At 42.1% G+C, this 115,343-nt stretch carries 109 protein-coding genes, 4 tRNA genes and 3 pseudogenes (2 of these 116 cut by a window edge); 54 read left to right on the top strand and 62 right to left on the bottom strand.

All coding sequences use genetic code 11. The features are described 5' to 3' along the window. A protein-coding gene (locus HEQ19_17985; protein ID WYM01097.1) for a transposase crosses the window boundary here: on the bottom strand, nt 1-584 show its 5' portion. It extends 820 nt beyond the left edge of the window; the window shows 584 of its 1,404 coding nt (coding positions 1-584); the start codon lies at nt 582-584; its stop codon lies beyond the left edge, outside the window. A 78-nt stretch (nt 585-662) separates the two neighbouring features. Here HEQ19_17985 and tnpA point away from each other — a divergent pair, with 78 nt between their 5' ends. Further along, a complete protein-coding gene (tnpA, locus tag HEQ19_17980; protein ID WYM01096.1) occupies nt 663-1,088 on the top strand; it encodes an IS200/IS605 family transposase in 426 nt (141 codons plus the stop codon). A gap of 95 nt (nt 1,089-1,183) precedes the next feature. Here tnpA and HEQ19_31160 read toward each other — a convergent pair. The 5 genes and pseudogenes from HEQ19_31160 to HEQ19_17955 form a co-directional block, all read right to left on the bottom strand. Beyond that, a pseudogene (locus tag HEQ19_31160) lies at nt 1,184-1,384 on the bottom strand (MAPEG family protein). A gap of 141 nt (nt 1,385-1,525) precedes the next feature. Then, nucleotides 1,526-2,029, bottom strand: a complete 504-nt coding sequence (locus HEQ19_17970; protein WYM01095.1) for a DNA recombination-mediator protein A — start codon at nt 2,027-2,029, stop codon at nt 1,526-1,528. A 142-nt stretch (nt 2,030-2,171) separates the two neighbouring features. Further along, nucleotides 2,172-3,266, bottom strand: coding sequence for a phosphotransacetylase family protein (locus HEQ19_17965; GenBank protein ID WYM01094.1), 1,095 nt, complete (start codon nt 3,264-3,266; stop codon nt 2,172-2,174). Nucleotides 3,267-3,475: 209 nt separating this feature from the next. Next, nucleotides 3,476-3,850 carry a type IV pilus biogenesis protein EbsA gene (gene ebsA, locus HEQ19_17960; GenBank protein ID WYM01093.1) on the bottom strand — a complete coding sequence of 125 codons (375 nt, stop codon included), beginning with the start codon at nt 3,848-3,850 and terminating at the stop codon, nt 3,476-3,478. Between the two features lie 207 nt (nt 3,851-4,057). Further along, a complete protein-coding gene (locus tag HEQ19_17955) occupies nt 4,058-5,341 on the bottom strand; it encodes a transposase (protein WYM01092.1) in 1,284 nt (427 codons plus the stop codon). Between the two features lie 80 nt (nt 5,342-5,421). On the opposite strand from HEQ19_17955, the gene HEQ19_17950 reads away from it, so the two are divergent. From HEQ19_17950 to HEQ19_17930, 5 genes are all read left to right on the top strand, one after another. Then, complete coding sequence (locus tag HEQ19_17950; protein ID WYM01091.1) at nt 5,422-5,595, top strand: hypothetical protein; 174 nt, start codon at nt 5,422-5,424, stop codon at nt 5,593-5,595. A gap of 72 nt (nt 5,596-5,667) precedes the next feature. Beyond that, nucleotides 5,668-5,952, top strand: a complete 285-nt coding sequence (locus HEQ19_17945) for a DUF433 domain-containing protein (protein WYM03486.2) — start codon at nt 5,668-5,670, stop codon at nt 5,950-5,952. Next, complete coding sequence (locus HEQ19_17940; protein ID WYM01090.1) at nt 5,952-6,308, top strand: DUF5615 family PIN-like protein; 357 nt, start codon at nt 5,952-5,954, stop codon at nt 6,306-6,308. Before HEQ19_17945 ends, HEQ19_17940 begins: the two co-directional genes overlap by 1 nt. A 312-nt stretch (nt 6,309-6,620) precedes the next feature. Beyond that, on the top strand, nt 6,621-7,967 hold the full coding sequence (locus HEQ19_17935; protein ID WYM01089.1) for a glycosyltransferase family 2 protein: 1,347 nt from the start codon (nt 6,621-6,623) through the stop codon (nt 7,965-7,967). Between the two features lie 216 nt (nt 7,968-8,183). After that, nucleotides 8,184-8,441 (top strand): hypothetical protein, encoded by a 258-nt coding sequence (locus HEQ19_17930; GenBank protein WYM01088.1) that lies wholly within the window; start codon nt 8,184-8,186, stop codon nt 8,439-8,441. 67 nt (nt 8,442-8,508) lie between these two features. Here HEQ19_17930 and HEQ19_17925 read toward each other — a convergent pair whose 3' ends face one another. From HEQ19_17925 to HEQ19_17915, 3 genes are all read right to left on the bottom strand, one after another. Then, the gene (locus tag HEQ19_17925) at nt 8,509-9,006 is read right to left on the bottom strand and encodes a hypothetical protein (protein WYM01087.1); all 498 of its coding nucleotides are present in this window, start codon (nt 9,004-9,006) and stop codon (nt 8,509-8,511) included. Nucleotides 9,007-9,310: 304 nt separating this feature from the next. Further along, nucleotides 9,311-11,248, bottom strand: a complete 1,938-nt coding sequence (locus tag HEQ19_17920) for a DNA polymerase III subunit gamma/tau (protein ID WYM01086.1) — start codon at nt 11,246-11,248, stop codon at nt 9,311-9,313. 197 nt (nt 11,249-11,445) lie between these two features. Continuing rightward, entirely contained in the window at nt 11,446-11,703 is a 258-nt protein-coding gene (locus HEQ19_17915) for a hypothetical protein (protein WYM01085.1), read from the bottom strand. 466 nt (nt 11,704-12,169) lie between these two features. Here HEQ19_17915 and HEQ19_17910 point away from each other — a divergent pair, with 466 nt between their 5' ends. Further along, the gene (locus HEQ19_17910; protein ID WYM03485.1) at nt 12,170-12,892 is read left to right on the top strand and encodes a hypothetical protein; all 723 of its coding nucleotides are present in this window, start codon (nt 12,170-12,172) and stop codon (nt 12,890-12,892) included. Here the strand turns inward: HEQ19_17910 and HEQ19_17905 are convergent. Continuing rightward, nucleotides 12,831-13,184, bottom strand: coding sequence for a hypothetical protein (locus tag HEQ19_17905; protein ID WYM01084.1), 354 nt, complete (start codon nt 13,182-13,184; stop codon nt 12,831-12,833). The two genes, HEQ19_17910 and HEQ19_17905, sit on opposite strands and share 62 nt — an antisense overlap. Nucleotides 13,185-13,742: 558 nt before the next feature. Here HEQ19_17905 and HEQ19_17900 point away from each other — a divergent pair. The 5 genes from HEQ19_17900 to HEQ19_17880 all read left to right on the top strand — a co-directional run bounded on the left by HEQ19_17900 (nt 13,743) and on the right by HEQ19_17880 (nt 23,738). Further along, nucleotides 13,743-17,438, top strand: coding sequence for a tetratricopeptide repeat protein (locus HEQ19_17900; GenBank protein WYM01083.1), 3,696 nt, complete (start codon nt 13,743-13,745; stop codon nt 17,436-17,438). Nucleotides 17,439-17,845: 407 nt separating this feature from the next. Next, nucleotides 17,846-19,003, top strand: a complete 1,158-nt coding sequence (locus HEQ19_17895; GenBank protein WYM01082.1) for a fatty acid desaturase — start codon at nt 17,846-17,848, stop codon at nt 19,001-19,003. Between the two features lie 589 nt (nt 19,004-19,592). Beyond that, entirely contained in the window at nt 19,593-20,249 is a 657-nt protein-coding gene (locus HEQ19_17890) for a hypothetical protein (GenBank protein ID WYM01081.1), read from the top strand. A gap of 64 nt (nt 20,250-20,313) precedes the next feature. Next, complete coding sequence (locus HEQ19_17885) at nt 20,314-22,185, top strand: P-loop NTPase fold protein (protein WYM01080.1); 1,872 nt, start codon at nt 20,314-20,316, stop codon at nt 22,183-22,185. A 5-nt stretch (nt 22,186-22,190) separates the two neighbouring features. Then, entirely contained in the window at nt 22,191-23,738 is a 1,548-nt protein-coding gene (locus HEQ19_17880) for a DUF1802 family protein (GenBank protein WYM03484.2), read from the top strand. Between the two features lie 53 nt (nt 23,739-23,791). On the opposite strand, the gene HEQ19_17875 is transcribed toward HEQ19_17880, so the two are convergent. From HEQ19_17875 to HEQ19_17865, 3 genes are all read right to left on the bottom strand, one after another. Next, entirely contained in the window at nt 23,792-24,109 is a 318-nt protein-coding gene (locus HEQ19_17875; protein WYM01079.1) for a hypothetical protein, read from the bottom strand. 227 nt (nt 24,110-24,336) lie between these two features. Beyond that, nucleotides 24,337-24,699, bottom strand: a complete 363-nt coding sequence (locus HEQ19_17870; GenBank protein WYM01078.1) for an aspartyl protease — start codon at nt 24,697-24,699, stop codon at nt 24,337-24,339. Beyond that, nucleotides 24,696-25,013, bottom strand: a complete 318-nt coding sequence (locus tag HEQ19_17865) for a hypothetical protein (protein ID WYM01077.1) — start codon at nt 25,011-25,013, stop codon at nt 24,696-24,698. The genes HEQ19_17870 and HEQ19_17865 overlap by 4 nt, the downstream gene beginning before the upstream one ends. A 212-nt stretch (nt 25,014-25,225) precedes the next feature. Between HEQ19_17865 and HEQ19_17860 the strand changes: the two genes are divergently transcribed. Beyond that, nucleotides 25,226-25,900 (top strand): Nif11-like leader peptide family natural product precursor, encoded by a 675-nt coding sequence (locus HEQ19_17860; GenBank protein WYM01076.1) that lies wholly within the window; start codon nt 25,226-25,228, stop codon nt 25,898-25,900. A 417-nt stretch (nt 25,901-26,317) separates the two neighbouring features. Here HEQ19_17860 and HEQ19_17855 read toward each other — a convergent pair whose 3' ends face one another. From HEQ19_17855 to HEQ19_17840, 4 genes are all read right to left on the bottom strand, one after another. Further along, nucleotides 26,318-27,904, bottom strand: coding sequence for a glucose-6-phosphate isomerase (locus HEQ19_17855; protein ID WYM01075.1), 1,587 nt, complete (start codon nt 27,902-27,904; stop codon nt 26,318-26,320). 147 nt (nt 27,905-28,051) lie between these two features. Then, nucleotides 28,052-28,303, bottom strand: coding sequence for a cytotoxic translational repressor of toxin-antitoxin stability system (locus HEQ19_17850; GenBank protein WYM03483.1), 252 nt, complete (start codon nt 28,301-28,303; stop codon nt 28,052-28,054). Between the two features lie 10 nt (nt 28,304-28,313). Then, on the bottom strand, nt 28,314-28,529 hold the full coding sequence (locus HEQ19_17845) for a hypothetical protein (protein ID WYM01074.1): 216 nt from the start codon (nt 28,527-28,529) through the stop codon (nt 28,314-28,316). A 167-nt stretch (nt 28,530-28,696) separates the two neighbouring features. Continuing rightward, nucleotides 28,697-28,894: a hypothetical protein gene (locus HEQ19_17840; GenBank protein ID WYM01073.1), complete on the bottom strand. Its 198-nt coding sequence runs from the start codon at nt 28,892-28,894 to the stop codon at nt 28,697-28,699. Between the two features lie 135 nt (nt 28,895-29,029). Here HEQ19_17840 and HEQ19_17835 point away from each other — a divergent pair, with 135 nt between their 5' ends. The 5 genes from HEQ19_17835 (at nt 29,030) to HEQ19_17810 (ending at nt 33,076) form a co-directional block, all read left to right on the top strand. After that, nucleotides 29,030-29,479: a hypothetical protein gene (locus HEQ19_17835; protein WYM01072.1), complete on the top strand. Its 450-nt coding sequence runs from the start codon at nt 29,030-29,032 to the stop codon at nt 29,477-29,479. 194 nt (nt 29,480-29,673) lie between these two features. Then, a complete protein-coding gene (locus tag HEQ19_17825) occupies nt 29,674-30,810 on the top strand; it encodes a branched-chain amino acid ABC transporter permease (protein ID WYM01071.1) in 1,137 nt (378 codons plus the stop codon). After that, nucleotides 30,800-31,582, top strand: coding sequence for an ABC transporter ATP-binding protein (locus HEQ19_17820; protein WYM01070.1), 783 nt, complete (start codon nt 30,800-30,802; stop codon nt 31,580-31,582). Before HEQ19_17825 ends, HEQ19_17820 begins: the two co-directional genes overlap by 11 nt. Nucleotides 31,583-31,692: 110 nt before the next feature. Then, nucleotides 31,693-32,370, top strand: coding sequence for a Uma2 family endonuclease (locus HEQ19_17815; protein ID WYM01069.1), 678 nt, complete (start codon nt 31,693-31,695; stop codon nt 32,368-32,370). A 133-nt stretch (nt 32,371-32,503) separates the two neighbouring features. Beyond that, nucleotides 32,504-33,076, top strand: coding sequence for a Uma2 family endonuclease (locus HEQ19_17810; protein WYM01068.1), 573 nt, complete (start codon nt 32,504-32,506; stop codon nt 33,074-33,076). A 439-nt stretch (nt 33,077-33,515) separates the two neighbouring features. On the opposite strand, the gene HEQ19_17805 is transcribed toward HEQ19_17810, so the two are convergent. Then, the gene (locus HEQ19_17805; GenBank protein ID WYM01067.1) at nt 33,516-34,802 is read right to left on the bottom strand and encodes a glutamyl-tRNA reductase; all 1,287 of its coding nucleotides are present in this window, start codon (nt 34,800-34,802) and stop codon (nt 33,516-33,518) included. A gap of 38 nt (nt 34,803-34,840) precedes the next feature. Between HEQ19_17805 and HEQ19_17800 the strand changes: the two genes are divergently transcribed. After that, nucleotides 34,841-35,032: a hypothetical protein gene (locus HEQ19_17800; protein WYM01066.1), complete on the top strand. Its 192-nt coding sequence runs from the start codon at nt 34,841-34,843 to the stop codon at nt 35,030-35,032. 182 nt (nt 35,033-35,214) lie between these two features. On the opposite strand, the gene glpX is transcribed toward HEQ19_17800, so the two are convergent. Both glpX and HEQ19_17790 read right to left on the bottom strand, forming a co-directional pair. Next, nucleotides 35,215-36,252: a class II fructose-bisphosphatase gene (gene glpX / locus HEQ19_17795; GenBank protein WYM01065.1), complete on the bottom strand. Its 1,038-nt coding sequence runs from the start codon at nt 36,250-36,252 to the stop codon at nt 35,215-35,217. Between the two features lie 525 nt (nt 36,253-36,777). Then, nucleotides 36,778-36,942, bottom strand: a complete 165-nt coding sequence (locus HEQ19_17790; protein ID WYM01064.1) for a hypothetical protein — start codon at nt 36,940-36,942, stop codon at nt 36,778-36,780. A gap of 196 nt (nt 36,943-37,138) precedes the next feature. Here HEQ19_17790 and HEQ19_17785 point away from each other — a divergent pair, with 196 nt between their 5' ends. Beyond that, entirely contained in the window at nt 37,139-38,362 is a 1,224-nt protein-coding gene (locus HEQ19_17785) for an AAA family ATPase (protein ID WZI66952.1), read from the top strand. Between the two features lie 80 nt (nt 38,363-38,442). Here the strand turns inward: HEQ19_17785 and moeB are convergent, their stop codons facing one another. The 3 genes from moeB to HEQ19_17770 all read right to left on the bottom strand — a co-directional run bounded on the left by moeB (nt 38,443) and on the right by HEQ19_17770 (nt 41,503). Next, nucleotides 38,443-39,615, bottom strand: coding sequence for a molybdopterin-synthase adenylyltransferase MoeB (moeB, locus tag HEQ19_17780; GenBank protein ID WYM01063.1), 1,173 nt, complete (start codon nt 39,613-39,615; stop codon nt 38,443-38,445). Nucleotides 39,616-39,907: 292 nt separating this feature from the next. Continuing rightward, nucleotides 39,908-40,528: a hypothetical protein gene (locus tag HEQ19_17775; GenBank protein WYM01062.1), complete on the bottom strand. Its 621-nt coding sequence runs from the start codon at nt 40,526-40,528 to the stop codon at nt 39,908-39,910. Nucleotides 40,529-40,777: 249 nt separating this feature from the next. Next, nucleotides 40,778-41,503, bottom strand: coding sequence for a carbonic anhydrase (locus tag HEQ19_17770; GenBank protein WYM01061.1), 726 nt, complete (start codon nt 41,501-41,503; stop codon nt 40,778-40,780). A 54-nt stretch (nt 41,504-41,557) separates the two neighbouring features. On the opposite strand from HEQ19_17770, the gene HEQ19_31155 reads away from it, so the two are divergent. Further along, nucleotides 41,558-41,848: a hypothetical protein gene (locus tag HEQ19_31155; protein WZI66951.1), complete on the top strand. Its 291-nt coding sequence runs from the start codon at nt 41,558-41,560 to the stop codon at nt 41,846-41,848. Nucleotides 41,849-42,059: 211 nt separating this feature from the next. Here HEQ19_31155 and HEQ19_17760 read toward each other — a convergent pair whose 3' ends face one another. Beyond that, nucleotides 42,060-42,788 carry an ABC transporter ATP-binding protein gene (locus tag HEQ19_17760; protein WYM01060.1) on the bottom strand — a complete coding sequence of 243 codons (729 nt, stop codon included), beginning with the start codon at nt 42,786-42,788 and terminating at the stop codon, nt 42,060-42,062. Between the two features lie 937 nt (nt 42,789-43,725). Between HEQ19_17760 and HEQ19_17755 the strand changes: the two genes are divergently transcribed. From HEQ19_17755 to HEQ19_17730, 6 genes are all read left to right on the top strand, one after another. Next, on the top strand, nt 43,726-44,100 hold the full coding sequence (locus HEQ19_17755) for a VOC family protein (protein WYM01059.2): 375 nt from the start codon (nt 43,726-43,728) through the stop codon (nt 44,098-44,100). Between the two features lie 28 nt (nt 44,101-44,128). Beyond that, nucleotides 44,129-45,028 carry a ribosome biogenesis GTPase YlqF gene (ylqF, locus tag HEQ19_17750; protein ID WYM01058.1) on the top strand — a complete coding sequence of 300 codons (900 nt, stop codon included), beginning with the start codon at nt 44,129-44,131 and terminating at the stop codon, nt 45,026-45,028. Between the two features lie 489 nt (nt 45,029-45,517). Continuing rightward, nucleotides 45,518-47,131 carry an adenylate/guanylate cyclase domain-containing protein gene (locus tag HEQ19_17745; protein ID WYM01057.1) on the top strand — a complete coding sequence of 538 codons (1,614 nt, stop codon included), beginning with the start codon at nt 45,518-45,520 and terminating at the stop codon, nt 47,129-47,131. Between the two features lie 3 nt (nt 47,132-47,134). Further along, nucleotides 47,135-47,662, top strand: a complete 528-nt coding sequence (locus HEQ19_17740; GenBank protein ID WYM01056.2) for a hypothetical protein — start codon at nt 47,135-47,137, stop codon at nt 47,660-47,662. 269 nt (nt 47,663-47,931) lie between these two features. Beyond that, a complete protein-coding gene (locus tag HEQ19_17735) occupies nt 47,932-49,299 on the top strand; it encodes an NAD-dependent succinate-semialdehyde dehydrogenase (GenBank protein WYM01055.1) in 1,368 nt (455 codons plus the stop codon). Nucleotides 49,300-49,455: 156 nt separating this feature from the next. Next, nucleotides 49,456-51,099, top strand: coding sequence for an acetolactate synthase large subunit (locus HEQ19_17730; protein ID WYM01054.1), 1,644 nt, complete (start codon nt 49,456-49,458; stop codon nt 51,097-51,099). A gap of 301 nt (nt 51,100-51,400) precedes the next feature. Here HEQ19_17730 and HEQ19_17725 read toward each other — a convergent pair whose 3' ends face one another. After that, nucleotides 51,401-51,877, bottom strand: coding sequence for a hypothetical protein (locus HEQ19_17725; GenBank protein WYM01053.1), 477 nt, complete (start codon nt 51,875-51,877; stop codon nt 51,401-51,403). A 257-nt stretch (nt 51,878-52,134) separates the two neighbouring features. Then, complete coding sequence (locus tag HEQ19_17720; GenBank protein WYM03481.2) at nt 52,135-52,464, bottom strand: hypothetical protein; 330 nt, start codon at nt 52,462-52,464, stop codon at nt 52,135-52,137. A gap of 150 nt (nt 52,465-52,614) precedes the next feature. On the opposite strand from HEQ19_17720, the gene HEQ19_17715 reads away from it, so the two are divergent. Both HEQ19_17715 and HEQ19_17710 read left to right on the top strand, forming a co-directional pair. Then, nucleotides 52,615-52,881, top strand: coding sequence for a hypothetical protein (locus tag HEQ19_17715; GenBank protein WYM01052.1), 267 nt, complete (start codon nt 52,615-52,617; stop codon nt 52,879-52,881). Between the two features lie 183 nt (nt 52,882-53,064). After that, nucleotides 53,065-54,147, top strand: coding sequence for an ATP-binding protein (locus HEQ19_17710; protein ID WYM01051.1), 1,083 nt, complete (start codon nt 53,065-53,067; stop codon nt 54,145-54,147). Between the two features lie 15 nt (nt 54,148-54,162). Here the strand turns inward: HEQ19_17710 and HEQ19_17705 are convergent, their stop codons facing one another. Beyond that, nucleotides 54,163-54,384: a hypothetical protein gene (locus HEQ19_17705; protein WYM01050.1), complete on the bottom strand. Its 222-nt coding sequence runs from the start codon at nt 54,382-54,384 to the stop codon at nt 54,163-54,165. Nucleotides 54,385-54,671: 287 nt separating this feature from the next. Beyond that, complete coding sequence (locus HEQ19_17700; GenBank protein ID WYM01049.1) at nt 54,672-55,463, bottom strand: YdcF family protein; 792 nt, start codon at nt 55,461-55,463, stop codon at nt 54,672-54,674. A 15-nt stretch (nt 55,464-55,478) separates the two neighbouring features. Here HEQ19_17700 and HEQ19_31150 point away from each other — a divergent pair, with 15 nt between their 5' ends. Further along, nucleotides 55,479-55,610, top strand: coding sequence for a hypothetical protein (locus HEQ19_31150; GenBank protein WZI66950.1), 132 nt, complete (start codon nt 55,479-55,481; stop codon nt 55,608-55,610). A 101-nt stretch (nt 55,611-55,711) separates the two neighbouring features. Here the strand turns inward: HEQ19_31150 and HEQ19_17695 are convergent, their stop codons facing one another. The 4 genes from HEQ19_17695 to HEQ19_17680 all read right to left on the bottom strand — a co-directional run bounded on the left by HEQ19_17695 (nt 55,712) and on the right by HEQ19_17680 (nt 59,651). Next, nucleotides 55,712-56,197, bottom strand: a complete 486-nt coding sequence (locus HEQ19_17695; GenBank protein WYM01048.1) for a hypothetical protein — start codon at nt 56,195-56,197, stop codon at nt 55,712-55,714. 9 nt (nt 56,198-56,206) lie between these two features. Next, nucleotides 56,207-57,751, bottom strand: a complete 1,545-nt coding sequence (locus HEQ19_17690; protein ID WYM03480.1) for an AAA family ATPase — start codon at nt 57,749-57,751, stop codon at nt 56,207-56,209. A 183-nt stretch (nt 57,752-57,934) separates the two neighbouring features. Next, on the bottom strand, nt 57,935-58,234 hold the full coding sequence (gene rplY, locus HEQ19_17685; protein ID WYM01047.1) for a 50S ribosomal protein L25: 300 nt from the start codon (nt 58,232-58,234) through the stop codon (nt 57,935-57,937). A 73-nt stretch (nt 58,235-58,307) separates the two neighbouring features. Further along, the gene (locus tag HEQ19_17680; protein ID WYM01046.1) at nt 58,308-59,651 is read right to left on the bottom strand and encodes an adenylosuccinate synthase; all 1,344 of its coding nucleotides are present in this window, start codon (nt 59,649-59,651) and stop codon (nt 58,308-58,310) included. Nucleotides 59,652-60,602: 951 nt separating this feature from the next. Between HEQ19_17680 and HEQ19_17675 the strand changes: the two genes are divergently transcribed. Further along, entirely contained in the window at nt 60,603-63,131 is a 2,529-nt protein-coding gene (locus HEQ19_17675) for a PAS domain S-box protein (protein ID WYM03479.2), read from the top strand. A 144-nt stretch (nt 63,132-63,275) separates the two neighbouring features. Here HEQ19_17675 and HEQ19_17670 read toward each other — a convergent pair whose 3' ends face one another. After that, complete coding sequence (locus HEQ19_17670) at nt 63,276-64,787, bottom strand: NAD(P)-binding domain-containing protein (GenBank protein ID WYM01045.1); 1,512 nt, start codon at nt 64,785-64,787, stop codon at nt 63,276-63,278. Nucleotides 64,788-65,129: 342 nt separating this feature from the next. On the opposite strand from HEQ19_17670, the gene HEQ19_17665 reads away from it, so the two are divergent. Together HEQ19_17665 and HEQ19_17660 are read left to right on the top strand one after the other, a co-directional pair. Further along, entirely contained in the window at nt 65,130-66,179 is a 1,050-nt protein-coding gene (locus HEQ19_17665; protein ID WYM01044.1) for an adenosine deaminase, read from the top strand. Nucleotides 66,180-66,372: 193 nt separating this feature from the next. Beyond that, complete coding sequence (locus HEQ19_17660; protein ID WYM01043.1) at nt 66,373-67,479, top strand: RNA-guided endonuclease TnpB family protein; 1,107 nt, start codon at nt 66,373-66,375, stop codon at nt 67,477-67,479. Between the two features lie 220 nt (nt 67,480-67,699). Here the strand turns inward: HEQ19_17660 and HEQ19_17655 are convergent, their stop codons facing one another. After that, complete coding sequence (locus HEQ19_17655; GenBank protein WYM01042.1) at nt 67,700-68,035, bottom strand: rhodanese-like domain-containing protein; 336 nt, start codon at nt 68,033-68,035, stop codon at nt 67,700-67,702. 333 nt (nt 68,036-68,368) lie between these two features. Between HEQ19_17655 and mutL the strand changes: the two genes are divergently transcribed. After that, complete coding sequence (gene mutL, locus HEQ19_17650; GenBank protein WYM01041.1) at nt 68,369-70,030, top strand: DNA mismatch repair endonuclease MutL; 1,662 nt, start codon at nt 68,369-68,371, stop codon at nt 70,028-70,030. Between the two features lie 77 nt (nt 70,031-70,107). Continuing rightward, a complete protein-coding gene (locus HEQ19_17645; protein WYM01040.1) occupies nt 70,108-70,971 on the top strand; it encodes an RNA-binding domain-containing protein in 864 nt (287 codons plus the stop codon). A gap of 999 nt (nt 70,972-71,970) precedes the next feature. Here HEQ19_17645 and nagZ read toward each other — a convergent pair. After that, the gene (gene nagZ, locus HEQ19_17640) at nt 71,971-73,071 is read right to left on the bottom strand and encodes a beta-N-acetylhexosaminidase (protein WYM01039.1); all 1,101 of its coding nucleotides are present in this window, start codon (nt 73,069-73,071) and stop codon (nt 71,971-71,973) included. A gap of 672 nt (nt 73,072-73,743) precedes the next feature. On the opposite strand from nagZ, the gene HEQ19_17635 reads away from it, so the two are divergent. Beyond that, nucleotides 73,744-74,856, top strand: coding sequence for an LLM class flavin-dependent oxidoreductase (locus HEQ19_17635; GenBank protein ID WYM01038.1), 1,113 nt, complete (start codon nt 73,744-73,746; stop codon nt 74,854-74,856). 349 nt (nt 74,857-75,205) lie between these two features. On the opposite strand, the gene HEQ19_17630 is transcribed toward HEQ19_17635, so the two are convergent. Further along, on the bottom strand, nt 75,206-76,558 hold the full coding sequence (locus tag HEQ19_17630) for an amidase (GenBank protein ID WYM01037.1): 1,353 nt from the start codon (nt 76,556-76,558) through the stop codon (nt 75,206-75,208). A 299-nt stretch (nt 76,559-76,857) separates the two neighbouring features. On the opposite strand from HEQ19_17630, the gene HEQ19_17625 reads away from it, so the two are divergent. Genes HEQ19_17625 through HEQ19_17615 form a run of 3 tightly spaced genes read left to right on the top strand, consistent with a single transcriptional unit; the run spans nt 76,858 to nt 79,370 of the window. Beyond that, nucleotides 76,858-78,606 carry an asparagine synthase-related protein gene (locus HEQ19_17625; GenBank protein WYM01036.1) on the top strand — a complete coding sequence of 583 codons (1,749 nt, stop codon included), beginning with the start codon at nt 76,858-76,860 and terminating at the stop codon, nt 78,604-78,606. Nucleotides 78,607-78,633: 27 nt separating this feature from the next. Further along, nucleotides 78,634-78,789, top strand: a complete 156-nt coding sequence (locus HEQ19_17620; GenBank protein ID WYM01035.1) for a hypothetical protein — start codon at nt 78,634-78,636, stop codon at nt 78,787-78,789. A 2-nt stretch (nt 78,790-78,791) separates the two neighbouring features. Further along, the gene (locus HEQ19_17615; protein ID WYM01034.1) at nt 78,792-79,370 is read left to right on the top strand and encodes a Uma2 family endonuclease; all 579 of its coding nucleotides are present in this window, start codon (nt 78,792-78,794) and stop codon (nt 79,368-79,370) included. A 271-nt stretch (nt 79,371-79,641) separates the two neighbouring features. Here HEQ19_17615 and HEQ19_17610 read toward each other — a convergent pair whose 3' ends face one another. The 6 genes from HEQ19_17610 to HEQ19_17585 all read right to left on the bottom strand — a co-directional run bounded on the left by HEQ19_17610 (nt 79,642) and on the right by HEQ19_17585 (nt 88,264). After that, nucleotides 79,642-80,910 (bottom strand): hypothetical protein, encoded by a 1,269-nt coding sequence (locus HEQ19_17610; protein WYM01033.1) that lies wholly within the window; start codon nt 80,908-80,910, stop codon nt 79,642-79,644. Nucleotides 80,911-81,203: 293 nt separating this feature from the next. Further along, nucleotides 81,204-82,424, bottom strand: a complete 1,221-nt coding sequence (locus HEQ19_17605) for a decarboxylase (GenBank protein ID WYM01032.1) — start codon at nt 82,422-82,424, stop codon at nt 81,204-81,206. Nucleotides 82,425-82,937: 513 nt separating this feature from the next. Then, nucleotides 82,938-84,692, bottom strand: coding sequence for an asparagine synthetase B family protein (locus HEQ19_17600; protein WYM01031.1), 1,755 nt, complete (start codon nt 84,690-84,692; stop codon nt 82,938-82,940). A 1-nt stretch (nt 84,693) separates the two neighbouring features. Then, nucleotides 84,694-85,317, bottom strand: coding sequence for a DUF3859 domain-containing protein (locus tag HEQ19_17595; protein ID WYM01030.1), 624 nt, complete (start codon nt 85,315-85,317; stop codon nt 84,694-84,696). Nucleotides 85,318-85,955: 638 nt separating this feature from the next. Next, nucleotides 85,956-87,191, bottom strand: a complete 1,236-nt coding sequence (locus HEQ19_17590; protein WYM01029.1) for a septal ring lytic transglycosylase RlpA family protein — start codon at nt 87,189-87,191, stop codon at nt 85,956-85,958. A gap of 839 nt (nt 87,192-88,030) precedes the next feature. Beyond that, nucleotides 88,031-88,264, bottom strand: coding sequence for a hypothetical protein (locus HEQ19_17585; protein ID WYM01028.1), 234 nt, complete (start codon nt 88,262-88,264; stop codon nt 88,031-88,033). Between the two features lie 54 nt (nt 88,265-88,318). On the opposite strand from HEQ19_17585, the gene pds reads away from it, so the two are divergent. The 4 genes from pds to HEQ19_17565 all read left to right on the top strand — a co-directional run bounded on the left by pds (nt 88,319) and on the right by HEQ19_17565 (nt 92,511). Continuing rightward, nucleotides 88,319-89,758, top strand: coding sequence for a 15-cis-phytoene desaturase (gene pds, locus HEQ19_17580; protein ID WYM01027.1), 1,440 nt, complete (start codon nt 88,319-88,321; stop codon nt 89,756-89,758). After that, nucleotides 89,742-90,674 (top strand): 15-cis-phytoene synthase CrtB, encoded by a 933-nt coding sequence (gene crtB / locus HEQ19_17575; GenBank protein WYM01026.1) that lies wholly within the window; start codon nt 89,742-89,744, stop codon nt 90,672-90,674. The genes pds and crtB overlap by 17 nt, the downstream gene beginning before the upstream one ends. Before the next feature lie 219 nt (nt 90,675-90,893). Further along, nucleotides 90,894-90,985: transfer RNA gene (locus tag HEQ19_17570), tRNA-Ser, on the top strand. A 191-nt stretch (nt 90,986-91,176) separates the two neighbouring features. Continuing rightward, entirely contained in the window at nt 91,177-92,511 is a 1,335-nt protein-coding gene (locus tag HEQ19_17565) for an ABC transporter substrate-binding protein (GenBank protein ID WYM01025.1), read from the top strand. A 169-nt stretch (nt 92,512-92,680) separates the two neighbouring features. Here HEQ19_17565 and HEQ19_17560 read toward each other — a convergent pair whose 3' ends face one another. The 3 genes from HEQ19_17560 to HEQ19_17550 form a co-directional block, all read right to left on the bottom strand. Then, the gene (locus tag HEQ19_17560) at nt 92,681-93,511 is read right to left on the bottom strand and encodes a hypothetical protein (protein ID WYM03478.2); all 831 of its coding nucleotides are present in this window, start codon (nt 93,509-93,511) and stop codon (nt 92,681-92,683) included. A 217-nt stretch (nt 93,512-93,728) separates the two neighbouring features. Further along, on the bottom strand, nt 93,729-94,568 hold the full coding sequence (locus HEQ19_17555; GenBank protein WYM01024.1) for a hypothetical protein: 840 nt from the start codon (nt 94,566-94,568) through the stop codon (nt 93,729-93,731). A gap of 90 nt (nt 94,569-94,658) precedes the next feature. Continuing rightward, nucleotides 94,659-95,735 (bottom strand): RNA-guided endonuclease TnpB family protein, encoded by a 1,077-nt coding sequence (locus tag HEQ19_17550; protein ID WYM01023.1) that lies wholly within the window; start codon nt 95,733-95,735, stop codon nt 94,659-94,661. A gap of 498 nt (nt 95,736-96,233) precedes the next feature. On the opposite strand from HEQ19_17550, the gene HEQ19_17545 reads away from it, so the two are divergent. Beyond that, entirely contained in the window at nt 96,234-96,449 is a 216-nt protein-coding gene (locus tag HEQ19_17545) for a hypothetical protein (protein WYM01022.1), read from the top strand. 231 nt (nt 96,450-96,680) lie between these two features. Here the strand turns inward: HEQ19_17545 and HEQ19_17540 are convergent, their stop codons facing one another. Then, nucleotides 96,681-97,619, bottom strand: a complete 939-nt coding sequence (locus HEQ19_17540; GenBank protein ID WYM01021.1) for a serine hydrolase — start codon at nt 97,617-97,619, stop codon at nt 96,681-96,683. Between the two features lie 22 nt (nt 97,620-97,641). On the opposite strand from HEQ19_17540, the gene HEQ19_17535 reads away from it, so the two are divergent. The 3 genes from HEQ19_17535 to HEQ19_17525 are packed head-to-tail and all read left to right on the top strand — an operon-like array spanning nt 97,642 to nt 100,655. Further along, nucleotides 97,642-98,346: a C40 family peptidase gene (locus HEQ19_17535; protein WYM01020.1), complete on the top strand. Its 705-nt coding sequence runs from the start codon at nt 97,642-97,644 to the stop codon at nt 98,344-98,346. A gap of 14 nt (nt 98,347-98,360) precedes the next feature. Continuing rightward, the gene (locus HEQ19_17530) at nt 98,361-99,371 is read left to right on the top strand and encodes a glycosyltransferase family 2 protein (GenBank protein WYM01019.1); all 1,011 of its coding nucleotides are present in this window, start codon (nt 98,361-98,363) and stop codon (nt 99,369-99,371) included. 45 nt (nt 99,372-99,416) lie between these two features. Beyond that, nucleotides 99,417-100,655, top strand: a complete 1,239-nt coding sequence (locus tag HEQ19_17525; GenBank protein WYM03477.1) for an MFS transporter — start codon at nt 99,417-99,419, stop codon at nt 100,653-100,655. Here the strand turns inward: HEQ19_17525 and HEQ19_17520 are convergent. Continuing rightward, a pseudogene (locus tag HEQ19_17520) lies at nt 100,652-100,804 on the bottom strand (RNA-guided endonuclease TnpB family protein). The gene HEQ19_17525 and the pseudogene HEQ19_17520 sit on opposite strands and share 4 nt — an antisense overlap. A gap of 93 nt (nt 100,805-100,897) precedes the next feature. Then, nucleotides 100,898-100,971, bottom strand: a tRNA-Arg gene (locus tag HEQ19_17515). Between the two features lie 34 nt (nt 100,972-101,005). Between HEQ19_17515 and moaC the strand changes: the two genes are divergently transcribed. Then, nucleotides 101,006-101,515 (top strand): cyclic pyranopterin monophosphate synthase MoaC, encoded by a 510-nt coding sequence (gene moaC / locus HEQ19_17510; GenBank protein WYM01018.1) that lies wholly within the window; start codon nt 101,006-101,008, stop codon nt 101,513-101,515. A 1-nt stretch (nt 101,516) separates the two neighbouring features. Here the strand turns inward: moaC and HEQ19_17505 are convergent, their stop codons facing one another. Further along, nucleotides 101,517-101,717 carry a DUF2795 domain-containing protein gene (locus tag HEQ19_17505; protein ID WYM01017.1) on the bottom strand — a complete coding sequence of 67 codons (201 nt, stop codon included), beginning with the start codon at nt 101,715-101,717 and terminating at the stop codon, nt 101,517-101,519. A gap of 170 nt (nt 101,718-101,887) precedes the next feature. Here HEQ19_17505 and HEQ19_17500 point away from each other — a divergent pair, with 170 nt between their 5' ends. The 3 genes and pseudogenes from HEQ19_17500 (at nt 101,888) to HEQ19_17490 (ending at nt 103,241) form a co-directional block, all read left to right on the top strand. After that, entirely contained in the window at nt 101,888-102,145 is a 258-nt protein-coding gene (locus tag HEQ19_17500; protein WYM01016.1) for a hypothetical protein, read from the top strand. 242 nt (nt 102,146-102,387) lie between these two features. Next, nucleotides 102,388-102,696: a DUF3181 family protein gene (locus tag HEQ19_17495; protein ID WYM01015.1), complete on the top strand. Its 309-nt coding sequence runs from the start codon at nt 102,388-102,390 to the stop codon at nt 102,694-102,696. A 419-nt stretch (nt 102,697-103,115) separates the two neighbouring features. After that, nucleotides 103,116-103,241, top strand: a pseudogene (locus HEQ19_17490) (transposase). Between the two features lie 689 nt (nt 103,242-103,930). Here HEQ19_17490 and HEQ19_17485 read toward each other — a convergent pair. Beyond that, nucleotides 103,931-104,003: transfer RNA gene (locus HEQ19_17485), tRNA-Arg, on the bottom strand. Between the two features lie 363 nt (nt 104,004-104,366). Here HEQ19_17485 and HEQ19_17480 point away from each other — a divergent pair. Both HEQ19_17480 and iscB read left to right on the top strand, forming a co-directional pair. After that, entirely contained in the window at nt 104,367-104,702 is a 336-nt protein-coding gene (locus tag HEQ19_17480; protein WYM01014.1) for a hypothetical protein, read from the top strand. Nucleotides 104,703-104,869: 167 nt separating this feature from the next. Continuing rightward, a complete protein-coding gene (iscB, locus tag HEQ19_17475; GenBank protein WYM01013.1) occupies nt 104,870-106,174 on the top strand; it encodes an RNA-guided endonuclease IscB in 1,305 nt (434 codons plus the stop codon). A 160-nt stretch (nt 106,175-106,334) separates the two neighbouring features. Here the strand turns inward: iscB and trmFO are convergent, their stop codons facing one another. From trmFO to HEQ19_17415, 12 genes are all read right to left on the bottom strand, one after another. After that, nucleotides 106,335-107,648 carry an FADH(2)-oxidizing methylenetetrahydrofolate--tRNA-(uracil(54)-C(5))-methyltransferase TrmFO gene (trmFO, locus tag HEQ19_17470; protein WYM01012.1) on the bottom strand — a complete coding sequence of 438 codons (1,314 nt, stop codon included), beginning with the start codon at nt 107,646-107,648 and terminating at the stop codon, nt 106,335-106,337. A gap of 251 nt (nt 107,649-107,899) precedes the next feature. After that, nucleotides 107,900-108,781 (bottom strand): hypothetical protein, encoded by an 882-nt coding sequence (locus tag HEQ19_17465; GenBank protein ID WYM01011.1) that lies wholly within the window; start codon nt 108,779-108,781, stop codon nt 107,900-107,902. After that, nucleotides 108,771-109,451 (bottom strand): glutathione S-transferase family protein, encoded by a 681-nt coding sequence (locus HEQ19_17460; protein ID WYM01010.1) that lies wholly within the window; start codon nt 109,449-109,451, stop codon nt 108,771-108,773. The genes HEQ19_17465 and HEQ19_17460 overlap by 11 nt, the downstream gene beginning before the upstream one ends. Nucleotides 109,452-109,517: 66 nt before the next feature. Next, nucleotides 109,518-109,985 carry a thioesterase family protein gene (locus HEQ19_17455; protein WYM03476.1) on the bottom strand — a complete coding sequence of 156 codons (468 nt, stop codon included), beginning with the start codon at nt 109,983-109,985 and terminating at the stop codon, nt 109,518-109,520. A gap of 145 nt (nt 109,986-110,130) precedes the next feature. After that, a complete protein-coding gene (locus HEQ19_17450) occupies nt 110,131-110,514 on the bottom strand; it encodes a tautomerase family protein (GenBank protein ID WYM01009.1) in 384 nt (127 codons plus the stop codon). 4 nt (nt 110,515-110,518) lie between these two features. After that, nucleotides 110,519-111,106 (bottom strand): TetR/AcrR family transcriptional regulator, encoded by a 588-nt coding sequence (locus tag HEQ19_17445; protein ID WYM03475.1) that lies wholly within the window; start codon nt 111,104-111,106, stop codon nt 110,519-110,521. A gap of 151 nt (nt 111,107-111,257) precedes the next feature. Continuing rightward, nucleotides 111,258-111,331 (bottom strand) — tRNA-Pro (locus HEQ19_17440). A 110-nt stretch (nt 111,332-111,441) separates the two neighbouring features. After that, the gene (locus tag HEQ19_17435; protein WYM01008.1) at nt 111,442-111,813 is read right to left on the bottom strand and encodes a DUF1818 family protein; all 372 of its coding nucleotides are present in this window, start codon (nt 111,811-111,813) and stop codon (nt 111,442-111,444) included. A gap of 65 nt (nt 111,814-111,878) precedes the next feature. After that, a complete protein-coding gene (locus HEQ19_17430; GenBank protein WYM01007.2) occupies nt 111,879-112,424 on the bottom strand; it encodes a hypothetical protein in 546 nt (181 codons plus the stop codon). A 59-nt stretch (nt 112,425-112,483) separates the two neighbouring features. Next, complete coding sequence (locus HEQ19_17425) at nt 112,484-112,765, bottom strand: hypothetical protein (GenBank protein ID WZI66949.1); 282 nt, start codon at nt 112,763-112,765, stop codon at nt 112,484-112,486. 61 nt (nt 112,766-112,826) lie between these two features. Then, nucleotides 112,827-113,063, bottom strand: a complete 237-nt coding sequence (locus HEQ19_17420) for a DNA-directed RNA polymerase subunit omega (GenBank protein WYM01006.1) — start codon at nt 113,061-113,063, stop codon at nt 112,827-112,829. 312 nt (nt 113,064-113,375) lie between these two features. Further along, nucleotides 113,376-114,836, bottom strand: coding sequence for a glycoside hydrolase family 13 protein (locus HEQ19_17415; protein ID WYM03474.1), 1,461 nt, complete (start codon nt 114,834-114,836; stop codon nt 113,376-113,378). Here HEQ19_17415 and HEQ19_17410 point away from each other — a divergent pair. Beyond that, a protein-coding gene (locus tag HEQ19_17410; protein WYM01005.1) for a hypothetical protein crosses the window boundary here: on the top strand, nt 114,804-115,343 show its 5' portion. It continues 192 nt past the right edge of the window; 540 of the gene's 732 nt are visible here — the first part of the coding sequence; it begins with the start codon at nt 114,804-114,806; its stop codon lies beyond the right edge, outside the window. The genes HEQ19_17415 and HEQ19_17410 overlap by 33 nt on opposite strands.

Below are 115,343 nucleotides of genomic sequence, written 5' to 3'. Positions count from 1 at the left end.
TGCCGATTAAGTCCATGACGTTTTACTTTAATTCCACTAAGCCATACCCAATCAGTTCCGCTCCAAACTTTAATATCAACTGTTTGATAATTTAAGTTGTAGCGAATCTGCTGACTTTTGTACAATACAGGGTAGGTATTACACATTGCAGTCAGACGCGGTGGTTTTGCATCCCTTCTAGCTCTAATCCCACTCTGCCACTCTCTATAACGAGTTTGAAAACTTGAGACAATTCCAATAGCATCTGCAATTGCAGCACGTCTTAAATAGCTGGGAAACTTTCGATGTGATGGATGACTTTTAATAATTGATTGAAAATATTTATGCTTCGGGTTGGGGTTATCTGCTGTTTTGTGAATCATTTTTTCAACAGCATTTACCTTTTCGGAGGCAGTTAGATCGGACAGGTTAATCCATTGAGAATTTACTATTATTACCAATGGTAAAAGGTATTTACGATACTCCTCAATTGTTAAAAGCATTTGCTCTTTTTCCGACTTCAGAGTTACTAAATTCCAGACATCAGTCCTAATTAGTTCTAATTTCTTTTTTGACTTATGCCGCTTAGTTCTTTTCTTGCTCATGACCTTAGTCTCGACCTTGACTCAGATTATAATATCAGATACTATTTATAGTTGTCAACTTAGTTATCGACTTAGTTAATGGAAAAGGAACAAGCACTAAAAACCCGCAGTAACAGTGCATTCAGACTTATTTACCACTTGGTTCTAGTAACTAAATTTCGGAGAAAGTCTCTAAATGCTGAAATGCTGGATAGGATAAATATCATTATCAAAGAGCTTTTAATCAAGTGGGAGTGTGAGTTAATTGAATTTGGTGGAGAGGCTGATCATGTCCACACACTGCTGGAAACCCACCCATCTGTTGACCTATCAAAATTAGTGAATAATATTAAAACAGTCACATCGCGTCGATTGCGTTCTGAGTATAGTGAGCATTTATCTAAGTTTTACTGGGGAACTAAACCACAGTTTTGGTCTAGCTCTTATGCAATTATTAGTGTTGGCGCACAAGCACCTCTGTCACGGCTAATCGAGTATGTGCAGAATCAAGAAAAACCGGAATAGTTGTTGCTGCGCGTTTTATACATGTTTCGCTTACCCCACCTAAAATGTAGATATTTTATAGTATTTTTAGGTGGGGACTGCGCGAAACATTTTTGTTCAAAGGAATTCTGGTGTGCCCAGGTAGCACGTTGGGCGTAGGTTGGTAATTTATCAAATACGGTGCGAGGATTAGATAGCGCCTCATACCCAAGACTTGCACGGGCATAAGCTACCAGCACAAACGGTAGATAAATTAGCATTGCAGCTGCCGCAATAGAATATAAAAGCACAGCAGAAACTTGGGGTTGTAATAGCATCATCAACCTCATTAATTTAGTGGGACTGGTTTTTATTTAGTCATTAGTCATTTATGAGCTCCCAGGGGACGCCAACTAAAACCGCTATGGTTTAGTTGGTGAGAAATGGGAGAAACGTACTTACTAATACTAAGTCTCACTTTAGTCAAAGTAGAAAAGCGTCACCACTTTTCTTTGTTCTTCTGCATCTGTGCAAGTTTGCAGCAGGGTAAGACTGTCGTGGAAGGCAAAGCAAATCAGTTGCTGGCACCGGGAAACAATCTCCTTGTTGCAAATGTAACTCGCCTCAGCCAGGGACAGATTATCATTACTGGCATTTTCTACCAGATGCATTACCTGTTCTAGTTGCTGGCGTGATTCATAGGGTTGGCGTTCCAAGCTTTGGGGTAGAATCACCGTTAACAAATTTGGGTCGGCCCGCATTGCTCCCTTAATGGCGGCGGAATTGGTACCTATAGCACCAGAAGTGATGATCCGATTGCCTGATAACACCAGGGCATAGGTCATCATTTCAATCAGATTCTGATGAGTAATTGGAACGTGACGGGAACCCAGCAAGGCGATTCGTTTAGAACCTGTTTGCTGGATTGTCGCCAGTTCTTGCGCTAATGTGTCGAGGTTGATGAGGTCTGTTGACTGGCTCAAAGATGGACTTAATCAGTTGAGACGACCAAGATATTTTACCAAACAGAGTGCAGATGCGAAGCCTACTTGAGTTAGATATTGCTACAATTTGTCGATTCTGTGGTTTAGTTGCTTGATGGTTTGCTCAATTCACTCAATCAATCTAAGACAATGCTGCTGCTGGACTTAAACCTAATTTGGACAATAAGCGGTTTAAGTCAAAATGCTCACTCATCAATTGCCGAATGCATTCCACTTTAATCGGTTCGTGGACACGCACTTGACCAAAAGTACGGTCAACAATTTCTACGGTAGTTAAGGTATCCAAATCTACCGACAGAATGGGTATTTCTAATTCTTCAGCACGACTGAGAATAAACGGAGGCGGTGGGAGTTGTCCAGTTAGGATGAGACATTGGGTAGAAGTTTCCAAAGCCGCTTGCTGAATTTCCACGCGATCGCCCCCTGTTACCACGGCCATATTCCGGCGTTTGCGGAAATATTTGACAGCAGCATTGACATTCATTGCCCCAATTGCTAGGCTTTCGACCATCAAATCTAGGCGATCGCTGCGGCAAAGAATATCGGCTTTTAACTGTTTTACCAGTTCGCCAACGCTGACGCTGCGGAGCAAATCGCTTTTTGGTAGCATTGCTAGCACGGGAATGCCCTGGTTTTCTAAATACGGACGCCAGAGAGTTGCTACAGGTTCTAATTGTTCAGTCGGGATCTCATTGAGGACGACACCAATTAGGCGATCGCCCAGACGCTGTTTAGCAGATAATAGCGCTTCGACAGATAACAGAGATTTGTAACGCGCTACCAATAAAACAGCCGCGTCTAACACATCAGCGACTTGCGGTAAAGACAAGTCAAACAACTTACCTTCTTCTAAATTACCTGCCCCCTCTAGCAATACCAAATCTCCTCGGGACATTTGCAAATATTGCTGTACTAAGGACTGCTGATAATCGGTTTGATCTGCGCCGCGTAAGCGTTTTTGCACAGTTACTTCATCCAAAGTCAGTATTGTCCCAGCAATGCGGTTTGAGGGTAGATTCAGACTTTGAGTAATGAACTGGACATCTTCCTCGACAACGGTGCCACCAAATGTACTGAAACTCGTACCTAGGGGTTTGCCGTAGGTAATATCTAGTCCAATTTGCTGTAGCTGATGAGACAAACCCAGCACTGTAGCAGATTTACCACTGTAGGTCTCGGTTGAGCCAATTAGCACATATTTTACGGATGTCGGCACACATGCACTCCTAATTTGCAAAAGAATTTGAACCCAGGTTGCTGTTTCCTAATTTTAGGTCGAACAAGCGCGATCGCTGTTGTCAAAAACCTCAGCTACAGGAGTTATTGCCCAACTCGTAAGGGGTATGTATAGCTGAAAACAGCGCCTTTTTCTGGCTGTTGGACTACACAATACCCATAATTGTTGAATTTTAGTCCGGGTGAGATTTATTCATCTATTCGCAGCAGTTTGCGATAAAATGCTTGAGAAAAATCTGTCAGGCGATAGCGCTTATAATTGTCCATCAGTTCAATTAAAAAACTAATAAACTCGAAACTTGCCATCATCAATTCATAACTGAGTTCAGCATTGCCATCAAACTGGATTCGGCAACGGGTTAAGTCTGAAGGTAAGGTGGCAACATTCCAGCTAGCGACAAAGGGAATATTCTCACCGGCTTCGATTTTCCGCTGTCCCTCCAAGACGCCTTTTTGATAGAGACTGATGGCATAGGGCAAAAAATTACGCCTGTTGCCCTGAATGTAGGGTAAGTAAACATTGGCTTGTTGTGGGGTGACAGGCTGGAGTTGCTCAAGAGACATCGTTAAATATTCCTTAAGATTAGATGATCAATGGGGATATTAGTGGTTTTCCATAGTCAGTATTCCCAAAAATCTCTGCAGGCTCACATGGGGCGGAAATGGTGCCACAAATCAAGTAGGGTGGTAGCAAAGGCTAAACTGATAAAAAATAGTAATCATAGTTCCAAATCACATAGTCAAACATAGTCAGACTTATGCAATTTAGCTTTAAGCGACTCTACTTTCAGCATGGACACGCTTAAATAGTGGAGTTATCCGCCTTGGATGTACTACCTGACACCCCCTATCGCTTAGAATAGACTGGAGACAGTCAAATCCTTCAGGATTACTTTTTCTGCCGATGTTGTACCCTGCGTTCACGTCAGCATGAATCTTCAAACCATTTTTACTGATATACCACGCACGTTTGACACGTTTTCCTGAGAATACATGCTTAATCTTGTTGTTAGGTTGATAAGTTGGGATGATGTCCCAATCAATCGCCGAAGCCTTACTTGTGTAAGATTCTTCTGCTACCTTAACGGTAATACCGACTCGCTCCAATTTGTAAGTCAGTATCTCGATAAATTTAGCATGTGGTATTTGAGTAAAGCTTTGGTTTGTACGTTTACCTAAATTAAGACGTGTTTTCCATTGTTCGTTTTTCCCGATTGAGACGTGAGTTACACCAAGAGATAAAAGTTCATCCACAATCATTTTTGTGGATTGATGTAAATATGAATCTATAAATTGATTACGGTTGCGGACGATGTTTGCGATTCGCCTTGATTTACCTTTACCATGAGGCAGAAAACCTCGAAACTTGGCAATCTGCTTGTTATAAAATTGGTTGGCTGATTTTAATGGTTTCCCGTTTACGATAATTGGCTGTTCGCTCAAGTCGTTGAAAACAATCGTCGCTAGATTGTCTAAGCCTATGTCTATCGCCACATTAAGTTCAGGATTCAAACTACAGAAGAACTCATTTTTTTGCAGAATTTCATAGACTACCTCGATCACAAAACATCCCGTTTTTGGGACAATTCGCACTTCGCACAAGTCGTCAAATCTTAGTCCAGGCTTTACCGGGATTCTGATTGGCGACATTGACGGGACAACCGAACCTTTACTAAATTCTTTTTTGCCAATGGCTTGATTGTTAAACTTAATCAGGTTCTTATCATCAACATAATTAGGTGGTTTTGGTCTACCAGTGAACTTAGTTGGTTCAAGTTTGTAAGCCACTAATGCTTTGTAGTAAGCAATCCACGCATCTGCATTCTGTTTTAATACGAGTTGCGCTACTTTTGCTGGTAAGGCTTTGTAGTTCTCGTTTTGTTTGAATAAACTATCTAAGCTAGCTTGTGATTGAGTTCCCCATCCGTAAAAAAAACCTTGGCGTTGAGTGAATTGAGCAGTGTTATAAAGCTGTCGAGAAATAGTGGTAATGTCACTACAATAATCAAACCAGTCATGTCCTTCTTTGATTATGTGCTTTTCTACTTGACGCATATTTATACTGAGCGTAGTCAAAGTATTGATCAACTTTGGCAATGAAATTAGTATATCATTCAAGATACAGTAAGATATGCTTGACTAGAAAACTTAATCAATCTGTTGGAGAATTTAAGGCTTCTACAATTTTTTCGGTTTTGCGCTTTGCCCTGATATCTTTTTCGGGTCGTAATCAACAATTACCGTACCCGTGGGAAGTTGCTCTGTTGGATATGGTATTTTACCTGCTTTGTAATGTCACCAAGCGGTAAGGTAGGAAATCCCCAAGGTTTTAGCATAATCAGATAATTTCATTAGGACTGTCTTTTAGACTATATCTGACTATGCTAGACTATATTTTGTTTAAAGTTTTATCATACATTATGGACTGGCGAAAGTACATTCATTCCGACCCAAAAATACTATTAGGTAAACCAACGATAATAGGAACTAGATTATCAGTCGAGTTTTTACTAGGCTTGTTTGCTACAGGTTGGACGGTACAACAAGTATTAGAAAATTATCCTAATTTAACTCCCGAAGCACTGCGGGCGGTATTTGCTTTTACTGCGGAGTCTTTGCGAGAAGAATCTTTTTATACATTGCAGTTTTTATCTGAGTCGGCGTAATGCGGTTTTTAGCAAATGAAAATTTCCCTGTCAGGAGTGTAATTCGGCTGCGCGATGCTGGATATGATGTGGCTTATGGCAGCGAAGATGCGCCAGGTGCAGAGGATTCTCTAGTTTTGGAACGAGCTGTTATTGAGGACAGGATTATACTGACTTTTGACAGGGATTATGGGGAGTTAATTTACCGAAGGCGAATGGCAGTACCAATTGGTGTGGTTTATTTTCGCTATTTTCCTACGACACCAGAAGAACCAGCAGATGTTTTACTACGTTTGTTGAGCGTTGAAAGATTATCTTTAGAAAGATATTTTACAGTTTTAGAGCCTACACAGTTGCGCCAACGTCCATTACCATAAAGCCGACTTACAAGTATTAGAGCAGAAAGCCTAGGGCGTTTTTTCAAAGTCTTATACAATACCACCAAAACGCTGATACATGTAGGAGCGAGTGGGGGCACGGCATTGCCGTGCCCCTACGGATGGTGGACTATTAGGTATAATGTGGCTGATGGTAGTGAAGATGCGCTAGGTGCAGAAGATTCTCTAGTTTGGGAATGCGACTGCGAAGAAATATGAGAATGTCAGGTACAATAGGGCTGCATTGGCTTTTCTTGAGAAAGCTGTCGGAAAACCCTGTTTTGACCCAACAACGATTTTTGCAACAAACTTATGTCTGACCTCTCAGCAACCGAGGAGTCAGTGGTAGAGACTGAATCAGTGTTTTTACCATCCCGATTTCAAGGACGCAGACGCAAAGCCGCTATAGTCTTAACTATCGTCTGGACTGGTACGATCGCCCTGCATTTAGTTTCCTGGGGTTCTATATTCGTTCTCGGTCTCACCGCCATTTTAGGCATTCACGCCTGTAAGGTAGTGTTTGTCAAGCCGCGCCGTCATCCAAAACAAATACAAGGTGATTTACCGTTTGTATCTATTTTAGTGGCAGCAAAAAATGAAGAAGCAGTAATTGGCAGATTAGTCAATAATCTTTGCCGTCTGGAATATCCAGATGAGCAGTATGAAGTCTGGATAATTGACGATAATAGTAGCGATCGCACACCGCAATTATTAGCAGAACTGGCGCAACAATACCAAAACCTCAAGGTACTAAGCCGTTCAGCACAAGCAACTGGCGGTAAATCGGGGGCATTAAATCAGGTACTACCCATGACCAAAGGCGAAATTATCGCCGTATTTGATGCTGATGCCCAGGTGACAGCAGACTTTTTGCAACAGGTAATACCGTTGTTTGAAAAAGAACAACTAGGGGCATTACAAATGCGAAAAGCGATCGCCAACGCCAAAGAAAATTTTTGGACTCAGGGTCAAACAGCAGAAATGGCCCTTGATACCTATTTACAGCAACAGCGGATTGCCATTGGTGGTATTGGCGAACTGCGGGGTAACGGTCAATTGGTCAGACGTACAGCCTTAGAACGCTGTGGTGGATGGAATGAAGAAACCATCACCGATGACTTAGATTTGACAATCCGTTTACATCTTGACAAATGGGATATTGAATGCGTATTTTACCCAGCAGTGCAAGAAGAAGGCGTCACGAAAGCGATCGCCCTTTGGCATCAGCGCAACCGTTGGGCAGAAGGCGGTTATCAGCGGTATTTAGATTACTGGGATTTGATTCTCAAAAACCGGATGGGAATCACAAAAAGCTGGGATTTGCTCATATTTATGCTGATTATGTATATTTTACCGACAGCAGCAATCCCAGATTTGTTAGTGGCGATCGCCTGGCAACGTCCACCAATATTAAGTCCGATCACAAGCTTATCAATTACTATTTCAATATTGGGAATGTTTGCAGGTTTAAAGCAAATAAATCAACACCAGGAATTTCAACTTTCTACATATTTGCTGTGGTTGCTTCAGACCCTGCGTGGCACTTTATATATGTCCCACTGGTTTGTGGTCATGAGCTTTACCACCGCCCGCATGGCGATCCAACCCAAGCGCCTGAAATGGGTCAAAACCGTGCATACAGGCAGTGGAGACCATTAATGAACAAATCAACCTTATCCGATTAAACCCAAAAAGCCAATCGTGCTGCACTTACAGGTGGCACGGTCATAGGCTAAATTTCTGGTTCTTGCGTACTTAGCGTGCTGAATTTGTTAAAAAATAAGTTTGAAACCCTTGCCTGGCTCCGATAAAAGCCATTATTTTTTGTATTTGAGCTACTGTTACTAAAAATCAAATTATAAACGCCTATAAGCCTTGTTATTAAAGCAATTTAATCGACTTTCATTAATAATTAAGCACGCTATACACGCAAGAGCCAATCATATCAAACAACAAGGGACTAATCTAGGGTGTGCAATGGCGCTAAAATTTGGTTGGTGGGTACCATTTACAAACCCAATTCCTCGTTTTAGATTTAGCAAATTTGGTATTAATTATGTCCCTCAACATATGCAAAGTATTAGCTATCAGCAATATGAAGATATTGTTAAAGAAGGAGGGATAGAATGGTAAATGATTATGTCACTTTAGTAAAAATAAAAATTTGTCCATACCGCAAATTACAAAATTTGAAAAATCGCTAATAGGCGAATAGATTTAATTGTTTACTGAGCCGTCCTTTGAGAATCAATTCATTTCTGCAATCTTCTAGTACATTAATCCACTCACAATGAATATACCAATTCTCACGCCAATTGATTGTAGCTTGTGGAGGTGTAAAACCAGAACAGAGCTTATATATTTCCTTCAGAGGCAAGTCAGAAAAGCTAAAATTACGATAGATTAAAGTACCATATGCAAATTCACAGTTATCAAAATATCTGTCATAAAACTCTTTTTCTACCCCCATCACAGAATGATACTGTTCCCACATTTTGGAAACAGGTAAAGATATAGTTTTATCTGCTATGAATCCTCCTCTTATAACAGCATCAGGAGCAGTTTCATATAAAAGAATAAGATCACCCAATTCCATACCAATTGGACGTTTTCGCAATTCAATAGTTTTTATACCAGAAATAATGCGTTCAGCATATATTCGCTTGATACTTAAAGCTTTTATATATTTAGCTTGCATAAAGACCTCCAAAATTAATCGCTTTCGTGTAATCATCCACAGTAAATACTATACATTGTCTATGTGATATTGGGGTGAAATAAGAATGATTCGGAGAGTTATATTAAAGATTTGATGACCTGCTTTAAACATCCTGGTCAACAAAGAGAAAACTTTATTACTTCGCACATGATGTGTGGGATGCTTCCCAATACGGTTCAGTTAGAGCCAAAAACATTAACCTGCGTAGGTTGGGTTGAGGATCGAAACCCAACCTACATAAATATTCAGTTTTAGGCTTAACTGAACCGTATTGGAATATGGGTTATTCATCATCGAATTCTGAGTCGTCTAGTACCTCAAATGTATTCACAGACTCGGAAAAATCACCAACATCATCTGTCCCCCGAATGATTTGTCCGTCGAAAAATTTTGCTAAACGTTGAGCGGCGATCGCTACTTCGTCGGTTTCCCAATCAGATGGGGGTGTTTTGGCTGGCGGAGGAGGTGAAGTTTGCACTCCACCAGAATTAGACTTTGCTGACTCGGTTTTTTTTGCTGCTGGTGTGGCTGGCGCTGGTGCTGGCGCTGGTGCTGGCGCTGGTGCTGGCGCTGGTGGCTGGGTCTGGTAACTGGGCGGTGGTGATTGCTGAACCGTCGGTGAGCCGTTAACCGGAGGGTTTTTTTTGGCTGAAGTGGAAATTGAGGAATTTCCTATTTCTAAACTTACTTTAATTTCACGCTGAAAAGTTTGCTGGAAAGCTGCCGTAATCATCGGCAGATCAGATATAAGTTTTTTATACCAAGGTTCAGATTTGACACTCATACGAGCAAAAGCACCGTCAAATTCAATGAGATGGCACATTTGTCGTAGCAACTCTCGCTTTGAGGTCTGCTGAATATTGCCTAGTACTTGCTGCCAAATTTGACTGAAGTCTGTTAGTGTTGCTCCGTCAACTTCCTGTGGGGGTGATTCTAGGGTTTCTGGTTGTACAGGCGGATTTAATGGCGTCTGTTGGGGGGGTGGCTGAGAAATAGACGGCGTTACTGGAGGTGGTGAGGGAGATGGGCTAGATGAGGGATTGGGGTAATAGTTTGGTGTTGGGGGATGGCTGGGTGATACTATTGGTGTGGTAACTCTGGGTGAGACGGTGGTAATTTGTGGGACAAAAGTTGCACTCGGTAACAATCCTAATAATGTCACCTCCAACCACAAACGCGGCTGGGTGGTATTTTTAATTTGTACTTCCGCTGTGCGTAGGTGTTGCTGTCCTGCCAAAATATTACTTATATCTAACTTTTGGGCAAATTCTTGCAGTCCTTTCCAGGTTTGCTGAGTACAAGCCACCAAATCTTGACGATTAGGTGCTGTTTTGGCTATGAGTAAATCGCGGTAGAAACCGGCGAGGTTTTGCACAATTGTTAGGGGTTCGCGACCACGATCAAGGATTTTTCGGGTACAGTCGAGAACTGCTTCAGCTTGATTTTGGGCGATCGCACCTAAAAGCGCCAGTAAGTCTTGTTCACTCACCACGCCAACTAAATCCCAAACTCGCTCTGGTGTGACTTCACCCGATAATAATGCTAATTGGTCAAGGAGACTTTCGGCATCTCGTAATCCCCCCTGAGCAATTTGAGCAATCAACGTTACCGCTTCTGGGGAAATATTAATCTTTTCTATGCTGGCGATCGCACTTAAATGCTTGACCATCGCCTCTAAATTAATACGTCTAAAATCAAACCGCTGACAACGGGAAATAATTGTGGGTAATACTCGCTGTGGGTCTGTTGTCGCTAATACAAAGACCACGTGTTTCGGTGGTTCTTCTAATGTCTTCAGTAGCGCATTGAATGCCTGGGTACTAAGCATATGACATTCATCAATGACATATACCTTGTAGCGACATTGTACAGGGGCAAACTGCGCCTTTTCAATAATTTCGCGGATATTATCGACACCAGTGTTGCTGGCGGCATCAATTTCAATTACGTCTAAAGTGTAGCCCTTGGTGATTCCCTGACAAACATCACATACACCGCAGGGTTGGGCTGTAGGCAAATTATTTTGCAGACAATTGAGCGATTTGGCGAGAATCCGGGCGCTAGAAGTTTTCCCCGTACCTCTAGGCCCAGTAAACAAATAAGCAGGCGCGATTTTTGATGAGCGAATCGCGTTGATCAGAGTAGTAGCGATCGCCTCTTGTCCTACCAGTTCAGCAAAACTCTTTGGGCGATACTTGTGGTGCAGGGGTTCGTAAGACATGAATTGCAGCGCCCAGTCAGTCAAGTTCGGGACTAAACTATTATCGCGTGTTGATGAACGCCAGACCAGAAATTTCGCTTTGATACATTTCCCAGACTTACGAAAAATCAAGGGTTTGAGTTGGGCATGGGGCATGGGGCAAAAAAATTAACCAATCCCCAATAGTAATGAGTAATGAGTAATGAGTAATGAGTAAATTAATCCAATCCCCAATCCCTGGTAACAGAGCGGAGCCGTTCGCGTAGCGTCTCGCAGAGAAGTGCAATCCCCAATCCCCAATCCCTGGTAACAGAGCGGAGCCGTTCGCGTAGCGTCTCGCAGAGAAGTGCAATCCCCAATCCCCAATCCCTGGTAACAGAGCGGAGCCGTTCGCGTAGCGTCTCGCAGAGAAGTGCAATCCCCAATCCCCAATGCCCAATATCCAATGCCCCAATTTCTGTATTTTTTGGTATCATATTTATGGTTTGCTTCACCCCCGTTGGTGTCTGATAAGCCTCTGTCCAGTAGCATCGCGATTATTGGCAAGGGACTCCGTTGCACAGCGTGAAAGTAAGTAGGCAATTTGAGTCAAGCTGTCAGTTAGACAGTTTTAGCCTGTGGACTGGTTAACGCCGACGTTGCCAGAATGTTCGCTCTTAGCGTTCCCGGAGGGTAGCAAGAAGTAAGCATCAAACTACATAACATGAGTAGATTTGTCTATTTGTGAGTAGTTATGAATAGGTCTTATGTAACGGTACAAGGTTTACACCGAGCGAAGCCGAGGTGTAAAGAAATTGCATAGTCGGCGGCAGGGCATTCCGTGGACTTAAAACAAAGCTCAACGCCTCCTAAGCAATAGCTGGATTGGTTGAGAAGCCTACACTGTATGCTTGCATTAGTGTAGTAGTATGTCACGGGAACCAATATTCAATGGTGCTGCAAATGCTCAGGCGGCTAGTTCAGTGGATAAAAAAGCTGTTTCAAAGTTTGTTTGGGGGGAAACAGACTCCCTTAAATGTTAGGGTGGATGTTCAAAAAGCACCACCGCCACCCCTAGCCGATACGGATTTGGAATTTCTCTTCACCGAACTTTTGGCTGGAGTGCATCAGGCACGAGGTCAAGCCTGGGTGGTAAAGTGGCTACATAATATTGAACATCGCGTCCCAACTGATCGCTGGGTGGAGTGGTTACGGCGCTTCGGTGAAAAATTGCTAGCATCAGCTACACCCAATAATGAATTAGCAGCGCGGTTGGTGCAACTGGGTGAATTGGAGATCGGCGAGATTGGAGACCTTGCCTATAATATTGGGATGCAATTGTTGACGCGCAATCAACGGGAACCAATCTGGGAATATGAAGGGCCTGATGCTGTCAACGAGAATTTTCCACTCCCAGAGAACTATCTAACACAAGATGAAGCAGACTCTGTTGAAAATATCCCCGAGTCAGGCGAGGGAGAATACCAAACCCTCTCCTTAGAAGAGTTATTTGTGATGTTGCAACAGGATGAAAACCTGCGTGAGCAGATAGTCCAACAAATGGGAATTGAAACAGACGATCCACAAGTTATTATCCAGGCATTGATTAATCAATTCTATGCTGCTAATCAATCGAGTACTGATGAAACAGATTCAGCAGGGGACGGGAACAGTGTGAAGTTTTGAGTTCGGAAGCTGAAGTTTTGAGTTCGGAAGCTGAAGTTTTGAGTTCGGAAGTCGAAGTTCCAAGTTCACAAGTCGAAGTTCCAAGTTCGCAAGTCGAAGTTCCAAGTTCGCAAGTCGAAGTTCCAAGTTCACAAGTCGAAGTTCCAAGTTCGGAAGCTGAAGTTCCAAGTTCGCAAGTTAAAACTTCTCCCCCAATCCCCAATCCCCAATCCCCAGCGATGCACTGAGCTTGTCGAAGTGTCCCCAATCCCCAATCCCCAGCGATGCACTGAGCTTGTCGAAGTGTCCCCAATCCCCAGTCCCTGAAAAAATCAATTTAGCAAATCATCAGAAAAATGGGTATGAAACCCCGTCCTTCTAGGACGGCTTTACATGGTATAATCAGCACAGCAACTAGGACCTTAATTGGTGGGTGAAACTCCCAGTGGCGGGACGTTCTGGTTAAAAGGCTGTTACTCTACATGGGTAATTCGGTACTCTGTACTCCAGTCCCAGCCCCCACAAACAAGGACAATTAAGTGAGTGAGTAACAAGCATACGATAAGTAGACCCAATGGGCAGTTTACGCACTGCTTGGAGGGAGTAGGCGCAATTGACACCGCGCATCGCACGACACTGGGATACGGGTAAACGGTTCTGGGAGTTGTGGTACGAGCAATGCCATTCCTGGTATCTCCTTTTAAAGAATCTCCTCGCCTAAAGGCAGGAGAGTGTCAAGAAATATTGTATTTTAATTATCAAAAAAAGGATGATGATCCCCAGAAGTTTAGAGGGTTTTTACGGAATTAATGATTTTTTTAACACAACGATAGCTACAATCTAGGAAAACTAAAATCCAAGAGTGTGGCAGATGCTCAGGCGGCTATTTCAGTGGCTTAAAAAGTTTTTCAAGCGCCCCTTTGGCAGTCAGCAGACTCATTCTCAGAATGCCACAAGGGGACGCAGGGTGGTGGAGTCACCACCGGAACTGACGAATGCGGATTTGGAACTTTTGTTTACCCAGATGCTGGAAGGCGTGCATCAAGCACGAGGAAAGCAGTGGGTGGTAAAGTATCTGCAGCGGATGGAAAATCGTATTAGTGATGACCGTTGGCTGAGTTGGTTGCTGGTTTTTGGTGAAAGATTGTTAATTTCGCCTGCTCCGAATCTTCAGTTAGCAACGCGAATGGTGCAGCTGGGTGAACTTGGTATTGGCCAAATCGGTGAACTGGCTTATGAAATCGGTATTCGGCTGTTGACGCGGAATATGGCGACAGAGTATGGCGAGAATGAGGAACCAGAAGAGGTTGAAACTACTACGCCGGAAGAAACTCTGCTCATTTCTCCTGGAGAAGAGTTAATCCGTAACTTAGGTGAACGGTTATGGGACTATGAGGAGGAAGATGGCGAAAGCACAATACCAGCGCCGGAGTTCATTTCTGTTCAAGAAACATGGACGGGCAATTTAGGAGAGCTGATCTGGGAGTATGATCAACAAATAGATAGCGAAACTACAAAACGAGCAACTTTGCTGATTCCCTCAGAGGAAGATGCGATCGCTCATTTGGGCGAACTGTTCTGGGATTATCACGAGCCAGAACAGGTGGAGACGATAAAACCAGAACCTCTGCTCACTCCCCACCCAGAAGCGCGAGAAATTCCCCCCTTAATAGAGGAGAAACAGGAGCAGTCTTTGGCTAGATCAGAGCCTGATGTAGCCGAGGTCTTAGATGTGCTGTTAGGGAGATTGGATGAAAATACGAATTTAGTTCAGCAACTGGTTTCGGATCTGGCAATTCAAAAGAGCAATCCTCAAGTTATTGTTGAGTCAAAATCCGAGCAGGCGCAAGCATTTTTTTATCAAGCTCTCCAGCAAGCGAAAACAGGCAATTTGTTAGGAGCAATTGCATTTTATAATCAAGCAATAGAACTTAAACCTGAATATTATGAATATTGGTTTAACTTAGCCCTGACACTATTTCATTTAGAACGGTTTGCTGAGGCGATCGCATCTTATGAGCAGGTGATAAGACTCAAACCAGACCACTACAAAGCTTGGTACAATCGCGGTGGTATCCTCGGTGAATTAGGACAATTTGACGAAGCCATTGCTTGTTTTGAACAAGTGATAAAAATTCAGCCTGAATACCAACAAGCTTGGTCTAGTAGAGGCTTGGCGCTACTGAAATTAGGGCAGTTATGGGAAGCCATTTCTAGTTATGACCAAGCCCTAGTTTTGCAACCAGAAGACCAGGATAACTGGTATTATCGAGGTATAGCATTGGCTTTGGGTGAGCAATATGAGGAGGCGATCGCATCCTATGACAAAGCTTTGGAAATCCAACCCGATTACCAGGAAGTTTGGATTGATCGGGGTGTAGTACTGTTTAATTTAGGACGTTGGTCAGAGGCGATCGCATCTTATGATCAAGCTCTAGAAATCCAACCCGACTTCTACTTAGCCTGGTACAATCGCGGTATAGCTTTAGATAACTTATTCCATCGCGAAGAAGCGATCGCCTCCTACCGCAAAGCTATCACCATCAAACCAGACTTCCACGTAGCTTGGTATAATCAAGCAGTAGCAATGTTTTATTTAGGAAGATTTGCCGAAGCGATCGCCTCTTATGACAGTGCTTTGCAAATCAACCTTGACTATTGGGAAGCTTGGATTGGTCGAGGAACCGCCGCCGGCAATTTAGTTAATCCTGATGCGCTGTTAAATTTATTTACTAGCATCACAGCCACAAATCCAGCCCTGAAGGAGAGTGGTTATCAAGGCAAATTGGCTAGCTATCAGGAAGGTTTAAAATACGTTCGCCCAGACACCTATCCAGAAGGTTGGGGTAGATTACATTTAGCAATTGCGAATACTCACTACGAACGAGGAAAAAAACATTCCACACCCCGTTATTATTGGCAGCAAGCTGTAGCAGAATATAATCAAGCGCTGTCAACTCTGACAATTGAAGATTTTCCTAAGTTACATTTAGAAGTTTTGCAATCGCTGATCAAAACACATTTGGGGTTAGGAGAAACAGAACCAGCACAAGAATTTCTGCGACAAGCTACAGATTTATTTCATCAATTAATTTTTGAACCAACTCGCTCTGATGATAGTAAAAAACAGCTAAGTCTCAAATTTGCAGGTTTAGGGCAATTGGCGGTAGATTTAGCCGTAGAATACGGGGATTTGGTAGAAGCTTGGGAAATCGCCGAAGACGGCAAAAATACTTGTTTCAATTCCCTGCTTTTTGGTTTGCGAGAAGAGATTTACTCACCCAGATATGACTCAATTCAAGAACTGCTAAATCCCACAACTGCAATTATTTACTGGCATGTTAGCCCCACATGTCTACATACCTTCATTCTCAAAGATGAAGCGCCATCCCCAATTTTGATATTTACACCCATGCAGAATTTTGGGGTAATACCTTCAACAGTAGCCACCATATATGGAGATGAGTTTCCCCTCCCGGAAGCAGTGGAACGTCTCAGAGAATTTGAAACTTGGCTGGAAGATTGGCATCAACAATATCAAGAATATCGCCAAATCCAAGACCAACAAAGCAAAAGGAACCATTCCTGGCACTTGGATATGGAACAAAGGCTTTTAGAACTGAGAAATTTGCTCAATATTTCCACAATTGAACAGGAACTTGAAGGTATCACCCAACTGATTTTAATTCCCCACCGTGAATTGCACAGATTGCCTATTCATGCACTATTTGGTCACTATTCTTTGTTCGAGGAAGATATATCAAGTGTTGCAGCGAATTACACTATTAGTTATTTGCCTAGCGTCCAAATCGGCTTAACTCTAAAAGCCGAGCCAATATGGCATAAAGATAATCAATTATTCCTGAGTGTAGAATACCCCAACAGCACAGGTTATTCTCCATTAAAATTTGCCAAAATGCAATCGGAACTTGTTAGTGAAATGTTCGTGCATTGTCAACGTATTCAGGGGGGACAAGCTACTAAAAATATTGTAGAAAATGCCTTATTTGATGATCACCATATATTTCACTTTACAGGGCATAGCACAAACAACTTGACTGAACCTAGAAAATCAGAATTGGCATTAGCGTATGAAGACAAACTCACCCTAGAAGAAATCATTCAACAAACTCTAGTCAGTTACAACCTTGTTACGCTTTCAGGATGCGAAACTATCAGCAATCACAACCACAATATCACCAGCGAATATGTGGATTTAGTTAGTGGTTTCTTGAGTGCGGGAGTTTCCCTGGTGGTGAGTACCCTTTGGACTGTAGAATCATTTGCTAATGCTTTGGTGATGATTGAGTTTTATCGACGACTACAGCCAGATAAATCCGCAGCTACTGCTTTAACCGAAGCCACAGCATGGCTGAAAGAACTCACAGCTAGGGAACTGACACAATGGTATGAAGACTTATTGCTTAATTTGCATCCAGATGAATTAAGAATTAGGGCTTATGTCGCAACACAGATGTATAGAACTAGTAAACTAGCACCAGAGCAAAAACTGTATACTCATCCTTACTTTTGGGCAGCATTTACAATTGCAGGTAAATTACAATAATGTTTTATTTTAGGTAGAGTTAAAAACTTTACTTATTCTAATGGAGAGGCTGCACCAACGGGCTATATATCCCCCAATACGGTTCGGTTAAGAATATTCGTAGGTTGGGTTGAACGTTCGCGTAGCGTCCCGTAGGGAAGTGAAACCCAACAAACCCGCGCAAATGTTGGGTTAGCCTTCTCCTGCGGAGACGCTACGCGAACGGCAAGCCCCTTCGGGTCTACGTGCCTCAACCCAACCTACACATTTTTATTTTTTAGCCTTAACCGAACCGTATTGATATATCCCCTATTGTCTAGACTAGTTGGCGTAGCCTCTCGCACAAAATGGGCTTTGTTTGTTACAAATTTTTCTTGGTTATTAATTTATGATGTAAGTTGTTCACAAAGGAAATTTTATTAAATCGAATGGAAGCCACAGTAAAAAAGTCGGATTTCGTCCTGACTCCTTATATGAAGAGCAATGACTTGCGGGGAGCGTATCAAATCCTCAATACAGTTGTTCCTTATGTCCTTTTATGGGTTTTGGCAATTAAAGCAGCTTCCGTTTCTTTTTGGTTACTTCCACCGATCATGGTTTTGATCACACTCTTTTCACTGCGTTGTTTTTCTTTAATGCATGATTGCGGACACTATTCACTCTTTAGTTCAAATCGGGTCAACCGGGTTATAGGTTTTATGCTGGGGGTGATCAATGCGATTCCCCAATATCCCTGGTCAAGAGGACATGCTTATCACCACAAAACCAATGGCGATTGGGAACGGTATCGCGGACCTTCTGCATTGATCTCGACGGATGAGTTTGCTCTCCTCTCGCCATCTGCTCAGAAACGGTATGAACTGCTAAGACACCCATTGATGATTTTTCCGGGTGGGTTTTTCTATCTAGCGATTAAGCCAAGATTGGCACTGATTAAGGGAACTTATGGTTTTATCGTTCATCTACTGACTTGTCTGAAGACAGATCCGGGTATAGGTTTAGCCAAAATCATCTCCTCGTATAAATCGAAAAATTGGTACACAACGGGTGAGTTTTGGGATCTACTCTTTAACAACATTTGCGTAGTCGGTGGCTGGATTTTTTTCAGCTATTGGCTTGGCTTTGGGTTCTTCTTTAGCGTCTACTCAATTACGTTAACGTGTTCTGCGGCGATTTTCATCTGTGTATTCTTTGTGCAGCACAACTTTGATGGCTCATACGCTCATAAAACCGAAGGATGGGAGTATTTGCGGGGTGCGATTTATGGGAGCAGCTACCTGAAGCTACCCCCGATTTTGAAGTGGTTTTCGGCAGATATTGGCTATCATAATATTCATCATCTCTCTGAAAAAATTCCGAATTATAACCTCGAAGCTTGCCACAATCAAAATATTCACTTACTTGCAGATGTAAAAACACTAGAAATAGCAGATATTCCTGATTGTTTTAAATTCATCCTGTGGGATTGTGCCGCAAATCAGCTGGTGTCGATCGCATCATTTCATCAAACAGTCTCCGTGGGAATGATGGAAAAAGAAGTAGGGTCCGTCAAAAACCAAAAATCAGTCATCTCCGTTAAAAATTAATCTGTCCTACTCTCGGCTACAGACTAAAGCAATTATTGAGCCAATATTAGCAGGGTTGGAACTGGGGAATGTGGCGAATGATGATATTCAGTGTCACCCCACCCCGGTTTCGTCTAAAGCCAAAACCTCCCTTCCCCGCTTGCGGGGAGGGGATTAAGGGGTGGGGTAAAAAGTCCGCCAGGGACTACAAGTCCCTGTCTCATAGCTTAAGTCCTCTATAAGAGGACTAAAAACTATATTTTCTTAATGTAAGATGCATCACATATTTTTTATGGATTCATGGTTTATACGTAAAGGTGCAAGATCTGAGGTATGTCCTACGATACTGATTAGTTTTTTTAGGTTGAATTAATTCTCATCTTTTGCAGAGCTTGTATAACTGCGTCGCTTTAGCCTGTCGTAGACATCGCTGTTCAGATTGGCTGGGTATTTTCTGGGATTTAGTGTGTAGTTGAATCAATTCTCAGAACCAAGTAGATAGACCTAGTTTATATGAAATATCAAGAAATATTTACATAAGATTACGGTACACAATGTAAAAAAAATAAAATTATTATAAAATAGTAATGAGTTAAATACTATACAAATTATGGCATCGGTAAAAAATAGTTTACAAACTACTACTCGCCTGCTTTTGGCTTTATGGGACTTGGGAGGAACGCAGCAGGAAGTATTGAAAGGTCAACTCAGCAAGCGTATTGTATCCAAGGGTAAGAAAGCAGCAGATTATCAGGGCGTATTTGAAGACTTGCAGAAACAGGGTGCAATTATCATCTCTAAAAAGGGATATACTCTCACATCTCCCACAGGTTTAGAGGTGTTGGGTGAGGGTTTGCGAAGTGGCGAGTTTAAGTTTGAAGGGACGATTGTTGGTACTTGGGCGGCGAATGCGCTGGTGAGGTGGATTTGTCAGATAAATGTTGCGGTAGTTGGTAGATCTGCACCAGTGAATGGCAAGAGTGCTATCGCTTCTTATGACGAGTTTAAGTCTGTGGCTTTGGAAGTCTACGACAAACTGAATCAGAATTACAACCTAGATGATCTAGTACCAATTTATCGGATTAGGAGAGAAATAGGCGATCGCATTAGTCGTGAACATTTCAATGCTTGGCTGCTGGAAATGCAAGCAAACGATATTTTGCAGCTTCAAGGTGGAAGTTTACCAGATAATGATCCTACAAAACTTGAAGATTCCGTAACTACTGAAGTCAGTGGACTGCGTTGCTATGCAAAACGTTTAAACTAGTCCAGTAATTTTTGTAATTTTTGCTCATTCTCTGCAATACCTCATACACAACAACTTCAAATATATGTCGAACGATTTAATTAATCTTATCAGCAAAAGCAACCCTTTTCAAGGACGCTTAGTAGTTAGAAGTCAAAATGTTTGGGGACAAAGTTTTCCGGATGTACAATCTTTAAATTCTCATGCTTCTGATACTGTTTATGAAGCAATTGAGAAAGTTCGTACCAAAGAGCGACAAGTTATAGGTATTACTATTAAAGCAGAAAGAGGGCTAGGTAAAAGCCATCTTATAAGCAGAATTCGCCATAAGTTACAGATTGATGGTAGTGCTTTATTTGTTTATATGAGTCAGTGTGATGATTTAAATCGTATTAAAACAGCATTTTTAAGCACTCTCGCAAATAGTCTCAAACAACTAGGTAGTCAAGGTGTTAGTCAATGGCAGGAATTAGCAACAGCCTTAGTTAATGAAGCTTTCAAAAAAAACTATACACCTCAACAGCTAGTAAATCAATTTCCAGGTGCATTAGCTAAAAATCCCAAGGTAGTTGAAGTTTGGCGAGATCAGGTGCTAGGTATCAAGGCTGACATCGAAAATCCTGATATTCTTACTGCGATTTTATGGACGTTATCTCCTGACCCAGCTTATGAAATATTTGCCATTCGATGGCTTGCTGGTAATAGCCTAGTACAGACTAAAGCTGATTCAATGGGGTTAGCTAATATAAGCGCAGATGATAAAGAGGCTGAATCATTCAATACAGTACGACAAATTCTTGACTTAATTAGTGATTATAAGCCAATCGTAGTTTGTTTCGATGAAATGGAAAATTTAGGATGTAATGATGCGGGATTTACAGGAGCACAAGTTACTGCTCTCTTGGCAAAAGACTTATATGACAAAATTAAACAGGGGATTTTGCTAACATCTATATATCCTGAAACATGGATACATCAAGTAAAAAAATTACCTTATGCTGAAGCAGTTGTAGATAGAATAGGTGAACAGGTTATTGATTTAAAACATCTCAATTCTGATGATGTTGTTGCCTTAATTTCTCGATGGCTGGAAGATTTTTATCAGGAGCATGGTTTAACACCTCCTAATCCACTTTACCCGTTTAATGAACAGGAACTAAGAGATTTAGGTAAAGAAAGACCAATAGTTAGAAAAGTTTTGAAATGGTGTGCTGAGAATTTTAAATTGCCTGATGTTGACCCAGTAATAGTAATAAAAACACACCCTGTGGAATTTGCTTATAATCAACAAATAGCTGCTTTAGAAACTACTAAACAAGATTACATCGAGGATAAAGCAACTCTGGCTCAAGCACTCCGATTAGGATTTAGTGCAGTCATTGGTGAAACCATAGAAAATGTGAAAGTTGAAAAAGTTGTTGATGTTCAAGTAAAAGCTGTTGATAGAGGCTATGTGGATTTTAAAATTGTTGGCAAAGAAAATAGCAAAGATGTCAAAATTGGCATAGCTGTTCTGCAAGAATCTGGGGGTTTAGTAGTCCAAGCTACATTGAAACGGTTAATTCGCTACAAAGATTTTGATTTAACTCGTGGTTGTTTAGTTCGCTCTAAGCAAATTAATAAAGGTGCTACTAAAGCACAAGAGTATTTAAGTGATCTGTTATCCCCAAAATTGGGTGGTGAATGGGTATTATTGAAATTTGAAGACATCAAACCACTTTTAGCATTGCATTTTGTCATGAAAGGTCGTGAAGATGATGAATTAAGCGAAGATCAGATCATAGATTTTATTCGCGAAAAGCGGATAGCAATTGATAATTATCTGATACGTGAAATTCTCAGCAACCCATCAGGACAAGTTCCTCAAGATGCAGTTAACGAAGAAATTGATAACAGCACAGTAATTTTAAATCAAATTGCAAGTGCCGAAAATACTAGTAACTTTGATTTATTTTAATAAATATGATTAATATAGCATTGCGTTTACCAATAGCAGAAATTGAGGCATTATTGCAAGGAATAATAATTGCAATATTATCTAATAAATTTATTACTCCAGGACGAGAATTTGCTCTTGTTCCAACAGATGCGTCAATTAATTTAGTACCAGTTGAGCAGTACTATCGCTCCAGTTTCTTACCTATTGCTCAAAGTGCATTTTCACAACTAAATAGTCAGGGTATTTTACTACAACCACAGCAAATTAGTTTGTTCCCAAATAATGAACAGTTACAATTACCTTTACTAGCTCATGAAACAGTTTTAATTCAAGCATGGGCTAGGTGTGAACTGTGCCAAATTTTGGATAATCCTGAATTATTAGCTGCTTTATCTAAGTTAACTATTTGGACAAAAAAAGGGTTAGAGACAATAGTAGCACAACGAAAAAATCAACGAAAAAATATATTTCTGGCATATGTGCGAGTCTATGAGTTGCCTAAATCAATTGAAGTTGCGGTAAATTTAAACAGTGAGTTTGTTCATTTACCACAGGAATTAAGGGTTTCTGAAGCAACACCAGTATTAACTGATCGCATCTTCGCCCAACGCAAACGCCAATTAGAAAATCTAGAACCGCCCCTGCATCCTGAATTAGAAGAATTGCAGAGCGCTTTAGCCTCCCTCAGCATCACCAACCCAGCCGCTAAAGAATTAGATGACGATATCAAAGTCTTTTTAGGTTGGAGTAGTGACAAACTAATTAAGCAACCAGATCCAAATTTAGCTTGGATAAATGATATTGCAAAATTGGGCGATCGCAGCATAGAAAAAGATGAGGGTAAAACTAATTATCAAGCTGGTACAGATTTTGAAAATATAGTTCGCAAGAGTCTTGAATTTCTAGGGTTTACAGTTGATTATTTCCACAAAGGCGGTGCTGGTGGTGTAGATGTATTCTGTTCACAACCCTATCCATTAGTTGGAGAATGCAAAGCTGGTAAAAAAATTCCCAATGATACTGCTGTACAACTACTAAATTTGGGAACACTACGCCTGAAAAATCAAGAATTATTTAAACAAGCTACTAAATTAATTATTGGTCCTGGTAAACCTACAACCCAACTTCAAGACGCTGCAAAAATACAAGATATGGCTATTATTAACCCGGAAACACTAGAAAAATTGGTCAGACTGCAAAGTATTTATAGAAATTCAATAGACTTATTTAAGCTAAAAGAATACCTCAAAGCTGGTCAATCTGATGACGAGGTAGAAAAGTATATTGACCAAGTTTACAAAGAAATGAGTCTGCGATCGCAGATTATCAAAGTAGTCAAAGAACTTTCTGAACAAGACAACCAAATTTCACAAGCTACACATCCGTGTTTCACAGTTACAGAAATTCGTGCTCATTACAATGCTACTCACAACCGCAAGCAAACTGATGATCAAGTCTGCGAGTTACTTATAGAACTATCATCGCCCTTAACCGGCTACCTAGGACGAGAAAAAGGAGATAATTGGAGGAGCGATCGCTTTTATTTCTTACGCGACTTACCAATAAACTAAACGTAACTCTTCTTCAAAAAATAGCTGCCCATTTTCCCCAAAGCTACCCTCAATCATATTCTGCCTGTAGCTCCAGTTTCATTGAGGCAGAAGACACAGTGTACAGCATTTGGGTGCTTATTTTGTGCATGTTTACTAGCTATTTCTATATCTTCATCCACAAAATAATCACCACTATCCGGCTCCACTGCAATATACCAGCCATAGTGTTCCTCAATCAAATGGGGACGGACACGCTCAAAAATTGCCCGACAACGCTGATGAAATATCTGCCGTTCCGCCTTGCGCCTAGCCAGTTCTTCGGGTGGTAAAGTGCGATCAAGAAAGATTCTTCCCCGACGTGGGGGTTGTTTTGGCGTTGATTGCGTCATAAACCCTACTTATTAATAGTGCCCTAACTTGATTTTAGAACAAAAGAAAAACGAGATGCAGCTATAGCACTTCCCATTCAGATGAGGTACAAAATTGTATCACGCTGTGTAGGGGCACGGCATTGCCGTGCCCCTACGGGTGTACCTTACTAGGGCGAGAAACGCTGTACGCCCGTCATAGATATCCCTCCACTAGCGCGAAGGGAGTACTTGCAAACATACCCCACCTATCCCAGCGTCAATATTTCCCCCTGATAATTCACCACCAAAGGCAGAATTTTTAACCATTCTGAACCCAACAAAATTTCCGTCAATTCATTCCCCACATAAACTGGAATTTCATACTCTTGTGCATTTAATATCACCTTACCTAAATAAATATCAAATCTTGATTCACCTTTAGCAGTTCGCAAAGGTTCCTCACCGATGTAACCCCAGTCAAGTCCATCTAAATCTTGTTTATTAATAGCCAAAAAGCCTGTGAAACCCGTATCTAACATCGCATCTACAGGCAAATTTAATCCATCAGATGTCATCAAATCAATTTCAAAAAATAACTGCCCCTTTTCGCCAAATCTACCCTCAATCATATTGTGCCAGTTGTTCCCGTCTCATTCAGGCAAAATACACAATGTCTAGTATTTGGGTACTTTTCTAAGGCCTTTTTATGAGCTGGCATTTTATCTTCATCAACAAAATAATCACCACTATCAGGCTCCACAGCAATATACCAGCCATAGTGTTCCTCAATCAAATGGGGACGCACACGCTCAAAAATTGCCCGACAACGCTGATAAAACACTTCATCGTCAGCTTTGCGCCTAGCCAGTTCTTCGGGTGGTAAAGTGCGATCAGGAAAGATTCTCCCGCGACGTGGGGGTTGTTTTGGCGTTGATTGAGTCATAAACTCTACTTATTAATAGTGCCCTAACTTGATTTTACAGCACAAAAAAACGAGATGCAGCATCGTCAACAATTTAAGGTGCGTTACGTTTCGCGACAACGCACCCTACATCTTTTCAAGTTCACAAATTTTATAGACACACTGATTCTCTACCTGATAAACTGAGATTTATAGGGTGTTCTGCCAAGTTCAAAACTTAGGAGAAACAACTTATGCATTATCAGATTTGGAATTTTTTTTACAGTGATGATGAAGTCTATCAGTCCTGGAAAGCCAAAGTCAATCAGGAGAATATTAAATTTAATCAGTTTACATGGGAAAAAATTAGTCATTTTTTATGGGCGATAGACCAAAATTCCCCTTTGAAGACTGAACTTATATACACTCATAGCTTGGGGGATTTTATTGAAAAAGCAAGAGATAATGGTTATAGTTTTACTGAAGATGAACTGGCTTCGGTTGTGATTACAAGTCAAGAGATTTGGAATTTGTTTGCTATAGCACAAAAAACACCACCTCTGCAAGCAGAATTGTTATCAGCTAAAAATCCCCAAAAGTTCATCAAAATTGCTGCAGAAAATGGCTATCACTTTTCCATAGAAGCTTTAGGATGGGTGTTGACAAATATCAAGTCATCTTCACAAGTTACGATTACTAGCTATTCTGGGGACAGCTATGTCGGTCCAGTGATTGGCAGAATAAATACTTTAGCATGGATTTGCTTGGCTGAAGAATGGGGACTCGTGGCACCATTTTGTCATCGGGATAAACCAAATCTTGGTATATTATCGGGATGGGATCGTGATATAGACGATGATAAATCTTTTTGGAGTCAGTGCTGGTTACCCAGAGGGTATTTTAACCAACGCCTCATGAGTCAGTCATAACGTTCACAATAGCTCTAGTAAATACAAACAAAAATATCCCCGATTTCTTTAAGGATACTGAGTCGCGAATAGAGGTAATACCCATTTTATCGGCTATGTAAGGATGATTGCGGGTAGGGGATCTAGGGCGTGTTTTCAAACTATTTGTTTAGCCGGATAAATTTTTAGATACCCCTAAATCCACACGATATGATACCATCTGTAGGGGCACGGCAATGCCGTGCCCCTACGCGAAATCTATATGTATCAGCGTTTTTGTAGTATTATATGAGACTTTAAAAACACGCGCAAGGCCTTGCGCCCCTACAGATCATCGTTCGACAGTTAAGCATCCTCATATCAAAGTTTTCACTCCAACACTAGGATGCTTAACAATCAAAAATTATTGCATGAGCAACAATAATTGAACTATATCTATTAAGAAGCAGAGACCTTTAAACTGTCAGGTTGAGCAAGATTACCCTGTAGCACTACACCGCGCTGATTGGCGTGTAGATGACGCAGTATTTTGTAAATCGCTTCAATTTGGTCTGCTGCGCCTGCTTTTTCGGCGACTTCAGCAAGAGTTAGGGGGGTTTTGTCTTTTTGCAGTACTTCTACTACTCGTTTTTGCAAATCGAGAATGACTGCGGCTGCTTTTTTACCCGCTTCTACCCCTGGTTGATGGTAAGCGTTAACGTTGATTAAGCTAGCATATAAACCAACAGCCCGCTCATACAAAGCAATTAACGCCCCGACTGTGCGGGGGTTGACTTGGGGAATGGTGACTGTAATGGAATCGCGGTGATTTTCGTAAAGTGCTTGTCTAGTTCCTAAAAGAAAACCGCAAAGATAATCACCTGATGTCACTCCAGGATCGATTTCTGGAGATGGGGATTTGCGATCTTCCAAAACTTCAATTAAGGTAGCAAAGAAATTCGGCACACCTTCGCGCAATTGTTGGACGTAAGCGTGTTGATCGGTTGAACCTTTGTTACCATAAACGGCGATGCCTTGATAGACGGTTTTACCATCTAAATCTTTTTCCTTACCCAAGGATTCCATTACCAGCTGTTGCAAATAGCGGCTAAATAATAGTAAACTGTCTTTGTAAGGTAGGACAACCATGTCTTTTTGACCCTTGCCATTGCCTGAGAAATACCAAGACAAAGCAAGCATTGCTGCTGGGTTATTTTTGACATCAGGTACGCGGGTAGCGTCATCCATTTCCTTTGCACCGTCTAGCATGGCACTAATATCAATGCCTTGCAATGCGGCGGGTACTAGCCCCACAGCGGACAATTCGGAAGTGCGTCCTCCCACCCAATCATACATGGGGAAAGTAGCCAGCCAGCCTTCAGATTTTGCGACTTTATCCAAATTGCTATCAGCGCTAGTAATTGCTACAGCGTATTGAGCAAAGTCGAGATTTTGACCTGCGTAGGCTTTTTTGACTTCAATCATCCCATTGCGGGGTTCTGGGGTCCCTCCAGATTTGGAGATTACCAATACCAAAGTGCTGGACAAGCTGTTACGCAAATGAGTCAGAACACGATCAATACCTGCAGGATCGGTATTGTCGATAAAATGAATTTTTAGCGGTGGGAAATCAGGGGAAAGGGCTTCAGCGACAAATTGGGGACCAAGGGCCGAACCACCAATACCTATTGAGATAACATCGGTGAAGCGGTTCGCCTTGGGAGGATGAATAGCACCTGTTTGGACTTTTTCGGCAAAGGCTTCGATTTGTTCTTGGGTTTGGACAATCTCTTGTGTGAGTTCTGGCGTCGGTGCTAAATCAGGATTTCGCAGCCAGTAATGTCCAACCATGCGATCTTCGTCAGGATTGGCGATCGCACCGTTTTCTAATTGGGACATATCCGCAAACGCCTTGTCAAACTTCGGCCGCAACGACTCCACGAAAGCATCATCAAACCGCATCCGACTTACATCAAGGTACAGTCCCAATCCCTCGTGGAAATATAACCAATTTTGGTATCGTTGCCAAAGTGCCCTAGCATCCATAGGGAAATCTCATGTAAAGTGTTGGTCACAAACCAGTTTAATGTAAGGTCTGAGCGTTCCCTGCTTTGTCTTATACTGTTTTAACTGAAACTACCCCATGCATAAATGCAGGAGCCTGCAATAGATCTTAGTCCAAATCGTCTGTCCTTAAACATCTGGCATAGGTATGACTCGCAAAAACTTGACGATTCCACCCCTAAGTTCGATGCCAATCAGATAATTGTCTAGGGTAAAACGGTGAAAAATTCCCTCACTGTCAATCTGTCGCAGTTCTGGCAAAAAATGCAATTGCCGCTTTTGGCTAAACTCTACGAAAACAAAATTATACACCCGCTGGTAGGCAGCGGCTTCTAAATTTTTTAGGTCTACTAAAAAAGACTTAGCATAGCGCACTTCCAGATTCACTTTGTCAGTTGATGGTTGACGGTTGACGGTTGACGGTTGTCATTAGTGATTGGTCTTGACTCTTGACTCTTGACCCTTGACTCTTGACCCTTGACTCTTGACTCTTGACTCTTGATTCATATCTTGCACCAACTATGTCATCCACAACAAAAATCACTAAATATTGATAGATTTTCGCTGTCCTAACAGATCCGCCAGGGACTGTAAGTCCCTGTCTCATAGCTTAAGTCCTCTATAAGAGGACTTAAAACTATATTTTCGTAAGGTAAGATGCATCACATTTTTTTTGTGGATTCATTGTTTATACGTAAATGTGCAAGATCTGAGTTGACTCTTGACTCTTGACCCTTGACTCTTGACTCTTGACCCTTACCTGATTTCAGTGGGTTAAAAATACATTAACATCCGTACTGCTTCATCATGGGTTAAGATGTCCCACGGTTGCTGCGATCGCTTGACTTCTTCTACGGCTTTAAGCATATAAAAGTCATAATACAACGACTCGACAACAGCCCAAACGCTTTGTAGGTCTTCATCGGCTAACTGTTCGATTAAGTGATGGATTCTAATTCGCAGCAAATTCATATATCAATTATTACCCAGTATGATATACAACCTAAAGTTAGTCTTCCCACAAATTTGCCAATAGTCAACTGGGAGACAGCATTTTTCTCAAGCTACGGTACGATCTATTCGCCCCGTTTTTAGTCAGATGGGGAGGTGGAGGGATGGGAAGAGGGTGAAACTTCAGGTTTGAAACTGGAAACTTCAGGTTTGAAACTGGAAACTTCAGGTTTAAAACTGGAACCTTCAGGTTTGAAACTGGAACTTTCAGGTTTGAAACTGGAACCTTCAGGTTTGAAACTGGAACCTTCAGGTTTGAAACTGAAACCTTCAGGTTTGAAACTGGAACCTTCAGGTTTGAAACTGGAACCTTCAGGTTTGAAACTGGAAACTTCGAGCTTAGAACTCGGAACTTCGAGCTTAGAACTCGGAACTTCGAGCTTAGAACTCGGAACTTCGAGCTTAGAACTCGGAACTTCGAGTTTAGAACTTGAAACTTCGAGCTTAGAACTCGGAACTTCGAGCTTAGAACTCGAAACTTCGAGCTTAGAACTCGGAACTTCGAGCTTAGAACTCGAAACTTCAGGTTTGCAAACAGATGAATGACAACTGACCAATGACCAATTACAAATGACAAATGACCAATTACAAATGACAAATGACCAATTACAAATGACAAATGACCAATTACAAATGACAAATGACCAATTACAAATGACAAATGACCAATGACCAATGACCAATGACCAATGACCAATGACCAATGACCAATGACAAATGACAAATGACAACTAATAAATATGATTGAATATTTGATATTTCTAGCAATTTCTACCGCAACTTTTGCGTTGTTTAGCTTGGGACTGAATTTACAGTGGGGCTTTACAGGATTAATTAATTTTGGTCATATTGCTTTTATGACCCTGGGAGCTTATACAACGGTATTATTAAGCTTGAAGGGCGTGCCTCTTTTACTGTCGGCGATAGCTGGGGCAATTGTAGCAGCTTTGTTGGGCTTGATTATTGGTTTTGTGACTCTGCGTTTGCGGGAAGATTATTTGGGTGTCGTTACTATTGGTGTGGGTGAACTAATTCGATTGGTGGTGAATAACCAAGATTTACCTGTAGGTGATGCGTGGATTTCTGGGGCGTTTGGTGTGCAAAGTTATGCGATACCTTTATCGACAACGCCAAATTTGTTTGTCAGACTTGTGATGATTGGACTGCTAACGCTGCTATTTGTAGTCACTACCTTTTCATTGTGGCGATGGATTCGGATAGCCCAAATATCGCAAAGTACTGATTCATCGCCGAAAAAATTAGGTCAAAAGCAAGAATTTGCATCGCGTTTGGGAGTGGGAATTTTTCTGGGGCTATTGTCTACAGCGGTTTATATTTCTGGGGTAATTATGCTTTATAATTACATCCCGAAAGCAGGGTTGATGTTGGTATCGCTGTTGGTGTTAGCGTTTGTTTTCTGGCGGTTGGAAATCTTAGTGCGATCGCCTTGGGGTCGAGTGCTGAAAGCTATTCGTGAAGATGAAGAAATTCCCAAGGCGCTGGGTAAAAATGTCTTTTGGTATAAGATACAATCACTAATGTTAGGGGGTGCGATCGCAGGTGTGGCTGGTGCTTTCTTTGCTTGGCAACTCAGTGCAATTTACCCGGATAATTTCCAGCCCCAGTTGACTTTTGACTCTTGGATTATGGTGATTTTAGGTGGTTCGGGAAATAATATTGGTGCAATTTTGGGTGCGGTGATTTATTTTGCTTATGATGCGATCACGCGGGAAGTTTTACCGAGAATCGTTCCCCTAGATGAAGCCCGTTTGGGTGCATTTCGCATCATGGTAATCGGTCTCATTTTGATGGTACTGATGATTTGGCGTCCTCAAGGTATCTTAGGCAAAAAGGAGGAACTTACCCTTGGTAAATAATCAGTCATCCCAACTTCCCTTGCTAGCTGCTAGTGGAATTTGTAAAAATTTTGGTGGGATAAAAGCTGTTAATGACGCGAAAATTGAAGTTGCTAAAGGTAGCATTACGGGCTTAATTGGTCCCAATGGTGCGGGGAAAACTACCTTATTTAATTTACTGTCTAATTTCATCCGCCCAGATAAGGGGCGAGTAATTTTTGATGGGGAACCAATTCATCAATTACAACCATACCAAATCGCCCAGCAGGGTCTAGTCCGCACTTTTCAGGTAGCGCGGACTCTCTCGCGGTTGTCGGTGTTAGAAAATATGTTGTTGGCGGCGCAAAAACAAACAGGTGAAAATTTTTGGGAAGTACAATTAAAGCCCCATATTGTCGCCAAAGAAGAAAAGGAACTGGCACAAAGGGCGATGTTTTTGTTAGAGTCTGTAGGGTTAGAAAAAAAAGCCCATGACTATGCTGGTGGGTTATCTGGTGGACAGAGGAAGCTGCTAGAAATGGGTAGGGCTTTGATGACAAATCCCAAGTTAATTTTATTAGATGAACCAGCCGCTGGGGTGAATCCCAGATTAATTGATGATATTTGCGATCGCATTCTCAATTGGAATCGCCAAGACGGTATGACCTTTCTCATTATTGAACACAATATGGATGTGATTATGTCCTTATGTGATCGCGTTTGGGTTTTGGCGGAAGGTCAAAATTTAGCTGATGGAACACCTGCAGAAATTCAAACTAATTCCCAAGTTTTGGAGGCGTATTTGGGGAAATAACCAGTAGGGTGCGTTAGGAACGTAACGCACCCTACAAAATCACTTCCGCGTTATTGTTAAATAATCGGCAAAAAAGTTTAAATTTAGAGCTTGAGGATTGAGGAATACTCATGTTAAACTACAATCCATTAGATTGCCTACCCTCATCGGCAGAATTACCAGATTCTGATGATACACCCGTGGATAGCGAACTGCAAATATTAATTCCCAATTTATTGTTAGCCATCTTAGCTGCAATCTGGAAAACCCGTGATGATTGGTTTTTTGGGATTAACATGGGAATTTATTACACCCCTAGTAAACCTGCGATTGTTCCCGATGGATTTCTGAGTTTAGGTGTAGAACGTTTTGTAGGTGAAAATGGACGTTCCAGCTATGTACTTTGGGAAGAAGAGGAAATTCCACCAATTCTAGCTTTAGAAGTGGTATCTCAAACTTATAACGGCGAATACGAACAGAAAAAAATTGATTATGCGGAATTAGGTATTTTGTATTATGTCATTTATGCGCCAACGCGGCTACGTCGCAAGCGTCAACATTTAGAAGTTTATCGCTTAGTTGAAGGTAAATACATTTTACAACCAGGTGATAAAATCTGGATGCCGGAAATTGGTTTAGGTATTGGACGGGAGATGGGGACTTATCAAGGAAGAATACGAGAATGGCTATTTTGGTATGACCAAGATGGTAAAAGATACCAAACCCCAGAAGAACAACTGCAAAATCTCTTAGCCAGATTACAACAGCAAGGAATTGACCCAAATACATTTTACAGCAATTTTCATTGATTTGAACCACAGATCCTCGTAGGGGCGCAAGGCCTTGCGCCCCTACCGCGTGGTCTATTTACCTGAAAACTGCTGTAAGTAGGATTTAAATATCTTGGCATTTGCCAACATAGGCATAGCGAGGGTGGCAGCAATGACAACAGTATTAAATCTAGCACCGATTACAACACTGACGAGAGCGCAGTTTTATCAGTTATGTCTGGCAAATCCGGATGTACCGATGGAGCGATCGCCCAATGGAGAATTAATTATCATGACGCCGATTGGTGGAGAAGGTGGGAATCAGGAAGCCAATTTAATTATGAAAGTTGGAATCTGGAATGAACTCTCTGGGCTGGGGTTAGTATTTAGCTCACAGACGGTGTTTAGTTTGCCGGGTGGGGGCGATCGCGCTCCTGATGTTGCTTGGGTGCAGCTGGCTCGCTGGCAGAACTTAAGCCAGCGGGAACGGGAAGGGTTTCCACCGATTTGTCCTGATTTTGTGATTGAGTTGCGTTCTCGCAGCGATCGCCTCAAGCCTTTGCAGGAAAAGATGCAGGAATATATTGTCTGTGGACTGCGGTTGGGCTGGCTGATTAATCAGCAGGACAAGCAGGTAGAAATTTATCGGGCGGGACAGCCGGTGGAAGTCGTGGCTATACCAATCGAGTTATCGGGTGAGGGGGTACTACCGGGATTTACGTTAGAGCAAAAGATAGGACGATAAATCGCTAGACATTACAGACATAGCGGATATTTTTGGTCATGTCTAATTAGAACTTTTTGCTGTATTTGTGCTACAATGAATAAAGACGAGTAGCATGGCTCCGTCTTTTGACACAAGCAGACCATAGCTAAGAAAGTTATAAATTGCTTGCACGGGAAAGTCAGACATATGCCGTAGGCGAGTTGTTGTTGCGTTCTCGGTGTCGCAAACAAACAGATAAAAAGAGCCTTAAGTTTGCTTAAGGCAATGTGGGATACCACCTTCACTGACTTTGTTGGTGATGTTATACTTAGATGTTCAAGATATCTCTGATGTCAGAAAATGTCTCGGTTAAAAGTATCAGGTAGGATCTTGACTGGAAGCAATGGGATTTGCTGAGATGCCAAAACTTGGGAGGTATATAGGCTTTGAAACCTCTAACCTCCCCAGTCCCTACAAATTAACTAAACTGCTTTTCTGCATCTAAATTAAACAGCATTTGCAGCGTCTGCATACATCTGCGCCTAGCTTCAACGTCCTGCTGCGCTCGCAATTGCACCATCGGATCATGTAAAATTTTGTTAACTATACCGCGTGTTAAAGCTTCGATTACCTCTTGATGTTTGTCACCAAATTCCGAACCCAATCGCGATAAAGCTTTTTCTAGTTCTTGTTCGCGGATGGTTTCGATTTTATTTCGCAGAGAGCTGATAGTAGAAACAGTTTCTAGACTACGCCACCAAATATCAAAGGCTTCTACTTCTTCATCTAATATTTTTTCAGCTTCCTGAGCCATCTTGCGGCGACTTTCGTAATTTTGCGCTACAACCGCCTTCAAATCATCCACATTGAATGCACGTACATGCTCCAGGTCATTCACGTCTGTATGGACGTTACGGGGCACGGAAATATCAAATAACATCAGGGGCTGACCTGGTGCTAAAACCATTTCTAATTTGGCGCGGTCAAGTATTGGCTCTGTGGCGGAGGTACTTGTAAATACCAAATCGCTTTCGGCAATTACTGCCATCATTTCTGACAGTAGATGAATTTTGATTGGTTGGTCAGGGAATTGCTTAGTTAATTCTAGGGCGCGATCGCGAGAACGATTTAAAATAGTAATTTGCCCAGCGCCTTTAGAAATTAAGTGTTGCACCAGCAACCGTGACATTTTACCAGCACCGAGAATTGCTACTCTACAAGCTGCTAAATTTTCCACTTTCATTTGCGCCAACTCCACCGCTGCTGAACTAATGGAGACTGCGCCAGTACCAATGCTAGTTTCGGTGCGAACCCGCTTCCCAGCTGTCAATGCTTGTTTAAATAAGCGATTTAAAATTGTTTTTATACCATTAAATTGCTGTCCCAGTTTGTGAGTATTCTTTACCTGAGCCAGAATTTGACCTTCACCGAGTACGAGACTATCTAACCCAGCCGCTACCCGCATCATATGCATCACCGCATCATCGTGGAGCAACATAAACAGGTGTTGTCGCAAAGACGGGGTAGCCAATTTACTATATTCAGTAAGAAACTGCGTAACTTCTCGGATGCCGTGGTCTGTTTCACTGGTAACAATGTAAATTTCCAGACGGTTACAAGTGCTAAGTACTGCAACTTCGTCAATATGAGGATAGCTGGACAGATGAGCGATCGCGCTTTCAATCTGTGGTTCTGGAATACTCAGCTTTTCCCGGATTTCGACTGGGGCTGTTTTATGGCTTAACCCCACCACTGCAATATTCATTTCTTAATCTTTGGTAATGGGTTATTGGGGATTGGGGATTGGGGATTGGGGATTGGGGACACTTCGGTAAGCTCAGTGCATCGCTGGGGACTGGGGATTGGGGATTGGGGATTGGATTAATTTACTCATTACTCATTACTCATTACTCATTACTCATTACTCCTTACTATTGGGGATTGGGGACACTTCGGCAAGCTCAGTGCATCGCTGGGGATTGGGGATTGGATTAATTTACTCATTACTCATTACTCATTACTCATTACTCCTTACTATTGGGGATTGGGGATTGCACTTCGGCTCCGCTCAGTGACCAGGGATTGGGGATTGAGAGTTAGGTGTTAGGTGTTATTATTCTCCCCATCCCCTAGTCCCTTCCAGTCCCTTCCAGTTCCCAGCCCCCAGTCCCTACTCCCTAGTGCAGTTGCACAATTTTGGATTTGTCAGACATATGAATGGTATCAACAAACCGTGCAGTCTTAGATAGGCTAGAAATAACCAAGCTTTGAGTTCTGGAGCCACCTTGGAAGAAACGGACACCTTGCATCAAGTTACCACTGGTAATCCCACAACCAGCGAAGAGAACTGTTTCTCCAGATGCGAGTTCATGAGCATCATAAACTTTATCAGGGTCGGTAATATTCATAGAACTCAAACGATCCAGATTGGCTTGTTTGCTTTCGCCGATCAGACCTGTTTTGACAACTTCTGGATCGTAGATTAATTGACCTTGGAAGTGTCCACCTAAAGCACGCATAGCCGCAGCGGAAATTACGCCTTCTGGTGCAGCACCGATACCCATGAGAGCATGAATATTAGTACCAGCAAATCCACAAGAAATCGCCGCTCCCACATCTCCGTCGGAAATCAGTTGTACTCTAGCGCCGGCTTGGCGGATTTCTTTAATTAAATCATTGTGGCGATCGCGTTTCATGACTACTACAACAAGTTCATCAATAGCGCGGTCTAAACACTCGGAGAGAATCTTGAGGTTTTCCGTAGCTGATTTATTGATGTCTACCTTTCCTTTGGCTGCTGGTGGCGCTGCTAGCTTCTTCATGTAAAAGTCAGGAGCAGCAAATAATCCACCTTTTTCCGAAATTGCCAAAACAGCCATTGAACCAGGTTGTCCGTAGGCTACCAAGTTAGTACCTTCGCACGGGTCAACGGCGATGTCAATTTCGACTAGTTCATCTGGGTTACAGAAAGTTTTAGCATCTTCGCGGGTACATATACCTACTTCTTCCCCAATGTAGAGCATGGGGGCGTCATCGCGTTCCCCTTCTCCAATCACAATGCGACCCCGCATGTAGATTTTGTTCATCCGCTCCCGCATTGCTTCGACTGCTACTTGGTCAGCAATGTTCTTTTCGCCTTTCCCCATCCACTTTGCAGATGCGATCGCCGCTTGCTCTACGACCTCAATAATCTCTAACCCAAGTGTATTTTCCACAGAGTCTGCCCTCTCAACTGCTTGAATTTCCGCCGTTTTATCTGGCCTTTTCAGTCTTCAAGTCTACCAAAGGGCGGTAACGCATGGGAAAAAGTATTCATGAGCAATTATGTTAAGTTTTGCTGCAATCTACTGTTGACACTGCTATTTGTGACACCATCGGCTACTTACAGCTACTACTTTTTAGGGTAAAATTGCTCAAATTAGGGTTTATAACTGACTAAATGCAGTTTTTAGAACTTACAGCTAGAGATTTTAAACGATTGCTATTGCTGACTAGTCATTACTAATCATATTGTAGGCAATATTTACGCGACAGCAGGGAATTTTAATGAATTTATTACAAATGACAAATGACAAATAACAAATGACAAATTGTGGATTCTTATCTATACATAGATTGTGTAGGGGCGCAAGGCCTTGCGCCCCTAAATCGTAAATCAAGGCCTTGCGCCCCTAAATCGTAAATATTTATGGATATATAGCAACCGCCAAAGTGCTTAGGACATTAACTGATGATAAAACCTAGACACAATCAGACTTGTAACCCAGCGATGCACTGAGCGGTCGTTGTGTCCCCAGCGATGCACTGAGCGGTCGTTGTGTCCCCAGTCCCCAGTCCCCTGCTATATTGCTAAGATTTTTTGATCTAAAAATCCCCCATCCACCACAGTCATCTGCTACGATCATCCAACCTGTGGTGGATTGGGAATTGCCACAATGATTGTGCTAAATACCCATATATAAATTTTTTCCGCAGAGGCTCTGCCTCACAAATCATAGCTAATTTATCCCCTCTGGCAGAAAGTTTCTGTCAGAGAATTTCCGTCTCCGTAATTCCTAAACATCTCAGACCCAACCAAGAAGTACTTAGAGAGGTGCAGCTATGACCTCAATCTTACTCAACGCTACCAATGCATCCCAGCAGTACCTAAACTTAATTTTAGATAGTTTACAATTGCTGTTCTGGCGAGTATTCCGGCTTTGTGCGTACCGATTCAAGCTGATTGACTCCACCTCTGACATCGACTGTCCTTATATCATCGGCATACCTGTAACCCCAGAGCAAGAAATATTCACGGGACGCCATAACATTGGTATCCATATCGAACAATTACTTTTAGATCACCGCCGCCCACCTTTACTACTCTACGGTCAGCGGCGCATGGGCAAAACTTCTCTACTCAAAAATTTACCACGACTATTACCTAATAACATCATTCCTTTGTTTGTAGACTTACAAGGTGCGGCTTCCTCAGCTGCTAACCATGCCGGTTTTCTTTACAATATCGCCAGAGGTATGGTAAAATCAGCTAAAGAGCAAGGTTTAATTTTACCACCCCTCACCCGTGAAGTTTTAGCTACTGACCCCTTCACCTGCTTTGATGAATGGCTTGATCAAGTTGAGTTGTTACTGGAAAACAATACAGCTTTGCTTGCTTTAGATGAATTTGAGGTGTTAGAGAGTGCCATAACTAAAGGACGCTTTGATGAACAAGATGTATTAGGAATATTGCGTCACCTCATCCAGCACCGTCCCCGCTTTAAATTGTTACTCGCTGGCTCCCACACTCTAGAAGAATATCAGCGCTGGGCGAGTTATTTAATTAATGTCCAAGTTGTGCATATTTCCTACCTGACGCGGGACGAAGCGCGACAATTAATTGAGCATCCCGTCACAGATTTTGCCTTGCGCTATCAACCAGAGGCGGTGGAGCGAGTTTTGCAACTCACCCGCTGTCATCCTTTTCTGGTACAATTGCTGTGTGCAGAACTTGTAGCTCTCAAAAATGAGCAAGAACCATCTAAACGCCGACTCGCCACGGTGGCTGATGTCGAAGCAGCGATACCACAAGCTTTGAGTAGTGGTAGCTTTTTCTTCGCTGACATTCAAAATAATCAAGTAGACGCGACGGGATTGGCTATTTTGCGCCACATCGCAGATCTTGGGGAAGGTGCCATTGTCGATGATAAAGTTTTGTCACAACAATTTCCTCATCCTAACATCAGCCGCAACTTACTATTGCAACGGGAGTTAATTGAAAAAGTTGGTGATGGATATAGCTTTCAGATAGAGTTAATTCGGCAATGGGTCGAATCAAAAAAATGAAAAAGCTCTTGAGCAGGGAGCGGGGGAGAAAAACAGTTAACTGATAACTGATAACTGATAACTGTTTCCCCCCCTGTCCTTTAATATTCTGGAACTGAGGAATCTACTTCCCTACTCCAAGCGGTAATTCCACCTTTGACATTTGTCCCGACAATTCCCGCTTCCTTGAGGATGGCGAGGGCTTTGGCAGAACGTCCGCCCATCTTACAATGAGCAATTAAGCGATGACCGTTGAGTATCTGCTTCACTTTGGCGACACCATCACCATTTTCAATATCGGGTAAGGGCACCAAAACAGAACCAGGAATTTTGGCAATATCATACTCATGGGGGTTGCGGACATCCAAGAGGACGAAATCATCCGCACCACTATCCAACAACTGCTTTAATTCTACCACCGTCATTTCTTGAATTTCCATCTGCTGCTTCGCCTCCTCTGCTTTAGCTTGCGGGATACCGCAGAATTGTTCGTAGTCTATCAGCTTTTCAATCACTGGGCGAATGGGGTTGGGTCGCAATTTCAACTCCCGGAATTTCATATCTAAGGCGTTATATAATAGCAATCGCCCACTTAAGGTGTTACCCTTGCCAATAATGATTTTGACAGTTTCCGTAGCTTGAATGACACCAATCATTCCTGGTAAAATTCCTAAAACTCCACCCTCAGCACAAGAAGGAACCATTCCTGGTGGTGGTGGTTCGGGATACAAGTCACGATAATTGGGTCCGCCTTCATAATTAAATACAGTAGCTTGCCCTTCAAAGCGGAAAATGGAACCGTAGACGTTGGGTTTGTCTAACAATACGCAAGCGTCGTTGACTAGATATCTGGTGGGGAAGTTATCTGTACCGTCTACGACAATATCATAAGGTTTAAGAATATCGAGAGCATTTTCCGAACTGAGGCGAGTTTCGTATAAATCAACCTGACAGTAGGGGTTAATCTCGTGAATGCGGTTTTTAGCTGATGCAATCTTGGGTTTACCCACCCAGGATGTACCGTGAATCACTTGGCGTTGCAGGTTGGAAGTATCGACGACATCGAAATCAACAATCCCGATGCGTCCAATACCAGCTGCTGCAAGATATAACAGCAGCGGTGAACCTAATCCACCTGTACCAATACAAAGTACATTAGCAGCTTTGAGGCGCTTTTGTCCCTCCATGCCAACTTCTGGCAAAATCAGATGGCGGGAATAGCGTTCGTAATCGTCTTTAGTTAACTGGATTTCATCCAGATTGGGATTGAGCATAGCAGTGTGATGTGCAGAGCGGAGTATTTATAGTACCGGAAAACGATATCCGTCTTGATCAGTTGTTAAATTATATTTTCAATCGCTTGAGATTACTCTGAAGTCTGTCATCTTTGATACTTTTGCCAAAAAAAATGACACGTGGCTTTAGTCCTAGGTGGGCATTGCCCACCCTACTACTATAGCGTTTCTCGCCCTAGTGAGGTACATCGGTAAGGGCACGGCAGTGCCGTGCCCCTACATCGCGTGATACAATTTTGTACCTCATCTGAATAGGAAGTGCTATACTAACTTATTTTCCTGTATAAGGCAGTGAGGAGTGGTGCAGAATGATGCGTAACTTACCGTTATCATCCTTAAAGAACTGCCAAGTCTTATCCACTGTAGTGATCTTGCCGTCTTTATCGGTGATCATCACATTCCCCATCGTAGTTGCTGTATTACCAGAAATGAAGACCCCTGCATTCTTGACTTCTACTTTTCGCCAGCCTTTTAAGGCAAAACCCTTATCCATTGGGAAATTAGGGTCATTTCCTACAAAGTAAGCCAAAGCTCCTGCACGGGTGGTTCGGAACGTCTGTGGAGCCACAGTAAGTGTTGGCTTGAAAAGAACAGTGCCGAATTGGTAGCCATAGGCTTCGTCAATTACTTTCTCCGCCAATGCTTTGGCAGCTTTTATACCCTTCGTCTCATATGTTATGGAAATAGCCACCAATGCTTCTCCCCAAGCCTTTTGAGCAGCCAATACCTCACTCTCGGTGATCGCTCTGTTAACAACTGTTGTCTTCAGACTTGAAGCAGCTACCATTGAGCCACTAGAGTCGGCAATGGATGGCTGGACAACAACTAGAGAGCCAGAGATAACTGTGGCCGCAGCAAAGAATGTGGAAATGCTAACTTTTAAGGGCTTCATAGGTGGATGTGTAAATTTTTCTCGCTTATCTTCTCACAAATTGTGTATTCAAATAGCAGGCGGAGGTTGATAACTAGCAACTTCGGTTAATAAAAAACCTTGATTATACTTTGGACTATACCAAAATTAGGTATAGAAAGGAAGTACCATATAGTAAAACTATGCTTACTCAAGATTTTTCTATATGGTTGGCGATCGCGAGAAAAATCTACCCAACAAAAAAAGTGTTTTCGTCTAGGGAACCCGAAATTATGTAATAATATTTACTTTGCCAGTATCGATATCGTAAACAGCACCCACAATTTTGAGTTTACCAACGCGGATGAGTTGATTTAACATCGTTGAGTTGTTTTGTAATTTTTGCGCCTGATATTGAATATTGGCAATCACGGCTTTTTCACTGATATCGCCATTCTTTGATTTTATTGGCGATACTGCTGGTTTGATGTTCTCCACAATCAAGCCAATTCTACCACCAGATGCTTCATTTTTGAGCGCTGCTGCGACTGCACCGCATCGGCGATGACCCAAAACCATAATTAACTGCGAACCCAATACAGATGTAGAATATTCTAAGCTACCGATAGTGATGTCATTAGCGATATTACCAGCTACTCGCACCACAAATAAATCCCCAAGTCCTTGATCAAAGACAATTTCTGCAGGTACACGAGAATCTGCACAGCCTAATATTGATGCAAAAGGATACTGCTCTTTTGCAACTAATTGTAGACGTTCTAGTGATTGGTCAGGATATTGAGGCTTTTGTTGTATAAATCGTTGATTACCATCAAGCAAGCGTTTTAAAGCTGCATTAGGATTGACTGGTTGCGGGTTAGCTGAATGAACATCACTAGCTATATCTGGTTGTTTACTTTCCAGTAGACTACAGCCAGCAAAAGTGCTACCAATGCTTACTGCGCCTACCCATTTTAATACATCACGTCGCCCCACAAATCCATTAATTCGAGTCATAAATCTACCTGACAACAGCCTTGTTGTCCCAGGAAGATATCAGACTCCCGTAGGATGCAAGAGTACCCGCTTACACGATTTAAGAGTTATTTAATCATTTGTCATTTGTCATTTATCATTTGTCATTTGTCATTTGTCATTTGTCATTTATCATTTGTCATTTATCATTTGTCATTTATCATTTGTCATTTGTCATTTGTCATTTGTCATTTGTCATTTGTCATAACTCATAACTCATTACTCATTACTCATTACTCATTACTCATTACTCATTACTCATTACTCATTACTCATTACTCATTACTCATTACTCATTACTCATTACTCATAACTCATAACTCATAACTCATAACTCATAACTCATAACTCATAACTCATTACTCATAACTCATAACTCATAACTCATAACTCATAACTCATAACTCATTACTCATTACTCATTACTCATTACTCATTACTCATTACTCATTACTCATTACTCATTACTCATTACTCATTACTCATTACTCATTACTCATTACTCATTTGTCATTGGTTATTCTCCCCCCCATCTCCATTAATGTCCTTTCCCAGCGCCCAGATACAACTCACCCACCTTGGGATTATTCAGCAATTCTCGACCAGGACCTGAGATAGCATCGCGTCCAGACTCCAGTACATAACCGCGATCCGCCATTTCTAAGGCTTTGCGAGCATTTTGTTCTACTAGTACAATCGCTGTTCCTGTCTGGTTAATTTGTTTAATCTGATCAAATACTTGTGTAACTAAAATCGGCGATAAAGCTGCAGAAGGTTCATCCAACAGCAGTAAACTGGGTTCTAACATCAAAGCTTTACCCATCGCTAGCATTTGGCGTTCCCCTCCAGAAAGGGTACCAGCGCGTTGACGACGGCGATCGCTCAGTCGAGGAAACATGTCAAATATTTTATCTTTCAGGGGTTGTAGGGGAATATTACGGACAAAAGCCCCCATTTCCAGGTTCTCTTCGATACTGAGCGACGGGAAAACATTGGCGATTTGCGGGACGTAGCACATTCCCCGTTGGACGATTTGATTTGACTTTAAGCCTGCTATATTCTCGCCTTTAAAGGTAATTGTGCCTGTGTGGGGGGTTAATAGTCCAAAAATGGTTTTTGCTAATGTGGATTTACCAGCACCATTGGGACCTATCACTGTCACCAATTCCCCCGCTTCAACTTGGAAATTTACACCTTGTAAGATATCTACGTCTTTGATATATCCAGCGTGGACATTTTGGACTTCTAGTAAATAATTAATAGTCATTAGTTAGGAGTAAGGAGTAAGGAGTAAGGAGTAAGGAGTAAGGAGTAAGGAGTAAGGAGTAAGGAGTAAGGAGTAAGGAGTAAGGAGTAAGGAGTAAGGAGTAAGGAGTAAGGAGTAAGGAGTAAGGAGTAAGGAGTAAGGAGTAAGGAGTAAGGAGTAAGGAGTAAGGAGTAAGGAGTAAGGAGTAAGGAGTAATGAGTAAGGAGTAAGGAGTAAGGAGTAAGGAGTAAGGAGTAAGGAGTAAGGAGTAAGGAGTTGGGAGTAAGGAGTAAGGAGTAAGGAGTAAGGAGTAAGGAGTAAGGAGTAAGGAGTAAGGAGTAAGGAGTAAGGAGTAAGGAGTAAGGAGTAAGGAGTTGGGAGTAAGGAGTTGGGAGTTGGGAGTTGGGGGTTGGGAGTTGGGAGTTGGGAGTTGGGGGTTGGGAGTTGGGAGTTGGGAGTTGGGAGTTAGATGTTAGGCTTTAGGCGTCAGGCTTTGCGCCCCTACAATATAGCGGTTTTCAGTTGAATGCCTGACAAATTATATCGTCGCGTGTAGGGCACCGGCAAAACGTGCCCAAACGAGTGTATTGGACTCAAGCGATAACCGCTATACGCTATATATGTAGTTATTGCCTGAAAATTGCTGTAACCCATTTTAATGGGTTTAAGCTGAAAGCGAGAAATTTATTTCCAGGCTTAGTCAATGATCAATACTGATGAGTTATTAGTCAAGTCAAAAAATAATACCAATTTGAAAAAAGAATGGGACAGATAGGCTTTGGGCGCAAGGCCTTGCGCCCCTACAGATTATCGATGTGTTGCAAAGATTTGCTGAATTGGTATAATTTTGGTGAATTTTATACTTTGTAGCCGAAAGTAGGACAGGTTAATTTTCAACGAAGATGACTAATTTTCGCTTTCCGGGGCACCATACTTGATATACGGCGCGAGGATTATGATGATTCAAGACGCACTAGTGACTCTAGGATCGGTTAATATAGAAGTTTTGGTACTTTTCTATAGTAAATTACTTCAGCAAGAACCAACAACCCTGATTCCGAATGTCTATGCTGAGTTTCAGATTTGCGGTTTACGATTAGGTATTTTTCAACCCAAAAAAACATCTACCTCGGAATTTACAAGCTCAAGCCAAGGTAAGATAAGTTTATGTCTAGAGGTGAGTAAGTTGGAAGATGCGATCGCTCACCTGACTGATTTAGGCTATCCTCCACCAGGAGAAATATCTATCGCTTCCCACGGGAGAGAAATTTACGCCTATGACCCCGATGGCAATCGTCTGATTTTGCATCAAGCCGCAGTGGGTGATAATTAGGAATTGGTATTGGTATTGGTAATTAACTATGGCTTTAACTCAAAATTATAAATTAAATGTGATCCAATGGTATCCAGGTCACATCGCCAAAGCGGAAAAAAATCTCAAAGAACAGCTTAAACGTGTAGATGTGGTCTTAGAGGTACGAGACGTACGCATTCCTTTAGCGACACACCATCCCCAAATCGAGGAGTGGGTAGGAAGCAAGACGCGACTATTGGTAATGAACCGAGTAGATATGATTTCGCCCCAAGTGCGATCGCTATGGATAGACTGGTTCAGAGATCAAGGAGAAACCCCCTATTTTACCAATGCTCAACATGGTCAAGGTGTGGTAGCAGTCGCCAAAGCAGCCCAAGCAGCGGGAACTGAACTGAATCAAAGAAGACGCGATCGCGGGATGTTACCCCGTCCAGTCCGCGCTGTTGTCATTGGTTTCCCGAATGTTGGTAAATCAGCCTTGATTAACCGTCTGTTGGGAAAACGAGTCGTAGAAAGTGCAGCACGTCCTGGGGTAACTCGTCAACTGCGTTGGGTGCGAATTTCTGACCATTTGGAATTGCTAGACGCGCCTGGTGTCATCCCTCTGAAGTTAGAGAATCAAGAAGCCGCCTTAAAATTAGCCATTTGTGATGATATTGGCGAAGCATCTTATGATAATCAGCTCGTAGCCGCAGAACTAGTTGATTTATTCAATTATCTCCAAGATACTGCTAGTGATGTCTTCCCCCAAAAAGTATTATCCTCACGCTATGAACTCGACTCCTCATCCCACACAGGAGAAGCATATTTGCATCTTCTGGCACAGCATCGCTACAATGGCGATGTCGAACGAGCCGCTAGACATCTGTTAACTGATTATCGCAAGGGACTGTTGGGGGCGCTACCTTTGGAATTACCATATGGTGCTGCACCACACAAGTTTTAAAGGGTTGTTCGTAGTCGAGCTTTAGCGCTCTTGATTGTCGGAGCGCTCTTAGCGGAGCTTTCCCTTAGCATAGCACAATCTACCTCTTGCATAAATCAAACCAAACAACCCCACCTTACTTCGTTGAAGGTGGGGACTTCCGTGATTCCGTTAAAAGTAGTTGCGTTTGAGCGCTCTTGATTGTCGAGAGCGCTTTAGCGCAACTACGAGCTTGAACGCTCATGAAGATTTAAATTAGGCAAAAAATATTAGTATATAATATCACAACATCAGGTGGCGAATTTTGATGAAAAGCTCCTGATCTTAGTAAAATAGATGCTTCCGTCACCTCAAAATGTAATTTATTCGTCATATTAAATACATATGGTTGTCTTGTCGGAATGTGCCTAACAGTGTCATAAAAGAAGAGGTCACGGATTAACCCTTGGCGTATCCCTTACCTTTACAGATGCATTTACCCCCAGATTTCAGGATGGATTTTTCAGACTCATGACTGAACTCAAACTACGCCTACAAGAGGGAGATAGGGAAACAACAGTTTCAGTGGAGCAAAATGTCTTCACTATTGGGCGATTGCCAGAATGTGACTTATACTTACCTTTTGGGGGCGTTTCCCGTAATCATGCGCGACTTGTGAAACAGCCTAATGAAGTGTGGATGATTGAGGATCTGGGTAGTAAAAATGGGACGCAAGTAAATCAACGTCTGATTACCTCTGCCCAAAAGTTGTATCATGGTGACGTTGTTTGGTTGGGTAATGTCAGCTTAGTGGTGGTATTATCAACTCCTGTTCCACAGATGAAAGTTAAACCAAATGCGGAAACAGCTCCACAAAAAACCATTCTTCATAATGTTAAACAACTGCAACAGCAATGGATCGATGCTGATAGCGAGGATAGCATCAACAATAAGAAAGACAAAACCATTGCTCGACTCAAAGATTTAGTAGATATAGCCAAAAATCTCTCTGCAGCTACATCCATAGAAGAAATTTTCGTGCAGGTTCAAGAAGTCGTTTTCCGTTACCTTAATAGTATTGATCGCTTGGCCTTATTAATTGATGTCGAGGGATCTGGTACCCTAGAATTAATGAATGCAGCCGCGAGAAATGTTTCCGAACAACAATCTCTTGTAGTTGATGACGATTGGATTAGCCATAGTATTTGTCAAAAGGTATTTGAGGAAAAAGTTGTTATTCAAACCGCTGATACCCAGAAAGATGAACGGTTTTCTGGAGAACATAGTATTTTAGTGAAGGGAATTCGCAGTGCGATGGCGGTACCTTTATGGGATGAAAGTAAAGTAGTCGGCGTTCTCTACGCTGATGCTTATCTTTCTTCTTACCATTGGGAAAATGAAGGTGAGGAAGAACTCAGCTTTTTTTCAGCTTTAGCCAATCTTGTAGCTTCGAGTGTCCAACGTTGGTTATTGGTAGAGAAACTCAAAACTGAAGCTGTGATTCGTCAAAGACTAGAACGCTATCATTCTCCAGGGGTAGTACAGCAGTTAATATCTTTACGTAGATTACCAGATGGTCGTTTACCCCCTGCAGAAAGTGAAATCAGCATTTTGTTTGCCGATTTGGTGGGGTTTACAGCAATTTCCGAACGCTTAACACCAACGGCGATCGCCGAGTTACTCAATCATTTATTTGAAGAAATGTTACAAGAAGTGTTTGCCTGGGGTGGCACCTTAGATAAATATATTGGTGATTGTATCATGGCATTTTTCGGCGCTCCCGAACTCCAACCAGATCATGCTGACCGCGCAGTCGCTGCTGCTAAGGGTATGCTAATTCGTCTAGAACATCTGAATATGAATGGTTTTTGGTGGGAACCTCTACAATTACGCATTGCAATTAACAGTGGTAAGGCGGTTGTCGGCGATGTTGGTAGCTCCCAACGGGTAGACTATACGGCTTTAGGCGCTACCATTAATCTTGCGGCTCGTATGGAAGCAGTTTGTCCCCCTGGTGAATGTGTCATTAGTGAAGTAACTTATAAAATGCTTTCACAACCCTCGGATTTCAAAGAAATGGGTAATTATCGTTTTAAAGGTATTAATCGATTAGTTAAAGTTTATCAAACAACAATGCATCAATAGTCATTGGTCATTTGTCATTTGTCATTGGTCATTTGTCATTTGTCATTACTCATTACTCATTACTCATTACTCATTACTCATTACTCATTACTCATTACTCATTACTCATTACTCATTACTCATTACTCATTACTCATTACTCATTACTCATTACTCATTACTCATTACTCATTACTCATTACTCATTACTCATTACTCATTACTCATTACTCATTACTCATTACTCATTACTCATTACTCATTACTCATTACTCATTACTCATTACTCATTACTCATTACTGATTACTCATTACTCATTACTGATTACTCATTACTCATTACTCATTACTCATTACTCATTACTCATTACTCATTACTCATTACTCATTACTCATTACTCATTACTCATTACTCATTACTCATTACTCATTACTCATTACTCATTACTCATTACTCATTACTCATTACTCATTACTCATTACTCATTACTCATTACTCATTACTCATTACTCATTACTCATTACTCTTTGTCATTTGTCATTTGTCAGTAGGGGCGCAAGGCCTTGCGCCCCGAAGAGAGTCTGTGGTGATTGCGTGAAAAAGCCATAGCATAAATACGGAGAAAAGAATATGGCAGTTCCATAAATAATAGCATAAATACGTAGAAGATTGGATATTTTATCTGAAAAAATTGGGAAAGTTTCATAATAAACAAACAATTGTTTTTTTCAAGATTAGAATTTGGATGGTGGCTTCCACAATTAATCTGTGTAACACTAGGAAGCTACTTCAAGCTATTTTTTGAACGGGAGGTTAGGTAATGGCTATTGCTACCATTAATCCCGCTACTGGGGAGACGCTGAAAACTTTTGAACCGTTAAATGATGCAGAAATTGCCGCTAAACTTGATCAGGCTGGTCAGGCTTACCTACAGTACCGCCAGACTAGTTTTTTGGAGCGATCGCAGTGGATGCAAAGGGCTGCGGACATTTTAGAGCAAGAGAAAGCCGAATTTGCTTACTTAATGACTCTGGAAATGGGTAAGCCTTACAAAGCGGCGATCGCCGAAGTTGAAAAATGTGCCTTTGTCTGTCGCTACTACGCTGAACAAGCCCAGGAATTTCTGGCTGATGTTCACGTAAAAACTGATGCTAGTCATAGTTTTGTCCGCTACCAGCCATTAGGTGCAATTCTCGCAGTCATGCCGTGGAATTTCCCTTTTTGGCAAGTGTTCCGCTTTGCTGCACCTGCACTGATGGCGGGAAACGTAGGTATACTTAAACACGCTTCAAATGTGCCACAGTGTGCTTTGGCAATTGAAGATATTATGCAACGGGCTGGTTTTGCTGAAGGTGTGTTTCAAACTTTCTTAATCGGTGCTGCGAAAGTAGCCAATATCATCGCTGATGACCGTGTGAAAGCTGCTACCTTAACCGGGAGTGAACCCGCAGGTGCATCATTAGCCGCATCTGCAGGAAAACAATTGAAAAAAACCGTCTTAGAATTAGGCGGAAGCGACCCGTTTATTGTGTTAGAAAGTGCTGATATAGAGACAGCAGTTGTCATAGCCACTACAGCGCGGATGTTGAATAGCGGACAATCTTGTATAGCAGCAAAACGCTTTATCGTCGTCGAGGCGATCGCCGATCAATTTGAAAAGCTGTTGTTAGATAAATTCCTGGCTTTGAAAGTTGGCGACCCCATGCACGAAGACACCGACTTAGGACCACTAGCAACTCCTGGTATTCTCCAGGATTTAGACAAACAAGTGCAAGCCGCTGTGGCTAGCGGTGGTAAAGTCCTCACAGGTGGACATCCTTTATCAGATCGTCCCGGTAACTTTTATCCACCGACGATTATCACTGATGTCCCCCAAAATAGTCCTATCGCCCAAGAAGAATTTTTTGGACCAGTAGCCTTGATATTCCGCGTTCCTGATATCGATGGGGCGATTAAACTAGCCAATGATACACCCTTTGGCCTAGGTGCTAGCGCCTGGACAACAAACGACCAAGAACGCGATCGCTTAATTACAGAAATCGAAGCAGGTGCCGTGTTTATTAACGCTATGGTAAAATCCGACACCCGCTTACCCTTTGGCGGAATTAAGCGTTCTGGATATGGCAGAGAATTGAGTATCCAAGGTATACATGAGTTTGTCAATGTTAAAACTGTGTGGGTTAAGTAATTAGTCATTGGGGATTGGGGATTGGTCATTGGGGATTGGTTATTAGTCATTGGACAAATGACAAATGACAAATGACAAATGACAAATGACTAATGACAAATAACAAAGGACAAAAGACAAAAGACAAAGGACAAAGGACAAAATTGAGGAAATCAAATGAATACTGCAGAACTTTTGGTACAGTGTTTAGAAAATGAAGGTGTACAATATGTTTTTGGACTTCCTGGTGAAGAAAATTTACACGTTTTAGAAGCGCTGAAAAATTCTTCTATTCAATTTATTACTACCCGTCACGAACAAGGTGCAGCCTTCATGGCTGATGTTTACGGACGCCTGACAGGAAAAGCCGGAGTGTGTCTTTCGACTCTAGGACCTGGGGCGACAAATTTGATGACTGGGGTCGCAGATGCTAACCTAGATGGTGCGCCTTTGGTAGCGATTACCGGACAAGTGGGAACAGATAGAATGCACATCGAATCCCATCAATATTTGGATTTGGTGGCAATGTTTGCTCCCGTAACCAAGTGGAATAAACAGATTGTTCGCCCAAGTATTACACCAGAACTTGTGCGGAAAGCATTTAAGGTAGCACAAACTGAAAAACCGGGAGCAGTGCATATAGATTTACCAGAAAATATTGCTGCAATGCCGGTAGAAGGCAAACCATTGCATAAGGATAATATCCAAAAAACCTATGCTTCTTTTGCTAGTATTCGGGCAGCAGCAGCAGCAATTTCTCAAGCAGTTAACCCGTTAATTTTAGTTGGAAATGGCGCAATTCGCGCTCTAGCTAGTGATGCGGTGACACAATTTGCCACCCAAATGAATATTCCCGTTGCCAATACTTTTATGGGCAAAGGCGTTATTCCCTATACTCATCATTTAGCTTTGTGGTCAGTGGGATTGCAGCAGAGAGATTTCATTACCTGTGGCTTTGATAACACCGATTTAGTAATTGCCATCGGCTATGATTTAATTGAATTTTCCCCCAAAAAATGGAATCCCGATGGCAAGATTCCCATTGTGCATATTGCTGCTAATCATGCGGAAATTGATAGTAGTTATATCTCCCAAGTTGAAGTGGTCGGCGATATTTCTGATTCTCTCAATGAAATCTTAAAGTTAGCAGACAGACAAAGCAAACCATCACCCTACGCTATTAGCTTGCGGGGCGAAATTAGAGCCGATTATGAAGAACACGCCCATGATGATGGTTATCCCATCAAACCACAAAAGTTAATTTATGACTTGCGTCAAGTGATGGGGCCAGATGATATCGTCATCTCTGATGTTGGCGCACATAAAATGTGGATAGCCCGCCATTATCACTGTCATAGCCCCAATACTTGCATTATTTCCAATGGCTTCGCGGCTATGGGTATTGCGATTCCTGGTGCTTTAGCAGCAAAACTCGTTCATCCTCATCGCAAAATTGTAGCCGCAACTGGCGACGGCGGTTTTATGATGAATTGCCAAGAATTAGAAACAGCTTTGCGTGTTGGTACTCCCTTTGTCACCTTAATTTTTAATGATGGTGGTTATGGGTTAATTGAGTGGAAACAAGAAAATCAATTTGGTCAAGGAAACTCATCTTTTGTGCATTTTGGCAATCCTGATTTTGTTAAATTAGCTGAAAGTATGGGCTTAAAAGGCTATCGAGTTGAATCTGCTACTGATTTAATTCCCATACTTAAAGAAGCCCTGGCACAAGATGTACCTGCAGTCATTGATTGTCCTGTAGACTATCGCGAAAACCGCCGCTTTACCAAAAAAGCCGGTGAGTTAAATTGCGCGGTCTAGGGATAACACCCATTTTATCGGCTATGTGAGGACGATTGTTGGTTCGGGGCGCAAGGCTTTGCGCCCCTACAAATTATGCAACAACGCCAAAAACGCTTATTTTTCCCTGCGGTGAGCGCTTAAACCTACTATTCGCCATTGGTATCCTTGTAGGGGCGCAAGGCCTTGCGCCCCTACAGATTATACAACGACGCCAAAAACGCTTATTTTTCCCTGCGGTGAGCGGTTAAATCTACTATTCGCCATTGGTATCCTTGTAGGGGCGCAAGGCCTTGCGCCCCAATCCCCAATCCCCAATCCCCTACTTCCCAAACCGAGTTTCTAAATCATCCGCGAGGGAAACACCACGACGAGATTTAATCTGTAACCTTGTCCCATCCTGAGAAATTTCATAGCTTAACGGCGCCGTTGCAGATATTTGCGTTTCCCCGTCCTCAACTAAAGACTGAGGTGGATATTGGCTCATAATCGCATTCAGTGCTTCTATCCGCTGGGGTATAGATGGATGGTTGGTATCATATTCAAATCCAGGGGTTTTCGCTAGCAACTGAAGAACTCTGAGACAGCCTTCTGGTTCAAAACCTGCTTTAACAGAGGCTACATAAGCTATTTCTTGTGCTTCGACTTCCTTTGCGAGACGTTGCTCTAACTCTTGTGTTTTTTTCGCTACAATTTCGTTGATGCGTTTCTGGGATGCTGCCAGGCGATCGCGATTTTGTTTCTCAATAGCAGATCCTACCATATCCCCTGCAAACGCTGTCTGGGCACCATTCGCCATGACATCCCCAACTGCAAACACAACCGCCTGTGTATTAGATTTTTACAGACACATGGGGTCTGCAAGGTACCCCAAAAATCTAAAATCCAAAACTTGTACTGAGCGTTCGCGCAGCGTCCCGCTCTTAAGTCGTTGGCGTAGCCTCTGTCTACGACACGCACTCGCGTTCGTAGAGAAGTATCCAAAATCTAAAATTCGGAGGGTCAAAGTGTCCCCTCCTCGCTTGCGGGGAGGGGTTGGGGGTGGGGTGTTATTATTCACGTTTCCGCTTCTAATGCCCTTGCAGCCTCATCTAACCTATCATTGGCATCTTTTGCCAATTTCAGCCACGAAGCTGTCACAGTACCATAAATCCCGCCGCCTGCAGCTGTCACAGTACCAGCGGAGATATTGCCGGCAAATAGGAGCATAATACCCGCAAAACCTGCGATCGCACTAATGCTTGTCAGCACAAAAGCCAGATTAAATGCTGTCTTGGCTTGACGACGCCGTTCTTTATAAATGCTTTGACGTTCCTGATACATCAGCGCCGGAAAGATAGTGCCATTATTAGTGACTGTGGGTTGTGGTGTTTGGATTTTATTCATAATTGTCGGTTTTTGGTGTGTGTAGTCGAGTGTATAACCCACATTGGCTGCATTTGGCTGAGAAATAGCTGAATACTAGCTGACTAATCGCCGAAAAAGGCTCTAGGGACTGGGGACTGGGGACTGGGGACTGCACTTCGGCTCCGCTCAGTGACTGGGGACTGGGGACTGGGGACTGCACTTCGGCTCCGCTCAGTGACCAGGGACTGGGGACTGGGGACTGCACTTCGGCTCCGCTCAGTGACCAGGGACTGGGGACACTTCGGCAAGCTCAGTGCATCGCTGGGGACACTTCGGCAAGCTCAGTGCATCGCTGGGGACACTTCGGCAAGCTCAGTGCATCGCTGGGGACACTTCGGCAAGCTCAGTGCATCGCTGGGGACACTTCGGCAAGCTCAGTGCATCGCTGGGGACTGAGGAAGATGGGGAGAATAATAACTCCTAACTCCTAACTCCTAACTCATTACTCATTACTCATTACTCATTACTCATTACTCCTAATTCATCACTCCTAACTCCTAACTCCTAACTCCTAACTCATTACTCATTACTCATTACTCCTAACTCCCAATCCCCAATCCCCAATCCCCAATCCCAGTAATGACGCGATCGCTGCGAGTTGCCCCAGAGTATATTAGAAGAGTCCGGTTGGCTCTCCAGGTAAAGGGCTATGGGACACAGGAATCTTTAGCAATCTCTGCTGCACTGGCTTTATCCACCGTGAAAAACTTCCTCAGTGGTAAAGCTGTCAGTTACGGGAATTTTGTCGAACTGTGCAAAAAGTTGGGGTTAGACTGGGAAGCGATCGCCTATCAAGAACCAGAAACTCAACCACCGTCTCTGGCTACAATTAACCAGACGCCCTTCATCACTGGACTACCTATTACCCATCCCCGTTACTTTTTCGGACGAGAGAAGGAACTTAAACGGCTATTCGACTTATTAAAACGCCATCCCCTGCAAAACGCCGCCATTCTCGGTAAAAAACGCAGTGGTAAAACTTCATTGTTGCACTATCTCAAAAATATTACTACTACTCCAGTAGCAGAGTTGCGCCCAGGACAAAAGTCAGATTGGCTACCGCATCCCAGCAATTATCAATGGATATTCGTAGACTTCCAAGACTCGCGAATGGGGAAAAAACAGCGCCTACTACAGCATATTTTAGAAGGACTGGGGATGAAAGTACCCTCACCTTGTGACTTGGATAACTTTATGGATGTAGTCAGTAATCAGTTGCGATCGCCTACTGTTATATTACTCGATGAGATTGGTGCTGGTTTACAACGCTGTCGAGAATTAGACGATAGGTTTTGGGATAGTTTGCGGTCTTTAGCAACTAATCATACTAGAGGAAATCTGGCATTTATCTTAGCCAGCCCAGAATCACCAATGGAATTAGCGCGTAATACCGGGCATAGTTCACCGTTTTTCAATATCTTTGGATATACCACAACTTTAGGGGCTATGACTGAAAAAGAAGCGCGGGAATTGATAGCCAGTTCACCAATTACCTTCGCTTCTCCCGATGTCGAGTGGATTTTGATACAAAGTCGCCGCTTACCTCTGTTAGTGGAAATTCTCTGTAGAGAACGATTATTTAGTTTAGAAGATGGGGAAATTGGCGACAATTGGCGCGAAGAAGCGTTACAACAAATACAAGTCTTTGCTCACTTATTTTGACACGCTTGAGATTGCTCATCGGCGGCGAAACCACTGCAAAATATTCAGTTCGCCGCGCATTTTCTTTAAATCCTGACGGTTTTGTTCAGCCGTTTTGTAATACCATTCACAATATAGTTGAAATTCCGAACGTGTCTGAACTTCTTGGTAAAACTGATGGGTTGTTTCATAACTGGCAAATGTTTCCTCAGTTTCGGGTGGAGTTGATGGAATAATATATGGTAAATCTTTAGACATTACTTATAACTCCAAACTCATAACTCCTAACTCATAACTCCTAACTCATTACTCCTAACTCATTACTCCTAACTCATTACTCCAAACTCATTACTCCAAACTCATTACTCCAAACTCATTACTCCTAACTCATTACTCCTAACTCATTACTCCTAACTCATTACTCCTAACTCATTACTCCTAACTCATTACTCCTAACTCATTACTCCTAACTCATTACTCCTAACTCATTACTCATTACTCATTACTCATTACTCCTAACTCATTACTCATTACTCCTAACCATATTAAAGCCAACCGCGCAAGCTATAGACAAAAAGACCAACGTACTCTTTTAACGCCCTAGTAAATTTGTGTAAATCGTCTGTCTCAGGTAACAAATTCAAAATAGCGCCTTTGGGAGTGCTGGTCATTTCTTCCATGTTCCCCTGAGTGACGAGAAAATCGGTAGGTGCAGGAATCGCCTGAATTCCTTGACGCTGGAAAATTTTGGATGCTCGCGGCATATGCATTGCGGAAGTCACTAATAATACATTGCGAATTTGCCGAGATTCCAGAATTTTACGGACATTGACAGCATTTTGATAGGTATTGAGTGAGTCTGGTTCCTGGACTATTGCTCTAGATGGTATACCAATAGAGGTGAGAACGGTTGCCATATCTGCTGACTCTGGGGAACCAGTGCCACGCCAATTGATGCGACCACCACTGAGAATAATTATAGGAGCTTTTTGCTGACGATAGAGTTGAGCGGCGTAAATGACGCGATCGCCTTCTTCGCTTAAATCGACCGTTGGACGGGGCCAAGTTGGTGATTTAGTTCCACCACCCAACACCACAATCGCGTCTGCATTGGGTAATTGAGCGGGGGGAATATTTTGCCATTCTAGCGATCGCACCAGTAAATTAGAAACCCAGCCATTACTACTCAATAACAACAAAGTTAACGCCAAGGCGATCGCACCTGCAGCAATTCGGGGTCTTTTCCACAACATCACCAACGCCACTATTAAACTCACACAGGCTAGTCCCAGGGGATAAAAAAATAGTGGTAGCAACTTGGAGAGATATAAAAACATATTGGGGGATGGGGAATGGGGACACTTCGGCAAGCTCAGTGCATCGCTGGGGACACTTCGGCAAGCTCAGTGCATCGCTGGGGACACTTCGGCAAGCTCAGTGCATCGCTGGGGACTGAGGAAGATGGGGAGAATAATAACTCCTAACTCATTACTCATTACTCATTACTCATTACTCATTACTCCTAACTCCTAACTCCTAACTCCTAACTCCTAACTCCTAACTCCCAATACCCAATCCCCCAATTTTACCTTTCCCAAAACTTGAAATTAAAACTTCCAGTAGGGCGCCGAAAACGACGGGTGGGTTTTCTGCTTTGCTGTTTGGTGACTCTCCCTCTGGGCTGTTCAGCGTCGTCAGTTTCTGACTCTTGAACTTGTAATTGAGTTCTCGTCTCTTCTTTGCTTCCCCACCAAGCAATAATCCAGCCACCGCCTAAACCAGCTATTCCCCCCAACAAGATACTTATGTGTGGTGGATAGCGTAACAAGGTAAAGCCTAGTAAAAAAAATAACCAATATTTCAGCCCTGCATCAATCCCATCAGAGGAGGCTACAGATTGGGGTTGGGGGTTATTTTTACTGGCTGTTGTCACCCAACCTAAGGTGAAACCACCGATGATACCCAAGACGATGCTCAGGGGTAATGGAGTCCCTGTTATCGTCAAGATGAGTACTATAAATATCCCGAATATCACTTGCGAAACCAAGTTTGGAGAAATATTATTTGCCATGAGATAAAGCTATTGGCGAATTACTGTTTCTAATTGTGCCTGTTGCGATTGCGTTGTATCCAAAATTTTAACGTAGGGTTTTTCCGCGTCGGTAAAGGGTTCGGCTTGGACAAGTTGTGAAGCCAATAAATCGGCGGTTGCGTCAGCAATATCACCAGTACGCTTAACCAAACGTTCTTGCAAAACTTCTACTGGTGCTGTGCAATGGATGATTTGCAGGGGTATTTGGTGTTTTTCGGCTTGGGCGATCGCCTCTTGGCGCAACTTTTGTTTATCATATTTGGCATCTAAAATTACAGAGAACCCTTGATTAGCCAGTATAATCCCCAATGCCAACAGCCGAGCATAGGTTTTTTGGGTCATTTCGGGTGTATATACATCATCTCCACCCCGTTCTAATAGAGGAATTCCGGCTAAATGTTTCCGTACTGCATCTGAGCGAATTTGAATTGCTCCCAGTTGTCGAGCTAAATACCTGGCTGTTGTACTCTTACCAGAACCGGACAACCCTGACATCAAAATTATTTGCCCTTGTTTGGGTTTAGTATACTCCCACGCCTGATGATAATATTCAGCGGCTGTTTTGCTCGCCTCTGCTTTTACTTCTGCTGATACACCAGGATCATCCAACAAAAATGAAGTCACCTTGGCGCGGACATAAGCCTGACGGCTCAAATACAAAGGTAGCACCTGCAAACCTTCCCAGTCTCCAGTTTGCTCGACATAGGCATTCAAAAACGCATTAGCCAAGTCTTTACGTTGTCTGGCTTCTACATCCATCACCGTGAATGCTACATCGTACATGACATCAACAAAGCGAAATGGCTCGTTGAACTCGATGCAGTCAAACAGCATAGTTTTATTTTGCCACAGAGCAATATTTCTCAGGTGTAAATCTCCGTGACACTCGCGAATGTAGTGATTTTGAATTCTACTCGCAAATACTTCTGGATGTGCGACAAAAAAGTTATCTGTATATTGCTTTGTTTCCTCAAACTGGGTCTGTGTCTGGGGACCACCGATGTATTTCTTGGTTTGCTGGTAATTTTCGTCAATCGACCCCCGTACTTGTGGGATTTCGCCAAAACTCCTGATATAATCATTAGTCTCGGTTTTAGCATGGTATTGAGCTACTACCCTTCCCAACTCTTCTAGCTCTGTCTGATTTAACTTACCATCTTCAAATAGTGCGCTAAACAGCGCTGCTTGGGGAAACTGAACTAACTTCAGCGCGTATTCTACAGGCTCTCCTGTTCCCCCTAGATGGTATTCTTCTCCTACCAGAGTCACAGGTAATACTTCTAAATAAAGTTCGGCTGCTCCCCGTTGATTCAATCGTAACTCTTCCTGAGCAAAATGCTGACGCTTTTCTAAGGTGGAAAAGTCCAAAAAGCCAAAGTTTACTGGTTTTTTCAGCTTATAGGCGTAATCCCCAGTCAGGAGAACATAGGAAATATGGGTTTGAATCAGTTGAATCGGTTCTGTTACCGCATGGGGATAAAATCCAGGCTGCAACATTTGTTGAATTAAGGCGGGAATTGTCATTTTTGTCATTTGTCCTTTGTCCTTTGTCATTTGTCCTTTGTCCTTTGTCCTTGACTAATGACCAATGACTAATGACCAATAACAAATGACCAATAACGCTGATAGCATAACAAAAAACCAGGGTTTAACCCTGGTTTAATCAGCAATTATCACAAACTTTTAGTCACAAGCAAAGCAAAATACTTGCCTTGATTATCCTTTAGTGGAGGCGAAAAAGCTGAGGTGGTAAGTGTAGCCTTTTGCTGGATGATTCTGAACTTCGCGGATCACTGTTGTACCAGTCCACTCAATCTCAGGAATGTTGAGTACAACTTCTGTCTTGTTCACGGTAGCTTGTTTGAGCAGGCGCTCAACGACTTTGGCGTCAACTACTAGGGAAATTGATTCGGTACCGTTGTGACCGTACAAATTTGCAGGTATTAACCCAGAACGGCGCAAAGCCTTGGGTTTGCTACCTTCTGGACGTTTTTGAGATTCGACTGTAATCGCCATAAAAGTTGTTAGTTGTTAGTTGTTAGTTGTCCTTTGTCCTTTGTCATTAATGACCAATGACCAATGACAGATTTTAAGCACTCAATAAAGTAACGGGTGTACCGTCAGCTTTTAACAAAGCGCGTTTGGGACCGTGGATCGGGTCTTCTACAATGATGGTTTGATCGCGACTGGCTCCTAATGATACAATCGCAATGGGGACTTCCATTAATTCTGCCAAGAATTTCAGATAGTCCAGTGCTTGCGGTGGCAAGTCTTCCAGGGTACGACAGTCACTTGTGGGTACTTGCCAGCCTGGTAAAGTTTTGTAAATGGGACGACACCGGGCGAACTGACGGGAACTGGTGGGGAAGTGTTCGCAGCGTTCACCATCTATATCATAGGCAACACAAACGTTGATTTCGGCTAATTCGTCGAGGACATCGAGTTTGGTGATTGCGAGACAATCCATACCGTTAATGCGAACGGCGTAACGACCGATGACCGCATCAAACCAGCCGCAGCGTCGCTTTCTACCAGTAGTTGTGCCAAATTCGGCGCCGCGATCGCCTAAAAAGTCTCCCATTTCTCCCTCAAGTTCGGTGGGAAATGGTCCTTCGCCGACTCGTGTTGTATAAGCCTTTGAGACACCAATTACCCGATCAATCATTGTCGGTCCTAACCCTGTACCAACGCAAGCCCCCCCCGCTACGGGATTTGAGGATGTGACGTAGGGATAAGTACCATGATCTAAATCTAGCAGTGTGCCTTGTGCGCCTTCAAACAAAATATTTCGTCGCCGCTGAATGGCATCATATATTTTCAGCGAACTATCGACGACGTAAGGTCGTAACCGTTCTGCATACCCCAGATACTCTTCAATTACCTTTTCTGGGTCTAGAGGTGGCAAGTTATACAGTTTTTCTAACAGGACGTTTTTATAATTGATCGTCCATTCCAACTGCTCACGCAACCCCTGCTCGTCCATCAAGTCTAAAACTCTGATCCCTGTACGCTCAGATTTGTCAGCATAGGTGGGGCCAATGCCTCTACCAGTGGTACCAATTTTATGGCTTCCTCGCCGCTCTTCTGATGCCTTGTCAATTAGTCTATGGTAAGGCATCGTGACGTGGGCTGTCTCAGAAATCAGCAATTTCCCAGTTGAAATATTTAATTGTTCTAGTTGGTCGAGTTCTTCGATTAAAACCTGTGGATCAATGACTGTACCAGAGGCAATAATGCAATCGGTATCTGGATATAAAATACCAGAGGGAATCAAATGCAGCTTAAAGGTTTGACCCTTGACTACAATTGTGTGTCCAGCATTGACACCCCCTTGGTAACGGACAACTACGTCTGCGGAGCGGCTGAGTAAATCTGTTATTTTACCTTTTCCTTCATCGCCCCACTGGGCACCTATGACAATGACGTTAGCCAAAGCGTTTATTTTATAGAGGTAAAGTTTTCACAAAGGATAATTATCAACATATTTTGCGATTCATGTCAAGACCATTTGACAACTTAATTACAAATTTTTCCTTAAACCTCTTGCATAAACTACTCTGGGGGCACAATAATAATCGTAGGGTGCGTGACGCAGCGATAAATATTGTACGTAGTTACAAGACTTGTGGCGTCACGCACCATTGTTTAAATGTGACACCTAAGTAAGTCCTGGAGTAGTTTGAAATCGCGGGACTAGTAGTCTGTCAATTTTGTTTTGAGGGATTTTTGGTAGTGTGAGCGTCTCGCTCACGCGGGCAAGATGCCCGCACTACAGTCCATCATTTTTATCTTGACAGAGTACTAGGGAAGGGTGGGTCGCGACGCAATCGCCAAGGCTAATTTTTTGCCATAAGTGCGTAAGTCTCCTATCTTGCAGCACTTTGGTCATACATGAGTTTAATCACTAAGTGAACAGAGCCGACACTGACTTACAGTCCCTGTCTCATAGCTTAAGTCCTCTATAAGAGGACTGAAACCCATATTGATTTTATGTAAAATAAATTACATTATTTTGTCGATTCACAGTTTATGCGTAAAGGTGCAAGATGTGAAAAGTCCTAAACCTGCACAAAAAATATAACAGTTGCGTAGGTCGTAATTTTAAAACCATAGCTTTGATCAGATTTTATGCTCCAGTTAACCTGTTATTAAATGTTCTCAAAATTCTCAGCAATCTTGGATAGTGCTTTTATAGGTTTATGATCGGGTGTAATTGCCGATGTTGCCGAATTTTGGGAACTTTTAAAGTACTGTACATTTCAAAATAGATATCACATATACTGTATTACCCGTGCTGCCATAATGGTTGACTTTTGCCCGGTATTTGATTTTAAATTTCTAATTCTCACAAATTAGGGACATCTGCAGCACAAAGAGCGATCGCATGATGAAATGGTCTGTTATTCAAAAGCTAAGAGCAGTATTTATTCTGGCATTAGCAATTTTATTTACTAATGCTGTAGTCTCCTATAGCAACACCATACAGGTGATTAACAATCAGCAATTGGTGACATATTCGCAAGCAATACTTACTCAAGTAGAAACGATTATTCTCACACTCAAAGATGTGGAAATTGCCCAGCGTAGCTATTTGCTTGATGCAGATGCTCAGGCTCTCACAGCTTATATTGATGGGCGGCAAAAAACTGAGAAAAGTCTCGCAAGTTTGCAAAAGTTAGCTCACGATAACGCTACACAGCAGCAGTGGAATACTCTACTTGAGCAGAAAATTACTGAGAGGCTAAATATCCTAGAAACAGAAGTTTCGGTACATCAACACCAAGGATTTGCAGCGGCTCGAAAGTTAGTTCTGTCACATAAAGACAAGACCATTAGCAATGATATCCAACAGCTAATTTATGAGCGATTAGAGGTAGAGAAAGATATATTACAGGGACAATTTCAGCAGTCCCAAGCTAGTTCCCAAAAGACAATCGCTTCATTTTTCCTCGCCACTTTTGTCGATTTGATGCTGATTTATGTGCTTTATCACTTGCTGTGGCGTTACATTACCCGACTTCAACAAACGGAATTAGCCTTACGCCAAAGTGAGAATCGTTTACGAGCAATTATCGATGCAGAACCGGAATGCATCAAGTTAATTGCTAGGGATGGTACTCTTCTAGAAATTAATGCAGCTGGACTGGCCATGATGGAGGTAGAAAGTGCTGATATGGTCATTGGTCAGTCTGTTTATTCGGGAATTGTACCAGAAGATCGCGCCGCCTATGAGGCATTGCATGATCGTGTTTGTCAGGGTAGCAGGGGTACTTTGGAGTTTGAGATTGTGGGATTTCGCGGTACTCGGCGCCGGATGGAAACTCATGCTGTTCCATTACATAACGAATCTGATGGAACTTTTCTCCATTTGGCGGTAACAAGAGATATTACTAAAGGCCGACAAGCAGAACAGAAAATCCGCGAACAAGCGGCGCTGTTGGATGTCACAACCGATGGTATTCTAGTACGAAATATCCATAACCAGATTTTATTCTGGAATAAAGGCGCCCAACGTTTGTACGGCTGGAAGGTTGAGGAAGCTTTGGGTAAGAATGTTGAAGAACTTTTATACAAAAAACCCTCTTCACAGCTACAGGATGCACTGTTCACCGTCGTTAATACAGGGGAGTGGCGGGGTGAGTTGCATCATTTGACAAAAGATGGTAAGGAAATTATTGTTGAAAGTCGCTGGACATTGGTACGGGATGACAATGGACAACCAAGATTTATCTTGAGTGTGAATACAGAAATTACCCAGAAAAAACAACTCGAAGCACAACTTTTGCGATCGCAACGTTTGGAGAGTATTGGTACTCTCGCCGGTGGGATTGCTCATGACCTCAACAATGTTCTGGCTCCTATTTTAATGTCTGTTGAGCTATTGCAAATGAAATTGCGTGACCCACAAAGTCAGCGACTGCTACAAACTCTCGAAAATAATGTTAAACGCGGCGCTAATTTACTCAAACAAGTGTTGTCCTTTGCACGCGGTATCGAAGGTAAGCGGACAATAATCCAAGTTAGGGATTTAATACAAGAAATTGAGCAAATTATCAATCAAACATTTCCCAAATCGATCATCTGCGATATTGATGTACCAGAAAATCTCTGGTATATCTATGGGAATACCACCCAACTGCATCAAGTGTTGATGAATCTAGTAGTCAACGCCCGTGATGCGATGCCCAATGGTGGTAGTTTGAAGATCGCAGTGGAAAATCTGGTCATTGATCAAGATTATGCTCAAATGAATATTGATGCCCAAGTGGGTGCTTACATTATTATTTCGGTGATTGACACGGGTACAGGAATATCACCAGAAATTCAAGAGCGTATTTTTGAGCCATTTTTTACCACTAAAGAAGTGGGCAAAGGTTCAGGATTAGGACTTTCTACAGCTTTAGGTATTATTAAAAATCACGTTGGTTTTGTCAATGTCTACAGTCAAGTAGACAAAGGCACAGAATTTAAGGTGTACTTGCCTGCCTCTGTCCATCATACCACAGCTTCCCAGACTTCAGAATTAGAAGCACCATTAGGCGATGGTAAATTGATTTTGGTCGTGGATGATGAAGCTCTAATTCGCGAAATTACCAAATCATCTTTGGAAACATACAATTACCGGGTTTTAACTGCTAGTAATGGCGTGGAAGCGGTTGCTATATATACTCAATATCAAAAGCAAATTAGTGTAGTATTGCTAGATATGATGATGCCAGCGATGGATGGAACAATGGCAATTCGGACATTACAAAAAATCAATCCTCATGTCAAAATTGTTGCTATTAGTGGACTGTTATCAAATCAAAATCTGGCAGAAGTTTCAGGTATGGGAGTCCAAGCTTTTTTAGCCAAACCCTGTACAGCCAAAGAGTTATTGCAGACAATTGGTGCAGTTAATACTCACAATTAAGGGATTGGAGATTGGGGATTGCACTTCTGGTGCGGACGCTACGCGTAGCTTGCTTCCACGTAGTGGTACGGCTCCGCTCTGTTACCAGGGATTGGGGATTGGGGACAAACGCTTATATGTTTGTTACTAACACTTCAACAAAACTTATGAATCAATCGGTGTTAGTAAGTTACGGTTTTTGTCTAATCTCAGCGACTTTAATTCCTGTCGAACTTGGTGGTAAATGGATATATCAATAGGTGACATGACTTGAGAAATATTTTTCCAAATTACAAGCTGATGATTTGTGTCTATATCTTGGATGAGTTGCTCAACATGACGCAAAGAAAATGAGGCAATACAAGTTCCACCAGCGACAATACTTAAGAAGTGATTTTTCATCCAATCCAACTCAGCAGCGATATCTTGATACATTTCCGGTGTTGAGGGTAATGACAAGTTACCGTTAACATATTCTACCAGCCACCAAGCACCAATTTCTGAGGTTAACTGAGTGTAGAAACTGCTGTTATAGCCAACAAAACCCATCTGGGGAATTTCCGGGTGAATTAAATAGCGGTATAACTGAAAGTTACCCTCTTCATTAATCAACATCCGCTGATATTTTTCTGACAGAAAAGGTATTTGTTGACGAAAGCCCGTACCAAAAATAACTACATCTGCTAGTATCTGCTGACCATTTGTCAATTCAAGACCACCAGGAATAAACTTGGCTACGCTCGTTTTGATAGGCTTGATTTTCCCAGCACGTATATAATTAAAGAAGTTTGACGGCGCTATAGTTACACTACATTCAAGCTTATCTATTTGATGATCAGGCATCATCCCGCAACTGTCAAGACCAAATTGTAGGCGTAACACCATCTCTACAGTCCGCCAGAAAAGCCAAACCAGAGGTTTACCAACACTGTGGAGTATTGTTTCTAAGCGTCCCATATGACGGTAGAGAAACCAAGCTTCTGAGAAACGAGTTAATAAAATATATTTCAGGTTGACCACACCCAGAAAAAACCTTGGTATTTTCCACATAGCTTTGCGGAATACCAGGGTACATTCTTTGGCAGTGTTCGCTGCTATAGTAGCAATATCACAGGCCGATTTACTAACACCTACGACAATAACCCGCTTACCCTCAATCATCGAGGTGTCGTTAAACTCTGTAGAATGTAAAACCAACCCTCCAGATGCAGTGAATTCTTCCTTACCAGGTAAAGAGGGAAGTTTGGGGTCACTAAAAGTACCATTGCACACTACTACAAAGTCAAATTCGTGACTTTCTTCTATCTGTTTGGCTGTAACGGTAACTACCCATGTTGCTTGTGCATCATCTTTTCTAGAAACGTTGATCACTTCCGTATCAAACCGGATTTTCTCAATTATACCAAAATGCTTGGCGTAAGACTCCAAGTAATTCCTAATCTGCTCCGCTGAAGGCCAATCTGGATAAGATTTAGGCATGGGATAGTCGGAAAAACAGTAGGTATCACTAGTGTTTTGGCTAGTTAATTCTGGGTAACTGCGGGATTTTTCCCAGACTCCACCCAATCCCAGCTTTTTCTCGAAGACGGTGACATCATAGCCTTCTTCCAGAAAGGTTTTAGCTGTTACCAGACCGCTAATACCGGCGCCAATTACACAAATGTGTCTAATGTGCATATTTTTTGAAGAAGATAAAAATTTTATTTGATACCGAAATCGTTTTCGTGAAGACATAAAAAATGATAACCCAATTTCGACCATTTAGACGTTTAACTGAGTGTTTAGTGCTGGATTTTATCAACGATAAATCGCTGACTACGAAGGGAGCAAGGTTGGATTGGTTGAATATTTAGTAAAATATACAACTCATACAATATGAACAACACGGATAAGTCTATGTATTTTTGACTAACTTTAATGACCGAATGTTGAATTTTTAGCGAATCTTTCTTTCGGTATAGATTTTTTTGCTCAATGTTTTTGTTAAGATTATTAAAATTTACCCATAAAAAAACTACTATGGCTTTATACGCTGAATTGCATCGGCATCTGGGCGGTTCGGTTGTACCACGTGTTTTGTGGCGATATTTTGAAAGACATGGGTCTGATTTAATTTCCCGCTTTAGAGACTATCCAGAATTTGAAGATTTTTACACCCGTCCCCGTAATACCCTAGATGAGTATCTGGAATTGCACACACTAGTGGAAAGTGTGCAAACTGTCGAGACTTTACCTTACTTCATCTATCGCCTGCTACGGGGTGCGTATATATTTGAAAATTTGGCTTATCTGGAACTGCGTTACACCCCGTATTTACGGACACCTGAACATCTGAGTCAATCTCAGAGAATTGATAAGATGGCAGAAATCGTCGAAATTGTCGGAAAAGCTAGCCGTTTGCCAGAATATCCGATTGTGACGAGTCAAATCCTCTGTACACATACGCGCTTACCCTATGAAGTCAATCAGGCGATTGTTGATTTAGCAGCGCAAAACAAAGAGTATGTTTGTGCTATAGATGTAGCTGGGGGTGATAGCCACTACGCCGAGCGCGAAGAAGAATGGATTAAGCTGTATAATCATGCGCGATCGCAGGGTATTAGCACTACCGGACACCTCTATGAAACCACCGTTGGTTGTTTTCCTAAACTTTTACCCTATCTGATGCGGATTGGTCACGGTATCCAAATTCCTCTACTTTATCCTGAGTTACTCCCAGAATTAGCCAAACGCGGACAATGTTTAGAGGTTTGTCCCACAACCTATCTTAAAACTGGAACTTTACAGGATATCCGTCAACTCAAGTTGGTTTTTGACCGTTGTTTTGATGCTGGGGTAGACATCGCCATTTGTACAGATAACGCCGGCTTACACAATGTCCGCCTACCATTTGAGTATGAAAATCTCTTGACCTATGACATAATTAGTTTTGAACAACTGCAAGCTTGTCAAGATGCAGCTTTCCGTCATGCTTTTGCTTGGCCACATAGCGAACGTCCAGCTTCCCTATTGAACGAATTGCTCAAACCTGAACCTGAAAAAGTTTTGGCGATGAGAGTAATCTCCTAGTCAACTATTTGCCAGACTTACATGGACATTTATTGACAAACCGCACCAAAAACCTTGCACGCGTATGGTGCAGACCCTACGCGCTCTCAGGGCTTCCGTCACCAGATATTTCAAGAAAATTTACATAAACCTTCTAGACCCACCTGTACTATTTATGTGATGATTTGAAAAGCTTGCCTAACCAAGTAAATTTGTGTTACTGACTTCTATCAAAACCAAGTTAAAATTGACTGACGACCAGAAAATTCTGATGTCAAAACATGCCGGCATATCCCGATTTACATACAATTGGGGACTCGCCACATGGCAAGCATTGTATCAATCTGGATATCAACCCAATCAGTTGATTTTGAAAAAGTTCTTTAATAATCAACTGCTACCAGTTTTGACTTGGATTAAAGAACCAGGTATTTGTCAAAAAGTCACGGAATTTGCTTTTGATAATTTAGGGAAAGCTTTTAAGAACTTCTTTTCTAAACTTGCAGACTATCCCAAATTTAAAAGAAAAGGCAGAAATGAGAGTTTTACAATTAATGCAGGTGGTAAACCAATAAATATCGGTGGTAAACGCATTAAATTACCAACGATTGGCTGGGTTGCAACTTATGAATCTTTGCCTCATACCACAACCACAAAGTTTACTATATCTCAATCGGCGGGAGATTGGTACATTTCTTGTTCTTATGAAATAGAACAAGAAACTACCAAAAAAGAACATGATTATGTCGGGGTTGATTTAGGGATAAAAACCTTAGCTACCTTATCAACAGGAGTGATATTTGTCAATCCGAAAGCTTTAAAAAGTGCCAGGAAGAAGTTAACAAGATTACAACGTCAACTTACAAGAAAGATCAAAGGGAGTAATCGTTATAAAAAACAAAAGTTGAGAATATCTAAACTGCATCGACGTATTACTAATATACGGAAAGATGCGACTCATAAAGCAACTACATTTATCTGCAAAAACCACGCAGTTGTTGCTTTGGAGGATTTGAATACTTCGGGAATGTTGAAAAATCATAAATTAGCCGGTGCTGTCACTGATGCCAATTTTTATGAATTCCGCAGACAAGTAGAATATAAAGTAATTAGATATGGTGGAACTGTCGTATTTGTAGATAGATTTTACCCATCTAGTAAAACTTGTGCAAATTGTGGAGAAATTCAAGAAATTAGTCTATCACAGCGGGTTTACGAATGTAAAAAATGTCAGCATACTTCAGACCGAGATTTAAACGCATCTAAAAATCTCGAAAAATATGCACGTCAGGCTAAAGCGTGTCTGGACGTTAAGGGATAGCCGCTCCCATGCTCCCGTTGAAACGTCAAGTAATGTCTGGATTTGTCCAGATTTTATGTAGCAGATTAATAACTGTAGGGGCGCAATACTTAAGTCCCCGACCCCAACAAAAAAAACGCAGATGCACACCAAACTTGCACAGATAAATTATCTGTGTTCATCTGCGTCCATCTGCGCTGAAAAACCTCACATTCTAATTTTGGATAGAAGTCAAAAAACCTTAAGCGTCAACGCCTTCGGTAGCACCACCAACTGTTTTCCAGGCCAAAAGACCACCTTGAATTCCAGCTACAGCAGTAAACCCAGCATTTCGTAGAGTTTGGGCTGCTGTGGCTGTTTGTGCATCACTGTCGCCATAAACATAAATTTGGCGTTCTGTATGCAAAGAAGATTTGGCTCGTTGTACTAATTCATCGAATGGGATTTGGATTGCACCACTGATACGCCCGTGATTGTAGGTGTGGCGATCGCGCACATCAACAATTGTAAAACCTGGTTGACCCCATTCCAAACGGAACTTTAGATCATGTGCATCCGCTATTAAATTGGTACTCATCAGCTTTTCACGTTTACAACCTTATAAGCAATTTATCAAATATGTAAATTGAGAATCTGTTTTCTTTACAATTAATAAAAATTTCTTTTGCGGCGTCAGGCTTTCAAAAATAACTACATAAATCTATACAAAATTATTTAATAATATTTTGCTTTTTCAGTGTAGAATCAAAGGTTTATAATATGCAAATTCCTCATCAGAAATAAAGTTAAAACATTTGTAGTACCGCTAAAAAGCTTTCCTAATACAGCTAAATCGCTACGACAAACATGAAAATGTCAAGAAAATTGCTTATGATATTCGGTGGTTGGCTATTAGCTTAAGCTGGAATTTATGGCATCTACTATTCAAGCTTTACCAACAGAAGTTGTATATCTCATTACAGCTGGAGAGGTAATTGACTCTTTGGCTTCCGTAGTCAGGGAATTGGTGGAAAATTCCCTAGATGCAGGTGCAACAAGAATTGTGGTCTCCCTGTGGCCGCAACAGTGGCGAGTACGTGTAGCAGACAATGGTTACGGAATGAACCTGGATGATTTGCAACAAGCAGCCACAGCCCATAGCACCAGTAAAATTCGCAATTGTGCAGATTTGTGGAAAATTAAGAGTTTGGGGTTTCGTGGTGAAGCCTTACACAGTTTGACGACTTTGGCTGATTTAGAAATATTAAGTCGTCCAACAGATGGTAACTTAGGCTGGCGAGTTGTTTATGGTAATAGGGGGGAAGCCATACAAGTACAAGCAACGGCGATCGCACCGGGTACTGTGGTAACAGTCTCAAATCTCTTTGGTAATTGCTTATCTCGTCGTCAGGGTTTACCGACCGCAGCACAGCAAATGAAGGCGGTTCAAGCCACAATTCAACAAATCGCCCTGTGTCATCCTCATATCAACTGGCAATTGTGGCAAAATGACCGAGAATTGTTTACCATTTGTCCCTCTGCCACCATTAAACAACTGCTGCCCCAGATTTTACCTCAAGTTCGCTCCACTGACCTACAAGAAATTAACCTACAACTACCCAACCCTGAAAACTCCTTACTCCATTTAGTGGTAGGATTGCCTGACCGTTGCCATCGCTATCGTCCAGATTGGGTCAGGGTAGCGATTAACGGACGGATGGTCAAAACACCGGAATTAGAGCAGACTATTCTGACAGGATTTCACAAAACATTACCACGCGATCGCTATCCAATTTGTTTCTTGCATCTGACGATTTCTCCAGATCAAATCAATTGGAATCGCAACCCCGCCAAAACAGAAATTTACCTGAACGAAGTTAGTTATTGGCAAGAACAAATTACCCAAGCCATTGATCAAGCACTCCGTCTCAATTCTACCAATATTAAAGAAGCCGTTCACACAACACGAGTTAGTAAATTACTCAAAGCTGCTGAAGAAAAAGGTAATTACAATTTTCAACCGCAAAATTCCAATTCAGACAACATAACTCCCCACTCTTTAAAAGCTGTTGCTCAAGTTAACAATACCTATATTGTAGCAGAACATTCAGGGGGAATTTGGTTAGTAGAACAGCACATCGCCCATGAGCGAGTTTTGTATGAACAAATATGCGATAACTGGCAATTAATCCCCATTGAACCTGCAATAATTCTTTATCAATTATCACAGGCGCAAGTCTCCCAATTACAACGCATCGGTTTAGATATAGAACCCTTTGGCGAACAACTTTGGGCAGTCCGCAATATACCCGCAATCCTGCAACAGCGACAAGACTCTGCAGAAGCAATTTTAGAACTTAGTTGGGGGGGAGACTTACAAACAGCCCAAGTCGCCGTCGCCTGTCGCAGTGCCATTCGTAATGGTACACCCATGAAAGAGACAGAAATGCAAACATTATTAGATCAATGGCAACGCACCCGCAACCCCCGCACTTGTCCCCACGGACGCCCGATTTATTTATCTTTGGAAGAATCAGATTTAGCGCGGTTTTTCCGACGTAATTGGGTGATTGGTAAAAGTCATGGGATTTAAAATAATTCGTATTTCGTGATTCGTATATAGTTATTGTGGGATGTTTACCTTGAACTCCAGGGAGAAAATAAATAACAATGCTAACCTTTGATGAACTCTGGGAAATCCTTATTACTGAAGATGAAGGCGTAGAAATAGAAGCAAAAAAAGGCTCAGAAGTTACTAAAAGTTGCTGGGAAACCATTAGCGCATTTTCTAATGAACCCAGTCTAGGAGGGGGTTATCTGATACTGGGGATCAAATCACCCCAGGAAAGTGATACTAACAATTATGAAATTGAAGGAATAGCAGATCCCGACAAAATACAACTAGACTTAGCTACCCAATGCAGAGAAGTTTTTAACATCACTATTCGTCCCCAAATAGAAACTGCTACCAAGGACGGAAAAATTGTAATTGTTGCTTTTATTCCCGAAGTTCGACCCTCTGAAAAACCTGTTTATATTACTAACAGAGGACTTCCCAAGGGCGCATTTAGACGCATCGCTTCAAGCGATCAAAAATGCACTGATAGAGATGTGGAACTGTTTTATAAAGAACGCAACGCCCAAACCTACGACACTACAACTATCCCAGATGCTACTCTCGATGATATAGATCCAGAAGCGATCGCCGCTTACCGCAGAGAAAGACAAGCCGTAAACCCCAACGCCAGCGAACTCAATTACGATGATCACAGACTACTTTTTGCCCTCAATGCGATCGCCAAAAATCCTAACCAAAAAGGAGAATACTGCCTCACCTTTGCTGGATTAATCTTATTTGGAAATGCAATCGCCCTGCGGCGTTACTGCCCCATGCACCGTATAGATTACATCCTTGTAGAAGGTAAGGAATGGGTTTCAGATCCTGATAAGCGTTATCAAAGTATCGAAATCCGTGAACCCCTATTATTAGCCATTCCCAAATTAATCACACTTGTTCGGCTCTTCCGTACTTAGCGTGCTGAATTTGTTAAAAAATAAGTTTGAAACCCTTGCGTGGCTCCGATAAAAGCCATTATTTTTTGTATTTGAGATCCTGTTACTAAAAATCAAATTATAAACGCCTGTAAGCCTTGTTATTAAAGCAATTTAATCGACTTTCATTAATAATTAAGCACGCTACACACGCAAGAGCCAGTTTCAACCAAAAGAACAATCAGAGGTAGATAAATCTAATCTGGACAGTAGTACACCTGATGCCGACAGCTTATCTGGACAGTCTGAAAAATCTAATCTGGACAGTAGTACACCTGATGCCGACAGCTTATCTGGACAGTCTGAAAAATCTAATCTGGACAGTAGTACACCTGATGCCGACAGCTTATCTGGACAGTCTGAAAAATCTAATCTGGACAGTAGTACACTTAAGCCTGAACAGCTTACCCTGGAATTATTTCCTACCATCGAACAAGAATCCTTGGAGGATAGATTAGCGAAAATCGGTGGACGAACCAAAACAGAGGAAATTAAAAATTTAATCCTTGAATTGTGTAAAATACAACCGCGCTCATCTAGTGAATTAGCGTCTTTATTGAAACGAGAGCGAAAATATCTATTAGATAAATATTTAAAACCTTTAATTGATGAATGATTGCTGGAATATACCAATGCTGAAAAACTAAATGACCCTCATCAAACTTACCGCATTATTCAACAATAAATTAAGTTAATCAAAATAGAAGATATGGTGAAAGCAATTGGCTTTAGAGTTGAACCTCAAACTGTTAATTATGCTGTTGTTGAAGGAACAAAACAACCTATCCTTGTTGCCTAATTCACCAACTAATTTTTCTATTTCTGCTTTTACTGTGATGATATCCTAGAGGAAACCGGGTTTTTACCGCATTTTAAAATATTTTAGCCGACTGTTAAAAGCTCTGCAATCAGGGCGGGCGAGACGCCCACCCCACAAGAAATTAGGGGATATTTTTTGTATTTGAAAGTCCATCAATTAAGTCATAAACCAACCTCTTGGAAAGAAGAAGCGATCGCCAGTTGAGCATGTTGCAATAATATATCTTTATCCAGACTATGAACGATATATTGAGGAGTCACCGCCAGCAATTTTTCGATTCTATTTTTGGCATCTGTTACTACTGATTCATCGAGGCTACCGTTATTTAATGAATCGGCAAAATTTTGAGCTATTTGATATGTACGTTCAATAGATGATGAATTGATATTGCGTGAGACAATAAACAAATCGCAGCCAGCGTGAAATGCCCGTGCTACAGTGCCACTCTGAATAAAAATATCAGAAATAGCTTTCATATCCAAGTCATCAGATACCACCACTCCCTTAAAGCCGAGTTCCTGGCGCAATATACTATTAAGAATAGGACCAGAGAGGGTTGCAGGCACATTCGGATCTATCCGAGGAAACAGGATATGGGCTGTCATTACCAAAGGTATATCTTCTTCAATCAGTGCTTTGAAGGGGATAAGTTCGCGATCTCGCAGGTCTTCTATTGTCAGATTCAGCGTTGGTAGCTCAATATGGGAGTCTTGGCTGGTGTCTCCATGGCCAGGGAAGTGTTTAGCACATCCCAAAATTCCTGATTCTTTCAATCCTAGATAATATTCACGAGCAAGTTTGGCTGTAGTTTGCGGAGTATTCCCAAAGGCGCGGGGGCCAATGACGGGATTTTGGGGATTAGAATAAATATCAGCTACGGGTGCCCAGGATACATTGATTCCCAATGATTTGAGTTCCAAAGCTGTGGCTTTTGCTACTTCATGGGCGCGTGAACCATAGAATGAAGCATAAGGAAAGCGAGTGATTGGCGCTGGTGTGCGAACAACACGACCCCCTTCATGGTCTAGGGTAATGAACATGGAATCGCGTTCAGCGTATTCTCGTACTTGATCGATCAGTTCCTTATAAGTTTGCAACCAAAATTCATAAGCAATACCATCCTGAAAGTTTTTGGCGAAAAATATCACCCCTATGGGTTGTAATTCACTGAGTGCGCGTTTATCGTCATCACTGAGCTTCGTCCCGGAAACACCAATAATTAAATGATTTCCAAAGCGCTGAATATCCTGCGGTACTGACATAAGTTTTTACCTGTGACTATCAACTGATGGTATCTACAACACTTTTCAAGCAATAACCACATCTTAAAGTGGGGGCGCAAGGCCTTGCGCTCCCAAGCGTAGTCTATTTACCAAAAATGCTGTTGTAGCAAGAGTCTTGGTTAAATAGGGGTACAAAACTTTGCGCCCCTAACATTGCCATTTTGACTCTGGACTTGTTTCCACTAAGTAGAGGATATTTATTTCTTATACTAATCGCATGGTAATTACTAGTCTCCCATGATGCAATTACTTATTATTAACGGCCCATAAAACTTAGTTTATGCCTGTTTAGGGACTTGCAAATAAAAAAATATACAATCTTTAGGGTGCCTCAGAGCGAGAAACTTTTGACATAGCTAGAAATTATTTGTACTGACGCACCCTACTGTGGATAATTTACAGCACTTTTCAGGTATTTAGACCACACGCGGATATCTGTATTTCTTTGTTCCTTTGCGCCTTCTCTGCGAGACGCTCCGCGAATGCGCCTTTGCGTGAGATATAAAAATGTGGTTCATTTACCTGAAAATCGCTGTAATTTCTGGAAGTCCCTAATTGTTCTAATTTCGGCTTTCCCTAAGATACGCGCGCAGGAACCGCGTCCCTAGAGCTAAATTGAAGAAGTTGAACAGGCGATGGGAATTTGTTTGAATGTTGGCAAAACAGCGACTAGAATTTAACTGGTGCGTTCCCGTGTCTGGTGATGGGTTCCACTTGGGCTTACCTGTTTGGGAACGTCCACCCAGTCTAGAGTATACTGTGGAAATTTTTAAAACAGCAGAACGCTTTGGGTTCCGACAACTGCTGATTGGTATGGGCTTTACACATCATGTTATGGAAGCTTGGACTTTAGCAACAGCAGCTTTAACACTTACCAACAACGCAGGGGCGATGGTAGCTGTACGTCCAGGTTTTTATTCAGCCCCAGTCTTGGCAAAGATGGCTGTGACTCTGGATTATATCAGTAAAGGTCGCCTTTCGCTCAACATTGTCACAGGTGGAAGACCAACGGAACAGGCGATGTATGGTGATTATTTAGATCATGATAGCCGCTATCGTCGCACCCGTGAATTTATGCAAATTTGTCGTCAGTTATGGTCAACTACCAATCCCTTTGACTATGAAGGTGAATTTTACCAACTCCATCAAACTCGCTTAGAAACATTACCCTTACAACCATCAGGACCGCTATTTTATTTCGGTGGTGCGAGCGAAATAGCTCAACAAGTTGGTGCAGAATTTGCAGATGTTTATTTGATGTGGGGGGAAACACGACAACAAATTGCTGAACGAATGAAGCAGATACAGCAATTAGTAACTGACTATGGACGGGAGAAAAAAGTTCGCTATGGATTGAGGATTAATATTATCGCTCGACCTACTGAAACCCAAGCAAGGGAAACAGCAAGGGAAATGTTGACAAAAGTGAGTCCAGAAATATTAACTAAAGCACGAGCCACTGAATTTCCTAATACCAAGCGGGAAAGCGTTGGTCAAGGACGACAATGGGAGTTGCGGGGAAGTGCTGATGATGATTGGTATGTTGAACCACTACTTTGGGCGGGAATTTCCGTAGTGCGGAGTGGTGCTGGAATGGCTATTGTTGGTAGCTATCAACAAGTAGCGGAGCGTCTTTTGCAGTACATAGACTTAGGAATTACAGTTTTTATCTTGTCTGGATATCCTCATTTAGAAGAGTGCGAAAATGTAGGGCGATATGTTTTACCGTTAGTTAGAGAAGGTTATCTTAGGAGTAATGAGTAATGAGTAATGAGTAATGAGTAATGAGTAATGAGTTAGGAGTAATGAGTAATGAGTTAGGAGTTAGGAGTTAGGAGTTAGGCGTTGGGAGTTAGGAGTTAGGCGTTGGGAGTTAGGAGTAATGAGTAATGAGTAATGAGTTAGGAGTAATGAGTAATGAGTTAGGAGTAATGAGTTAGGAGTAATGAGTAATGAGTTAGGAGTTAGGAGTTAGGAGTTAGGAGTTAGGAGTTAGGAGTTAGGAGTTAGGAGTTAGGAGTTAGGAGTTAGGAGTTAGGAGTAATGAGTTAGGAGTTGGGACTGACAAATGACTAATGACAAATGACTAATGACAAATGATAAATTATTTGATTTAAAATTTGAGATGAGCAATTTGGAAAGCTAAAGCAATTCTTAAAATCAAAGCTTCAGCATAGGAATTACCGACAATTTGCAGTCCTATAGGTAAACCCTGACTGCAAAAGCCACAAGGGAGAGATATTGCAGGTACACCCATAAAACTGAAGGGTAGCATAAATCGGCGATTTAGGCGATAAATCGCTGGTTTGGCATTAATTAAAGGTGCAACCATTGGTGTTGTAGGTGTGAGTATAGCATCGACTTGCTGAAATAATTTTTGCGATTGAGTTAAGATTTTTTCCCTTTTGAGTAATGCTTGTTTGTAACTGTGGTGAGAAATTTTTACGCCTTTATAGAAGTCGTTTTGCACTTTATCGCCAAAAATATTGATATTTGTACCAGATTTCTCTAGCAAAACTTGACTGAATTCATAAAGAGCAATGGTAGAATAAGTCATCTCATCAAATTCTGCTCCTAAAAATGGAGAGTTGATAGTGACAATTTCTGCTCCTAATTGTTTGAAGATAGATATAGCATGATAAATTGCTAAAGCAACTGCTGCATCAATTCCACTCCATGTATAATTAGCAATTACACCTAATCTCAAACCATTGATGTCAGTTGGTAGAGGATGGAATTGTTTTAAATTTGTGGAGATAGGGAAGAGTACAGCATCGAGTAAAATGGCAATATCCTCCACACAATTCGCCATTAACCCAACCGTATCAAAACTGAAAGCACGCGGGAAAATCCCCTCATTACTCACTAATCCATAAGTTGGTCTTAGTCCCACCACTCCCGACCAACTCGCGGGAACTCGAATTGAACCACCCGTATCAGTACCAATTCCACCTAAACAAAGACCAGCAGCAATAGCTGTTGCGCTTCCACTGGAAGAACCTCCCGATGTGTGGTTATAGTTCCAGAAGTTACAGGTATTACCATAAAAAACATTGTTTCCAGAAAGGTCAGCGGCAAATTCGCTTAAACTTGTCTTACCTAAAATTACCGCACCTGCTGCCTTTAAGCTTTCGACAATTTTAGCATCAGATGATGGTAGGCGATCGCCAAAAAGTTGAGCGCCTACGGTAGTCTTGATTCCTGCTGTATCAATATTGTCTTTGATTACAATCGGAATACCATGTAATAATCCTCTTAGTTGACCATTGCTACGCTCAATATCTAGTTGAGCAGCGGTTTCTACAGCTTGTTGCTCCATCACGGTAATCAAAGCATTCAGCGTTGGATTAAACTTTTTAATCCGTTCGAGATGATGCTTAACTAAAGTTGAAGAACTCAGCAATCCACTTTGCATTTGCTGATTTGCTTGTGTAATGGTTGTTGGGATAGAAGTTTCTAGTGTCATTACTTTTTATCTCACGCAAAGGCGCATTCGCGGAGCGTCTCGCAGAGAAGGCGCAAAGGAAGAAATACAGAAAACTTATGTCTGGTTTAAATACATGAAAACTACTGTAAGAGGGAATAGCACATTCTGACGGGGCGAAATATGTCAAAAAGTTGATCATCACCAATTTATCAAATCTGACGCCCCCTACAAGATAGGTTAAGTGTGACACTTACTTTCTTTGCGCCTTCTCTGCGAGACGCTCCGCGAATGCGCCTTTGCGTGAGCTAAAATAAATTATAAATACTGTAAAAAATCCTATGCTATTTGATATCTTTAAAAGCCGTAAATCGCCTAAAATCGAAGTTGTCAAGACTGAAAGCACCTGGCGTGTCGCTTGGGGAACAGTTGATATCAATGGAGAAGATATTGCTTGGCGAGAGAATAAATTTGCGGTAATTTTACCGCGTACAGCATCTGGATTCGTAACTGAAAAACTAGCAATCAGTGCTTCACAACAATTTGTGGTTGTTGGTGATGTGTGGTTAACTAATCAGACAGAGTTACTGCAAAACTTGGGAGATGAACCAAATAGTTTTACCGGAACTCCTATACAATTGATTGCTAATCTTTGGGAAAGATGGGGTTTTGAATGTCTCAACTTACTTGTGGGAATATTTGCGCTGGTAGTTTGGGATAGAGAAAAACAGGAGTTATTTTTGGTACGCGATCGCATTGGTGCTAGGACTCTCTATTACACTACCACTGGTTCTACTCGATGGATTGCATCTAATTTGAGAACTTTAACACCCCATCGTTCATCGGATTTAGATTTGGTAGCTTTGCGCGATTATCTTTGTTGCGCTTTTGTTCCTGGAGAACGAACACTTTGGGAACAAGTGCGGGAAGTGCGACCGGGAACTATTTTACAATTTCCTGACGATAAAGTTCAAGCTTATTGGCATCTTCAAGAACAAATTACAGCCATAGATCAATCTTTAGTATGGCATGGTGAACGTTTGCGAGAACTGCTAGAGCAAGTTGTTCAAGAATATTTACCACCACCAACTGAACCTGTGGGAGTTTTTCTTTCTGGTGGTTTAGATTCTAGCAGCATCACGGCTTTAGCAGCAAAATTCCACAGTTCCCCAGTCCACACTTTTTCGATTCATTTTGGCGATGAATGTCCGAATGAATTAGAATTTTCTAGTTTGGTGGCTTCTCATTGTCAGACACAACACCACATTTTAGAAATTACTTTTAAGGATATGTGGGAACGTCTACCGGAAACAATGGCGTATTTAGATGACCCCATTGGCGACCCCTTGACTGTTCCCAATTTGTTGCTGGGAAAACTGGCGCGAGAAAGTGTGGAAGTAGTATTAAATGGTGAGGGGGGAGACCCCTGTTTTGGTGGTCCCAAAAATCAACCAATGCTGATTAATAGTTTATATGGTTCCGTGACAAATCAAAATGCATTGGAAGCTTATTTAATTTCTTTTCAAAAGTGTGCATCTGATTTACCACAACTCTTAAAACCAGAGGTTTGGTCAGCAGTCCAAACAGCACCTTGGGTGTTTGAAGAAGATTTATATTCCCAAATCAGCTATCTCAATCGTTTGATGACAATGAACATCAAATTTAAAGGCGCTGACCAAATTCTCACCAAAGTCAGTAATTTGACTCAAGCGGCGCTTTTGCAAGGTCGTTCGCCGCTTTTTGACCAACGAGTTGTAGACTTAAGCATGGAAATTCCGCCAGAATATAAGCTTTCGGGAGTGGAAGAGAAAGCAGTTTTAAAACAAGCAGTATCAGATATTTTACCAGAGACAATTATTCATCGTCCCAAAAGTGGGATGATGGTACCAGTGCAGTTAGGATTTCGTAAATATTGGCAAAAAGAAGCTAGAGATTTATTACTTAGTCGTCATGCGGTTATTAGTCCTTATTTAAATCCCTCACTAATCCGCAATTGGTTAAATTATGAAGGTGATACTTGGAGACGTTATGGAGTTAAGTTATGGTTGCTTGTAAGTTTAGAAATTTGGTTACAGGTGAATAGGAAATAGGGATTGGGGAGATGGGGGGATTGGGGATTGGGGATTGGGGATTGGGGATTGGGGATTGGGGAAGAGGTTTTAAAATTTATTTCCCAGCTCAAAACCTACGCAGTATTGGGAGTTAAGAGAGCTACCCTAGAAAATATCAGCAGAAATCCCCAAATCCCCATTCCTCAAATATCGACGGTTTAAATATGATTGCTTCCCCCCAAGACACCTACATCACCCCCCAAGAATACCTCCAAATGGAGGAAAATAGCCCCATTAAACATGAATACATCGACGGATACATCTACGCAATGGCTGGCGCCCTAGACCCCCATGTTACTATCGCCCTCAATCTTGCCACACTTCTGCGTAATCATGTACGCGGTTCTGGCTGTCGTATTTACATCACCGATATGAAGGCGCGGATAGAATCCCTGAATCGATTTTACTATCCCGATGTCATGGTTACTTGCGACCAACGCGACCAAGAAACACCCGGTTATAAAAGATTTCCTTGTTTAATAGTTGAAGTTTTATCTAACTCTACCGAATCTTTTGATAGGGGTGACAAATTTATCGATTATCAAAATATAGAAACTCTGCAAGAGTATGTTTTAATTAATAGCAAACGCCAGCGGGTTGAGTGCTTTCGCCGTAATCATGAAGGGCTGTGGGTGCTGCAATTTTACACAGCAGAACAAAACTCGTTTCGCCTTAATAGCATAGATTTTGAGGCGACAATCACAGCAATTTATGAAGATGTCACTTTTGAGGTGCAGTCGTAATTAGCAAACTTATAGTGGGGTCAATACTGCGTAGGTTTTGAAAATCGCAAAGGGTGAAACCCTTGTCTTGAGGTTACATGTAACGTCTCTACATTCGTTAACCGAGCAGTATTGACCAGATTTAGATTATGACAATTGCGTAAATCCTATCAAAAAAAAGAACCCCAAACAGCCGACATTACCTCAAAGTCTCCCCTCGGAGTATACTCTGAGGGGTTGGGGGTGGAGTTTGAGGGAACTTTTGCAAGCAGTCTAATTTAAAATTGAGTCCCTAACCAAAACTTTCAACAACATACATATCATTTCCTGTATCACCGACGATAATCAAATTACTATTATCGCCTTCTAAATTGTAACTACCCGCGATACCTTGTTGTAGAACTTTAATTAGTCGTTGGGGAGTGAAAGATTCCAATTCCACAAACTTTCCCGATTCCAACCATGCTAATTCTTCAGTTGATAAACTCTGACGAATTTCCCCAGATAATTCTTTAGCTAATCGCGCCGAATCAGCAGAAGATCGAATAAACATTCCCCGCTTCGTAGCCATAATCTGACGTGGTAATAATCCCACATCAATAATGACAACATTGCTGTTGCTGAACCAATTAGGACTAGTACCCAGATGCTGAACTAAACCAACACCTTGGGGACTACAATCATGCAAAGCATAGACTTTCAATTCTGGATTGCGACGCAGCATTTCCATTGTGGTGTTAAAAATGCTTTGAGGATATCCAGTGATGCTGAGAATTGCACAGTTATTTTCAAAGTGGAAATTATTAGCAATTAATAGTTGAGCAATAACTGCACTATCGCAAACTACTAATCTATCAAAACTGTAAGCTGTGACATCAGGATTAATTACTGTAGGTGCAATTTCCTGACGTGGAGAATAGACGAGTTTGAGAATTAAACCATTGATTTCTTGCCAACGTTTTAACCAATCAGAAACTACAGATTCTCCAATTATAAATTCTTGTGGTAATGATTCTACTTGTCTTGCCTGTTGATTGCCTAGGTATAGGAACAGCATACCTATAATCACACTAATAGTAAAGAGAATGAAGGAATTAAATATGGACAGACTAACAAAAATTCCTCCAATTAAAAAAATGACTGCTAATACTTGTACAGCCTTAGCACTTGTCTTGCGAGCTTTAGTATTGCTCTTACTAGATTTGCTCTGATTTAACAAGCCAATCATAGCAAAAAAAATCAGCAATAACGGGATGATAAAAGCACTAGGAATTGCTGAGAATATACTAAAAAATATCAATGGTATCAACCAACCAAATACTGAATTTAACTTACCCCTCAAACGATTATCTAATAAATAAAAGAACTGCTTAGGAGTAAAGAACAAAGTGTTATTCGCCGAAATGTCAGTTATCGCCTTCGCAAAAAAGGGGTCAGTAATCTTCACAGTACCCATGCTTGTCGGTTCAAACACAAACGGATGCTGACATTGAATACACCGCCCTTGATTACCTGTTCTGTCCTTCAGATTATTATCAGTTCCGCAGTTAATACATTTCATAGCAGCAATTTCCTCCTAATTGTTAATTGTCATTGGTCATTGGTCATTGGTCATTTGTGATTGGTCATTTGTGATTGGTCATTTGTGATTGGTCATTTGTGATTGGTCATTAGTCATTACTCCCTTCCCGGTCTTTGATTATTTATAATTTTCCTTACTTTGCGCCTTTGCGCCTTTGCGTGAGCTAAAAATTATTTCCCTACGGAACGCTCCGCGAACGTTAATCTTGTAGTGGTTTGGGAGTAGTCATTTGTGATTGATCATTGGTAAACGACAAATGACAAATAACAAACTTATTTAAACACCTGATTTGCTAATAAAACACTGTAATCTTCACGCCGACGAATCAAACGATGTGTACCATTTTCTAATAACACCTCCGCAGGTTTAGGACGATGTAAAAAATGCGAAGACATCGCATAGCCATAAGCACCCACATCTAAAATGGCAATTATGTCACCAATTTCCAAAGCTGGTAATTGGCAATTTCTACCTAAATAATCTCGTGAATAAGTAGTATTTCCACATATATCTGTTATGTAACTTGTCGATTTATCTACACCATTCCAAGTCACAACTTCGCGATAACCACCGTGTACCGAAGGGACAGAAAGATTAGCAACAGTGGTATCAACTCCGATAATTTGTTTATCTGCTTGCCATTTTACAGAAACCACTTTAGCAAGTAAAATAGCACAGCCTGCGATCGCAGCTCGTCCTGGTTCAATAACTAACTCTATATCTCTTCCTAAACAACTGATTCTGTCGCTTAATTCCGCTGCAAATAATTCCCAGTCAAAAGCTACTTTACCATGATGATAGGGATAGCCAAAGCCACCACCAAAATCCAAATATTCCCAATCTGGTAATTGTTGTGCGGTTGCTAATACAGTATCAATCACATCAGTAAAGGCTGCTGTCGCATTAGTCCCTGTACCTCGGTAAAAATGCAACCCACTCAATGACAATTTTGCAGCTTGGGTAATAGCGATCGCATCCGCAAATTCTTCTGGACGCACACCAATGCGGCTATCTCCTGTAATTTCGGGTAAATTGAGCCGTAAACCCAGACGAGGTGGAGAAACATCTGTGAGAGAATCATAAACTTCGCAGCACAATTGCAATTGAGAAACGCTATCTAAATTGAGAGTTTTTACACCCCAATTCAAAACTTGTTCCATCTCTTGACGATGCAAATTACTTCCACTGTAAACAATTTTTTCTGGTGCAAAATCCGCCTGTAATCCTAAATAAATATCTCCTGGTGTATTCGCATGTAATCCCCAACCACAACTTTGAAAAATTTGCAATAAAGAAATATTGCCATTAGTCACACTAGCAAAGCGAAATTGGGTATAGGGATAAGCAAAAGCCTGGGTAATGTGCCTAATATTTTGACGTAAAATGTCCGATTGATAAATATAAACTGGTGAACCGTAATGATTCAATAATTCTTGAGCAATTACTTCCGAAAAAGGTAATTCCTCACTCCTCAGTCCTAACTCATAACTCATAACTTCTCACTCCAAAATCCTAACTCCTAACTCCTAACTCCTGAGTAATGAGTAATGAGTAATGAGTAATGAAAGAATTATTAAGATATTAACAACTTCAATCAACAAGTTGAAAGAAAAATAAAAAATAATCCACTCCTTACTCCTTACTCCTTACTCCTAACTCCTTACTCCTTACTCCTAACTCCTTACTCCTTACTCCTTACTCCTTACTCCTAACTCCTTACTCCTAACTCCTTACTCCTTACTCCTTACTCCTAACTCCTTACTCCTAACTCCTTACTCCTAACTCCTAACTCCTAACTCCTTACTCCTTACTCCTAACTCCTTACTCATTACTCCTTACTCCTCACTCCTTACTCCTCACTCCTTACTCCTCACTCCTTACTCCTCACTCCTTACTCCTTACTCCTCACTCCTTACTCCTTACTCATTACTCCTTACTCATTACTCCTCACTCCTTACTCCTTACTCCTTACTCCTTACTCATTACTCCTAACTCCTAACTCCTAACTACTCTTGCCATTTTTTTTGCAATCTCCATAACTGTTTTGGTAACCAAAATGGATGATCAAAAGATTGTTTTCCTGATGCTTCACCAAAAACATGTACGCGCCAAAATTGCCAAATAATTAACAACCACAAAATCTCACCAATCCGACGACCTTGAATCCCCGCACCCAATTTACCCGCAACAATTTCTGCTGCTAAATCATCAGAAAAGCGATTTTCAAAGCGAAGTTTACCTGGATTTAACCAGTTCCCCAGATCATCCCAAAAATCATTTAAACACCAAGAGGTTAAGGGAACCCCCATACCCCGCTTTTGACGCCAAACAATTTCTGGGGGTAACAAATGTTCACAGGCTCGTTTGAGGATATATTTCTCACATGCTCCCTGTAAACAGAGTTCTCCAGAAATTTGGAACATCCACTCAGCTAGTGGTAAGTCGCAGAAAGGCGATCGCACATACAACCCATGAGCAAACCCTAAAGCCGTCGCTCGCGGATGAATATTTTGTGCCCCTTTTAACATCAAGCTGGCACGGCGCAACTGATGGATGACGCCTTGACAATACTCTGGGTCAAGGGCTTCCGCAATCCAATCTTGAGGATGTATTTTTTTTATCTGTTGATAAATATCTGGCTGATAAATCGCTTCATAACCCCACAGCCGGTGAAATGTGCGGAGATATTGTTGTATAAATGTTTCTGGTTTTTCCAAATTTGTTTGATAAACACCTGCTGCTATTAACGGCTTATTCGTCCAACCTGCAAATAATTGGTCGCCACCTTCGCCGTTAAAAATTACCCCAGTATCCTGACTAGCTCTTTGTCCTAAAAGATATAGAGGAACTGTCACCCCATCGCCAAAAGGCAAATCTAGGGCTTGAACAGTAGAAATCATCGCCTTTTTGATTTGACGCGGACTAGCATCAACTTTTACCAAAGGAATTTGCAGATGTTGAGCGACAATTTCCGCATAGGGCGATTCGGGAATCCCCGCACCACCAAAATCTAAAGTATAAGCAATTACTTTTATTCCCGCCTGTACCAATAATGCGGCTACCACAGAAGAATCTAATCCCCCGGAAAGAAAAACTCCCACAGGCTCATTTTTTAAGTCAAAAATTTGCCGCTCAATGACTTGTGGTAAAAGAGTTTGCAGTTGTTTGACAGCCGTTGTTTCATCTTTGATTTGTGCGGGAGCTTGACACCATTTCCATAAGCCTTGAGAACTCGGTGCTGATAGCTGTTGTAACTCAGGCTGACTTTGCCAGACTAACTCATTTCCCGCCGGCACAGCAAATATTTGACTAACGGGCGTTAAGGGATTTGGCGTATAAGAAAAACAAGTATAACCGTATAAACCAGGAATACTAACTTCTGGATTTTCGACAATTTTCAGCAAGAGTTGTAAACGGGATGCAAACCAAATTACTTGTGCTTGTTGCATCCAGTATATAGGTACTCGTCCAAAAGGCTCCCGTCCTAAAATTAGGCGATCGCCTCCGTGTAATTTTACCCAAGCATCTGGTAACAAAGAATCGCTACATTTGCCAGATGCTGATATAGCAGCGAGAAAAAACTCTTGTGAACAACTAGTATGAGCAACATTCCAAATCGGATCGTTATTTTCAGCTTCAATCACAGATAATTGGTAAGAATTAGTCAGCAATGTTTTCACAACATTGAGCCGCGCTTCTAATTCCCGACGATGACCATAACCCCAATATCCCAGAAATTGCTCTTTGGGAATTATCTCCATACTATTTCACTTCAAATTCGGTTTCGCTGAGTTGGCGCCCTTGAACAAATATACGCACCTTCCATTTACCAGGAGTCGATGCAGAACCTATAATGTAACGGCAGTGAGTATCCCAAATCGCTTTGTCAATTTCACGAGTTTGATAGCGATTTTCCTTGACAATTTGACCACTAGGGTCAATCCAATTGCACGATAAATCTAGCTTTTCACCCAGAGGCGCATCTTTTAACGTCACCCGATAAAATACTTCCGAGTTATTTTGGCGGGAAATATTTCTTAAATCACCACCATCATCTTGGGTCAGGGTGATGCGGTTTCTTTGGGTAGAAACTCGCTCTAGAACAGAATTATGCTGTTGAATAGAAAACACAGTACCAGCAATCACTACCACCACCGCAGCCAACACTCCCACAGCAATTGTCCGATTGCGCTTTTTTTGTACTTCCAAAGCTTGACGACGCTGGACTTGTACAAGCGCTTCATCTAACAAATCCGGCGCTAAACCTAATTCCTGTAAAATTTGTTGAACTTGTTCGGGTGCAATTTCTGCTTCCCGACGTGCTTGGAGTCTTCCTACTTCAGCGACGATCTGCGTTAATTGTTCTTGCGTAAGTTGCTGACTCATGATATAATGCCTCATGTTCAAAAAATTAAATAGGCGACGTAGTAGGGGCGTAAGGTTTTGCAGACCTACGACATCAGAAAATTTTTTGCTTCTACTTTAACTACAGTCGCTGCTGGTCAATTTATGATTTTTGACGTAGGTTTTATTTGACAGGAAATTTTTGAGTGCCGAATCCGCCCAATCGCATCGCATTATACGATATATGTAGAGATTTTTGATAGAGATTTTTGATACAATTGCCCAGATTGATAAGATGGCTGCTTTGGCGACAACGAGCAATAGCGGGTGTCGGTAAAACAGGAAATGCTTCACCAACACCCGCTAAAGGCTAAACCAATAGTTTGAAATCGCGGGACTAGTCCCGCGATTTCAAAGTCTTATACAATACCACTAAAACCCTGACACATGTAGGAGCGAGTGGGGGCACGGCATTGCCGTGCCCCTACAGCTGGTATCATATCGTGTGGATTTAGGGGTATCTAAAAATTGATCCGGCTAAACAAATAGTTTGAAATCGCGGGACTAGTGGTCTGTCAAATTCATTTTGATGGGTTGGTAGTGTGAGCGTCTCGCTCACGACGCGAGCTTTCCGGCTCGCACTACCCATCAATTTAATCTTGACAGAGTACTAGGCTTGATCAAAAGTCTGAGACTAACGCCATTTTTCTCCCTGGCTTAAGCTTACCAGTTGCTAGATTTGAGCCTTTTAGGGTCAATTTTGGTTCGCTACTATCCAAAATCACCGCTTTATAGGGAACTACTCCAGCTATTTCACTTTCGATACAGCGAGCTGCTTCCCGTGATAAATCTAGGCTGCGAGGTGGAATATAGGGACCGCGATCGTTCACCCGGACGATCACAGCTTTGCCGGTTTTTAAGTTCGTCACCTCTAAGTAAGTGTTAAATGGTAGGGACTTATGGGCTACTGTGAGTTCATTTTGGTTATATATCTCACCATTCGCGGTTAAACGACCGTGAAAATAGCCGCCATACCAAGAAGCCAAACCAGACATTTTCTCCTCGGAAGGGGTCAAACCATACATTTCCCTCTGTCCTTCTACAAGTGTTAGGGTTGGTACTTGAAAAGCTGCGCGCAGATTATTAATCCACTCAATCGCTAATAGTTCACCATTCCTATTTACATGCCGAGAAATTTGTTTTTCAATGCCAAATAATAGGCGATTACCTGCCATTAAGGCTGGTATACTGTCAACCAAAGCAGGTCGCAATTGATTGGCATTTAAATTGGGTGAGTTGACAAGGTGGGTCAAACGCTGTTGCATTGACTTGGCAGCAATTTCGTTAGGTAAATTGGCAACTACACGGTTATTTACCCAGATTTCATAGTTCTGTTCGTCGCGGTGGACAACTAGCACCGGTAAGGACTCTGAACTAAAACTTGGTTCAACAGGATTGACGAAACGGAAGAAATCTTGCAGCGATCGCAAGATTTTACTAGTAAATAAATCTCGGTTCGCAGAACTCGTATTGATTAATGTCCCAGCGGACAAACTGCTAGATGTTTTTAACTTAGGCTGTTCAGCAACACTCTCTTCTTGGGAACGACACAGTTGATTTTTGCTGTTCTTAACTGCCTTTTTTGCCGGAGTCTGGCGAAGTTCAGGATTCGCGTGCGATGTTTTATTACCCCAATCTATCCTGAAGAAACTGGTAGGTAATAACGTCGTACTCCAAACATTTCGTTGCTGTTTGGGTATGACAAAAAATGCGGGCTGCTTACTGAGCATTTTACCTAAATTGATTGATTCTTTTGTCAGCGTCACCTTTGATGCCAAGTTAGGTGGTAAGCTTCCGCTCAACGACAAAACACAACCCATCCAGGAAGAAATCCAAAGAAGTCCAAAAAATAGCATGATCAGGTTAATTAGCAGATAGATGCACACTTAAAAAGCGTGTCCCTGCTTTAGATAAACAACATTTTTAACCAATTCAATTTGAGTTAGATTTTTTATTCTCTAAATAAATCTCCTTTGCATTTGCTGCAAATTACGGCGTTATCTCCACTGGGGATCATCATATCTTGTTGTCACCAAACAAGCAAATAAATCTTTCAGATATTGTTTTCAATTATTAGTCCTTTTTAAATTTAAATTTTTTATATTTGGCTATAAATTCGCTTTAAAATATGCAAAAGTTAGCGAATGCACAACAGTTTAAATACTGAAATCGTATTTTAATATGTAGTTTATATTACATTTACAAATGTATTTACCGAAACAAAACCTACCGAAGACAAACAGGCAGTCTTTATTAATGCCATCAACTTCCCATCGGAGCAAATGTAGTGAGTTCCGCAATAAATCAACTATTTTGAGCAAAAATTTGCTATTAAATACGTAAATTGCTTTAGTATATATGTAATTAATTTAACTAAATTAAATTTTCTCTCCTGCGGTTCATCCAGCTAGGGAAACAGATTTTATACTCCCACAGGAGATTATTTAACCAGTAATTTCAACCATTGTCTTCAATTTAGAAGTTTGACAAATACCTCTAATCCTGCATTAAAGAAACGGCTTAGTACAGCGTTTCATACATTGGTGGCATTTTAGTTTGTAGTTGCGCTTGGCTGACGCTGCGAGAATAGCGCTAAAGCGCAACTACGAACGATAGACTTTATTTTCATTTCGTCACGAACTTGTACAATCCTGTACTTAGTACATATTTTTATCAATTGGTCATTGGTCGTTGGTCATTTTTTATTCCCCCCAATCCCCAATCCCCAATCCCCAATCCCCAGCGATGCACTGAGCTTGCCGAAGTGTCCCCAGCGATGCACTGAGCTTGCCGAAGTGTCCCCAGCGATGCACTGAGCTTGTCGAAGTGTCCCCAGCGATGCACTGAGCTTGCCGAAGTGTCCCCAGTACCCAATCCCGATTTTTCCTTGATCGATCGCACAATGACCGCCAAATGTAACAGATTGCAACGTATAATGAGAACGACAAAACGATTAAGAAATATTGAAGAGCAGTAGGGTTAAATGCGAGTAGCGATCGCGGGAGCGGGTCTAGCAGGACTTTCCTGCGCGAAATATCTCACAGACGCAGGTCACACCCCCATTGTCTTGGAACGCCGAGACGTGTTGGGCGGAAAAGTGGCTGCGTGGAAAGATGCTGATGGAGACTGGTACGAAACCGGTCTGCACATTTTTTTTGGGGCTTATCCCAACATCTTGCAGCTATTCAAAGAACTAGGGATTGAAGACCGATTGCAGTGGAAAGAACACACAATGATCTTCAATCAACCGGATGCACCAGGAACTTACAGCCGCTTTGATTTCCCAGATTTACCAGCGCCTTTAAATGGTGTAGTGGCAATTCTGAGAAACAATGACATGCTCACCTGGCCTGAAAAAATCAAATTTGGGCTAGGATTGCTACCGGCGATGATTCAGGGGCAAAAGTACGTTGAGGAAATGGACAAATACTCGTGGTCTCAATGGCTGCAAAAGCAAAACATTCCCCCACGAGTGGAAAAAGAAGTATTCATTGCCATGTCCAAGGCTTTGAACTTCATCGGACCGGAAGAAATTTCGGCTACGATTTTGCTCACAGCCCTCAATCGCTTCCTCCAGGAAAAAAAAGGTTCCACAATGGCCTTTCTGGATGGAGCGCCAACTGAGCGGTTATGTGAGCCGATAGTAGATTACATTACCGAACGCGGTGGAGAAGTCAGGCTAAATGCCCCCTTGAAAGAAATTTTGCTGAATGCAGATGGTACTGTCAAAGGATTTTTGCTTCGGGGGTTGAATGGGGCAGAAGATGAAATATTCACGGCCGATTTGTATGTATCTGCCTTGCCAGTTGACCCATTTAAGGTGATACTACCAGAACCTTGGAAGCAAATGGAGTTTTTCTCCAAGCTTGAAGGTCTAGAAGGTGTGCCAGTGATTAACCTCCATCTATGGTTTGATCGCAAACTGACACAAATTGACCATTTATTATTTTCACGATCGCCCCTCCTCAGCGTTTATGCTGATATGAGCAACACCTGCCGTGGATACGCTAACCCTGATCGCTCAATGCTGGAATTAGTTCTAGCCCCGGCCAAAGATTGGATCAGCAAATCTGAAGAAGAGATTGTTGAAGCCACAGTAGCCGAGTTAGAAAAACTATTCCCCGACCACTTTGGGGGAGAAAATCCCGCAAAATTGTTGAAATATCATGTGGTGAAAACGCCGCGTTCAGTTTACAAAGCGACTCCTGGTCGTCAACAGTACCGTCCTGACCAAGTGACCCCCATTGCCAACTTTTATTTAACAGGGGATTACACCATGCAACGCTACTTAGCCAGTATGGAAGGTGCCGTACTTTCTGGTAAGCTGACAGCGCAGGCGATTGCTGAAGCACTCCCGGTGGCAAATGCCTTAAACCTGCAAACGCTATCCCAATCGCCCGCAACGAATGCTGCAACTGCCTGATTCCCCCCCGCGCATGAAAACGCTGGTATCTGTAGACGATTCCTATAAATTTTGTCGCCAACTGACAGAAAAGTACGCCAAGACTTTCTATCTCGGCACTTTACTCATGAGTCCGGCAAAGCGTCGAGCTATTTGGGCAATATATGCTTGGTGTCGCCGTACAGATGAATTGGTAGACGGCCCAGCCTCTGCTATTACCACGCCAGAAACCCTAGACCTATGGGAGCAGCAGCTGGAATCTATCTTCACGGGACGCCCATTGGAAAATTTTGATGTCGCTTTGGTGGATACACTCCAACGCTTTCCCATAGACATTCAGCCCTTTCGGGACATGATTGCCGGTCAGCGGATGGACTTATATCGCAGTCGCTATGAAACCTTTGACGAGTTATACCTCTACTGTTACCGCGTCGCTGGCACTGTCGGCTTGATGTCAACAGCAGTTATGGGCGTAGATACCAGGGCAAACACAGCTCCGTGGCACAAGAACAAACAACCTTATGTTCCCAGCAACGAAGCGATCGCCCTAGGAATTGCCAATCAACTCACTAATATCTTACGGGATGTTGGTGAGGACGCCCGACGGGGAAGAATCTATATTCCCCTAGAGGATTTAGCAAAATTCAATTACACTGAGCAAGATTTCTTCCAAGGTGTAGTAGATGACCGCTGGCGGGCATTAATGCGCTTTCAAATTGACCGCGCACGTCAATTTTATCTAGAAGCAGAACGGGGAATTACTTGCCTGACACCTGATGCCCGCTGGCCCGTATGGGCAGCGTCAATGTTATATGGTCAGATTCTGGATGTGATTGAACGTAACAATTATGATGTGTTCAGTCAACGCGCTTACGTCCCCCAGTGGAAAAAATTACGCACATTACCACTGGCTTGGATGCGATCGCAAGTACTGTAAAGGAGTAGTCAAGAGTCAAGGGTCAAGGGTCAAGGGTCAAGAGTCAAGGGTCAAGGGTCAAGGGTCAAGGGTCAAAACTTTGGACTTTGGACTTTGGACTTTGGACTTTTGACTTTGGACTTTTGACTTTTGACTTTTGACTTTGGACTTTTGACTTTTGACTTTCCAAAACAGTTGACTCCCCCAAATAAATCTGCTAACATATATTATCGTGACCGTGGAGAGGTGGCTGAGTGGTCGAAAGCGGCAGATTGCTAATCTGTTGTACGGCAGGCAACTCCGTACCGAGGGTTCGAATCCCTCCCTCTCCGTTTTCCAAACTTTCAAGCCAGTAAAATGGATTCTATCTAAAGATAGATGTTAATGTCGGTGTCAATACCTTGCGCTTCCTCTGGATGATGATATTATTTATCCCTTAGAGCCTGTTAAAATCAAACTTACATAAAAATGTAGTTTGAATCTTACTTTCAGGCTCCTGAACATCAGAGGAGTGAAAGTTTTTATGCAAAGAATTACTGCTGCTTTAGCTTTAAGCGTAGCGACTGTAGCCACGGGTTTGTTATTAGGGGCTTGTAACGATACCACTAACCCCAATAACACAGGCAATACCGAAACTACTGCCACCCCAGCAGCAAACTCAACTACCGCAGCTAGCAGCGCCAAAGGTTTGAAAATTGGTACCCTCCTACCGACAACTGGGGATTTGGCTCCCATCGGACAGCAGATGGTCGGTGCAGTTCCCTTGCTGGTTGAGCAAGTCAACGCTTGCGGTGGCGTCAATGGCGAACCTGTTACCCTCGTGGAAGTAGACGACCAAACCGACCCCAAAGCAGGTGCAGCTGGAATCACCAAACTGGCGAATGTAGATAAAGTAGCTGGTGTAGTTGGTTCCTTTGCCAGCAGCGTTTCCAGTGCAGCCGTCTCCATTGCTGTGCCGGATAAAGTCATGCTAATTTCCCCTGGTAGCACCAGTCCCGTATTTACCGACAAAGCGCAAAAAGGCGAATACAAAGGCTTTTGGGCGCGGACTGCTCCCCCTGATACCTATCAAGCATTAGCATTGGCACAACTTGCCAAGAAAAAAGGCTACAAACGAGTTTCGACAGTCGTCATTAACAACGACTACGGCGTCGGCTTTGAAAAAGCATTTGTCGAAACCTTTGAAAAATTGGGCGGTACCGTAGTTAATAAAGCTAAACCCGTCCGCTACGACCCCAAAGCCCAAACATTTGACACCGAAGCCGCTGCTGCTTTTGCCGGTAAACCAGATGCAGTGCTAGGTGTACTATATGCCGAAACAGGTAGTTTATTCCTCAAAGCAGCCTACCAGCAAGGTGTCACCAAGGGAGTACAAATTCTGCTCACAGACGGAGTGAAATCTGACACATTCCCTGAACAAGTAGGGAAAAGCGCTGACGGTAAGTTTCTGTTAGCAGGTGCTATTGGTACTGTACCAGGTTCCGATGGTAAAGCATTAGACGCCTTAAAGAAACTGTGGCAAGAGAAAAAGAGCGGTACCCCTGGAGAATACGTTCCGCAAAGTTGGGATGCAGCCGCTTTATTAGTATTAGCAGCACAAGCCGCAAAAGAAAATACAGGAGTTGGTATTGCCGGCAAACTCCGTGAAGTTGCTAATGGCGCAGGTCCAGACTCCACCGAAGTTACCGATGTCTGTCAAGGACTGAAGTTACTCAAAGAAGGTAAAAAGATTAACTACCAAGGCGCCAGTGGTAATGTAGATATTGATGCTAATGGTGATGTTGTTGGTGTCTATGATGTTTGGACAGTAGGCGACGACGGTAAACTCAAGACAATTGACAAGGTTAGTCCCAAATAAAAAGTGAGGAGTGCTGAGTGCTGAGTAGATAGTAGAAAGTTCAGAAGTTTTACTTACAGCAATTTTCATCCATTTGAACCACATTCTTTGTAGGGGTTTAGCAATGCTAAACCCCTACCGCTTGGTCTATTTACTTATAAACTGCTCCTAACTCCTAACTCCTAACTCCTTAAAATCCGCCGAAGTTGTAACCGACTCCAAACAACAAACCTATATCTGTTTTGTCGAAAAATCCCGCATTTACAGAAGCTGTTGCTGTAAATTGAGAATTGAGCGGCATATCGACACCACCAGATACTAATACAGCAACTTTAGAGTTATCGCCAGTTTTAATGGCTGCACCTACGCCGAGGTAAGGCGCAATGGGTAATGGTTCGCTAAATGGATCTGCTGCTTGTGGTAAGGTAAAATCGTAGGTGAGGGGAACTAGAAATACTGTCCTGTCGCCAAGGATGGCCGAGGGTCTCACAGATAGATTCTTTGTTAGTCCAACTTTGCTCACAATAGCAAAGTTACCGTCACTTATGGATGAATCACCACCAGCCAAACCTATGTTACCACCGACACCAAGATAGTATTTGCCGCCACGGCTAGGTGTAGTTGGCTCAATATTCGCTTGTGCCACTTTCCCATCTGGTGGTTGATTTGTGGGTTGTTGAGCGGTGGGTTCTGCGTACTGTATGCTTAGGGCTGCACTTGAGGTGGCTACTGTCCCTGGAACCGGTGTGAGAATGGGACTGGTCGTAGGATTGGTCAATATTGGTTTTTCTGTCAATTCTGATACTATTGAATCAGCGGTATTGATGGGAGAAAAACTTTGATTATCTAGTTTCGTCGTCAACTGCTGAGGAGACGTTACGGTTGCAGAAGTTTCGCTTAACTGATTATTGCTCATAGTTTCCACGGTTTGGGCAACAGCAGATAAGCCACCACCCAGGACGGTAACAGCCGCTAAACTTGGTAACCAAAAAACATGTTTACGAATAAAAATAGTCTTCACATTCACTCCTGACAAAATCATGCCATCCATAGTGTACTAGGAGATTACTCTTTGAAGAGCAAATTGCTAGCATTGAACTAAGAGGATGTTTGAAAAGTTTTTAGAGCTTAAACAAAAATACAATCTTTCACTTACTCAGCTAGCTTTTTATTTAACTTGCGATGCCTGCTAGGGCTACGCCATCGCACTTTCCGCCTTGGCATCGCCTGCTTTTAGTCTACTGATTTTCCTCCACCCAATTTCCATAAGCCAGTTGACAAATATCCCCATCATGCCTACGCAACTTCAAAAATTGCACTGTTAAGAGACTCCCATCACACTCAATTACCTCTGCTGGTTTGTTCTCAAACCAGTCAATAAAATTTTTCGCACCCACATCATTTGGCACAACCATCACACCAACGTTCCATCCATGACGCCACCGCTCTGTAGATTCCACTGGGATTGGGTGTGATTGTGGTTGCCATTGACGAAGTAAATCCCTGATAAATAAAGGCAACGGCAAACAAGAAGATTTATATTTCTGCTCTAGCGCCTCACCTGTTTCGGCATCTAATCTAGCAATTAGCGATGCCTTCGGCGGGCGCAGCCATCGCTCCCCAGTTTTTGCTCGTCGCCACTCCAATGCTTTGGGCGCTTCCTTGGGTTTCATGGAAGCTTTGTTAATTGATGACATCTGTGAACGTACCTCTGCTACCGTCAACCGCTCAGTTTTCAAGCGTTCAATTATGACAGAGTATTTTTCAGCACACAGGGCGAAAAGGGTTTTGATGTCGAGGAGTTCTAAATTATACGGATTTACTTCCACAAAGTACTCACCAACCTTGGCATAGGGCGTTGCTGTAGAAGTAGCCCAACCGAGGGATTCATTAGTGGAGCGCCACTGTTTAGCATCGGTCGTCATTTTTTCGACGTATACTGTTTGACAGAAGCTGATGAATACTCGAATTAGATGCGCTGCTTGCTGTTGAATCGCCGGCAGAAAATTCTCTATTTTCTCAAATTCAATTTCTGAATCGAACAGGTCAACCGTTCCAGAAAGTGTCAACGTAGACATAGGTTTTCTGCTATATAAATCCTAGACAAGTCTAGACATTTATTTCTTGCTTCAATGGGAGCATGGGAGCGGTTATCCCTCAGCAAGCTTTCACGCTTTAGCCAAACGTGATAAATTAATCGCTGCGTTTAAGTCCCTGTCGATTGAATGACCACAACTTCCACAGTTGTAGATTCTTTCTTTTAGTGGCATATCTTGAATATGTCCGCACTTAGAACAGGTTTTACTTGATGGAAACCATCGGTCAGCAATTATTATTTGACAACCGAATTTTTTAGCTTTATATTCCAACTGCCTTGTCAACTCATGAAACCCACAATCAGCAATTACTTGAGCTAATTTATGATTAGATAGCATTCCGGAGGTGTTTAAATCTTCTACTACTATTTTTGCGTGGTTTTTGCATAAGAAAGTAGTGATTTGGTGAAGAGTATCCTTTCTGAGGTTAGCTACCCTAGCATGATGTTTCGCGAGTTGTATTTTAGCTTTATGTCGGTTGTTAGAACCTTTATTTTTTCTAGTAAACTTTCTAGATAATCTTATAAGCTTTTCTAGGTGATTTTTGTAATGTTTAGGGTTAGGAAATACAACACCCGTAGAGAGTGTAGCCAATTCTTTTACCCCTAAATCAACACCAACAACATCGTGTTGCTTAACGGTTGGTTCATGTTCTTGATCGTAAGCAAAAGCAATAAACCAACTATCAGCAGTACGAGATATTGTTATTTTAGTGCAGGTTGTATGGGGTAAACCTTCGTAAGTTCTTACCCATCCAATGGTAGGCAGTTTTACAGACTTACCACCCACAGAAATTGGTTTACCACTAGCATCAATAGTGAAAGAATCATGATGCCCCTTCTTTTTAAAATTAGGGTATCCGCCTTTCCCACTAAGGAATCTAGAGAAAGCATCGCCAAGATTATCAAAAGCGTATTGAGTTATTTTCTGACAAATACCCGTTTCTTTAATCCAAGTAAACTCAGGTTTAACGTGGTTGTTAAAGAACTTTTTAAGAATGTATTTGTTAGGCTTTAATCCATCCTTATAAAAATTATTCCAAGTAGCTAAACCCCAGTTATAGGTAAATCTCGCAATACCTGCGTGTTTACATAAGATTATTTCTTGGGCTTTACTTAGTTTTAACTTTGTCTTGATGGATAAAAGCATTGCTCGACCTCAATGTGTGCTATATATATATTAATATATCAATATATAGGAGAAAATGCAATGCCTTTTGAGAAAAAACATAAATTAGGTGCAGCCCCACTTAACGAAGAACCATTTGACCGGACACCCGTTTGTTTCAACGTAAAGAAGGGCATCAGAGATAAACTAAAAACCGTCCCCAATTGGAAAGAACGGTTAAGAGAGTATATAGATAGGCTTATTGAGGATTTGAATGAGTAATATCTGTCTAGTGTTGGCGAGAATTGTCTAGGATATTAGCTACTAGGGCAAGCTCCATCAGCATTTTATCAAAGGGAGTGGGGAGTCGGGAAGGCATTGTCATCTGTAGTAAGTGGGCGATGCCTTTTTGGTTTATGTATAATATGTTAGTACATAGTTAGCACTTTTGTCAAGGTTAGTTAGTACAATTTTTCTTTTTAGTTATTAGCTTTCAGATAAGAAAATGCTATCTTTGTTAGTACAGCATTTACGAAAACTATGGCAGAAGAAGCAAGACTGACAATCCGAATCAACCCAGAAAAGAGGAAAGCCCTTAAGGACAAAGCAGAGTCCGAAGGCAAAAACACAACCGAAGTGTTATTGGAATTCATTGACCAATACCTAGGTATAAAACACATCAACGATCCACTGGAACAAAGAGTTACCAGACTTGAGCAAATCGTCTCCGAAAAACTGGGGGAATTAGCCGCCTGAGAGAAGAAAACGCATCTCTCAGGCAAGTTAAAGAACAAGTAATCAATGCCGTTTTCAAAGAAAAACCCGCCAGCGACTAGGTGGGTGTCGGGTTTTATCAGGGCATTCGTGCTAACTTTTGCATGACCATCTACTAACAAATAGGGGTGTGCAAAAATTATTGTAGGTAGAAAAAGCTTACTCGTTGATGAAATACTTTCTTTGATACAAGTAAGCCAATGGTAGTTAATCTTACAAATGAACAACCGCCTCAGTCACTAGCTTAGAGACAAAGGGCAAAATCTCCCTGTTCTTAGCGTTCGCTTTACCTTCAGTAAATACCACTAAAAGATAGGGAGGCTGGTCTGGTATCTCGATATACGCTGCGTCATGGCGGACTTGACTTGTCCAACCTGCTTTTGACCAAATTTGGGCGGTTTGGGGAAGTCCCCCGCCCAAAAAACCTGTTACCTGGTCTTCTTCGACATCGGTGGGTAAATCATCGGGATTGAGACTACGTTTGAGCAAAGCCATCATCCCTTGCGATCGCCCACTGGACACTGCTACCCCACCAACGATACTATGCAATAATTTGGCGGTGGCATTGGTTGTCAGCATATTGCGATTATCGAGCATTTCTCCATAAAATGCTCTCTCTCGTCCATAGGGACCATCACCCCAGGTTTTTTGACAGACGTTAATTGTCTCCATATCCTCCCAGCCTAAAGACTGGTAATAGCGGTTAACTATATTACGTTGCAATTTCCAGGTTTCAAATGGACCGCTGGGCAACTCTGGTCCAGAGGTAGTGCCGCTAAGAACATCAACCACTAAGCTGGTAGCATCATTACTGGAGTCTACAATCATATCGCGGATGGCTCGCTCTAAGTCTTTCGATGTTTGACTCATGCCTTTTTCTAGCCATTCATTAATTGCGACTAAGTAAAAAAGTTTTACGACACTGGCAGGGTAAATCCGCTCTGTATTGCGATAAGTAAAACCACGCAGATTATGGTTCCAAAAGGCATCTGGAGTTAACGCCCCACCAGTATTTACTAGTACCGGTGGATCATAGACAATCCAAGTCAGGGCAATTTGGTTACGGGCTAACGTTGGAAATGTGTCCCAAGTTGTCTCTAAAATATGTAACCCGATCTCTTCGAGTTTTTCGTCTTTGCACAAAAAAGTCATTGTTACCTATGAACGTTACAAAATGGTTTCCAATCTAAATTCCCCAATCCAAAATCTCCCATCCTCCCAGTACCGCTGTCTGGCTGATCTGAATCTATATGATTCTCCTGAATGTGTCCGCTTGGCGACTCAAGCCGCTTGTGGACGACATTTGCAGGTAACATCAACTCATCAGGATGCAGCGGTTGAGGTCTATTTATGTGAGGATGACTATCCAGGCTGGGTCTCCCTTGCCGATTTGGCTTTATTACAATCAGCTACTTTACCTTATCAAGCTGGCATATTGACTGAATCTGAGATCAAAAAACTACTACCAAAGGTCATCGCTTTTACTCATCAAGCGATGCTACAACCAAATTATTACCTTTGGGGTGGTACGGTAGGACCAAATTATGATTGTTCTGGCTTGATGCAGGCGGCTTTTGTTTCGGTGGGTATTTGGTTACCTAGAGATGCTTATCAGCAGGAAGGTTTTACCGAAGCAGTGGCGATTACAGAGTTAGAGCCAGGAGACTTAGTATTTTTTGGCACTCCCCAAAAGGCGACTCATGTGGGTCTTTATTTAGGAGATGATCGCTATATCCATAGTTCTGGGAAAGATAAAGGGCGAAATGGAATTGGAATTGACGTTCTCTCGGAACAGGGAGATGAGGTTAGTCGGTCATACTATCAGCAACTACGGGGTGCTGGTAGGGTTGTAAAGATTTATGAACCACAGAGACGCTGAGGAAGCACAGGTATATGAGGAGTGGATTGTCAGAAAAGATCATAGAGGAGAATGGGGCAATGTTACCTATTGTCCCCTATGTGTCGGTGGTGGTGCCGATACGTGATGAGGTGGAAAGTCTGCCTTTGTTGGTGGAGGCGATCGCTTCTACTTTATCAGCTAGTCAGTTGAGTTATGAAATTATCTGTGTGGATGATGGTTCGAGTGATGGTTCCGTACAATTCCTGAAGGAACAAGCTCAAATTCGCACAGATTTAAAAGCGGTAATTTTGCGTCGTAATTACGGTCAAACGGCGGCGATGGCGGCTGGCTTTAATTTTGCACTGGGGAAAACAATTGTAACTTTAGATGCTGATTTGCAAAATGACCCGGCTGATATCCCCCTGCTGTTGGCGAAGTTGGATGAGGGTTACGATTTGGTCAGTGGTTGGCGTCAAAAACGCCAGGATGGGGCTTTAAATCGCTTGCTTCCTTCTAAAATTGCCAACTGGCTAATTCGCCGTACCACTAGTGTGAATATTCATGATTATGGTTGTTCTCTGAAAGCCTATCGTGCAGAATTGGCGGCTGATATGAACCTTTATGGCGAATTACACCGATTTTTACCTGCTTTGGCGTATATTGAAGGGGCAAGAATTACAGAAATACCTGTGCGTCATCACGCCCGGCGCTTTGGTCGCAGTAAGTATGGACTATCACGAACATTCCGGGTGTTGATGGATTTGTTAACCATTTTGTTTATGAAAAAGTTCCTGACTCGCCCGATGCATGTTTTTGGGCTATTGGGCTTGAGTTCGATGGTTTTGGGCGGTTTGATTGGAATTTACTTGACTTTTGTCAAATTGGCTTTTCATCAAGATATCGGTAATCGCCCGTTGCTGATTTTGGCGGTGCTGTTACTGGTAACTGGGGTACAACTATTTAGCTTCGGTCTTTTGGCAGAATTACTCATGCGTACGTACCACGAATCTCAAGGACGTCCCATCTATCGTGTGCGGGAGGTTATCGCCAAAAATATTAAGTAATGTAACATAGGTAGAAAACACATTGTAAATTAAATGGCATTTGCCTTGAAAGCTTTACTGAGTTTTGATACCTATTTGCGCCGTAACCTGCTGTATTTATTTACAGTAGGTCTATTTTATTGGTCTAGTATGGGGAGTTTGTTACCAACCTTACCCCTCTATATTGAAAGTATCGGCGAAAGCAAGCAGCAAATTGGTATAATCATGGGTAGTTTTGCCATTGGTTTGTTGTTATTTCGCCCTATGCTGGGAAAATTAGCAGATCAACGGGGTCGCAAAATTGTCTTGTTGATTGGTACAATCGTAGCGGCGATCGCACCCTTTGGTTATTTGGCATTTACATCAATTGGGCTGTTGATCTTAGTGCGGATTTTTCATGGCATTAGTTTAGCGGCTTTTACCACGGGTTACAGCGCATTGGTAGCCGATTTATCCCCCGTCCAAAATCGGGGTGAAATTATTGGTTACATGAGTCTGACGTCCCCCATTGGTTTAGCAGTCGGACCTCTGCTAGGTGGGTATTTACAAGCTACTGCTGGTGACGGGCCTTTATTTGTCTTGGCTGCTGGATTGGCTTTTGTTGGGCTGTTGGGTACGGTAAAATTGAACAATCCATCACTTGGGACGCACACAACAGCAACAGGGAACAATAGCAAATTTTGGCAAATTCTCTTCAGTCCACGGGTGAGAATTCCTACCCTGGTCATGTTGCTGTTTGGTTTGGGACTTGGTACTGTACATACCTTTGTGGGATTATTCATCAAATCAACTAAGGTGGATTTTAATGTCGGCTTATTTTTCAGTGCTGCGGCCATCTCCAGTTTTTGCATCAGGCTATTTGCTGGTCGTGCTAGCGATCGCCTCGGACGCGGGTTGTTTATAAGTTATGGTATAATCGTCTATACCGTGTCATTGTTACTGCTATGGTCTGCCAATAATCAGATGGGCTTTTTGTTAGCGGCAATAGCAGAAGGGTCTGGCGGTGGTACATTAATCTCCATGATGATCACGATGATTGCAGACCGTTCACATCCAGAAGAACGGGGGCGTATTTTTGGTATTTGCATAGCGGGAATGGACTTGGGAATTGCGATCGCACCGCCAGTTTTCGGTTTTCTCGCTGAACAAGTCGGCTATCGCAATATGTTTATTTACTGTGCTGGTTTAACAATGGTGGCATTTTTCATCTTTCTTACCCAGTCCAGCATCAGCTTATCTAATTCCCTGCGCTTTGCTCTCGGTCGTGGTGAAGATCCTTATTCGTTGACATCCGACCACCACTAATTCGGAGTACCGAATATAGTGGGGGATTCCAAAGATCGCTCTTTGGGTTTCCTCTTTCCACGACCCGACTTACTTGGAGGAGTTTCCCCACCCATACAGAGGTCGATGTCTCCAGAGGCGTTAGTTCCGACGTGACCCGCCGTCGTCAAGAAGTTGTACAATAGTGTACTTAGTTGTTGTAAGTTAAGGATGATGGTTTTTAACTCCTCACTCTTAACTCCTAACCCCTAACTTTCATAAAACGGGCGAGGAGGGATTCGAACCCCCGACACCGTGGTCCGTAGCCACGTGCTCTAGTCCACTGAGCTACACGCCCTCAATAGAAATTAATAGTAGCACCTTCTTATCCAATGACGCAAGACCATTTTCAAAATAATTTGGACAACTTAACTCATCTCGATAGTCAGGGACAGGCGCAGATGGTAGATGTGTCCCAAAAAGCGCCGACGGTGCGCCAAGCAGTAGCGGCGGCTAGGGTGCGGATGTTGCAGGCAACTTTTGCCGCGATTCAAGCCGGAAATGCCCCAAAAGGGGATGTTTTGGGGACTGCAAGGTTGGCGGGAATTATGGGGGCCAAGCAGACAGCGAGTTTGATTCCCCTGTGTCATCCACTGCCGTTACAGAAAGTGGAAGTTGAGGTGATACCAGATCCACAACTTCCAGGCTATCAAATTTATGCGACCGTCAAAACTAAAGCGGAAACTGGTGTGGAAATGGAAGCATTAACTGCAGTTTCCGTAGCTGCTCTGACTTTGTACGATATGGCTAAAGCCTTGGAAAAGTCGATGCAAATTGAAGCCATTCATTTGGTAAGCAAGACTGGCGGTAAATCAGGGGATTATTTACCGCCAGTATCATAGCCTACTCGATTTCGCCTAAAGATCTGTTGAGATCGGCTGGGTTGTCATATTCCTCACCATCGTCTGGTAATTGCTCTAATAATGAGATAACCGCCTGGTCAGCACCTTGCTTTCTAGCGTGCTTAATCAATTTTTGCTTATCAGCAGGATAGTCAACACCTTTCAAGTTTCTTTGGACTTCGACGGGATTTGCTTTAGTCATTGTTATCCACCGCTAAAGATCATTTCCATCTTCACAGCCAGAAACCTTAGCTCCCTCTATCAAACAGATGAATCAAGTTGAATTTATGGCATCAAAAGTGATAATCATGGCTAATACATCCGCAAAAAGTTTAAAATGATTAGGGTGTGTCAAATTTGTAATAAATATTTATGCCTCCTCGTTGGCCTACCAAACCCGATCGCAAAGACCCCGCTTACCGTAAGCTAGACGACAGGATGAATTTTGCCGTACATGTGGCGATCGCCGTTACGGTGATTTCTGGGTTGTGGTTTGTCCATAATCTCAAGGCTTTGAACTGGGAGTGGTTACCGCCTTTGAGCATCGGTTGGATAGTAGTATTGTTGCTGCATCTGATTTATATCGGTGCGATCGCCAACTATTCCGAGACACCACCCAAATCCACCTGAAGAAAGACTACAAATGCTAGGATGATTGTAACCTGTCGGTCTTGAGTCATCCTGGATAATTGAGCGATAATAATCTTATGGGACTTACGCACGAGATTCGATTTTAGGTCATTACGTATGCCTAACGGCTCCTAGAGAGCGTAGCGACGTAATCGCAAAGGCTGATTTTTCGTCACAAGTGCGTAAGTTCTATGTTGGATAGCCTGATATTTCTCACTTTTTATTGATATAGGGATATTTTTATGGCTCAGATTAACACCTCAGAAATACTGGAAGCCCTAGGGGCTGAAATCGGTGAAAATGTCTACATAGACATTGCTAAATGGCATCTATATTTATCTGATGCGAAACTGCATACCATTCTCGCCGAACATCTGTATCCCTTGATTACTAGCAATGAGGTTACTGAAGACCGCGTGATTGAAATTTTGGAATCTATCCCAGTTAAAATTGGTGGTGGGAGAAAAGAATTGCCTTTAGTCGATTTACTGCCCCTGCAATCTCAGGTTACTTTGGTAGATATCTTGGAAAAATATCAAAGCGAGATTTAATTGTTCGTAGTTGCGCTTTAGCGCTCTTAATTGTCCGCAGCGCTCAAGTGCAACTACAAACAAAACCATATGTCGATTGCCAAATTATATCATGTTCGGGTAAACAGTTATTATAAAAGCTCACGCATTCGCGCAGCGTCCCGTAGGGAAGGCGCATTCGCGGAGCGTCTGTCTTTGCTACGCAACGCTACCGCGAACGACACGCTACGCGAACGCAGAGAAGGCGCATTCGCGGAGCGTCCCGCAGGGAAGAAGTCTCCCAAGTTTTTATCGTAACTAATTAGACGAACCTGATATTACAGCAATTTTCATTCATTTGAACCACAGATCTTCGTAGGGGCGCAAGGCCTTGCGCCCCTACCCTGTTGTCTATTTACCTGAAAATGGCTGTAAATGACCACTTGCTAAATTAATGTCATTTTTCTACAGAGATGGGAGCGCCAGCAAAACCATTCCGAATAGCATTAGGCGCATTAATAATTAAAGAAAAACTAGGAATAAGTGATAGAGAAACAGTAGAACAAATTAAGGAGAACCCTTACCTAAGTATTATCGGTATAACCCACATTCCGCACCCTAGGGTGTCACATAGTACAATTACTTAAAATATTCTTTTTTAAAGCTATAAATTATGCCTTACAAACATGCTTTATCCGTTAATATAAGGGTGTAAGTATATTAGACTACTTTATTTCCTGATAAAAAACAGTAAAATACGATTGTGACAGTTGAGGGTGCGGAATGTGGGGTATGACGACAATAATACAAAATTATTTCATAATTCATAATTTATGTATCTAGTAAAAAAACTCTTTGCAGCGATTGTCTATGCATTTTTGTTTGCTTTAGTTGGTTCTATTCTTGGTACAGTAGTAGGAGTCATAGTAATAATTACACTTATTATCCCCGGTAGTTTTTTGATAGAGTTAATCTCTACAGGGCATATAAGTGCAGACCTTTTAGTCAAATGGTATTTATCTACTGATAGAAATATACTATATTTTGCGATCATATCTACTTTCGCAGGCATAGGTAACTTCTCCGGTCTATTTCTAGGCTGTATGAGAGCCTTGGAGCCGCGGTATTTCGATTGATGACCGAATTGTCAGTTTAAATCAACCGCATATTCGTCCAATCGTTCGAGGTAAAGCAGTAGAATTTGGCGCAAAACTGTCTCCTAGCTGCTTTGTCAGCAAGCCCCAAGTAGTTTTTGTGGTTAGTCTTGTAAAACCAACGAGCGCGGAGGGATTTGAACCCCCGACCCACAGAACCGGAATCTGTTGCTCTATCCACTGAGCCACGCGCCCTCGTACTTTTTGAGTATAGCACGATATCTTGATAATTATATAGGAATCCCCGTTGATTCGGTAAATTGTTTGCGTGGGCAGGCAAGAGGCAAAACGATTTTAGAACATTCAGATGATGGATTGGCTTGATCAGGGTCAAATGCCGGAATTAGTGGAAAATTAAATTAGAGGCAAAGCTAAAGTTTGTCTGCCAAGTTGTAATACCAATTCAAAAAATCTTTGCAACACATCGATAATCTGTAGGGGCGCAAGGCCTTGCGCCCCTACCCTATCTGTCCCATTCTTTTTTCAAATTGGTATAACATAAAAATTGCAGCCATGTCAGTATTGAGCAATCTCCAGTAAATTTATTCGCTGACAAGTATGAAACTGCGCCAAGCAATTCTCTTCATTACCTTAGTTGTTCCCGGTTTGATGGTCGTGGTATTATCGCTTTATTGGTTCAACCGGGATTATGCAGAACTGGGAAAAGCTGAAAACTATGTCGAACAGCTGGCAAAGACAGGAACCAATGATAGACAGTTAGGCTTTGCCTATCATCGGACCTTAGCCCATCGCATCAATGTATTTGCTGATGGTACCTGGGGATTATTGGGGGGTGTGATCACAGCGGTAGGTATTCATGGTTTGATGGTCAGAAACCCCAGCCCTAAAGGGCGGGGCTTGAAAAAGCCCGCATCTGACCAGATTAAGCCTTAAGTGGCTACGTTAGAGGCAAGAGTTCAAGACCTACCAGGGGATGCGTTGCTAGTCCCCTGCTCTAGAAGCGAACGATTAAACAGGCTTAAAGGGTTAAACCAGTGTCGTTTGCATAGTACCGACCTCTAACATTATCGAAGCTAACATTACCCGCAAGGAGGCACTTTATGTGCAAAGTTTTTGTAATTGATACCAATAAAAGACCACTAAACCCAATTCATTCAGCACAAGCGAGACAATTATTAAAGAACAAGAAAGCAGCCATTTATCGCCGCTTTCCATTCACGATTATTCTCAAAGAATCACGTCCAGATTCGCTCCTTACACCACTGCGATTAAAACTTGATCCTGGTGCTAAAACCACAGGTATAGCATTAGTTAACGATTTAACAGGCGAAGTTGTTTTTGCTGCTGAATTAAAGCATAGAGGTTTTGCAATCAAGGATGCTTTAACGTCTAGAAGACAATTAAGACGTAGCAGAAGAAATCGCAAAACCCGTTACAGAAAGCCAAGATTTATCAACAGAACTAGACTCCAAGGATGGTTAGCACCTAGCCTGATGAGTCGAGTTCACAATGTTGAAACATGGGTAAACAGATTACGTAAATTTGCACCAATCACAGCGATTAGTACCGAATTAGTCAAGTTTGATATGCAATTAATGCGTAATCCTGAAATCGAAGGCAAGGAATATCAGCAAGGTACATTAGCTGGATATGAAACCAGAGAATATCTACTTGAAAAGTGGAATCGGCAATGCGCCTATTGTGGTGTCAAAGACGTACCTTTGCAAATAGAACACATTCACCCCAGATCAAAAGGAGGTTCAAGCTCCATCACTAATCTTACTTTGAGTTGCTGTAAATGCAACGTCAAAAAAGGGACTAAAGATATTAAAGACTTTCTCTCTACGAGAGGCTGCGCCAACAAAAAAGACCCTACTAAGTTACAGAAAATCTTGGCACAAGCTAAGAGACCATTAGCTGACGCAGCAGCAGTTAATGCTACTAGATACAAGCTTTTGGATGTTTTGAAATCTACAGGTTTACCCGTTGAATGTGGTTCAGGAGGTCTAACAAAGTTCAATAGAACTAGTCAGCAATTAATCAAGACTCATTGGATTGATGCTGCTTGTGTTGGCAAATCAACACCAACATTAAATATCAAAGGCATCAAACCATTGTTGATTACAGCCAATGGAAACGGGACAAGGCAGATGTGTGGAACAGATAAATTTGGTTTTCCAAATCGTCACCGTACAAATAAACAAATTCATTTTGGATTTCAAACTGGAGACATTATTAAAGCGGTTGTTGCCAGTGGTAAAAAAGTTGGCGAATATTTAGGACGTGTTTTGTGTCGTGCCACAGGTAGTTTTGATATTGCTACCAAGACTGGAAGAATTTCGGGCATCAGTCACAAATATTGTTCAGCAATTCACAAAAAGGATGGATATTCGTATGGAGTTTGAAACCATCTTGACAGCGAATAAATACGCAAACGCGCCTCACCCCCATGTCTAAAGCCAGGGGCTTCCACGGCGCGAGGACTTTGGTGAACAGACCACAAAAGTGACCAAGCGAAAATATCCGCCAGTGCTGGAAAGTTTCGCTCAGAGCGCTAAAGTTCTACTACAAACTAGTTTTCCAATTTGCTAAGTCGGTTAAGGAGCGATCGCGATAACGTCCATAACGCTCTGGTTTACTTTTGATTTTCATCCCTAAATCTGGAAAAATCCCAAAGTTGGGCGGCATCGGTTGGAAATGTTTCGGTGACGCGGAACTGATAAACTCAAATAATGCCCCCATCATGGTTGTTGGTGGTAGACTCAAGGTTTCTTTACCTAAAGCTAACCGTGCAGCATTAATTCCCGCTAAACAGCCACCAGCAGCTGCTGCAGTGTAGCCTTCAGTGCCAATTAATTGTCCAGCGGCTAATAATGTGGGACGCTGTTTAAATTGCAGGGTAGGATGCATTAACTGGGGTGCATTGATAAAGGTGTTACGGTGCATAACTCCCAGGCGCACAAATTCCGCTGTTTCTAAACCCGGAATTAGCTGGAATACCCGCTTTTGTTCACCCCAGCGCAGATTTGTTTGGAATCCTACCATATTCCACAGTTGACCGGCTTTGTCTTCTTGTCGCAACTGTACCACAGCGTAAGGACGTTCCCCCGTGCGACTATCTGACAAACCGACTGGCTTCAGCGGTCCATAACGCATTGTGTCTTCCCCCCGCATTGCTTGTTCTTCAATGGGTAAACAAGCTTCAAAAAATTTCGCGGTTTCCCGTTCAAAATCTTTGAGTTCGATTTGTTCAGCTTTGCGGAGTTCTTCCCAAAAGTGTAGATACTGCTGTTTATTCATCGGGCAGTTGAGATAAGCAGCTTCACCCTTGTCATAGCGCGAAGCCATAAAGGCAATATCGCGATTAATCGATTCTCCCACAATAATGGGGCTAGCAGCATCAAAAAAGCTCAGGTATTCCATCCCGGTGAAGCGGTGTAAATCTGCTGCTAAGTCGGGACTGGTTAATGGCCCTGTCGCCAAAACCACAATTCCTTCAGGAATGGTAGAGACTTCACCCCGACGAAATTCTATTAAAGGATGGCGCGATACAGTTTCGGTCAAATCTTCGCCAAATTTACCCCTGTCTACAGCTAAGGCGCCACCAGCAGGAACAGCGTGTTCATCAGCTTTCGCAATCACAATCGAACCTAATTGACGTAACTCTTCGTGCAATAATCCAGTAGCGCGATCGCTCGCCATTGCACCAAAGGAATTACTACACACCAATTCTGCCAGATGTTCTGTATGATGAGCGGGGCTGAAGCGTTTTGGTCGCATTTCATACAAAATTACAGGTATTCCAGCCTGGGCGATTTGCCATGCTGCTTCGGTTCCAGCTAGTCCACCTCCAATTACTTGTATCGCTTGTCTATCCATAGTTAAATTTTAAATTCCTGGTTTAGCTAAAGGTAATTTGCTTGTCGGTCAATATAATAGACCTCTTGCAAAATTGTTTCTATGGTATGATAGGTCTTTTTAGATTTTACGTTATTAACCCAAGTTGCTAGTTATTTATTTTGGCGAATTTTGTAGCCGGTAGGGTGCGTCAGAATGGTTAATTTTCGCATAAAGTTACTAATTTTCGACTTCTGACCCACCCTACTTGATCTAACTAGCAACTTACGTTATTAATTTTGGCGCAGATAGAAAAAACGCCGCGCTATCAATTCTTGACCTTTTTGCTGTCCATGTTGATAAATGCTAGATAATCCCTCTTGTGTGGCGCTTGTAAAATCAACGCCGATTTCTTTGGGGTCTACATCTGGGCTAATCACATTAATCTTCACCCCTTGGAAACTTTCAGGAATTGCTTCTAACTCAAACATATCTCGATAGAGTATACCAGGTTCGTTGGCAATGGCAATTACTTCCTGATATCCTGCTTCTACCATTTCTATAGCTGGACATAAGCAAGTATAGGAAGCATCAATGTAAGGTTTTCCATCTATCCAAGCGGGGATATTCCAAGCGTGCAACATTCGCGAGGAAGCATAAGCCACTTCCTCAAAATTGTTGAGATGAAGATGCTGTTCGTCTTTGAGTTTAGTACCAAATAAAGCCTGCTGCAAGTTTTTATTTACCCAACTGCGGTCTTTTTTTCCCGCTGCTACCAATAAACCCCGCCCTAAGCGTCTGGCTTTTTCACCTTGACTTTCAATAGCAGCACTTGCAGAAATTACTGCACTTGTTACTATAAAATATGCGGGTGTATCTGGTGAAAATAGTCTTTCATCTGGTCTAAAATGTGCAATTCCTCCAAGCACTATCTGACTCATTCCTATATCTGGTTTTTTGAGTAATTTTGAGCCAGAAAACCAGTAATTTACGCCTAATTCATTTGCTTTGCCAATGGTAGCCCAAGCCGTGGGTATAACGGAGGAAGACGCAGCAGCATAGGCATTTGCAATAATACCCGCTGCTTCTAAAGCACTTAATACACCGTGAGCAAAAGCACCTTTGAAACTACCAGAAGCACAGGCGATGGCTAATGACTTATTTTTACTTATCATCGGCTTTATTTCCTCGATTTAAATTGCGACTACGCATTTTTACGAACACTCTCACTCGCCGCTTAAATAGTTCAAAATCTTCTAGACTTAGTGCCGTTTTTTGCCATACTGGACGCTCCATTAATCGCTGACGCCATGCATCTATTTGGGGATAATTATTCAGATTAACACCCAAATTAGGTAATGAAGTGATCGCAATTCCCGCAACAATATCTCCTAATGTTAACTGTTCACTACCAAAGTAAGGAGAATCGCCCAATAACTCTGTAAAAAATCCCAGGACTTTATCTATATGCTGCTTTGCTTGTGCAATTTGTGGCGAATCTTCACTTTCATAAATTAGTGTAACTAATTTGGGAAATAATTCATTAGCAGTCAGATTTTGCACCATCCTCACTTTTGCTAAGGCTTGCGGTTCAGTTGGTAGCATTGCAGGTTGAGGATATTTACTTTCTAAGTAGTCCATAATTGCTAAGGATTCTACCAAGCGCAAACCATCATCTACGACAACTGGAATATAATGAAATGGGTTAATTGACAAAAACTCTGGCTCTAATTGATCGCCATCCAATTTCATCATCACTGGTTCAAAGGAAATCTCCTTTTCTAGTAAAGTTAGCCATACACGGCGAGCATTAGGAGAAATGGGGTTGTAGTAAAGTTTGAGCATGGAAAATATCTGATAAATTTGCAAAAAAAGACCCATCTGTTTGTGATTCAACAAAAAAATATGCTTCTATCTCTTCTCCTCAATCACTTGCTGATACTCTAAATATTTCTTCTGTAATTCATCTGGAATTGGCGCAAGATGACCATTTTGTGAATTGACAAAAGCACCCTTTTGTGTTGCTATTGCTGCTAATTGGTTATTAGATAAAATTTCTGCTTGGACAGTCCATTTTAGCCGTCCTAAATTGCTTAACCATAAATTACCAATCACCTGATCAATAAGTTTAATTGGTCGTTTATATTCAATTTCAGTTCGTGCAAGAATGGGTACATATCCTTGCTCAATTTGTTTAGCAAGGTGCAAGTGTTCATCTAAAAACTTTAAGCGCAAATCTTCCAGCCAACGGATATAAACAATGTTACTGACAATTCCTGCGAAATCAATATCATATGTCCTGACAGGTATTGTCAATTCTACTGCTAATGGTCTATGTAAGTTGTCAGTTATAGCGTTTCTCGCCCTAGTGAGGTACATCGGTAAGGGCACGGCAGTGCCGTGCCCCTACATCGCGTGATACAATTTTGTACCTCATCTGAATAGGAAGTGCTATAATCCCATGATACGTCCTCAAATAAAAAAGCGACCATTTGGTCTTTTATTTCTCAAAAAAAATCTAAACTTACACCCGATAGTTCAATATCAATTCGTCACCAGGTAAACCCCTAATCCCCCAGTTAGATTTAGGCGTTTCAAAGATAGTGATTTCAATATCATCTACAGGAATATCAAATGTTTGATGAATATTTTCAATCAGTAACCGCAGTAGTTGTTTTTTAGTTTCTACTGAGCGTCCCTCAAACATACTAATCTCGATAATTAGGTAATTTTCTGACCTATCAATCGGATAATAAAAATCTGCTGATTCCAGCCCAAAAAATCTATGGAATCGTTTTTCAGGTTGAATATTTAACCCCTCAATCAAAGAGGTATGGATGATATTTGATAACTCTGTTTTGATGGGGTTTAGTTTCTCCGCTAAACCATAGACTTTGATTTGCACCATAGATTTAAAGTTGATTTGTGATATATTGATTTAGGTGATTAATTGCCCTTAGCATGTGAATTGAATCTCCATATAACTTGCTCATCATCATCGCCCCTTCTAAGGTTGCAATCATAATTGTAGCCACCTCATCAGGATTCACATCAGAGCGAATTTCACCCCTTTCAATTCCCTTGTCAATAATTAAACAAATTAACTGACGCCAAGAATTCATTCCCTGTTGAGCGCGTTCTCTTAACGCCGGATGAGCATCATCACTTTCAACCGCAGTATTTAGCAGTGGACACCCTCCCCTAATTGGTGGATTATCTAGATAGCTACTAAATACGCCAATGATTGCTTGTAGGCGTTCCACTGCATGGCGTTTAATTCGCAATACAGATCTAGTACGCTGGCTAACACAGGCGATCGCATAGTCAAAAGCCTGTAGTGCTAGGTCATCTTTGCTTTTAAAATGATTATATATGCCCCCTTTCTGCAACCCTGTCACACGCATGATGTCGGAAATCGACGAGCCAGCATACCCCTGTTGATTAAACAGTTCCGCTGCTTGTTGGAGAATTTTGACTTTTGTTTCTTCGCCTTTAGACATCATCTCTATTCCCGACCGATTGGTCTGACAGAGTTAAAAATAACAACTATTTGCCTAAGAATCAAGAGTTTTTTTCCTTTTGCTCAATGTAACCTAATGTACAAAAACCCCACCCACAAAGGGATGGAGCTTTTCATTTTATATCGATCAATCGGAGCGGCGGGATTCGAACCCACGACCTCCACTACCCCAAAGTGGCGCGCTACCAAGCTGCGCTACGCCCCGAACATTAAACTTTAGATTTGAGATTTTGGATTTATCCAATTCTTAACCTAAAACTTATCGAGTCACTTTTACAAATATACCACAAGCTGAAGGAAAAACACAAGCTTTATTTAAAATATTTTGAGCATCTCAGAGGCTTGCAGTAAACCCTCAACAGCGTCAGGATTCCATTTGCCTTCTGCACATCGTCCTGTATTCAGGATAAAGTGCAGACTGTAGGCGTGGGGATAGCCTTCTACCTCCATCCATAATAAATCGCTTTCGGCTGCACAAGCAATTTTCTCTTCATCCATTAATTCTGTTGCTAGTTGCTTCATGGTATCTGCTAGCTCCCTCAACAGCCGGCAAAATTCGTTCAACTCAGCTTCGGTTAACTCAACTGACCAATCATCTGTACCCACTAACCCTTTAAACTCTGGTGCATTGGGGTTCCAGCCAATACGCCAACCAGATCCACTTTTAACCGACTTTCCGCACTTCATCGTCTAATATACATAGATACTGTTTCAATCCAGAATCCCACCGCAACAAAATGGGTGGGAGTATGTTAATTCAGTAATTGGGCGCCGCTGGGTTGGGGTCGCTGTGGCGTAGTTGATTTAGTAGGATTGGTTGTGGTGTTAGGTTTAGGGGTGATGGTGTTCTGGGAATGAGGATTAAAAATGTTGGTCAAAACTTGCACTAAGGCCTCTCGCTGGTGGCGATTCAGGCGTTTAATGGTGGCGCGATCGCCTTCTAGGGGATTTTCCCTTAATGTATCATTTCCCGGATAGGTGGGATCATATATAGCTTCGTTGGCGTCGAGGTAATCGGCTATAGTCAGCTTCCAATCTAGGCGATAATTGGGGGCACGCTCTTTGATATAAATGTGATAGCGAATCAGGCGACTAGCTAGGGTGTTATTTTCGGCAACTTTCCCTGTCTGTTTGCTGAGGTATTTATTTTCTCTGGGAAAATCGGGCAGTTGCTGATAAACTTGTTGCCAAACATCACTTGGACTGATTCTTTGTGCGATCGCAGGTTGAATATTGAGTAAATTTTTCTGCCCTGCTGTACTCAATCCTACAGTCAAAATCAATAAACCAGCCGTCATGAGGGTATTTCGCAGTCCTGAGTTTAACATGGAAATTATAACCTAGGGGATTGAGTGAACTACCTACACCGATTTGGAGTACCAAATACGGTTGCAGCAACTGGTACATTTCGCAATGCTGCCAGAACTTCCTTAGAGGTACTATTAGTAATAGAGTTACCCACTACCGGATTCCCTTTACGGCGTTTTATCGTTGGGAACAGTCCCAGCCCAACGCGCTTTATATTGATAGCTGCATTAACATCCCTATCAACCAAAAGCAATTCTTTTTCATCCCAGTATTTATAGACAGTGAAGAGAAAAATCTGGGCAATAATTCCCATATTTACCCAGATATACACACAATTTATCGAGCAGCTGCTAGCCCTACAGCCTATAACTGAGGATTCACCAGCAGTGTTTTTACAGTTCGCCGATAATCTCTGGTTGAGTCAATTCATCAGACATTTCGATAATTGCTCTGAGGACTGGCTTCATCATCGCATCTTCCCCATTTTCAAAATCTTCATAACGCCGACGCTTGGCACGATTTGCTACCTGAACCGTAATGCGGTAGCGATTTGAAGCTGCACTAATTAGATCTTCAGCACGGTGCATAATCTGAGACTGGGTTGTCTCGAACTTGGAACGCTTTAGCATAGTTGGTGGTTCTTGGGGTGAGTAAAAGTATTGCGAAATACCGACATACCGTGCATTTTATTACCTTGTACCCTACAAATTTTACTGTCCTGGATGAGGTGCTGGCTTATTCGCGCTATCGGACGAACCCGAAGGTAATTTGTATTCATCAAGATGTGCCTACTTACTTTCATGCTGTGCAACGGAGTCGCTTACCAATGATCGCAGTGCCACTGGACACAGGCTTATCAGACACCAATGGGGGTGAAGTTAACCCTGACTATTATACCAAAAAACACAGAATTTGGCGATTCGTGGTGACAGTTCCGTCTGCTAAATCCCCAAAATGCACCCAGTACGTGGGGGAAGAGTCAAGGAAAGCTGGTGAGTTCCTCCTTCAAGATTCCATCTAAACTCAGCATTACCGTATAAAAGCTGGTGGGGTTGAGTCTGCAAATTAGTGAGATTGAGATTCCCTTTGGTCGATGCGGTACCTGCATTAACAGCAATTATCAATTCTTCGGTCCCCAAAGTGCGCGAAAAAATGTAGAGTTCTCCTTGAGCTAAGAAAACTTGATAATCTCCTATACGCAAAGCTGCGTAACTATGACGTAGGGCGATTAACTGGCGATGAGTAGTGAGAATTTCTCGATCCCAGTTAGCTTCTAAGGGAAAGCCACGGCGAGAGTCTGGATCTATAGCACCAGGTAAACCCACTTCATCACCATAGTAGATACTGGGGGCACCGGGAAAGGTGAGTAACAAGAGCGTTGCTAATTCTACACTGGCTCGATCGCCTCCAGCTATAGTCAGCAACCTCGCTGTGTCGTGACTGGCTAGCAAATTAAGTTGAGTTAGCCGAATTTCTGTGGGGTAAAGTTGTAGTAGTTCTTGGATTTTGGCAGCATACTCAACGGCAAACAAGGGTGGGTAAGCTTGATAATCCCGACCTTGGACTTGTTCCAAGACTACGCGATCGCCAGCGGTAAAGGCAATTGTTGGTCCTGTAAATAAATAATTCATCACTCCGTCAAATTGTGTTCCGTCTAGCCACTGTCGGGAATCTCCCCACACTTCACCGACAATGTAGGCTTGGGGATTAATCGCTTTGACTCGCTGACGAAATTCTTGCCAAAAACCAGGAGTTTTAATTTCAAATGGTACGTCTAATCGCCAACCGTCAATGCCGAAATTCATCCAATATTCGGCAATCTCCATAATATATTCCCGCACTTGTGGGTTGTCGTGGTTAAATACTGGCAAGGCACGATTTCCCGCCCAACCAACATAGTTTGCTTTTAATTCACCAGTATAAGGCGCAAGCGGCCAGCCTTCAATTTTGAACCAATTCACCCAAGGTGAATGGGGACCATTTTCTAAAATATCATGGAAAAAGAAAAATCCCCGACTGGCATGATTAAACACGCCATCGATCACAACTTTAATATTACGTTGATGGGCTGCGTCTAGCAATTCGCGAAAAGCTTTATTACCCCCCAGCATCGGGTCTACCTGATAATAATCGTGGGTGTGATAGCGGTGATTGCTAGCCGATTGAAATATGGGTGTGAAGTAAATAGCGTTAAAACCCATATCCTGTATGTAGTCTAATCCCTCAATGATGCCCCACAAATCGCCGCCTTTATAACCTTGGAGTGTTGGTATAGCTTCCCAATCTTCCCAACGGGCGTCATGTAACAATCCTTTTCGTGGCTGTTTACTTCTGGCGAACCGGTCTGGAAAGATTTGGTAGAAAACAGCGTGTTTAACCCAGTCTGGTGTTTTAATTTCCATCATTTGTCATTTGTCATTTGTCATTTGTCATTTGTCGTTTGTCATTGGTCATTACTCATTACTCATTACTCATTACTCATTACTCATTACTCATTACTCATTACTCATTACTCATTACTCATTACTCATTACTCATTACTCATTACTCATTACTCATTACTCATTACTCATTACTCATTACTCATTACTCATTACTCATTACTCATTACTCATTACTCATTACTCATTACTCATTACTCATTACTCATTACTCATTACTCATTACTCATTACTCATTACTCATTACTCATTACTCATTACTCATTACTCATTACTCATTACTCATTACTCATTACTCATTACTCATTACTCATTACTCATTACTCATTACTCATTACTCATTACTCATTACTCATTACTCATTACTCATTACTCATTACTCATTACTCATTACTCATTACTCATTACTCATTACTCATTACTCATTACTCATTACTCATTACTCATTACTCATTACTCATTACTCAT

It is taken from the genome of Gloeotrichia echinulata CP02, from assembly GCA_038087035.1.
In the GTDB taxonomy this organism is placed as follows: Bacteria; Cyanobacteriota; Cyanobacteriia; order Cyanobacteriales; family Nostocaceae; genus Gloeotrichia; species Gloeotrichia echinulata.
This window is presented reverse-complemented; position numbering and strand designations above follow the sequence as displayed.

Excerpts from the sequence above, each read along its gene's own strand:
- tnpA (WYM01096.1), top strand. The coding sequence starts at position 663 with ATGGAAAAGGAACAAGCACTAAAAACCCGCAGTAACAGTGCATTCAGA.
- ebsA (WYM01093.1), bottom strand. The coding sequence starts at position 3,850 with ATGTCTCTTGAGCAACTCCAGCCTGTCACCCCACAACAAGCCAATGTT.
- HEQ19_17955 (WYM01092.1), bottom strand. The coding sequence starts at position 5,341 with ATGCGTCAAGTAGAAAAGCACATAATCAAAGAAGGACATGACTGGTTT.
- HEQ19_17945 (WYM03486.2), top strand. The coding sequence starts at position 5,668 with ATGCTAGACTATATTTTGTTTAAAGTTTTATCATACATTATGGACTGG.
- HEQ19_17940 (WYM01090.1), top strand. The coding sequence starts at position 5,952 with ATGCGGTTTTTAGCAAATGAAAATTTCCCTGTCAGGAGTGTAATTCGG.
- HEQ19_17935 (WYM01089.1), top strand. The coding sequence starts at position 6,621 with ATGTCTGACCTCTCAGCAACCGAGGAGTCAGTGGTAGAGACTGAATCA.
- HEQ19_17925 (WYM01087.1), bottom strand. The coding sequence starts at position 9,006 with ATGCAAGCTAAATATATAAAAGCTTTAAGTATCAAGCGAATATATGCT.
- HEQ19_17920 (WYM01086.1), bottom strand. The coding sequence starts at position 11,248 with ATGTCTTACGAACCCCTGCACCACAAGTATCGCCCAAAGAGTTTTGCT.
- HEQ19_17915 (WYM01085.1), bottom strand. The coding sequence starts at position 11,703 with ATGATACCAAAAAATACAGAAATTGGGGCATTGGATATTGGGCATTGG.
- HEQ19_17910 (WYM03485.1), top strand. The coding sequence starts at position 12,170 with ATGCTCAGGCGGCTAGTTCAGTGGATAAAAAAGCTGTTTCAAAGTTTG.
- HEQ19_17900 (WYM01083.1), top strand. The coding sequence starts at position 13,743 with ATGCTCAGGCGGCTATTTCAGTGGCTTAAAAAGTTTTTCAAGCGCCCC.
- HEQ19_17895 (WYM01082.1), top strand. The coding sequence starts at position 17,846 with ATGGAAGCCACAGTAAAAAAGTCGGATTTCGTCCTGACTCCTTATATG.
- HEQ19_17890 (WYM01081.1), top strand. The coding sequence starts at position 19,593 with ATGGCATCGGTAAAAAATAGTTTACAAACTACTACTCGCCTGCTTTTG.
- HEQ19_17885 (WYM01080.1), top strand. The coding sequence starts at position 20,314 with ATGTCGAACGATTTAATTAATCTTATCAGCAAAAGCAACCCTTTTCAA.
- HEQ19_17880 (WYM03484.2), top strand. The coding sequence starts at position 22,191 with ATGATTAATATAGCATTGCGTTTACCAATAGCAGAAATTGAGGCATTA.
- HEQ19_17875 (WYM01079.1), bottom strand. The coding sequence starts at position 24,109 with ATGACGCAATCAACGCCAAAACAACCCCCACGTCGGGGAAGAATCTTT.
- HEQ19_17870 (WYM01078.1), bottom strand. The coding sequence starts at position 24,699 with ATGATTGAGGGTAGATTTGGCGAAAAGGGGCAGTTATTTTTTGAAATT.
- HEQ19_17865 (WYM01077.1), bottom strand. The coding sequence starts at position 25,013 with ATGACTCAATCAACGCCAAAACAACCCCCACGTCGCGGGAGAATCTTT.
- HEQ19_17860 (WYM01076.1), top strand. The coding sequence starts at position 25,226 with ATGCATTATCAGATTTGGAATTTTTTTTACAGTGATGATGAAGTCTAT.
- HEQ19_17855 (WYM01075.1), bottom strand. The coding sequence starts at position 27,904 with ATGGATGCTAGGGCACTTTGGCAACGATACCAAAATTGGTTATATTTC.
- HEQ19_17845 (WYM01074.1), bottom strand. The coding sequence starts at position 28,529 with ATGAGACAGGGACTTACAGTCCCTGGCGGATCTGTTAGGACAGCGAAA.
- HEQ19_17840 (WYM01073.1), bottom strand. The coding sequence starts at position 28,894 with ATGAATTTGCTGCGAATTAGAATCCATCACTTAATCGAACAGTTAGCC.
- HEQ19_17825 (WYM01071.1), top strand. The coding sequence starts at position 29,674 with ATGATTGAATATTTGATATTTCTAGCAATTTCTACCGCAACTTTTGCG.
- HEQ19_17815 (WYM01069.1), top strand. The coding sequence starts at position 31,693 with ATGTTAAACTACAATCCATTAGATTGCCTACCCTCATCGGCAGAATTA.
- HEQ19_17810 (WYM01068.1), top strand. The coding sequence starts at position 32,504 with ATGACAACAGTATTAAATCTAGCACCGATTACAACACTGACGAGAGCG.
- HEQ19_17805 (WYM01067.1), bottom strand. The coding sequence starts at position 34,802 with ATGAATATTGCAGTGGTGGGGTTAAGCCATAAAACAGCCCCAGTCGAA.
- HEQ19_17790 (WYM01064.1), bottom strand. The coding sequence starts at position 36,942 with ATGATCGTAGCAGATGACTGTGGTGGATGGGGGATTTTTAGATCAAAA.
- HEQ19_17785 (WZI66952.1), top strand. The coding sequence starts at position 37,139 with ATGACCTCAATCTTACTCAACGCTACCAATGCATCCCAGCAGTACCTA.
- moeB (WYM01063.1), bottom strand. The coding sequence starts at position 39,615 with ATGCTCAATCCCAATCTGGATGAAATCCAGTTAACTAAAGACGATTAC.
- HEQ19_17775 (WYM01062.1), bottom strand. The coding sequence starts at position 40,528 with ATGAAGCCCTTAAAAGTTAGCATTTCCACATTCTTTGCTGCGGCCACA.
- HEQ19_17770 (WYM01061.1), bottom strand. The coding sequence starts at position 41,503 with ATGACTCGAATTAATGGATTTGTGGGGCGACGTGATGTATTAAAATGG.
- HEQ19_31155 (WZI66951.1), top strand. The coding sequence starts at position 41,558 with ATGCAAGAGTACCCGCTTACACGATTTAAGAGTTATTTAATCATTTGT.
- HEQ19_17760 (WYM01060.1), bottom strand. The coding sequence starts at position 42,788 with ATGACTATTAATTATTTACTAGAAGTCCAAAATGTCCACGCTGGATAT.
- HEQ19_17755 (WYM01059.2), top strand. The coding sequence starts at position 43,726 with ATGATTCAAGACGCACTAGTGACTCTAGGATCGGTTAATATAGAAGTT.
- ylqF (WYM01058.1), top strand. The coding sequence starts at position 44,129 with ATGGCTTTAACTCAAAATTATAAATTAAATGTGATCCAATGGTATCCA.
- HEQ19_17745 (WYM01057.1), top strand. The coding sequence starts at position 45,518 with ATGACTGAACTCAAACTACGCCTACAAGAGGGAGATAGGGAAACAACA.
- HEQ19_17735 (WYM01055.1), top strand. The coding sequence starts at position 47,932 with ATGGCTATTGCTACCATTAATCCCGCTACTGGGGAGACGCTGAAAACT.
- HEQ19_17730 (WYM01054.1), top strand. The coding sequence starts at position 49,456 with ATGAATACTGCAGAACTTTTGGTACAGTGTTTAGAAAATGAAGGTGTA.
- HEQ19_17725 (WYM01053.1), bottom strand. The coding sequence starts at position 51,877 with ATGGCGAATGGTGCCCAGACAGCGTTTGCAGGGGATATGGTAGGATCT.
- HEQ19_17720 (WYM03481.2), bottom strand. The coding sequence starts at position 52,464 with ATGAATAAAATCCAAACACCACAACCCACAGTCACTAATAATGGCACT.
- HEQ19_17710 (WYM01051.1), top strand. The coding sequence starts at position 53,065 with ATGACGCGATCGCTGCGAGTTGCCCCAGAGTATATTAGAAGAGTCCGG.
- HEQ19_17705 (WYM01050.1), bottom strand. The coding sequence starts at position 54,384 with ATGTCTAAAGATTTACCATATATTATTCCATCAACTCCACCCGAAACT.
- HEQ19_17700 (WYM01049.1), bottom strand. The coding sequence starts at position 55,463 with ATGTTTTTATATCTCTCCAAGTTGCTACCACTATTTTTTTATCCCCTG.
- HEQ19_31150 (WZI66950.1), top strand. The coding sequence starts at position 55,479 with ATGGGGACACTTCGGCAAGCTCAGTGCATCGCTGGGGACACTTCGGCA.
- HEQ19_17695 (WYM01048.1), bottom strand. The coding sequence starts at position 56,197 with ATGGCAAATAATATTTCTCCAAACTTGGTTTCGCAAGTGATATTCGGG.
- HEQ19_17690 (WYM03480.1), bottom strand. The coding sequence starts at position 57,751 with ATGACAAAAATGACAATTCCCGCCTTAATTCAACAAATGTTGCAGCCT.
- rplY (WYM01047.1), bottom strand. The coding sequence starts at position 58,234 with ATGGCGATTACAGTCGAATCTCAAAAACGTCCAGAAGGTAGCAAACCC.
- HEQ19_17675 (WYM03479.2), top strand. The coding sequence starts at position 60,603 with ATGATGAAATGGTCTGTTATTCAAAAGCTAAGAGCAGTATTTATTCTG.
- HEQ19_17670 (WYM01045.1), bottom strand. The coding sequence starts at position 64,787 with ATGCACATTAGACACATTTGTGTAATTGGCGCCGGTATTAGCGGTCTG.
- HEQ19_17665 (WYM01044.1), top strand. The coding sequence starts at position 65,130 with ATGGCTTTATACGCTGAATTGCATCGGCATCTGGGCGGTTCGGTTGTA.
- HEQ19_17655 (WYM01042.1), bottom strand. The coding sequence starts at position 68,035 with ATGAGTACCAATTTAATAGCGGATGCACATGATCTAAAGTTCCGTTTG.
- mutL (WYM01041.1), top strand. The coding sequence starts at position 68,369 with ATGGCATCTACTATTCAAGCTTTACCAACAGAAGTTGTATATCTCATT.
- HEQ19_17645 (WYM01040.1), top strand. The coding sequence starts at position 70,108 with ATGCTAACCTTTGATGAACTCTGGGAAATCCTTATTACTGAAGATGAA.
- nagZ (WYM01039.1), bottom strand. The coding sequence starts at position 73,071 with ATGTCAGTACCGCAGGATATTCAGCGCTTTGGAAATCATTTAATTATT.
- HEQ19_17635 (WYM01038.1), top strand. The coding sequence starts at position 73,744 with ATGTTGGCAAAACAGCGACTAGAATTTAACTGGTGCGTTCCCGTGTCT.
- HEQ19_17630 (WYM01037.1), bottom strand. The coding sequence starts at position 76,558 with ATGACACTAGAAACTTCTATCCCAACAACCATTACACAAGCAAATCAG.
- HEQ19_17625 (WYM01036.1), top strand. The coding sequence starts at position 76,858 with ATGCTATTTGATATCTTTAAAAGCCGTAAATCGCCTAAAATCGAAGTT.
- HEQ19_17615 (WYM01034.1), top strand. The coding sequence starts at position 78,792 with ATGATTGCTTCCCCCCAAGACACCTACATCACCCCCCAAGAATACCTC.
- HEQ19_17610 (WYM01033.1), bottom strand. The coding sequence starts at position 80,910 with ATGAAATGTATTAACTGCGGAACTGATAATAATCTGAAGGACAGAACA.
- HEQ19_17605 (WYM01032.1), bottom strand. The coding sequence starts at position 82,424 with ATGAGTTATGAGTTAGGACTGAGGAGTGAGGAATTACCTTTTTCGGAA.
- HEQ19_17600 (WYM01031.1), bottom strand. The coding sequence starts at position 84,692 with ATGGAGATAATTCCCAAAGAGCAATTTCTGGGATATTGGGGTTATGGT.
- HEQ19_17595 (WYM01030.1), bottom strand. The coding sequence starts at position 85,317 with ATGAGTCAGCAACTTACGCAAGAACAATTAACGCAGATCGTCGCTGAA.
- HEQ19_17590 (WYM01029.1), bottom strand. The coding sequence starts at position 87,191 with ATGCTATTTTTTGGACTTCTTTGGATTTCTTCCTGGATGGGTTGTGTT.
- pds (WYM01027.1), top strand. The coding sequence starts at position 88,319 with ATGCGAGTAGCGATCGCGGGAGCGGGTCTAGCAGGACTTTCCTGCGCG.
- crtB (WYM01026.1), top strand. The coding sequence starts at position 89,742 with ATGCTGCAACTGCCTGATTCCCCCCCGCGCATGAAAACGCTGGTATCT.
- HEQ19_17565 (WYM01025.1), top strand. The coding sequence starts at position 91,177 with ATGCAAAGAATTACTGCTGCTTTAGCTTTAAGCGTAGCGACTGTAGCC.
- HEQ19_17555 (WYM01024.1), bottom strand. The coding sequence starts at position 94,568 with ATGTCTACGTTGACACTTTCTGGAACGGTTGACCTGTTCGATTCAGAA.
- HEQ19_17550 (WYM01023.1), bottom strand. The coding sequence starts at position 95,735 with ATGCTTTTATCCATCAAGACAAAGTTAAAACTAAGTAAAGCCCAAGAA.
- HEQ19_17545 (WYM01022.1), top strand. The coding sequence starts at position 96,234 with ATGGCAGAAGAAGCAAGACTGACAATCCGAATCAACCCAGAAAAGAGG.
- HEQ19_17540 (WYM01021.1), bottom strand. The coding sequence starts at position 97,619 with ATGACTTTTTTGTGCAAAGACGAAAAACTCGAAGAGATCGGGTTACAT.
- HEQ19_17535 (WYM01020.1), top strand. The coding sequence starts at position 97,642 with ATGGTTTCCAATCTAAATTCCCCAATCCAAAATCTCCCATCCTCCCAG.
- HEQ19_17530 (WYM01019.1), top strand. The coding sequence starts at position 98,361 with ATGAGGAGTGGATTGTCAGAAAAGATCATAGAGGAGAATGGGGCAATG.
- moaC (WYM01018.1), top strand. The coding sequence starts at position 101,006 with ATGACGCAAGACCATTTTCAAAATAATTTGGACAACTTAACTCATCTC.
- HEQ19_17505 (WYM01017.1), bottom strand. The coding sequence starts at position 101,717 with ATGACTAAAGCAAATCCCGTCGAAGTCCAAAGAAACTTGAAAGGTGTT.
- HEQ19_17500 (WYM01016.1), top strand. The coding sequence starts at position 101,888 with ATGCCTCCTCGTTGGCCTACCAAACCCGATCGCAAAGACCCCGCTTAC.
- HEQ19_17495 (WYM01015.1), top strand. The coding sequence starts at position 102,388 with ATGGCTCAGATTAACACCTCAGAAATACTGGAAGCCCTAGGGGCTGAA.
- HEQ19_17480 (WYM01014.1), top strand. The coding sequence starts at position 104,367 with ATGAAACTGCGCCAAGCAATTCTCTTCATTACCTTAGTTGTTCCCGGT.
- iscB (WYM01013.1), top strand. The coding sequence starts at position 104,870 with ATGTGCAAAGTTTTTGTAATTGATACCAATAAAAGACCACTAAACCCA.
- trmFO (WYM01012.1), bottom strand. The coding sequence starts at position 107,648 with ATGGATAGACAAGCGATACAAGTAATTGGAGGTGGACTAGCTGGAACC.
- HEQ19_17465 (WYM01011.1), bottom strand. The coding sequence starts at position 108,781 with ATGATAAGTAAAAATAAGTCATTAGCCATCGCCTGTGCTTCTGGTAGT.
- HEQ19_17460 (WYM01010.1), bottom strand. The coding sequence starts at position 109,451 with ATGCTCAAACTTTACTACAACCCCATTTCTCCTAATGCTCGCCGTGTA.
- HEQ19_17455 (WYM03476.1), bottom strand. The coding sequence starts at position 109,985 with ATGTACCTCACTAGGGCGAGAAACGCTATAACTGACAACTTACATAGA.
- HEQ19_17450 (WYM01009.1), bottom strand. The coding sequence starts at position 110,514 with ATGGTGCAAATCAAAGTCTATGGTTTAGCGGAGAAACTAAACCCCATC.
- HEQ19_17445 (WYM03475.1), bottom strand. The coding sequence starts at position 111,106 with ATGTCTAAAGGCGAAGAAACAAAAGTCAAAATTCTCCAACAAGCAGCG.
- HEQ19_17435 (WYM01008.1), bottom strand. The coding sequence starts at position 111,813 with ATGAAGTGCGGAAAGTCGGTTAAAAGTGGATCTGGTTGGCGTATTGGC.
- HEQ19_17430 (WYM01007.2), bottom strand. The coding sequence starts at position 112,424 with ATGACGGCTGGTTTATTGATTTTGACTGTAGGATTGAGTACAGCAGGG.
- HEQ19_17420 (WYM01006.1), bottom strand. The coding sequence starts at position 113,063 with ATGCTAAAGCGTTCCAAGTTCGAGACAACCCAGTCTCAGATTATGCAC.
- HEQ19_17415 (WYM03474.1), bottom strand. The coding sequence starts at position 114,836 with ATGGAAATTAAAACACCAGACTGGGTTAAACACGCTGTTTTCTACCAA.